Below are 109,711 nucleotides of genomic sequence, written 5' to 3'. Positions count from 1 at the left end.
GACAACACTCGCATCCGGTCGGATAGCGCGGCGTTTTTCAAGCGCGCGAGTAGGCTCGCCAACTCGTCGCCCGCCGTGGCGAATTGAGCGTTAATCGGGTCCATGTCGACGAGATCGGTCATCGCGGTCACGCGTGCCACCAGCGCTTCCGCCTGACGGAAATGGTCTCGGGCCGCGCGGCTGACCTCGTTCGCCTCACTCGTGCGCTCGGTAAGCCCTGCAAGATCCGTAACTGCTCCCAGGCCGACAAGCCCGGTGACGCCTGAAAGGAGGGCCGCCAGGAGCATGAAGGCGAGCAGCGGAAGAAGGATTTTATAGCGGATTGACATCGTGCGAAGTTCCGTCGTCAGCGTCAGTTCGGCAGGTTCGGCAGAGCGGTTTGCGTCTGCTCGGCGGTCAGGGAGCGCAGAAAGGCGACCAGATCCGCGTGTTCCGCGGTGCTGAGGCTGAGCGGCTTCATCAGCGGCGACTTGGAGGGCCGAGGCACGCCGCCACTCTCGTAGAAGGTGATGATCGCATCGAGGTCGGCGAACTGACCAGCATGGCCGAACGGCGCGCGGTAGGTCAGATTGCGCAATCCCGGTGTCTTGAAGGCGTACTGCGCCAGAGGGTTGTCGGGATCGAACGCCGCTCGACCGACATCCTTGGTCGGGATACCGATGTCGTGGAACTGATTGTCCGTGAAGTTCCAGCCGGTATGACAGCCAGAGCATCCAGCCTTGCCGTTGAACAGGGCAAAGCCACGTTGCGCGGCAGGCGAGATTGCCGCCTCGTCACCCTCAACCCAGCGGTCGAACGGCGCGGATCCAGCCACGATCGAGCGCTCGTAAGTCGCGATCGCCGTGAGGATGTTGTCTTGGGTGACGCCGTCCTTAGGAAACAGCTTCGCGAACCAAGCGCTGTACTCCGGGACGCCTTTCAAGCGTCCGATAATCTGGGGGAACTTACCGTCCATTTCACCTTCGGCCGTGATCGGGCCCATGGCTTGCAGTTCCAGGTTCGGCGCGCGTCCGTCCCAGAATAAAGTCGGGATCCAAGCCGCGTTCAGCACAGTTGGGGCCTTGCGAGGCAAAGGCTTGTTCGTCGCGCCAATTGCGCCCGCAACTGGCACTTCAAAGCCGAAAGATGGATTATGGCAGCTCGCACAGCTGAGGTTCTGCTTGCCGCTGAGGCGAGGATCGAAGAACAACATCTTACCGAGAGTTGCTAGTTGCGGCGAGTATGGCCCGTCTTCGGGAAAAGGGATGAGGTCAGGTCTCCTATAGATTGACTTCTCATCTTTGTAATCTTGTGCACCCGCACTAAAACTACTAAAAGTCAATACCGCGGCCAAAGTATGTGCAATCGTCCGCAGGAGCGGCATGGCTGTCTCTTGATAATTTTGAGGATTAGCAATAAATCTAATAATGAAAAATAGTTAATTAAGTATGTCTTTGTCTTATATCAGTTGCTATAGCTGCGGCGACAATTTGCCTTATCAGTCTCTGATGAGCGGGCCTGCGGGGCATTCGCCCTCAAATTGAAATGGGCGAAATTGAAACCTATAGGTTGTAAGGACTAGCAATCTCGCCAGCCTGCCTGATCCTTGAGGGTCTCCCAGATCTTGGTCCAGTCGAAAGGTGAGCCTCCGGGGTCTCGTTCGGCGGCCGGTTGAGCCGCCGCAAAGGCGAATCCCTGGGGCGTCAGCCTTCCCAGGCCTTGCGATCAGGCCAGACCGAAGCGATGGGGGACGTCAATGCCCGAAAAACTCGTGCTCGGCGCGGACCAGTTAGTTTGCTGGGTCAGGATCACCGCCTATTCGGTCGAGCGCCAAGCCGGCAACATCAAGCCCTCCGACCTGTGGGTCGGGAGGCCTGAGCGCTGGCCGGATCTGATCGTGGAGGAGGGCGCGAAGGGGGATCTATTCGGCGGGGAGGTGCGGACGTGAAGCGCTACGCGAACGTAACCCCGAGCCTGTCGGACTGCCGCCAATCCACGCGGACGTCTCGGATCTCACCGCTGTGCCCGACGATGAGCGTGAACGCGTCGGGGAGACTGGCAGCACTGACGACCTTCAGCAATGCGCCGGAAGCCGAGCGTTCGGCGAGCGTGCAGGGCGTGCGCCTTCCGCCGTCGGTGAGGATGTGCGCGGGAAAGTTAGTTGCGGCGCGCAGACTTTCGCGTCGATCCTGGGGCAATGAACTTTCCTCTAAGCTTGTTCTTGCGTCAGACCAGGACGTCAATAATCTGGCTAACAGATGCGTTGGTGCTTTGCGGCGCAGGCGGTGGAGCCTGCTCCTCAATGGCGACGGGCACGCTTTGCTTCTCGTTCGTCGGCATACCGGTTCGCGCCGCCTGCAGCTGCGCCGCTCGGAGCACCGCAAAGTAGCTATCCGCCGAAACGCTGATCATCACGCGCGTCTCCTACCTTTGCGAGCATTACTTTCAAGAATTAAAATTTAATTAAAGCGCCTAGTTGCGGAGTTTCTTAGTGGTTTTTGCAGAGCCTGCCGCCTATTTTTTCAGCAAATGCACGCCTTTATTCCATTTATTAGCCGGCACAACCTCGCCCCGGCCAACGCCCTCGAAATGGCGGAGGCGGCATGACCAAGAGAGTCCTGAAGTCCCTCCCGCCGCCGACCAAGACCGAGAAACGCCTGCGCCGTTGGTCGGGCTACGGCGTCGCCGAGCGGCACAAGGAGCTGGAGCACCTGCGCCGGTCCGTGCCGACCTGTCCCGCCATCCCGGCCCTAGATGTTCGGTCCCGGCATGTGGTGTGACGGATCGAGCCTGAAGCGTTCGGGCTCTTTCGTCCAGGTTTGGAAGATGAACTCGTAAGGCGTGAGGCCGCGCAGGGTCTTGTGCCGGCGGCCGTAGTTATAGGCATCCACGAACGGCTTCAGGTGCAGCCGGAGTTCGTCGTGGCTGGCGTAATGGTAGCGCTTGACCTACATACCGAAAGCCGACGTTCGGTCTTACAACGTACCTAGCGTTCTATAGCCACGTCCGAGTGGATCACTGGGTGAGCAGGAGCTTGCCCGGCAGCGGTCCAACGCCTTTGGGGACCGGAACGCTCGTCCCATCGTAGTTCGCGTTGAGGTAGAGGTTAGGTCCCTCATAGAGGTTGAGCTGCGCGGCGACAATCACGGTGTAGGCCGATTGATCGGCGACAGGTTTGTCCGCATCGATCACAAGCCGCCCCGCCGGCAGATAGATCGTGCCGAGCATCGTGCGCGCGTTGTCGCTGATGATGCGGTATGTCCGCAACGGCCGTGTCAGACCGAGAGGCTGGGGCGTCGGTGAAGGCGCCGGTGTCAGTGGTGAAAGCAGGGCGCCGATGAAGCTGATGATTGCTGCCGTCGGATCTACGGGGTCGCCGACGGTACGGTCCTCGGCAATCAGCAATCCGGCCATGATCCCCGTGGTTGGCGCCGCTAAGCTGACAGTGGACAGTTTGTCGAACAGCAACCCAGCTTGGTCGCCCGTGAAGAACAGGCCGACATCCGTGCCCGTCAGCGACCCTTTCTGATCGACGACGAGCGGCCCATCCTTCAGGACGTAGACGCCGGCTCGAAGCGTGACATTTGCCTTCTTGGTGATGTGCAAGCCACCACAATAAGTGCCCGGATCGAGCGTGACGCTCTGATCGACCAAGTTCTTGCTGGTGTCGCCCTTGCTGTTGGCCGAGGCCGGGATCGGGGTGCAAGTGCCCGGTGTGGGCAGAGCGCGATCTTTGAGCGGGTCGCCCAGAGACGGGCAACTGGTCTGCGGCGGTGGCGCGAAGTTGGCCCGCGGTCCGCTGTAGCCGCCCGCTGAGCAGATGGTCTGTGCCTTGGCTATGGCACTGTTGCCGCCGACCATACCGATCGCGTTGGTCGAGTTCGAGTAGAGGGAGCACCCGTCGGCGGTGACCTCAGCCCTCTTCTGCAAGTTGAAGGCGCCGGGCGCGGCGTCGCCGAGGGTGAGCATGCACAGCCGCATCTTGCCGACGACGTTGGCCCGCGCCTGCGCTGACACCGTCATGGCGCGCAGGCCCACGAAGGCGCCGAAGGCAAGCTTCACCGTCTCCTCAGCGCGGGCGAAGACGCTGGTCTTGTCCGACGCGACGGTGACGGTCAGCGTGAAAGGCCGATCCGGCAGGGGATGAGCGTTATCCCGAACTGCCTGTTCGGTCACGCCCTTGACGGACTCGACGGTCGCAGATGCAAGCTTGAGAGTGTTGCCGCCAGCGAGTGTCCCCACGTCGACGGCATTCTGAAGCTGGCTGCGGCGATACGAGAGGCGGGCGTAGTCGATGCCGCCGCCGACAAGACCGATCAGCACAGTGGCGCTCAGACCGAAGATGAGCGCGACGCCGCCGCGGCGATCCGCCCAGAGGTTGGCCCGACGACTTCGTTCATCGGAAGGATCGAAGCGCTGCATGCAGGGAACAGCCATGGCAGGGATAACTTGAAACTCCGACCTCTGGTCTCCCGGTCGAACGTTGATGAGAGTGGCTGTAATAAGTGAAGATTAACTTAAACTTAGCATAATCCTTTGTATAAAATTTAGACAAAGACAGCTAAATAGCCATACAACTTTTGCTTGCAGCAATCGAGAGGCGGTTGAGAAAGCTTGATCTAAATAATCATCTTGTTCTCTCGAAAGAGCACGGCTGCCACAGTTCAGGATTTGTTGAAGACCCAAGTCGAGCTACCCGCAAGCCGCCCTTCTGGCATTCGAGTGAGAGTAATAAGTGGCGCAGCGCCGATGTCCGCTTCCTGGCATTATCGTCCAAAAGCGGACCGTCTCGAAACCACCATAACCAGTCATTCCGCGCTAGCGGGCATCTATGTACGAAAAACGACGGCTTCCCGATATCGGCATGCTCCAGGTTTTGACCTTTCTCAGGCATTCGGAAGGTCCGCTAGTCGGCAGCACGACCAGCCCAGACGACAGGGCGTGGCCGGTTGTGGCTCCTCCGCTACGAGCCTCGGATCGGGGGCAGGTGAGGGGTCAGCAGTGCGGCGAGAATTTCAGAGGGTTTTCGGTAGCAGTCAGGAAGTGCACGCCTTGCCGTTTGGCAAAACGATTTCGTTGTATGTCGATTTATAGTTCTGGCCGGCCCGAACTGGCCAGGGCACACTTGCCTGGAATGTGAACTGGTTGCTTGCCCCACCCACGAGCCGCATGACGCTGCTGCCGAACATCGCTGGATACGGCACGCTCACTTCGGCCAGCACGTACCGCATCCCGGCGAGTTGGAAGCCTTCCGGAACCTTGAGGTCACTCGCTGCCCCGACTGTCCGCGCCGTAGCGTTGCTGCTGGCGTAGCTGGAACACACGCGCGGCTGCTGACCGGCACCGTCAGCGGGGACGCCGAGCGCGCTGATGACGATCTTGGCTCCGCTGCTGGGATAAGGCGTGAGCACCAGTTTGGCCGCGGCCACGATATCGGACATCGACGCCGCCGCCATCGTGGGCTGCCCGTCACCTTGAGACGTGAGGTCGGCCACCGCGCGTGCCAGAAGTGTAACTCTGCGGTAATGATCGATCGCGCGCCCAAACTCCGTTGTGCCGAAAAGAAGCGCCAGCGTAATCGGTAGGATCAGCGCGAACTCGATCGCCGCGACTGACCGGCCCCCACGAGGTGGTCCAGAAGCAAAGTTAGTGCGCGGTGGGCCGCTCCACCACGGGTAGCTTGGCCGGCGGAGCCGGTCGGGCGAGCGCAGCCGGCCAAGCGGTGAAGGCTGGCACGAACACCTCCGGGGCTGGCGGGCGGTATCCGAGTGAAGCGTGGGGGCGAACGGCGTTGTAGTGCCGTCTCCAGCTCTCAATCACGATCTGTGCCTCCTTGAGGGTGTAGAAGATCTCGCCATTCAGGAGTTCGTCCCGCAGGCGGGCGTTGAAGCTTTCAACGTAGCCGTTCTCCCACGGTGAACCGGGGGTGATGTAGGCCGTCTTGGCGCCAACCCCGGTGATCCAAGCCTGCACGGACTTGGCGATGAACTCAGGGCCATAGCACATCGGGAAGATGGCTCGACGGTTCTGGGGCGGCGCGCGAAGCCATGCTGAGCGCAGCGCGCCGCCCTGGGCGGTCATGGCCGATCAGCAGGTCTCTAGAGTGACGGTGTTCGAAGCCTCATTCCGGAGACGGATCGACCATGACCAGACCACAGCTTACGCCGCCGGCCGGCGTTCTCGTAGCCATCGACGTCGCCAAGGCCCGCAACGAGGTCCTGATCGAGGTGCCCGGCTCCGGCCGACGACGCCGGTTGAGCGTCCTCAACACCCGCGCCGAGCACGACCGTCTGATCGCGATCCTATCTGATCTCGGCCAGCCGGTGACCTGCGGCTTCGAGGCCACCGGCAACTATCACCGCCCGATTGCCTGGCGCCTGCTCCAGGCCGGCTTTGCCGTGCGCCTGATCTCGTCCGTGGCGCTCGCCCGCACCCGTGAGGCCCTGCACAACGGCTGGGACAAGAACGATCCCAAGGATGCGCAGGTCATGTTGCACATGATCCGCATCGGCGCCTCGCAGGTGTACCACGATCCACTCGCCGCCGGCATCAACGACGTGCAGGAACTGTCCAAGACGCACGACGCCGTCTCAAAGGCCAAGACCGAGGTGCTGCATCGGATCCTGACCCACTACCTGCCGCTGTACTTCCCGGAGGTCGACCGCTTCCGCCACAACAGCCGCTCGGACTGGTTCTTCGCCTTCCTCGATCGCTTCCCCACGCCCGCCAGCATCACCGCGCTGAGCAAGGAGGCCTTCATCGCCGCCGCCTGGGATGTCGTCGGGCGCAAGGTGGCCAAGGCGCAACTGCTCGGCGACATCTACGAGACGGCCCGCAGCTCGATTGGCCTGCCGGTGCCGCCTGACGCTCCGGCGGTGAGCATGCTCCGGCTCGTCATCGGCGAGGTGCGCGGGCTGATCCAGCAGCGCGACGCCATCGAGGCCATGGCCGACGCCCTCCTGACCGACAGCTCCGACTACAAGCTGCTGCGCCGCATCCCTGGCATCGGCCCGATCAACGCCCTGACCATCCTGGCTGAGGCCGGCGATCTGCGCCGCTTCGGCCATCACCGGCAGTTCCTGAAGTTCTGCGGGCTTGATCTGGCCACCCAGCAATCCGGCACCTTCCGGGGCCAAACCAAGCTGTCGAAGTACGGAAACGCCCGCCTGCGCCGGACCCTGTGGCTGGCTGGACAGGTCGCCATCCGGCAGCGGGAGAACGGCTTCCGCGACAAGTTCGAGCGCTACATCGCCCGCGATCGGCACAATGCCGACCTGCGGCGCAAGGCGCTGACCGCGATCACCGCCAAGATGGCGCGCGTGGTGCACGCCGTCGTCAAACGTGGTGACGACTACCGGCCCTTCGTCGAGGGACCGGTACCAGGTGGGAGAACCCCTCTCAGTTGAGCCGTGAGGGCGTGAGAACCACGACCCTGTAGACAATGCTCGGGTCTCCTGCCTGGATCGACATCTCATGTTGAGGACGGTGAGGACCACGGCGCGACGTGCGCCGGCTGGATCCTGTGTTCGCTATGGCTGAGAGTTCTTCCGGATCGGCAGGAGCCACCTGGATCGACGTTGACGAAGTTCACGCCGCGAGCGCATGTTCGCGGACAGAGACCTGTTGCCCGGCCAGCCGTCCTTCCTCGCTACGTAGGACGTTGTCCGAACGCATGTGTCCCGGCACTCCGCGCAGAATGAACAGATCAGACAGCACATCGATCACGTCGATCGCCTTGAGCTTGCGGGCGACCCGGATCGCCAGGCATTCGTGCGTGAACTCGCCGACCACGTTGAGCATCCGGAACTTGCGCCCATCGTGCGTGCGTGCCTCAACGAAGTCATAGGACCATACGTGATTGCGGTACTCCGGGCGAAGACGGATGCAGGAGCCGTCGTTGTCCCAGATCCGCCCCCGCTTGGGCTGCTTGGCCGGGACCTTCAGGCCCTCACGCCGCCAGATCCGCTCGACGCGCTTGTCGTTGACGAGCCACCCGGCCGCCTTCAGCAGCGCACTGATCTTGCGGTAGCCATAGCGTCCATACTGTTCGGCCAACGCCACGAGGTCGGCCGTCAGCGCCTCTTCGTCATCACGGCCCCGCGGCACCTTGCGCTGTGTCGAGCGATGCTGACCGAGGGCCCGACAAGCGCGGCGCTCGGAGACGTGCAAGACATCGATGATGTGCTCGACACAGGCGCGTCGGCGCGCGGGGCTCAGATGGGGTATTCGGGGTGCCTCGCGCAGCGGAAGCGGCGGCATGATGGCGCTTCGATCCAATCCCGGAGCCCCACCATGAGCGAGCAGCACCACGTCGGCCTCGATGTCTCCGTGAAGGAGACCGCAATCTGCATCGCCGATCCCCATGGTAAGGTCGTGCACCGGGCCACCGTCGAGAGCCATCCCGAGGTGATCGGCCGGCACCTGATCGACCTCGGCCACAGCTACGCGCGTGTCGGCCTGGAGGCGGGACCGCTCTCACCGTGGCTCTACGCCGGCCTGGTCGAAGCCGGACTGCCGGCGATCTGCGTCGAGACCCGCCACATGCATGCGGCCCTCTCGGCCCGCATCAACAAGACCGACCGCAACGACGCGATGGGCATAGCCCAGATGATGCGGGTCGGCCTGTTCAAGCCGGTCCACGTCAAAACGCCGGCCAGCCAGCAACGCCGCCTGCTCCTGACCTCGCGCAAGCTGCTTCAGCGCAAGGCTTACGACATCGAGAGCGACCTGCGCGGCCAACTGCGCAACTTCGGCCTCAAGGTGGGTGTCGTGGGGGCTGCCGGGTTCGAGCAGCGCGTACGCGACCTCGTGCTCGATCTGCCCTTCGTCGCGGCCGTGGTCCTGCCGCTGCTGGAGGCGCGCTCGGCGCTGCGGACCCAACTGGCCAAGCTGCACAAAATGCTGCTGGACCAGGTCCGCACCGACCCGGTCTGCCGGCGCTTGATGACCGCGCCCGGCGTCGGGCCGGTCGTGGCGTTGACCTACCGTACCTGCGTCGACAACCCAGCCCGCTTCGGACGATCGCAATGCGTCGGGGCGCATTATGGTCTGACGCCGCGGCTCTACCAGTCCGGCGAGACGATGCGGGTCGGCCGAGTCTCGAAGTGCGGCGACACGATGATGCGCGCCGCACTGTATGAGGCCGCGCTCGTGCTGCTGACTGGCCCTCGGGTTCGATGGTCCTCGCTGAAGGTCTGGGGGCTGGCTGTGGCCAAGCGCAGAGGCATGCAGAAGGCCCTTGTGGCCGTCGCCCGCAAGCTGGCGATCGTGCTGCATCGCATGTGGCGCGACGAGAAGGATTTCCGCTGGTCGACCGAAGCCGCGACGGCGGCCTGAAGCTTACGGATCAGCATCACGTAATACCGAGCTCCTCCGGCGTGGAGGAGGTCCCTGTGGGGACGACGGGAGCGGGTGAGACCGAGGAAACTCGAGCGTCGGTTCTGCCGAGCGCGCGGCTTAGATGGATCCGCCCACTCCCTCTAACCCCATCATGAGGCGGCGCTCGCTGACCTCGGAGAGAAGCAAGAGCTCCACAGGGCCGATCACGCGTCGAACCAGGATGCGCACGAAAGGGCGTTGACCGATGAACCCCGAATAGAGAAAGTTTCCCCGGGATGCCTCCTGCAGGATCAACTTGTCGAGCGTGAGGTCCGCGATCGCCTTGCGCAGCCGCTGGTTCTCGGTCTCCAGATCCCTCATCCGGCGAACCTGATCGCTCTTCAGGCCGCCGAACTCACGCCGCCACCGGTAGTACGTCACTGAACTCACGCCGATGGCGCGGATGGCGTCGGAGACGCTCTGGCCCTGGGAGATCAGCACATCCGCCTGCCGCAGCTTGGCAACGATCTCCTCGGGCTTCGGGTGCTTGGCCATGTCATCCGTCCTCCTGGCTCAAAAGCCATACCAAAGGGCGGACCACTTCAATGGGGGCGGATCAGTATCGGCGCTGGCGACGAGGAGAGCGGTGGCGTCGGCGACACTGGACTCGACAGCACGGATGCGCACGGCATTGCCGTAATCGATCACTAGGCCGCCCGCACCGAGGAGCAGAGGTAGGACAAGACCGAAAATTATCACGACATTGCCGCTCTCGCCCTTTGCCAGGGAGAGCAGCCGGCGCCGCTCATCTCGCCGCATAGAACCTTCTCAGCGCCTTGGCTTGAGGGCAAGGCCAACGTGCAACGCTCAAGCTCACGTGTGCCTGTGCGGTCTTAACATCAGGCTGCAGCTGCTGAAACAAGATATGCAGAATTCAATGTCGACCTTTTTCTTCTGTTACAGAGTTAATCTTTACTAAATCAGCGCACGACCTTAGCTTCGATCTAGACGACCGCTCATGCAAAATTTTTTGAGGTAGTTATTTAGGTCCGGCAAGTACGCGCGAGTGATCGGCCGAATAATCTTAGTTATATCGTCCACAACTCGGATAAGGTTATTCAAGGCTGAATGATTGACCGGAAAAACAAGATCGACACGCGAGCTAGAGCCGCTATCAGCCACAACCCCATGATCGAGAACAGAAATATCGCAACCGGCATTAGGTAGAACGGGCTGAAGTTTGACATTCCTGATTGCTCACTGACCGAAATATGTGTCGCAGAGCAGGCCATCAGTAGATAGGTCATCCATGCCGCTTCGATAACCAAAAAAGCAATGATCCATCGACGTAGTTCGCGCATTTTTGTCGCCCAACCTTCATCAATACTAAGATCATAAGCGTAAATTTGGAATTCCAGGCTTACGCTGTGGAACTTTCTAGCATTATCGCAATCATTTATAAACATTCCCAAGAAATTTGGCATGAAACTGATAGAACGTCCGCTTCCGGATTAACAATCAACGTCCGGTTGCCACCGAGGGTGGGTGAAAACGCGGAGGCGATAGAAAAATCTTCCCGAGGCTTAACCTAGGCAGCACCGATTAGACATCCAGACCACGTTAGAACAGTCATCAAGCGGGACTGCATGTCTGTCGCCTGGAGGATTGTTCTACAGTTTTGGGGGCGCGTTTCCGTTTTCGCACAGCCTGCACCCTTCGCGGAAATCGGTCCTATCATCTCCGCATGTCTGGAAAACGATCGTTTTTCCGACGATCGCTGGCCACGCATGTTGGGGCCGCCAAATTGGCTGCAAGCCTGTCGGAAAACGATGACGGCTTATCACATGTCGGCAAAACGTTTTTTCTGACGCCGGGAATTAGCGTGCTGCGATGTCCGGTTTGCCACGTCGAGCGACCAGAAGCAGACCAGCGGCTTTCGGCCAGAGTGCGTCACGCCGGATCGCCATCACGCGCAAAACCGGACATTCGGCTTCGCGCCCATGTTGGCCATTCGCTGGCCTTTTCCGGTATCTCCGAAGCGGACATCAGCAGTGTCCGGATCACATGTCCCGCTTGCGTTCCTCCCGAACCATCTTGCTTCGCATGCGGCCGCTGGATCACCGAAGACACACTCGGGGCCGACGTCGGCTATAAGCTCTGATCGACAACATATATTTATCTAAGAGTTAAAGTTATACTATTATCATCGATGATCAAACCGGCAAATCCGGAAATAAGCTTGCTGTCATCTGAGTGGCGAAGTCCTTGAACAAACGAACCGGCTGCGGAAGATGGCGATGGCCCAGATGGACCAGCGACAGGTCGAAGGTTCGAAACTGCCAGCCCGGCATCACCTCGATCAACCTGCCATCCCGCAGCGGCTCTGGTTGGACCACCGGCGGCAGGTCGCCGATACCAGATCCTGCCATCAGCGCCGTCGCGAGTCCGATATAGTCGTTCATCGTGAAGTGCGGTTGGAAGGTGACGGTCTCCCGGTCCGCATGTCCGGCACGGATGAACGTCCAGCGATGGTCCGGCTTGCCCAGCGAGAATGCTAGGAGCCGGTGATTGTGCAGGTCTCGCGGTATGACCGGTGCTGGATGCTCCGCCAAATAGCCTGGGCTCGCCACGAGACGGTGGCGATATGTGAGAACGCGACGAGCGACCAAACCCGAGTCGCGAAGGGGGCCGCGCGCGTGGTTCCGGAAATCCGACGGATGTTTAACCTCCGCTCGGTCCTTAATTGGATGGGGTAGCCATCTCATGCTGGCTCGGCGCATCCGCCCCTCATCAATTCGCTGACCGTTTCGCCCTCAAACCAGCCTCTTCGCGCATCAGGGCCTGCTTGACGAAGGTGCGTAGGGCAAACACAGCCACGAACATCAGGATGGCCTGCCAGCTGCGCAGCTCGATCGTCTTCAGGAGGGTCGCGGCTGTCTTGAAGCCAAGAGCCGCCACGATGCCGTCGGCAACGATGAGGCGGGCCGCATCGATGCTCTCGCGACTGCCAAACCCGACGGCGAGATGCAGAAGGCCGCGCGTACAGCCGAACACGACGAGTAGGGCACCCCCGAACTCGATCAGCGTCGCCAGTATGTTGATCCAGTGATCGAGCAGCGACATGGGCGCGATGCCTCAGCGCGGATCCGATACCGGACCGGCTGATCCACTTCCCAACGGCCGTCGCTCGGCCTTGTCGATCTCCTGCTGGAGGAAGTAGTTCAGGATCGTGCGGATTGCCGCGATGGCGGCGAGTTGGCCGATCTCTGACCAGGTCGGCGCCACAGCCGTGCGCAGGATATCCGCACCCAGCTCGAACTCCAGCGCCACGGCGAGCCAGCGTCCGAGCTTCAGCCGCACCTGCTCCTTGGCTGCCTGCGGTCCCTCGCCAACGATCCGTGAGGCTGCGTCGGGCAGGAACAGGAGCAGAGCAGACAGAACAGCCTCGACAGTGGCAAGCCCGATGATCAGCGCCGCCGCAGCCTCAGTTCCGACCGCCAGCCAGAGCGTGAACGCCTTGATGGTCTCTTCCATACTTCGACCCTGAGCCGAGCTGCCGCATCTAGGTGTCTGAGCGCGACCGCGTAGCACTCCAGCTCCCGGTACACGCGACTAGGCCACCCTTCGTCTGCCACGTGCCTCTACCCGTTCCTTTCGGGTCGAGGCTGCCGGTGATCGGCACCTTGACCGACCCCTTCGTGATGGTCGCCGTGACGACGCCGCTAGACGTGACACTCCCGTCGATGTCGATGTCCTCACCCGGGATCGAGGTGTCGTTGTCCTTGATCTGCACGTGGTAGGTCGTGCTGGGCGAGCATGGGCCTTCGGTCGTGACCGCCGTGATGCTCCATGAGCCATCATATTGGTCCGGCACGTGGACCTTCTTCGTCGCTGCACTCGCTGGGCAGAGTGCGCTGATCGACAAGGCAGCCGCGAGGACCGCGGCGGGGGTGCGTGCCATAGACGGCTCCAAAGATTGCGCCGTCAGGACTGACCACGTCTCCGTCAAACCATGGGATGCCGCACACGGTTTCCAAGGCCGAGACCGCCTAGACGCGTCAGATACCGGGACGGGTTTTCTCATTGACCGTCAGATCGTTGGCTCGCACCTTGGAGCGTCCTCACGAGGGACACCCTTCGGCCCGGTCCAGCAGACATCCCCCCGTCCCACGGGTCGGGCCGGTGGGCGTCAGATATCCACCGCCAGAGTTAGGCGGAACATCGCAGCGCAGCATCGGTTGGCGCATTGCAGCAAAGCGATAGCGCCAGCATCGCCGCGCTGCAGCCCTTCTTGGGCGTTTCCTCCCTAGACTCAGGCCGCTCCTCTGGGGCGGCCTCTTTTGTTCGGGGTTGCTCGGCGATCTCGCCACGGCCGTGCGATGGCGGGATAGCACAGAGCGTCAGGTTAGTGCCTGCGGATGCGGCGATAGCCGACCATTGTACGTGTCAGCCTTGAGGGGGCAGCCATTGTGCGCCTTGCGGTGATACAGGCGTCGTAGAACCTTCGGCCCGCTATACGTCCCGTTGACCGCCACGCGCCCGTGACAGGCCGGACAGCGCTTGACAGCCATGATGTGCAGCGCCGCGGCTTCGTCCAGACTGACGGCAATCCAGGCGCCCCCGATCTTCACTTCACAGGTCTGCGGATCAGGGCTCGGCATAGCTCCGACATGTCATGCTGAAGCAGAGGTCGCCAGCGCCCTAGAGTCACAGGTCGTTGAGGCTCGCGCGTTGGGGATTGCGATCGGTTCATGCGCGCGCGTCGGCCCGGGAGTTCGTGTTGGGCGAGCTTGCGCCGCAGCGCCATCAGAAGCGCATCCGCTCACGCCTTCAGATCTAACTCGTGCGCCTCCAAAACAGCCTGCTGCGCGGCACAAGAAGACCACCCGGTTCGCCGGGGCGGGCTTTTCATGGATAGACGGCGCTGATCAACACATGCGGATCAATCACGCGTAACCGGAGTTGGGTCGAAACAGGAGTTTCCTGCCCGGTCCATATGATTAGGCGTCTAACATGATCAAGACAATTCTAACCGCAACTTGCGTTGCTGCGCTCGTCTCGCCGGCTCTCGCGCAAGCTGTGATTGAGACACCCACCAGCACGACCGTCGTCGTTCCGCCCGGCTCGCCCGGCGTGGTGACGCGGCAGAGCGGCTCAACCGGTGCTCCAGGTGCCGGCACTTACACCCCGACTGGCCGCGCTGCGGATGGTATCACGCCTGAGTCAGCCGCGGGCGGCAACGAGGGCCAGCCCTCGCGTGCCGGCTCAACGGGGAGCACGGGCGGTAGCAACGGCAGCGGCGGCTAAGCCTCTCCGAGCTCAGTCGTGAATGCCAGAGAACGCGGCGATTTTCTTCTCGACTTTCTTTGCCCGCCCGGCTCGCTCCCGCGGCGGGCCTTTCTGTTATAAGCCCATCCTAGCTATGCCGTGGCGCCCCGTCTCAGCGCAGGTGCCAACGGAGCCTTGTGGTCCGCGTTGACACCAAGGTGCGAGGCTCAGAGCCCGCCCGGCAGTTTGTCGTGCCGGGTTCTTGTTTGCCTCCGACGTGGCGCGGACCAATCGCAGCTACCAGTTCACCTGCCCGACGCGGAGCTGCCCGATCAGGCCAGCGCCTAGTTGCGCGCCTTGCCCTCCGTCGCAAGCGCGGTATCGGAGCGCTGTACCAGCTTTCCATGCTTGCGGATCGCCCAGTGATAGCCGCCAGCGACCCGCCGAGACGGCACAGGTTCGAACGTGAAGAGCTGGCGCTGGTCGCCTCAGCTCATCCTGTAGTTCTCCAGTAGCCTGGTCAGCAGGGAAAGACGTGCAGCATCCCGCCAATCACGCCAAGCGTCCCGGATCCGATCAACCCTGCAAGGATGTATAGCCGCATCCAGCTTTGCTCGGCGAACGGCGGCGAGCGGCCGTCTTCCGGGTCATCTAACCAATCTGCCACGGGGTCTCGTCGGGTCGGGCGTGCTGGGGAGCGCGCACCCTATGGCTTTGCCACGACGATGTGATGACCTTGGCCGTATCGTCGGCTCGGTCAGTGCACCTGTTGTTGGCCCCGACGGGCATCTCTACGCCTATCCTTCTTTCGGCGTGTCACGGGAAGTGGTGCCTCGCCCTCCTCAGCAGCACGCTCGCTCAGCGCGAAGGCTTGAAGTCGATGCGCGCGCTCCACGTCGCCTTCCACGGTGCTGGTAAGGGCGTAAAAGGCGGCCGGCACGATGTCCTTCTTGGACGCTTTCGGGTGCTTCTCGCGAACGGCCGCGATCAGTTCCTTGCGCTTGATCCCAGGCCCAGCCAGCCCCTGCAACGTGGTAGCAAGTTGCTCGATCGTGGCCATGATCGCTCCTTCTGCCGATAAACAGTCGGCCGGCTAACGTGTACGGAGCGTCAGTTCATAGGCTCTACGTTGAAGGCATCACAACCCCGTGCTCCTGGCCGAAGCGGCGCAGTTCGCGCTTCACCGCTGGGGCGGTATCGCTAAAGCTGCATGGTAAAGCTTGGTGATTGATGCTCGACCGACCCATCGTTTCCCTCGCCGTGTGGCTCTCGAAGCCGATCGGCTTTCTGGCGACATGCTTCACGGTCGCGGCGGGCCTGGGGGCTGGCGCCCTCCTCAGCTTCAACGACCACTGGGCGCTCGTCTTCAACCTGTTCCTGTCCATCGCCGCCATGCTCCTGGCCGGCGTGATCCTGGTGGCCGGCGCACGGGACATCGCGGCTATCCAGATCAAGCTCGATGAACTCATCCGCGCGGTGGCTGACACGGACGAGCGCCTGATCGGGATTGAGGACCTCAGCGCCGAAGAGCTGGAGCTTCTCAGGCAGGACAAGGCGCCAAGGCCACCCGCTTGATGGGAAGCGCTGGGCGGCCGTGATCGCATCGTCGTAATGCATAGCTTAAGAGGGGGTCTGGTGGATTGACAGAGGGCGACAATGGGCAAGGACAAAAAGAGCACGTTCCCCGGCTCCGTGCGGGACCACCAAGACGCGATGAAGGCCGAGGCTGAGAAGGTCAGCACCAGGATCGACGAGGCATTCGGAAAGCTGGCCAAGAAGATGCGCGAGCGCGCGGACAAGGCAAAATCGAAGATGGATGGGACGCGCAAGCCCGAGAAGCGGGCGGTCCTGCTGCGGCGCTTTGAACTCTACGCGGATGCGGCAACTCACCTCGAAGAGCGCCTTCCGCAACGCGACGGTGATTGATCCAGATCTTACGTTCGTGATCGATGTCACTGCAGATCCAAGCTCCGAGATTACAGCACCGCAGTATCCTAATCTCGACATTCCTTTTGGCGCCACAACACTGCGGACTCAAAATCTTCTTGCGCTTTGCCGAGCCTATGGAACTCGACGCCGCAGGCATAACTGGATGGACTTGTCTGCAGGCACCTTGTGTACCTTCGAAGATAGATAGAAATATCGTCTAGGGCCTGATTATAGCTGCCCGCTGCATCCTGGCATCCAGCGACGGCAGGCATCACGTTGGCAGCTAATGCGACGACCGTCATGACGGATCGGGTCATCAGATTACAATTTTATGACAGCGTCTCATTGCCGCTTTATTGCTCAATAATTTCATGCTCGGCAAGATGAACGGATTACGCTATCTGAGCAAGCGCCTCATTTATTTTGTTCAGAGTTCTGCGGTGCTTCGCCCGGCACATCAGGCAGCACTTCACCTAAAGATCCGGGATGGCGTGCGCAGGCGCGTCGATGCCGAGCCGCCTCTTAAATGAGCATTTGGGATGACGCCGCGGCGCCATCTTCATCGCAAACCTTGGGAACAGGGGCGGCACTCACCAGTTCACCACCGGATGAGAGATCAGAGGCCCACCTGTGACCCGTGGATCTGATCCTTCCCCCGCTCATTTGCTGCCAGGCGCAGCCCTGTTCGAAGTAGCTCTGGAAGCGATCGGCGAGGCGGTGCTCATCACCACGCCAGAAATCGATGCGCCCGGTCCGGTGATCGTCTACGCCAACCCAGCCTTCTATCGCATGAGCGGCTACACCCACGAAGAAGTCATCGGGCGCTCGCCGCGGTTCTTACAGGGACCGGGGACTGACCGCGCGATGCTCGACCGAGTGCGCAAGACGCTCTCACGAAGCGCGTCGTTCCAGGGGGAGGCGGTGAACTACCGCCGGGACGGCAGCACCTACCGCATGGAGTGGCTGATCACCCCCATGCAGGACGGGTCAGGGCAGATTACCCATTGGATCTCGGTTCAGCGTGACATCACGGGCCTACGGCAGACCGAAGCGGCACTGCGCGAGGCTGGTGAGCGCGCCCGAGCCGGGGAGCAGCGTCAACGACTTCTGGCCGGCGAACTGCAGCACCGGACGCGCAATCTGCTCGGCGTGGTCATCGCGATCGCGAACGGCACGGTGAAACAACGCGGCTCGGTGGAGACGTTCGGGCACCGGCTGCAGGCGCTCAGCCGGGTCCAGGGCCTGCTCAGCGAGGGCGGTACCGACACGGTAGAAATCGGCGCGCTCGTCCGGGCTGAGCTGGCCCCATATGCCGATAGCGCGTTCGACCGCGTGACGATCTCCGGGCCGGAGGTGCACCTGACAGTGCGGCAGGTGCAGAACTTCGCCCTGGCGGTTCACGAGCTGACCACCAACGCCGTCAAGCACGGTGCGCTGAAGGGCGAGACCGGCCGGCTCGGCGTAACCTGGGAGGTGGCGCTTGATCAGCGCGGGCAACACCGGCTTGCCCTGATCTGGGTTGAGAGCGGCGTCGCCGTCGATCCCGACAAGATCATGCACCGCGGCTACGGCGCGGAATTGATCCAGCAGGCCCTGGCCTACGCGCTCCAGGCGCAGGTCGACTACCGGCTGGACGAGGACGGCGTGCGCTGCCGGATTGAGCTACCGATTGCCTGATGCATCGAGGAGGCGGGCAGCAACTGGAAAACGCAGCCTCAGCCCGATGGCCGGGCGGCCATATCATCATGGCTCGCCCGGCCCGCGCACCCCGTCCGCGCCGCGATTGCTAATCTGCAGGCGGGATCGAGTTCTGAGTGTAGCGATTCGCGGGTCACCCACGTGCCATTGCAGCCTTGTGTTTCATCCGGTTGAAACGAACCCACCGAACCGACGTTAATTCCGTAGCGTGCCCTTATGTGAATGGGCCGCCGCAATCGTCCAGGTGAATGTCCGCTATCGAGGAGCGTTCGCGGCTCCTTAGACGACCGGAATGGGCGCTTAGCCGAAGGTCTGCTTCCGGGCAGAAAGAATAAGTTTGGAACTACTCGGGTTCCCAGCTGAGGGCGCTTACACACAGCTGTTCCCAATTTGATGTTCCCTTAAACGGCAAGGCGCGCTGCACGGACCCGTCCTAGCTTTCCTGAGTAGCGACGTCCTCGCGCCAACCGCCGCAGCGTAATCTGCTACTCGCCCTTTGGCGGCCCCTGGCCTCGTACGGCAGCGGGTTGTCCTTGCGCCTCAGCAAGTCCGCAATCGTGTCCCGGTGCCAGCCGGTCATCTCGGCGAGCTCGGTTATGGGGTAGGTCCGGCCGCGGGGCGCGGCGGCGTCGGGCGATGGCGTCGGCTGGCCGGTCACGGCACGGGTTACTCCGCATTCGGGTGGCGGGTTTCCCCTGCCGGGTCAGGGGCTTGGCCTCGCATCGAATGCGGAAGCCTCCCACGAAATTCTACAAGTCGCGCGGTCCCGGGGGCGAATGCTTCCCCGCAGGTTTCTCCAGGCCCAGGGGACCCCATGCCATGGGTGGGAGGGGGCAGGCCCCGCGGCCGCGGCGGCCATGGCGCGCCCTAGGCGCGCGCCGGGCGGCGTGGGGCGCCGGCACGGCTTGGGAGGCCGGGCAGGCGGGGCGGGCCCTGGATCACGTGCGCCACGGCGTCCGGAAATGCGGACGCCACCATGGACGGGTCGGGCTCCCTCCCCGTCGGCTCCCGTGCCCCCCTACATCACCATCCCCTGGGTGCGAGGCCGTCCCACCCTACCCGGGCCCATGCCCGCGGCTGCCGCGGGATCGGCATCATCAGCCCGGGCAGGTTCGGCCCGGGCCCGTCATGCGTTCCAGGTCCCAGGGGGGATGGGGTCAGGCCGCGCCGAGCCGGCGCATGCCGCCGTTGGCCGCCCGGTACTCGATGGCGTCGCGCAGCTCACCTCCCATCTGCGCGGGGATCCGCTCGACGGCCTTGCGCATGGCCTTGTCGTAGAAGGGCTGCATCACGGGCTTGTACGTCGCCTGCTGGATCGCGACGAGGAGCGCGCGCGGCCTGCCGAGGTTCACGACGATCTCGCGCCCGTTCTTGCCGATGGGCGCATACCCGCGCGGTGGGCGGGCGATGTAGCCCATGACGCGCGACCCGCCCACGTCCAGCTCACCCTTGTAGACGCCCCACCTGCCGGGTGCGCGATGCTTGGCCAGCTGCCCCAGGGCCTCACGTGCGAGGCGCGCGGCGACGCCCCCAGGCAGGTTGCCATAGCTGTTGCGGTTGATGCCCTGGGTGAGCTGCAAGTTCTTCCAGTTGGGGACGAGGATGGTGTCCTTGGCCAGGCCGACGTCGCCGGGGCGGCGGACGTTGGGGCCGTCGCCCATGCTGTACTTCATGACGATCGACTGGCTGGGCAGGACGAAGACGTCCGCGTCGACCTCGTCGGACCCCTTGTTCAGCGCGCGCATGTACTTGAACGCCCGCCGCATCCACGGCGTGGGATCCTGGAACGCCTCGTCGACGGCGGCCGTGGCTCCCCCGGCGGCCGCCTTAGCGACCTCCGACATGGTCCACGCGCAGGCGCGGCGGTAGCGCTTGAGCGACGTTTCGGACAGGAAGGCGTGCTGCCACTGCCCGACCTGGTTGCAGATGTCGCTGATGACGTCGAGGGGGATGCCGGCCATGGCGGCAGCCTACGCGGGCCCCCGTCACGGCCTCCAGGTCACACCAGAGCCGCGCCATGCGCCCGGTTGAAGGGTTGCAGGTGCGCGGCCGATCCGAGGGTGCAAAGTTGCACCGCTCGACGTGTAAACCTGCAACGGCGAAATCGGCATTTCCCCTAGGGGAGAGGCGTGGAGGGCGGTGACAATACTAATAGCGACCGACCGGCCTTAGCCTCGGTCCCACCTCTCCACGCCCCGTCAGGGCCCTCTCGGGGCGCACGCCCAGATCTCTCAGTATTGTGCCCCGGCGCCCCAGCCAAATTTCCGTGCCAACTGCCTCTTGTGATTGGCAAACCGAGGCGTATCATCCGTTGCAGGTTTGCAGATCTAGGCGCCATGTCCCTGACCTCCCGCCCCACGTCCTCTCGCCGCCGCGCCCCGTTCGTGCCGAAGGCCCGGGGCGCGCTGTCCGAGGCCCTGACCTCCGTGCAGGACTTCCTCAGGGTCGCGCCGTCGGTCCCGCGCTCCGTAGCATGGCTGCGCGACCGGACGCTGGCCGGGGGTGACGGCATCACCGCACGCGACATCTCCTTGTTCGAGGCCCTGGTGGCGCTGACGGCCCAGGGCGAGGAGACGGAGACGTCGATCCGCGCCGCGCGGCTCTGCTCCGTCGCGTCGGCGCTGACGGTCCTGTCGGCCGGTGGGCACGACGCGCAGCCGCGCGAGCTCGTCGCCGCCCTGAAGAGGCTGTTCGGCCGTGCGCCCGAGCCGCTGAAACGGGGCGCGATGTTCCACTTCCACCTGCCGGCGTGGGCCGTTCCGCTGCAGCAGCCCGGCAGCCGGTACGCGCACCTCGACCTGTCCGTCCTCGCCCGGTTCCGTCGCCGGTCCTCCTCGCTGCTGTACCGCCAAGTGCTCGCCCACGTCGCGGCCGAGCGGATCCGCTACGAGCCGGGCATGCAGCCCTTCGTCATGGAGTACAGCCCCGAGGACCTCGCCGCCGCGCTCGGCATGCCCGAGCCTGCCCCCGGCGCGAGCCTGCACGTCGGCCAGCTCCGGATCCGGTACCTGACGCCGGCCGTGGAGGAGATCGCCGAGCACGTCCGGTCGTTCGAGATCGTCTCAGTCGGGACGGCGCACGATACGCGCCGCCGGGCGGGCGAGATCGTCACCGGCGATGACGGCGCTGCGCTGCAGGCGCGCGCCGTCGCCTCGATCGCTCTCACCATCCGCCTCTGCCCGCCCGAGCGCCTGGACGCCGTGCCGACCCGTGCCTTGGACGAGGAGACCTTCGCGTCGCTCTGCGAGCGCCGGGACGCGCCCCCGTACGCCGTGCGCCCTGAGACGATCGTCCGCCTCGGGTCGAGTCTGCCGAGCGCCCGGCTGCGCAATCGGAAGACGGGCCGGGCCGCACCGCTCCTGCAGTCCGAGATGCGGGTCCGCCACGACCTATGGCTCGCCGCGATCCACGAGGCGCTCACGGGCGAGGCGATCACCCCGGCCTTCGAGACGGGCGCCTGCCGTGGGCAGAGGCTCCTCGACGCGATCGCCCGGGACGGGGCCGACAAGGTCTTCTGGGCGTTTTCCCACGCCGAGGCCGCGGCCCCTGACATCGGGCCGGCCATCGCGGAGCGATACCGGTTCAAGCAGGAGATCGAGAAAGCGAGGAAGCTGCGCCTGAAGGCTTCCACCGTGGCTGCCGCCCAGGAACGCCGGCGCACCCTTCGGGAGGCACGGGCCGATGGCATGGCTTCGCCCAAGCCCGCCAAGAAGCGCGTGACCGTTCCTTCGAAGCCCACGGTGCCGATACCCTCAGACGACCCCGCCATGCCGATGCCTCCCACCACCGTGGACCTCACGTCGCCTGCGGCACGTGCCGAGGGTCTGCGGCTGTATCGGGAGTGGCAGCCTGCCTTCGAGTACCCGTTCGCCAAGGCGGTCCTGGTGGCCGCCCGCGTCAAGCAGGCCTTCGCGGCAGGGGAATACCCGATCCTCGCCGAGGCGGGCGATGCCTACCTGGAAGCCATCGCGCGGCTGGACAACGTCACCCGCGCCTTCGTGCCGGGGCTGACGGTGGGCAAGCAGGACGAGAACGCCTCGCACTACGTCGCCATGCTGGCGATGAGCTGGCCGACGAGGGTCTCGAACGGTAGGTCCGTGAACCCGGCTGCCGAGATCGCCGCCGACCGCGCCCTGGTGAACCGCGCCGTCAAGCGCGACCGCGAGGCCGACCGGGTCGCGAAGGCGCAGGCCGAGGCGCGGAAGTCTCCGCCCCCGCCGAGGCCGACCGACGGCTTCCGCGACGGCTACGTGCCGAAGCGGGCTTCCTGACACTGACGGCGAGGGGAACGACCTCGCCGCCTCCCTCTCCCAAATCGCCCGAACGGCCTGAGGCTCTCCCGACACCCCGGAGAGCCCCGTGCCCCAAGCCGTCGCCGTCGCCCAGCCGGGCACCCCTTCCTCGCCGCCGCCCTGCTGCGAGCATGACCGCTCGGGCGGCGTCCGGGCCCGCGTCACGATCCACGCGCTTCGGCGCTACGGGGATCGCATCCTCGGGATGGAAGAGGTCCTCGACGGGCTAGAGGACGTCGAGGCGGTGGACGCCATGCAGGCCGCGGGCGTGCCGATCGGCGCGGTCCGCCGGTGGCTGGCGTTCTACGGCGGTGTCGGGGTCCGGCACGGGGCGGTGGGTGTCTGCCGGGACGGTGTCGGCCTCGTCCTGAAAGGCGGACGCGTCGTGACGGTCGTCTCGCGCCGATCGGAGCGCAGGCGCCGCGCGTGACCTGGAACGCGTGACGGACTGAGGCGGAGGCTGATGGCGTCCCGGCCGCGAGTGGCGGCCCTGCCCGCAGGCCTCCCGTGTACCGCGCCTCCTCCGACTTCCGGACGCTCCGCGACGAAGGCGTCATCGCCACCGTCGCGCTCGATCCGCCCGTCCAGCCGATACTGACCGTCATCCTGTCCGACGGCTCTATCCGCCAGTGCCCGGCGACGGACACCGGGTTCGCGGCGCTGCTCTCCAAGCTCAAGGCCGAGCAGGACGCGGAGAACCGGGCATGACCGGCCTTCCTCTGCAGGGGCAGCATCAGCGCCGCGAGGCCGAGTGGGTCGGCGCGATGATCCTGTTCGGCGTCGCCTGCGCGCTGCTGGCTCCAGGATCCACCTTTTCGCGCCCGACATTCGGGCCGTTCGCCGCGATCGCCCCCGAGGGTACGTGGGGCGCCGCGCTGCTCGGCGTCGCGATCGTGCGCATGGTCGGGCTCTGGGTGAACGGCTCGAAGCGGCACAGCCCGCTCCTCCGCTTTGTCACCGCCAGCGTCGGCTCCGTCCTGTGGGGCTGGATCACCGTCTTGCTCTGGCGGGATGGCTACCCGGGCGTGAACACCGGCTGCGGGGCCTACGGGGTGCTCGCCGCCGTCGACGCCTACTGCGCCTTCCGCGCGATCTGGGACCAAGGCCACAACGACGAGCGCGCGCGCATCGTCCGGAGGGCCGCGGCGTGACCGACTGGCTCTCCGACCTCGTCGGCCTCCCGGCCGAGTACCTCAAGACTCTCGGCACCGTGCTGGGCGGCGCGTTCCTCGCCCTCGGCACGTACGTCGTCGCCCGGATCAAGGAAGCCCGCCGCGGCCCCGACCCGGTGCTGGCGATGCCGCGCCTCGCTCTCGATCCCGCCGATCGGGACCTCGGCTTCACGCTCGTCCGGACCGCCACGGACCTGACCCGGGCGCTGAACGACCACGCCGACGCGCTGGCCAACCTGCCCGGGTGCGCCGGCGCGGCGCCCGCACCGGCTCCCCTCACCATCGCAACCGCAGGAGCCGGCCGTGAAGCTGCGCAAGCCCCGTGTCGTCTCGAACCCGGCGCACGTCGCCAAGCACAGCCGCGTCGTCTGGTTGAGCGGCGCCGGCTTCGCCTTCAGCGCGCTCCAGGCCGGAATGGCCTGCCTTGCGTCGGACCCGCCCTTCGGCCCGATCCCCTTCGCGGTGGCTACGACCGTCGTGTCGCTGGCCGCGCTCGTCCTGCCCTTCCTCGCCAACGCCCACCTCGCCGGAGACCAGTCCTGATGCCGTGGTTCTCGCTCAAGAGGCCGGCATCCCCGGCCGCCGCCAAGCCTGTCGGCAACGGCCGCAACCGGATCCTCGCGGCCGTGACCGCGACCGGCATGGTGACCGGCGTCGCCGCGATGGCGGTGACGACCACGGGCCCCAACGAGGGCCTAAAGCTCGTCGCCTACCCGGACCGGCTCGCACACAACCTGCCGACGGTCTGCTACGGCGAGACCCGCGGCGTCGAGCTCGGCATGCGGTTCACCAAGGCCGAGTGCGACGCGATGCTCGTCAAGGCGCTCGGCGAGTTCGCGCAGGGCTCCGTCGAGCGCTGCATCAAGGCGCCGATCGGCGACGAGCCGTACGTCGCCTTCCTCGACCTCGCCTACAACATCGGCTCGGGGGCCTTCTGCAAGTCGACGGTCGTGAAGCGCTAGAACGCCGGCGACCGCCGCGGCGCGTGCGAGGCCGTCCTGAAGTTCAACCGGGCCGGCGGCCGCGTCGTGCCGGGCCTGAGCGCCCGCCGCGAGCGCGAGCGCGCGCTCTGCCTCAAGGGCATCTGACGATGCTCGTCCTGGCCCTCGCCCTAGTCTGGACGCCCATCGGGATCGGCGCGCTGATCGCCGTCGCGGCCGCCGTCGCCGCGGCGGTCTACATGCCCCGCCTGGCGCTCCCGCTGGCATGCGTGGCCGTGATGCTCGGCGGTGCCGCCTACGTCTCCGCGCTGCAGGCCGACCTTGGCGCCGCCCGGCGCGAGCGGGACGAGGCCAAGGCCGCGGCCGCCACCGCCGCGCGGGGGACCAAAGCCGTCGAGGGCGTCGCCGCCAAGGCCGCGTCCCGAGCCGCCGCGAATCGGGCGATCCGCGATCAAGTCGTCACCGCGCCGGCATCGGACGACGGGCCCGTTGCCCCGGTCCTGCGCGACGTCCTGGAGGGCGGCCGATGATCCGGATCCTCGCCGCGGCCGCGCTCGCCGCCTGCCTCGCCGGGTGCGTCACGCCCGGCCAGCCATCCATCCCCGCGAGCCTGCTGACATGCTCCGACGCGCCGACCTGGCGGAAGGGTGGCACGCAGCGCGACGTCGCCGGCTACGCCGTCGACCTGCGCGACGCCCATGCCGACTGCCGCGATCGGCTCGGCGCGGTCCGCTCGATCATGGCGCCCACCGAATGACCGGCGCGGCTGCGCTCGTCGCGCTGGCCTGCTACGCGCCGCCGCCCGCACCGATCGGGCCGCCGGTGCCGGACGCCGTGCACCGGGCCCCGCTCGGCGAGGCGGTCGGGCCCGCCCCAGGACGGGCCGACGTCGCCGCGGCGATCGAAGCCGTGGCGCCGATCCGGAGGCGGCATCGGTGACGACGTTCCTCGTCGGCGTCGCGCTCGCGCTGTGCTTCGTCGACCCGCCCCGCAGGATCCGCCCATGACGCCCGAAGCCGTCGCCGTCCTCGCCGCCGCGGCTGCGCTTGTCGAGGGGCGCCGGCGCTACCTGGGCCTGCTCGCCGACCGGCCCCTTCCGAGCACCTGGGAGGCCGCCCTTGAGCAGGCCCTCGCCGCCCTGCGCGCCGCCGAGGAGCAGGGGTCGTGACGGTGCCGGACGACATCAAGCCCGGCGAGGTCGACCTGGCGGTGCGGGCGGACCTGCTTCGGGAGGAGCTCTACGCCGATCCGATCCTGGGCTACGAGCAGGAGGCCATCGCCGAGCAGCTCGCCCGCATCGCGCGCGAGCTGACCTACATGCCCCTACGGAGGCCTGCCTGATGGAGCGGGCCCGAGCCGAGGACTGGGAGAGCCGCGTCAGGCATCGGCCATCCGTGGCGCAGGTCCGCCAGCTGGTGGCCTGGTCCCGGACATCGGGGGAGGATCCCATCGTCGCGTGCGTCGAGCGATGGGGCAGCGAGCCGGCCGAGCTGCTCAGGCGGGCCCCCGAGCTGCGGGGGCCGAAGGGCGCGAGGCGGGCCCGGGCGGGGGCCTAGCGGGCTACGAGACAGACACCTGGACCGCGGCCGAGCTTCGGATCAGGCGGCAGAAATTCGACCCCCGACATCAGGGCAGACATCACCGCGATCTGGGTAGCCTGGATCGGCGTCCGCGCCTCGCTTTCGAGATTGTCGATCGTCCTAGCCGACACGCCGCTCAGGGCTGCGAGCTCGTCGCGGCTCATGTTGAGCAGGGCGCGCGCGGCGCGGATCTGTGGACCGGTGGGGAACATTGCGTCAATTTAGCAAGATTTCTGCAACGATCAAGGTTGCGCTTTTCCAGAAACGTGGTCAAATAACCCTAACCACCCCCACCCGGGGGTGGCCCCGGGAAACGGTTGCAGCCGCCGCCCGGAGCCTGGTCGACACACGGGATGACACCCCATGCGCGAGCCCACCAAGGACACTAGCATCAACGCGCTCCTCGCGCGCCCCTCCGAGCAGCTCAGCGGCTCCGAGATCCACACGGTGAAGAAGGCCCTCCTGAACGCCGTCTCCACGCTCTCCGAGGCCCAGCTCTACGACGACGTCGCCTCTGCCATGCTGGCAGACCCGCACTCGGCGCACGACCTGCTCCTCCGACAGGGCGAGGAGTGCCCGGACGGCGAATACGCCTTCCCGAAGATCCGCGTCGCCCTGCTGGAGGCCTGCGTGGAGCGGATGAAGCAGATCGAGAGCACGTGGGATCCGATCGGCGAGCTCGCCGCCGGTGGCCCGCTCGACAGGGCGCGGGAGGCTGCCTTCCGCGAGGAGCACGGCCGCTGGCTGCCGGGCGCGACCGTCTCGGATGTCGTGCTCTTGCACGCCCCCGCGTTCGGTGTCGTCCGCCACGGCGGCAGGGATCACATCTGGCTCTATGCGGCCAAGACGCAGGGGGACGACAAGCTCAAGGACCTGATCGCCTTCCTCGACGACCGCCCCGGCTTCGGCGGCATCATCGTCGGGCCGGCCGCGCTGGAGGAAGACCTCGACCTGCCATGGGACTGCACCTTCGTCCCGGTCGACGCCGGCGCCGATTCGCACACCGGGGGCTGCCTGATGAACGCGATCACCAAGCTCCCGGACGTCACCGTCACCACGTTCATGTTCGGTGATCAGGAGATCCGTGTCGTCGGCGATGGGGACGATGCGCGGTTCGTCGCCGTCGACGCCTGCGCCGCCCTGTCGCTGAAAGACGTGTCCGACGCCGTCGCCAAGCTGGATGACGATGAGAAGGGTCGGGCTTTAATCCCGACCCGTGGCGGCCCCCAAGACCTGCTCGTCGTCACCGAGTCTGGCCTATACACCCTCATCCTGCGGTGCAGGGGGGCGACGACGCCGGGGACCACGCCGCACACGTTCCGCCGCTACGTCACTGGCGAGGTGCTGCCCTCGATCCGGAAGACTGGATCCTACACCCTGCCGGCCGCGCAGCCGCAGCCTGTCGGCCTCCTGGAGGCGCTCCGTGATCCGGAGCAGGTCATCGCCCTGATCGCCCACCATGCACAGGCGACCCTCACCGCCCGCGCCGCCCTCACAGCCGAGAAGGACGCGCACGCCGACACCTTCCAGCAGCTGGAGGACCAGACGGTCTTGACGCGGCGTGCGTCGGAACGGGCCGGCCAGACGGGCCGCGAGCTCGTCGTCGCGCAGGAGGTCCTCGCCGAGCAGGCCCCACTTGTCGAGGCGGCGCGGCGGTTCAGGAGCACCGGCAAGACGGAGAACCTGCGCACGCTGGCGCGCATCCTCGACGCGCCGCACACCGAGTTCTTCCAGTGGATGCTCGACCGCAAGTTCCTGTTCCGGGAGAGCGGCTGGCTCCAGCCCCGCGCAGATCTGCGCAAGGGTGGCAAGGACGCGGTCCTGACGGTCAGGCTGGTGCCGTGCTCGGACGGTCAGGAGCGGTGGCAGACCCTCGTCACCGCGGGCGGGCAGGCCTGGTTCGAGATCCGCTGGAAGGCCCACCTCCGGATCAAGGAGAAGGAGGCGGCCAAGGCGGCCGCGGCGGCCGTGGGGCAGCCCGCTCCGGTCGAGCCCTCTTCGACGACGAGGACTGACACCGCGCGGGGGTGCCGGTGCAGATCTGCACCCCCGTCTCAAAGGGGAGCAACCGAGCAAAGGAACCGAGATGCCGGACGGTATCATTTCCGAACAGGACGCCATGCAGTTGCCGGACTGGCTACCGCGCCGGTCCGAACGCGAGCGCCGCGACGCCGAGCGGGACCGCCGGATCGCCAAGGGCCGGGCCATCCGGGCCGCCGAGGCTGCCCGTGCCGAGACGATCGTCGCCGAGGCAGCCCGCACGGGGAACGGTGGCCCGCCGACGCTCAGGGCGGCCGATGAGATCCGGGCCATCGGGCAGCTGATGTTCGGCCCGCGATGGGTCACGGACCTGGCTGATGCGCTGGGTGAGAACCCGAGGCAGGTGAGGCGGTGGATGAGCGGGGAGGCGGAGGTGCCGCCCCGGCCGCTGGCTTGGGCGCGAGACGAGGGCCGGAAGCGGGCCAAGGAGCTCCTTGCCCTGGTGGGTGAGGGCTAGAACCCCACGAAGCCGCTCCCATCCGGCTCGTCCGGATTTGCGGACGATGGCTCCGGGGTTGTCTCGCCCTGGGGCTCGGAGGGCCTCGGCGCAGCCGGGATCCGGAGCGGCTCCAGCACCCTGTAGAACCTGCTCTCCGTCCTGATCCAGTCGTCGCCCCACGCGATGATCGGCGACGTCGTCGCGGGCCCGTCCGGCACGATGGGATGCCCCGAGACGTAGCCCACTAGGCAGGGCAGGCTCGTCCCCGGATAAGTCGCCGCGCCCCACGCATCGATCGTCGGCGCACCATCGAGCGTCCTCTGGTCGGGCTGCCACCCGCTCTGCAGCAGGTCGGCATCGCGGTGCGCGTCGGCCCGGCGTCTTGCGATCTCGGCGAGGCTCAGGCGTCTCAGGCGGCGCATCGTGGATCTCCCTGCGGGCATCGTCGGCTCGGGGCGTGAGAGGCACTAGGCTCAGGGGCACGGCACGCGCGGCGTGATGCGATACAGCTCCATCTCGTGGACGATCACGCCGTCGGCGAGGACACGGAACGAGGTGTCGTAATCGACTTCCGCGCCCCCATTTGCGTGGCACCGGCTCGCCCGGAGGCGTCCGCCGGCGATCACCGCGTCCCGGCAATCGAGAAGGTCGATCCCGATCCGGCCGGGCGCGCGGCCCACGACGATCGGTGGCAGCTCGCCCGACACGCTGCAGTACACGCCGGCCGGCGGGGATCCTGCCTCGGCTGGGGCGGCTAGAGAGGCGAGGACGGCCAGGGCGAGGGCGAGGGTACGCATCGGTCACTCCGAAAGGGGGCTAGGCACCAGGCGGTGCCGTCGACCTCGAACCAGGCGACGGCGGCGGCGGTGATGAGAGAGCCGTCCGCGAGCCGGAACCCTGGCTCGCTGAAGCGGTATGAGAACCGGAGGGCCCCGGCGGGACGGGGCACGCCGTGGAGCGGCATCCCCTTCGCCACGGCATGGACGTCGCGGGCGCCGGTCCGGAGGCAGCGCAGGCGGGAGGCCTCAGAGGCCTGGAGCGTCACACCGACGAGCGCGACGGCTTGGACGTGGTCGACGACCCGGCCGGAGATCCTTACCGACCAGGCGCGCCGGGTCCGGTTCCAGTAGACGTCGACGGCGGGCACGGCCCTAGCGGGCGGACTTAGTGGACGCGTGTATGTCGCACTTGCACTTGGCCCAACCGCCCTTGCGGATACGGCCAGGACGTCCGCAGTCCTCGCAAATGTAGGCTGACAGATGCTCTACGGTGGCGATGATGTTTCTGGTGTATTCACAGCTTTCATCTACGCTCCAATACCATCTGGCGGCCCCAAACTTCTCCTTCGTCTGCACAGTCTTGAAGTTTCGAGGCACGCCGCGCTCGCGGATTGCCGTGGCACCGGCTTCGAAAAGCCAGCTCCATCCGGGGCCGACGCACGGATCCTCTTCCGTGAAGAGGCGGGGGAACCGCTGCTGGAGGCTCTCCCGCCAGTTCGCGGGGCATCGCGGCGAGCCGTTCCCCCAACGTGCCGCGAGGGTTCGGCTCAGCATGTCGAGCATCATCGGACCGGACGGGGGGCCGAGCGTGACGTAGCCGGCCCCCGACACGATGCGCTCGCGCTCGGCGGGCATGCCCGGGGCCTCCCACCTCACGCGGGGCCCGATCGGCGACGGCTCGACGCCGAGGATCCGCAGGGTTTCCACGCCCTCGTATCCGACGAGGGCGTAGGAGCAGATGAGAGTGAACTCGTCCTGGATCATGGCTGCCCGCCCCCCTCAGTTCGGCATGCGGCGGGCGAGGACGTCGCGGCTCGCCAGGATCGTCTCCACCATCCGGCGCAGCGGCCGCAGAGATCCGCCTCGCCACGCCGTCAGCGCATCGAGCTCCTCACCGTCGAGGTCCGGGCACCACGTCACGTCGAGCCCGCGGTCGCGGCGCAGGCCCGCCAGGATCGCCGCCGCCACGATCGGGAGGTCCTCCGCGCGGGGTGCAGGCCAATGCAGCGGGGGCGCGCGATCGAGCAGGGGCTGCACGATCCCGGAGAGGGAATTGGCCGTCAGCACGTAGGAGACGGCAGACAGATCCAGGGCGCACTCCAGCGCCGGGTCATGGATCGCCCGCGCCGTGCTGCCCCGCTCCAGGAATGGCAGCAAGGTTTCATCGAGCCGCCCCCACCGGCGACTCGTGCCGGCCTTCTCCACCTCATCGACGGTGATGCCGTGGCTCGCCTTGCCGTGCCGAAGGCAGCCCTGCGCCGGGACGGATGGCCGCCAGGATCCCCACTGCCGGCTCGTTCCGCCGAAGCTGCCGCCGTCCATTTGGCCGGCCGCGGCGTAGACGGTGACGTCCAGGCCGGCGGTTTCCAGCACCGCCCGCGCGAACTCGGTCTTGCCGAAACCCGGCGGGCCGACGAGGATCCGGGGCCGGAACGCGGCGAAGGGCGCGCCGACGAGGTCCATCGCGTAGGCCTCGATTGCATCGCTCGCCCACGGGAAGCGGGCACGCAGTGCGGCCGTGAATGCGCCCGGGTCGGGAGCCGGGACGAGCGGCATCGGCCAGTCGGCCCACGGCTCCGCAAGCGCGCGCGGGCTGTCGCCCCGGTCGATTGCGGCCGCCGATGGCCTAGGCAGATGCTTGAGGCTTGGGAACACGATGAGCGTCCGTGCCACCTCAGCTCCGGGCCGATCCCAGTCCTCGGGCACGGACGGGAGATCCGCGATCTGCCCGAGCTCAGCCATGTCCGTCCGCTGCCCGGCGCCCCCGCGCAGGATGTCGTCCTCATCCTCGATCATGCGCTCGGCCTTCGCGATTACTGCGAAGGACGCGAGCCAATACCTGGCGCGCTGATCATATCCGCTCAGCCGCGGGTAGAGCGGGCCCGGCTTGTATTCGATATCTGTCATGTCGCACTGGGCATCCGATGCCCAGAGGCACGCTGCTCGGAGCGCGAGGAAGCCGGGCACCAGACCGTCCGTGCCTTCGACTGTTGCTAGGTGCAGCACGGCGCTGTCGAGCGCGGTCGCCGCGCACTCGGCCGAGGCCGCTGCGCATCCAAGGGCGGCGACGTTGAAAACGAGAAGGTCCGCCGCTTCCCGGCATCTGCGCTCGGCGAGATGCGGTACCTCACGCCGGCTCAGGAGCTGCCGTACGCGGCGCAGCTTGGCGACTGTCGGGCTGTCGGCGGACGCAAGGATGTGCCTGCGGATGTCGTCGGGGAGCTCGAACCCCAGCAGCCCCCGGAGGATGACTTGCGCGTCGACGCGGGCATCCCAGCAGACGAATTCCGCGCCCAGAAGGCGCTCGGCCCGGCTGAGCGCGGCGAGCGGCTCGCGTGTGCCTGAAAACTCGGTCGGGTCGAGGATCGCCGCGCGCAGGCGGGCAGCCGCGTTCGGCCGCTTGGCATCGTCGGAGGACATGGGGGAGGCTCGCTGAAACGGGGACGCGCAGGCGGGCGCCGAGCTGGGCTCAGGCGGTCAGGCGGCTATCCGTTTCAAGAAGCGAGCGGTGGTCACGGGGTCTCTCCCGGGTCTGAGTCCCTCATAAAGACCTGGGCGCCCGGCCTCGTCCAGCGCCCTCGTTCGGAAGGGTGTGCAGAACCCTAAGGCGACCTCCGAAACACGGGTGCGACAACATGCCGTAGGCATGCGCACGCCCCCAAGACCGGCCTCCTACGAGGAGAGGCCGCTCTACGAATCAGCCCGGCTGCAAAAAACCGCTGGCAGCGTCCAGTGCCACGCGACCGTTCGTGGCACGATTCTGTTGGGACGATTCGGAGCGGTGGAGCGGGTGGGATGAAGCTCAGCGAGGTCAGCCTGGCGAAGGACCTGGTCGACAAGCGGCGGATGCTGGTCGTCGCCTACGTCGACGTGGCGACCGCGAAGGAAGTCTACGTTCCCTACGGCCTCATCAACACCCAGACGGCCTTCGGCTACGTGATCGACGATCCGATGAGGGAGGCGATCCGCACCGCGGTTCGGGACGAGATCCGCTCCCGCATCAAGCAGTGCGACGACGAGCTTGCCGCCCTTGGAGTCGTGGTCGACGGCATCGCGATCGAGATCAAGCGCGAAGAGGCGTCCCGCCACCTCAAGGAGGTCGAGGCGGCATGACCCAGGCCCCGATCTTCGAGGGCCTGCGCGCCAAGCTGCATGCCCGGTTCCCCAAGGAGCCGCGCTGGTACCCTCCCATGCCAGCCTGGGAGCTCATCCGCGAGGTGCTCGTGAAGGGGCGCGCCGACGGCCTCGACGACGTCCAGCTGGCCGGCGGGATCTACACCGTGCTGGTCAGCCACGGCCTGATCCAGGGAGGCCGGGCGTGAGCGAGCCAGTCAGAAGCCAGCACTGGCAGGATGCGGACGGCCCGGTCCGCGTGATGGCCGTCGCCGAGGGGTATGTCGTGGCGCGTCGGAAGGGGGCCGCCCCGTTCCTGATGAGCGTGCGCGAGTTCAAGGGTGCATTCACCCTGGCGGCCCCGCAGAGCTCGGAGGGCCGGTCGTGACCCGTGCCCTCTACACCATCTCGCCGGAGCGGCAGCGCGCCTTCCGGTCCGCGGTCGTCGCGGTGCGGGACGACCGCGCCGACGACGTCATCCTCGACGCCTGGGAGATCCTCAGCATCGGGCGGGCCACGATCGACAGCACCGCGACGCTCGACGTCTACGCGATCGCGGAGGAGCGGATGGCTGTCCTCCCAGCCGGGGAGCGCGCCAAGGTCGAGGCCGCCCTGCTCGGGGGCCGGCATGAGCACCGCCGACGCCATCATCCTCCTGTCCTCGGGCGTGCTGTTCCTCGCGGTGCTCGCCGTCGGGATCGTCGCCGGGCTGGAGCACAGGAAGCCTCCGATCAAGGGCAGGCTGGAGGAGATCGTCACGGCCGCCGCGAAGCGGAAGGGGACCTGCCTATGACCTGGCTCGGGATCTGGGTCGAGGCGGCCCTGCTGGCAGGCATGGCGATCGGGCGCGTCATCGGCTGGGGCAACCCGCTGCCGAGCGAGCCCGAGCCGGTGCCGGCGCCCGCGGAGGAAGAGGCCGCCCCGGCGGTGAAGAAGTCCCCGTCGGCGAGCCTGCCGGCGGTGGGGTCGTTCTGGTGATGGAGGGGACCATGCAGATCCGAGACCTGGGCGCCGAGGCGATCGACGAGATCCTCGCGGAGGCAGTCGAAGGAATGGGACGGCGCACCGGGAAGGCATAGCGCCTGAAGCTCGATGACGAGCATGGCGACCTGACCATGTGGTGCGAAGGCAAGCACCTGACGACCGCCAACGTCACGCCGCACCCGTTCCTGAAGCCCGTCGAGAACTCGCCGATCGGCGGGATGCTGGCCCCCGCGCAGGTGGTCCTGCGGTACCGAAGCAACCTCCGTCGCCTGGTGCTCGACGCGACGCAGGCGGGTCTCGCCGGTGCCGGGCGCCGCGAACGTTCCGGCGGCCCTCGGCCGCGCCTTCGAGGCGATCCGGATGCTCGATGCGGCCCACGAGCGGAAGGATCTCTCGTTCCTACCGGTCGTCCGCCACGACCTCTACCGCATCCTGGATGAGCTCACCGGGTGCGACCACTCCGGCTGCACGAGCAAGCCCAGCGTGGCGGACTATGGCCGCGTGGTCGACCTGGAGGTCCGCGATCCCCCGAAGCGCAGCGGCCCGCTCTGCATCGAGACGACCACCCACGCGGACGGCTCGACGCGCGTCCGGACCGGGAGGGCCTGAGCGTGCGCATCTACTCCGCGATCCCGCTGCGAATGGCGCCTCCCCGCATGGCCGTGGTCGTCCACCCCGAGATCTCGACCGCCGCCTCGCTGCTGGAGGCCCAGCGCCAGTCATACGATCGCGACGTAGCCCTCGTCCGGGCCGGCATCCAGCAGGAGGTGCTCCCGCTGTTCTGGCTCCAGATCCTGGAGAACCTCGCGACGGTCGAGGCCCGCGCCAAGGCGATGCGCCCTGCAATCGGCAAGCCTCTGTCCCGGCGCGCCCGGCGTCGGAACCGCGGCAGGGTCCATGCCGCGAAGGCTATCCTGATGAGGAGGTTTACCCCGTCGGTGACGTGGGCTTGGCAGAACAGGGACGCTGCCTGACCATGCCGACCTACTGGCACAAGCGCGACTGGTGGCCGTCCGACCTGGACCGCACCAACCCCTACAAGCCGGAGATCGTCCCGGGCGCGCTCCCGCCGGGGATCTACTGCGAGGACGAGGACGGCTACCGCGCGCTGCTGGCGAGCGGGAAGGTGCATGCCGACCTTGCCGCCCACAGCATGTTCGACGGCAAGCCGGAGGAGGATCGCCCGCTCGGCTGGATGTTCCACACCTTGGGCGGCATCCGGATCCGGGTCGTCACTCCAGCCGAAGCCAAGATCCTGCGGGCCATGCCGGCCCGGTCCCCCGAAGAAGCCCTAGCCGAGCAGCATGCCTCACTCGATGCGGCGGACGCGGAGATGAAGAAGCTGGTCGACCTCATGGCGCCGAAGCCGGCCCCGCGACCGGCGCCCCCGCCGCCGGCGACGAGGCATCCCTTTCGCGGGGCCAACCGGGCGCAGCGCCGGGCAGCCGAGGCCAAGAGGAGGCGGGCGTGATCGAGAATGTGAAGGGCGTCACCGAAGCCGATCGCGCCGAGGCGATCGATACGCTGAACAAGCTGGCGGTCGAATCCGTGAATGGCGATCGCGAGGAAGCGCACATGCAGGGCGACGGCGTCCTATGCGGCTTGCTGAGCGATCTCGGGTTCGACGACGTCGCCGAGGCCTACCACCGCATCGAGAAGTGGTTCGCATGAAGCTCCACTACCTCCGCGTCCGCCGGGTCCGCGGGCTGGCCATGCCCCTGCCGCCCATGCCGAAGCGACCGATCGGACCGCCGGTGCTGTTCGCCTTCCGGGACGTGTCGATCCGGACGCGCGCCGACGCGGTCGAGGCGTCCGGATCCTGGGAGGGCTTCCTCTTCGACATGGCCGACATCTACACGGGCGACGCGGTGGATCTGCCTTCCAACTTCTTGCAGCTCGTCGAGCGGTTGGTCCCCAGGGCTGAGCTGCAGGCACACCGCGAGGAGATGGGCGACCTGATCCGCGCGCGGCAGGGGGCGAACCTCAGGCACCTGCGGCAGGTCCTCGACGAGGCTCGCAGGCCGAAGCCCGGGCTCGTCGCCCGACTGTTCGGGAGGGCGGCATGAGGTGCGCCCTCTACCTCCGCCCGGCCGGCCTGTCCGCCTGGCCGCACTTCGATGACCAGGTGAAGAGCTGGCTCCGCGAGCAGGGCTACGAGCCGGTCGACGGCGGCGGCTACGAGGCGATCGTCTGCCTGCCCTACGACGGGGGTGGCGAGTACTATCACCGGGACGTCTCCATCGCGATGGCTCAGCGGATCGTGGAGCACATCGCCGTCGACGGGAATGTCCGGTGGATCCGCCTGTACGAGACCGAGGTCGACCTGACAGACGACAGCCTCACAGAGGTCCGCCTGCAGTTCGAGGGCAACGGCTATGCGGGCAAGCCGACCCTGGCGATTATGAGCGAGGGGGAGGTTTCTAGAGCCGACCGGTCGATCCGCGAGGAGGGTCACCTCGCAAACCAGGACCTCGGGGTCCGTTGGCGGCCGCCTCCGCCGCATGCGCCGGTGCAGCCCCGCGCGCCCGCGGCGCCGTTCTACGAGCAGGTCATCACGTTCGGGGGGAGGCGGTCGTGAGCGAGGCTTCACCCTTGGAAGCGGGCCGCCCCGGCGAGAGCGGCCGCGTCATGCGGATCATGCTGTCTGAAGGCCTGCGGCTCCGGAAGCGACGCGGCGAGAGATTCGTGCACGTCACCGACCTGCCTTGGGAGCTGTTTGCCAGCGATGTCACCGAGCAGGCCTGCGAGCGTAACCACGGCCAGTCTCTGGCCGACATCGCCCGCCGGGGCGGCTTCGATGCCGGCGAGGCGATCTGCGTCCTGACCGGCCAGCACTGGCGAGACGGCATGGTCCACGAGCAGCAGGCGCACCGGATCCTCTACATGATGCGGCACCTCTACCGGCGCGGCGTGCTCATGGGCCGGCAGATCTCCGTCGAAGCCGAGGTCGGCGCGATCCAGGGCGGGAGGCAGTGACGACATGAGCGAGCCCAAGTGCCGGACGTGCGGACGCCCACTGCCTCGGACCGAGGATGACCAAGCTGAGCGCCAGGCGTGCGGACGGCAGGCCCTGCCTGTGCCGCACGTCGGGCTGTGCTTCCCGACCGACGGCCGAGGCAGCGTCGTCGTCCGATGGTCGACGCGTCCGGTCCAGACGTCCCGGCATGATCCGTTCAACGGGGGTGTCGTGTGAGCAAGCGATCCGAACGCATCCCTACGCACACGGCCGCCTGGCTGTTTGAGGAGGCCGTGCGGCGCCCATGGACGTCGCTGCACTGGCACGTCCACACGATCGAGCAGCGGATCGTGAACCTGTTCGAGGCGCAGTTCGCCGACGCCGGGCTTGAAGGCGTCGGGGCCCTGGCGTTCATCGAGGGGTGGATGCGCTGGAAGGCGGAGAGCCGAGGCTTCGGATACGTCATCCTCGACGTGCGCAAGGCCGAGGACGCAGCCACGCTCGCGCGGAACGCGCTGCACCTCGGTCTGCTGTCGATCGACGGCCGGGGGGCGGACTTCCGGCTCGGACGGATCGAGCCGAACCGCCCCCGGTACCAGCGCCTGAGCTACGGCGGCGGCCTGGTGCTGCAGGGATGCGGCCGCCATGAGCGCACGATCCGGCGACACGCGAGGGCCGCAGCGCCGATCATCGACTGCCTGCTTCGCGAGATCATGGCCCTCGATCCCCACGCTGGCATCCCGCACCGGTGGTTCGAGGAAGGGTTCGTGCCGCGCCAGTTCCGGTTCTGGACCATCCAAGAGGCCTTCGGGATCCTGCGGACCATCCATGAGGACTGGACGTACGAGGCCAAGCACGTGCTCTGGACCGCCGAGCTGCGCTGCCACCTCATCTACCTCGGCGGCGGCGGCCGGACGCAGGAGCCGGAGCCGCCGGCGGAGGACACCGAGGCGCTCGCGGGGCTCGCAGCATGACCCGAACCCTGCTCGTCGAGCGCCCCTTCGACTGGTGGGCACAGCGCGCCGCGGCAGAGCCAGATCTCCCGATCACGGCCGGCCGGCCCGATGCATTCCGCCCGGGCGGCTGGACCGACACGATGGTCGCCGTCGCCACCGAGGCCGCCGTCCGCGCTGCGCTGGCCCGCGTCGCCACCGGGGAGACCACGGCCGATGAGGAGTGCCTCGGTTTCGGGCGGACCTGCGCGGAGGTGCGGGCCATCGCCGAGGGCGAGCTCCGGCTGTGGCAGCAGCTCGGCGAGGACGGGGAGGCCTGAAACGAGAGAGGGCCCCGGCATCGCCCCGGGGCCCTGGTCATCCTCGCGTAGTGCGAGGGGAAGCGTGTGTCGTGATCATGCTGTCAAGGTGGGTGTCATCCTCGCGCGTACCGGCGAGGGATAGGTCAGCTAACCGGTGGGCTGGCCCACGATGTGTCATCCTCGAACCGTGCGAGGCGGTGGGCACGAGAGGAAGATAGCTCGCCCGGCCAGCATGCCAAGCGGCAAACGAGGCCATCCTTAACGGGCGGGCGTCGGGAACCTCGTCCGGATCATGTCCTCCGAGAACCCGGCATCCCGCATGATCGCCTCCAGGGCCTCCTGCACGCGGGGCGACGTCACCGGCAGGAGCGGCTCGCGATCACGGTCGCGGTGGGTCGGCCGGGGGCCGAGGCCGTTGGCAGCCTCGGGAGGATAGTCGTCATGGGGCATGGAGGGATTCTCGCGCCGGGCGCGGCGGGGCATGCCCAGCGTGTCGCGCAGGCGATCCGAGTAGGCGTGAACGCTCGCCGCGAAGACGGGGTCGTCCATCGGATCCGCAGTGGAGAGGCCCTCCGGGTTTCTCGGCGGCCCCGTCAGCAGGGGCCGGCTCACGTCGCACAGCCCGCACAGGACGAGCATCTCCGTCACGTCGGCGGCGCCCGTCAGTTCCAGGGCGCGCTCGACCGAAATGCGGCCCTCGGCCCATGCCTCGCAGGCGTCGTGCACGCTCATGGTCATCAGTGCAGGATCGGGCAGGCCGGGGGGCAGGGCAAGCCTGGACGGTTGCGGAGGCTGCGCCCGCGCTCCTACTGTCGACGCGTAGGGACGAGGGACGCAATGCCAGAGCAGGTGGTGAAGCTGCGGGACGCCTTCGGCGTCGGCCGTGAGATCCCCTTGAACTACGTCTCGCGGGACAACGTCGATGGGCGGTTCGTCGATAGCCTCACGCGCGACAAGCACGTCGTGATCTACGGCTCCTCGAAGCAGGGCAAGACGACGCTGCGGCGGCACTGCCTGGAGGAGAGCGACTTCATCGTCGTGAGCTGCCTCAACACGATGGGCTTGGCCGACCTCAACGGCGCGATCCTGAAGAAGGCCGGCTACCGCATCGAGCAGACGCAGACCAAGACCGTCGGCGGGGCCTGGAAGTACGGCGCCGAGTTCGCCGGCGAGGGGAACGTGCCGTTCGTGTCCAAGGTCACGGGCAAGGGCACGCTCAACCGCGAGACCAACTCCTCTGATGCGCTGGTGACCAAGCGCCTGGAGATCGACCTCAACGACGTCAACGACATCATCGCCGCGCTGCAGGAGATCGCGTTCGGCAAGTTCATCATCCTGGAGGACTTCCACTACCTGTCGGCCGACACGCAGCGGTCCTTCGCGTTCTCGCTAAAGGCGTTCCACGAGAACTCGCCGTTCTGCTTCATCGTCGTCGGGGTTTGGCGCGAGCAGAATCGGCTCATCTATTACAACGGCGACCTCACCAACCGCATCGTCAGCATCGACGTCGACGTCTGGGAGCAGGCGCACCTGCGCGAGGTTATTCGGGTCGGCGAGCAGCTCCTCAACGTGCGCTTCGACCCCGATACGGTCGAGGTCCTGCTGCGGCACTGTGGGGACAGCGTCGCCTTGGTGCAGGAGGCCTGCTACCGCCTTTGCGAACGCGCCGGCGCGGTCGAAACGCGGGATGAAGCGCGGGACGTGGGCGTGGGCGCCGATGCCGAGGCCCTCGTCCGCGAGATCGTCAACGACCAGGCCGGGCGGTACTCCGCCTTCATCACGAACTTCAGCGAGGGTTTCCAGCAGACCGGCCTGGAGATGTACAAGTGGGTCACCTACGCGGTGCTCGCTAGCTCGATCGAGGATCTGGAGACCGGCCTGCGGCGGCAGCAGGTAGCGAGCATCATCAAAGGCAAGCACCCCGAGGGCGCCACGCTCAACGAGGGCAACATCACCCAGGCCCTTCAGAACACCGCCTCGCTCCAGGTGCTGAAGAGCATCCGGCCGATCATCTTCGACTACGACCAGACGACCCGGGTCCTGACCACCGTCGACCGGAGCTTCCTGATCTGGCTCGCGCACCAAGATCGCGCGGAGCTCCTCGCCGAACTCGGGATCGAGTGAGATGCCGGGCTTGGCACTGCCAACGGAGCCTGAGACGATCCCGGCCTGGAAAGCGTCCGGGCGTTCGAATCCGTGCAAATTGGGCCGCCGCGAATATCGCGGGTCGCAGCCCGAGAACAGCCCGAGATGCGAAAAGCCCCGGACGGTTGGTCCAGGGCTCGGCGGCTAAGTGCATGTCTTTGATGTAGGATTTTGGTAGCGAGGGAGGGATTTGAACCCCCGACACAAGGATTATGATTCCTCTGCTCTAACCAGCTGAGCTACCCCGCCCCAAGCCGCGCCCGCCCCGAGGAGCGATGCATGCAGTGCCGGGGGTATAGGGAGGCGGGGCGCACGGTGTCAACGGTCCGGCGCACGCAAAACGCGCGTGTCCGCACGCAGTACACGGTCGAGCGACGAACCCCCTGTGCTGTCACGCGGCGCTCCGACCGATCGGCGCCCGGGCCATGTCCGGCCCAGCCGGGGCCGCTATGTAACGGTCCGGTCCCCGAGCGGGGCCGCAAGATCGGAGCTTCCGATGTTCTCGCGCACCAGCACCCGTTTCTCCATCCTGCTCGCCGTTGCGGCGCCGCTCGTCGTCCCGCCGGCCTTCGCGGCGGGCGGGAGCGCCACATATCGGGCGGCCCTCACCGGGGCCAGCGAAGTCCCGGCGACGCAGTCGACCGGCACGGGCGAGGTCACCGCGACCTTCGACCCGGCGACCAAGCGCCTGAGCTGGACGGGCAATTACAGCGGCCTGACCGGACCGGTGACCGCCGCGCATTTCCACGGACCGGCCAAGGCCGGCGAGAATGCCGGCGTGCTCGTTCCGGTGACGGCGACCAGCTCGCCCTTCTCCGGAGAAGCCACGCTGGACGACGCCAAGGCCGCCGATCTCGAGGCCGGGCGGCTCTATTTTAACCTCCACACCGCCGCCAATCCCAAGGGCGAGCTTCGCGGACAGGTCGAACGCGGCCGCTGATCGCCCGCCGCGGGCACGGCGCCGACGGCCTCGACCTGCGCGTGCGCGCCCGGTAGGCGGGTCTCTCTGCTCCCGGCCGGAGATTTCGATGAAGCAGACCGAGGCCCTCATCGCCTGGACGCCCGTCCGCTGGGCGGAGCTGAAACCCGAGACCGCCGGGCAGGTCGTCGTCTTGGCCGCACCGGATGCGTCCGGAGAGGCCAAGCGCTACATGATGCGCGCCGGCGCCAGCTCGTCCGCGCTCGCCGCGATGTCGGAGGAGGCGCGCATCGCTCGCCTGTTCATCGACTTCCAGACCCTGGTCGTGCGCGACGGGATCGATCCTCAGGTGGCACACCGCGCGTTTCTCGCCATCGACGAGTATCGGTTCCGCATCGCCCCCGACACGGAAGGGGCCGAGTTCGAGGATCCGCCCGAGGAGGATTAGCGAAGCGGCGCCACGGCCGGGCCCGAGGCGCCGTCGCTCGCGCAAGCGTGAGAATAACGAATACACATGCGCCGGACGGCGCCCTATCTCGGTTCAGCGTTCTGACTCCCCCGGAGGTCGGCCATGTCCGTATCCCGTCGCGCCGTCATCGCCGCGGCGGCGCTCGCGCCGCTCGCCCCGCCTCTCGCATGGGCCGCGGACCCGCTGATCCGCCGCCCGATCCCCTCGACCGGCGAGATGCTGCCGGCGATCGGCATTGGCACCTCCCGCCGCTACGAGGTCGAGCCGACGCCCGATAAGGTCGCGCCGCTCAAGGACGCGGTGCAGACCTTCCTGTCGCTCGGCGGCTCAGTGATCGACACGGCGCCGAGCTACGGCACGGCCGAGGATGTGCTCGGCCTCGTCCTGGCCGAGCCCGGACTGCGCCAGAAGATCTTCCTCGCCAGCAAGGTCGACACCACCGGCCGTGAGGCGACGCTTGCGGAGTTCGAGCGGTCGCTGAAGCGGATGAAGGTCGAGGCGCTCGATCTCGTGGCCGTCCACAACCTGATCGACGTGACCGAGAACCTCGCGGTCCTGCGCGACCTCAAGAGCCGCAAGCGCATCCGCTACGTCGGCGTCACGGTCTGGCGGGACAACCAGCTCGAGGCCCTCGCCGAGGTGATGAAGCGCGAGACCCTGGACTTCATCCAGGTGAACTACGCCATCGACAACAGGGAAGCGGCCGAGCGGGTGATCCCGTTGGCGGCTGACCGCGGCATGGCGGTGATGACCAACGTGCCCTTCGGCCGCGACCGCCTGTTCAAGGCGGTCCAGGGCAAGGAGCTGCCCGCCGTCGCCAAGGACCTCGGCTGCGCGAGCTGGCCGCAGTTCTTCCTCAAGTACGTGCTCGGCAACCCGGCCGTGACCTGCCCGATCCCCGGGATGGCAAAGGCCTCTTATGTCGAGGACAACCTCGGTGCAGCCCGGGGCAGGCTCCCGGATCCGGCACAGCGCAAGCAGATGGAGGCCTTCATCGATGCGGTCTGATCGTACCACGCGCCGTGCGGCGCTCGCCCTGGCGGCCGGCCTGTCCCTGGTCGCCGCACTGCCGGCCCTCGCGCAGGACGGGGCCAAGAAGATCCGGATCGGCGTGATCGGAGCCGGGAATATCGGCGGCACGATCGGGACCCTCTGGGTCAAGGACGGCCACGAGGTGATGTTCGCCTCCCGCCACCCGGAGGCCCTGGCCACAATGGTCTCGGAACTCGGCCCCAAGGCGAAGGCCGGCACCCCCGAGGAGGCGATCGCGTTCGGCGATGCCGTGTTCATCGCCGTTCCCTACAAGGCCTATCCGGACCTCGCGAAGGAGATCGGGCCGTCCCTGAAGGGCAAGATCGTGCTCGACGCGGGCAATGCCACCCAGAAGCGCGACGGGGCCCTCTACGACGAGGTGCAGGCCAGCGGCATCGGCGCGATCTCGGCCAAATACTTCCCGGGCGCCAAGCTCGTGCGCGCCTTCAACGCGGCCAACTACAAGGTCTTTGCCAAGGAAGGCGCCGAGGGCGGCAAGGCCCGCGCCGGCGGCCGGATGGCGATCCCGATCGCCGGCGACGATCCCGAGGCGCTGAAGGTGGCCGAGGGGCTTGTCCGCGATGCCGGCTTCGATCCGGTCGTGGTCGGTCCGCTCAAGGATGCCGACAAGTTCGCCATGGGCTCGCCGGGCTTCGGCCACGACGTCACGGCACCGGAGCTGCGCGAGAAGCTCGGACTGGCGAAGTGAGTGCGCGGTCTGACGTGGCCGCACCGGACCGTCTTTCCGGAACGCCGCCGGCGACCCCGGACCAGGCGGGACCTGCCGGTGGCGGGCAATCCAGAACCTCTGGCGGCGCAAGATCCGGGCTCGTCGGCGGCTCTGGATCCCGGGCTCCGCTGCGCGGAGCCGGAATGACGGGGCTGCTGGCAGAGCCGCCTGCGCCTGGATCGGCACAGGAGAGCGAGGTCCGGGCGGATCTCGGAGTGGTCACCAACACGCCGCGGTGCCGGTTCTCCGCGCAGTGGGACGCGTGGGCCTTCGCGGCTCCTGATGCGAGCCGTCCGGCCCATGGTTGAGTCCGTACCCGCCCGCGGCCCGATCGCGCGTCTCATTGACGTCCAGCCCGGGGAGGGCCGGGCGCTCGCTTGGTCCTGGGCCTACATCTTCTCGATCCTGGCCGCCTACTACGTGCTCCGTCCGATCCGCGACCAGATGGGCGTGGCCGGCGGCATCGAGAACCTGCCCTGGCTGTTCACCGCGACCCTGGTGGGCATGCTCGCGCTCAACCTGCCCTTCGCCTACTTGGTGAAGCGGATGCCGCGGGCCCGGTTCGTGCCGATCACCTATCGGTTCTTCGCGGCCAACATCCTCGCCTTCGCGCTGACGCTCTACCTCGCGCCACCGGACTGGACTGTCTGGATCGGCCGGGTGTTCTTCGTCTGGCTGTCGATCTTCAACCTCTTCGTGGTCTCGATCTTCTGGGCGACGATCGTCGACGTGTTTTCGAACGCGCAGGGCAAGCGCCTGTTCGGCTTCATCGCGGCCGGGGCGACGCTCGGCGCCATCGCGGGGTCGGCCACCACCGCGATCCTGGCCAAGAACGTCCCGACCTGGGGGCTGATGCTCGGCGCGGTGGTGCTCCTCGAAATCGCGGTGTTCTGCATGCGCGGGCTCGCGGCCCTGTCGACCCGGTTGCATGAGGTTCCGGGCAGCGAAGCGAACCCGGAGAGCGGCCAGGACCGGACGATCGGCGGCAGCGTGCTGGCCGGCGTGACCCGAACCCTCGCGTCGCCCTACCTGCTCAACATCTCGCTGTTCCTGCTGCTGTTCTCGGTGACGTCCACCTTCCTGTATTTCGAGCAGGCCGGCATCGCGAAGCGCAGCTTCCCGGACCGCGGCGCCCAGACGGCGTTCTTCGCCAGCGTCGACCTCGCGGTGAACGTGCTGACGCTCGGCGTCCAGCTGTTCCTTACCGGGCGGATCGTGAACCGGCTGGGCGTGGCGCTGACGCTCGCGATCCTGCCGGCATTCAGCATCCTCGGCTTCGCGGCCCTCGCGGCCTGGCCGACGATCGGCGTCATCGTCGCCTTCCAGGTCCTGCGCCGAGCCGGGAACTTCGCCATCGCCCGCCCGGTCCGCGAGGTGCTGTTCACGGTCGTCCCGCGCGAGGACCGCTACAAGGCGAAGAGCTTCATCGACACGGTCGTCTACCGCCTCGGGGACGAGGTCGGCGCGTGGTCGTTCACCGGCATCGAGGGGATCGGCCTGGGCAGCACCGGCATTGCCGGGGCCGCGGTCCCGCTGTCCATCGCGTGGCTCGTGAACAGCCTCTGGCTCGGGCGCGCGCAGGAGCGGCGGCGGGCTGCGCAGGATCCGGTGCGGGCCGGCACCGCGGAGGCGGCCGGCCGGGCGGCGCTCAGTCCCGCATCCGCTTCGTCCGCGCGGGAACGGGCCTGAGCTTTGGCGTCTGGATGCCCCGGCGCAGTGCCAGGGCGAAGAGGAGGGTGGCCATGGCCTGGGCGGCAACGGTTTGGGCGATGACCTGAAACGTCATGGGCGGCCCTCCGAAATGGTGAAGAAAGTGTGTCCGTGGCCGGTTAACGCGCCGTTAAGCAGGCCGCGAGCCGCCGTCCCGCCACGGGATCTGCGGGTGCGCGGACTTCGGCGGCGCCGGCTTGGATGATCATGGCAGGAGGTCGGCGTCCCGCGATTGCGGAGGCGCCGGCGTGCCTCGCGCTATCGGTGCTGCATCCAGTCCCACACCAGGAAGGCCGGGAAGGGAAGCATGATGGCGAAGAAGATCCAGTCGAACATCTGAGGCATGGGACAGTCCCTCTGTCGGTCCGCCTGCGATTCTACCGACGCCGCGGCTCGAAGTTCCCGACGGTGGGCCGCATCGATCACTGGCGAGCCTCCACACGCCGGTCGGTCCGCCGGGGCACGTTAAGCCGCGGTTTACCCTGTCGGGCGACGTATCCGGCTCGGTTTCGTGGGGAGGAATGCATGACGCGCGCTTCACCGCCGGCCGAGACTGCCTCGCGCGACATCGTCCGTCGGCTCGCCCTTCTGGGGCTTCTCGCCCTCGCGCCGGCGGCGACCGAGGCGCAGGAGCCGCTGTTCATCCGGATCCGGCCGTTGTCGGACGCCGAGGCGGCGCGCGCAGCCCGGGAGGCGCTTTGGGCGCGGCGGCAGGCGCATGCGCGTGCGGTGATCGAATCCGTCTGTACCGGCTGCGTCGGCGCGTGGAAGCCCGACGCCGAGCCGGCGCCCGCTCCGCCCCAGGATCGCGTCGCGAACCTCACCGTCCGAATAGGGGTTGAACTCGACCCCGGCTCCGGGGCATCCGACCCTCCTCCCGACCCATCGACTCCCGAGAGGCATCCATGACGCAAGCGCATCCGACCAGCGGCGCCGAGCCCGAAGTCGATTGCCCCGTGAGCCTGGAGGTTCTGGGCTCCGTGTACCGGGCCGACGATTTCGACCTGCCGCTGATCCTGGAGCAGATCCCGCCGCTGAAGCGCGCCCAGCTCGCTGCCTACCTCTACGGCAAGAGCCACATGCACAAGCTCGGGCTCAAGGTCGCCCGCTCCTGCGAGCGCGACGACCTCGTCCGGGCGGCGGGCGAGATCGGCTCGGTGATCCACGGGCAGGCGCATCTGAAGCCGTCCCGGCCCGTGCCGGAGGCCGCTCCGCAACTCCGCGCCAAGACGCCCCCCGGCCAGAAGAAGGTCAGCCTCGCCGGCGCTGCCTCGAAGCCGGCGATCAGCCTCGGCGGCTCGGCCAAGGTCCGCAACTTCGACTGAGTGTCTCCGCATCGGGCCGGGTCAGGGCCGCCTGCCCGGTCGATGTCCGCGACTGCACATCTGAAGGCCGGCCAATCGGGACTTGTGCGTTGCACCCGCGCCGACCTTCGGATAATCGCCCGCGATGAACACCGACCACGACAAGATCCTGATCGCCGATTTCGGCTCTCAGGTGACCCAACTCATCGCACGCCGGGTGCGGGAGGAGGGCGTCTACTGCGAGATCGTGCCCTTCACGAAGGCCGAGGCCGCGTTCCGCGAGCAGAAGCCGAAGGGCGTGATCCTTTCCGGCGGCCCCGAATCGGTCACCGTCGAGGCCTCACCCCGGGCGCCCCAGCTCGTGTTCGACTCGGGCGTCCCGGTCTTCGGCATCTGCTACGGCCAGCAGACCATGGCGGCGCAGCTCGGCGGTGCCGTCGAGGGCGGGCACCACGCGGAGTTCGGCCGGGCCGAGGTCGAGATCCTAGCCGATTGCCCGCTGTTCAACGGCGTCTGGCACAAGGGCGAGAAATACCCGGTCTGGATGAGCCATGGCGACCGGGTCACCAAGCTGCCCGACGGCTTCACCACCGTGGCGATCTCCAAGAATGCTCCCTTCGCGGCGGTAGCCGACGAGGCCCGCAACTACTACGCGGTGCAATTCCACCCGGAAGTCGCGCACACGCCCCATGGCGCCCTGCTGATCCGCAATTTCGTGCGTGATGTCGCCGGCTGCTCGGGCGACTGGACCATGGGCGCCTACCGCGAGGAGGCGATCGCCAAGATCCGCGAGCAGGTCGGCTCCGAGAAGGTGATCTGCGGCCTGTCGGGCGGCGTCGATTCGGCCGTGGCGGCGGTGCTGATCCACGAGGCGATCGGCGATCAGCTCACCTGCGTGTTCGTGGATCACGGGCTCCTGCGCCTCGGCGAGGCCGAGCAGGTCGTGGCCCTGTTCCGCGACCACTACAACATCCCGCTGGTCCACGTGGAGGCGTCGGGGATGTTCCTCGCGGCGCTGGAGGGCGTCAGCGACCCGGAGGTCAAGCGCAAGACGATCGGCCGCCTGTTCATCGACGTGTTCGAGGCCGAGTCGAAGAAGACCGGCGGGGCGAAGTTCCTCGCGCAGGGCACGCTCTACCCGGACGTGATCGAGAGCGTGTCGTTCACGGGCGGCCCCTCCGTGACGATCAAGAGCCACCACAATGTCGGTGGCCTGCCCGAGCGCATGAACATGAAGCTCGTCGAGCCGCTGCGCGAGCTGTTCAAGGACGAGGTCCGTGTGCTCGGCAAGGAACTCGGCCTGCCCGAGGGCTTCGTCGGCCGCCATCCATTCCCCGGCCCGGGCCTGGCGATCCGCTGCCCCGGCACGATCACCGGCGAGAAGCTGGAAGCCCTGCGCAAGGCCGACGCGATCTACCTCGACGAGATCCGGCAGGCCGGGCTCTATGACACGATCTGGCAGGCCTTCGCGGTGATCCTGCCGGTGAAGACCGTCGGCGTGATGGGCGACGGCCGCACCTACGACCATGTCTGCGCGCTGCGCGCCGTCACCTCGGTGGACGGCATGACCGCCGACTTCTACCCGTTCGACATGGCCTTCCTGGGCCGGGTCGCGACCCGCATCATCAACGAGGTCAAGGGCATCAACCGGGTGACCTACGACATCACCTCGAAGCCGCCCGGCACCATCGAGTGGGAGTGAGCCGGCTTTCGATCGAAGCCCGCGCTCCAATCGCGTGCGGAGCGATACGACCCAGGGCAGCGTGACCTGTCGAGTCTTGGCGCGACCCCGGATTGCTTCGCTCCGCTCGCAAAGGCGGAGCGCACGCTGTCACGGCGCGCAGAGCGCCGGCTCGACCGCCTTCAGCGCCGGCCGGAACGCTGCCAGATGCAGCCCGTCGCGCAGGGCGCCGGGCTTGGCGTAGCCGGTGTCACCGTCGCGCAGGGACGCGAACGGATCGGTGAAGATGCAGCCGAGACGCCCGCATAGGTTCTGAAGCCGCCGCGAGTAGTCGCCGACCGCGCTGGCCTCGGCGAGCTTGCCGATCTCGCGTCCGACCGGGGGGAGGGCGGTCACCACCACGCGCGGGCTCAAGGCCTGAAGCCGCTTGATGATCGTCTCCGCGGCGGCCTCGAACTGCTCCGTCGGCTTGTGGAGCTGCGGATTGTTCTTCACCAGGATGTCGTTGGTCCCGATCGTCAGCGCGGCGAGCCGGGGATGGACCTTGAAGGTCAGGCGCGCGAGGTACTCCGCGTAACTCCCCGCGGTCGCGCCGCTGATCCCGCCATTGAGGAATTCGAGCCCGCAGGGTCGCTGGCTGCCGGGCTGCAGTTCGACCTGGGAATCGCCCGCCCAGAACACGTAGTCCGGCGGCGCCTCGTCGAGGCTCACCTGCACGGCGATCAGGCGCATCTCGGCGTAGGCCCGCGCGTCGGCTCCCGGCCGGTGCAGGCGCCACCCGGCGAAGCCGCCGATTGCCAGCAGGGCGAGTCCGCCGAGACTCAGAAGAACGACGCGCCTCATGGCTCGGCCCCGGCGCGGTCGACCCGGGCCTCGGGCCGCGCATCGGTGGAGGCGTAGTACGGCTTGATGTCGAGGAGCGGCGTCCCGTCGAGGCAGTCGAGACCGCGCACCCGCAGCGTGTCACCCTCCCGCCCGATCAGCTCCACCACCGACAGGGCGATCGGGTTCGGGCGCGCGGGCGAGCGCAGCGAGAACGTGCCCCGCGGGCCGTCGGCATGGCGCGGCTGCTGGACGAGCAGACCGCGGGTCGCCCGGTCCATCCAGTAGAGCAGGATCAGGTGGGTGCAGCCCGTGACGTTGCGCAGGCCGGCCGCGTAGGCGGGATCGACCTCCACGGTGCAGACGACGTCGGTCTGGAGCCCGTTCTTCGGGCAGTCGGAGCGTTCCCGCCACGGCGTGCGCAGCCGGCCGATGAAGTGAAGTCCCGCGTCGAAGGTCGCGGGCAACGCCGCCATCTCCTCGCCGGGACGGATTCCAAACGCGTCCGCGTCCATGCCGCCTCGCTGTGATCGGGCCGGCTTGTCGGCCAAGGGACCGGCGCCCGCAAGCCCGCATCTCGCCCCGCTGCGGTCACGGGTGTAGAGCGGCGCGAGCAACGGAGGCTTCATGATCGAACGGGAATTGCGGCCGATGCAGGCGGTGGCGGATGCCGGAACCGCCATCGACCGCCTGGTCGAGCTCTACGAGGATGCGGCGGGCGCCCTGCGGAAGGCCCTGGAGCGCTATCTCGCGGGCGGGCCTCCGCCCGATGCCACGGAACGCCTCGCCTTCCGCTACCCCGAATTGCGGATCAGCTATCGCCCGGACGGGCCGTTGCCGCGCGTCCGGCGGGCCACCGCCAAGCTCCAGGCTGCCGGCACCTACGCCACGACGGTGACGCATCCGGCCTTCTTCCGCGACTATCTCACCCGGCAGCTGGAGCCGCTGATCGCCGATTACGGCATCGCCATCGAGGTCGGCCTCGGCGCGCAGGAGATTCCCTATCCCTACGTCCTGGAAGCCGGCCTCGACGCGGGCGGCCGGGCCGTCGACGGCGCGGATCTCGCCACCTACTTCCCGGTCCCGCTCCTGTCGCTGGTCGGCGACGAGATCGCCGACGGCACCTTCGACCAGGTGGCGGGCGAGCCGCTGCCCCTGGCCCTGTTCGACGCCGTGCGGGTCGACTACTCGCTCCGGCGCCTCGTGCACTACACCGGCTGCGACTGGCGCGACGTCCAGCCCTGGATCCTGCTGACCAACTACCACCGCTACGTCGACCAGTTCGTCCGCCATGGGCTGGAGCGTCTGGCCTCCGGAGCGGAGGATTTCGAGAGGTTGGTCCTGCCGGGCGGCGTCTCGGTGACCCGGGCCGAGGCCGCCGACGCCGATCCTGCGGCGGTGATCGCGGCATCCCCCTGGCACCGCCACCAGATGCCGGCCTATCACCTCGTGGCGCGCGGCGCCGACGGGACCGCGCAGGGGACGACCCTGGTGAATATCGGCGTCGGCCCCTCGAACGCGAAGACGATCACCGATCACCTCGCCGTGCTGCGTCCGGATTGCTGGCTGATGGTCGGCCATTGCGGCGGCCTGCGCCAGTCGCAGACCATCGGCGACTACGTGCTGGCCCATGCGTATCTGCGCCGCGACCGCATTCTCGACGAACTCGTGCCGCCGGACGTCCCGGTGCCGGCACTGGCCGAGATCCAGCTCGCGCTCCAGAGCGCCGCGGCGTCGGTGACGGGCGAGCAGGCCGATGCCCTGAAACGGCGCCTGCGCACCGGCACGGTGGTGACCTACGACGATCGCAACTGGGAGCTGCGCTTCAGCCAGGAGCGGCGGCGGATTAACCAGTCGCGGGCCGTCGCGGTCGACATGGAAAGCGGCACGGTTGCCGCGCAGGGCTTCCGGCTGCGCGTCCCCTACGGTGCGCTGCTCTGCGTGTCGGACAAGCCGCTGCACGGCGAGATCAAGCTGCCGGGCGCCGCCAACGCCTTCTATGACCGCGCGGTTTCGGAGCATCTGCGGGTCGGGCTTGCGGCCCTCGACGTGTTGCGCGCCGACCGGCATGGGCTGCACTCGCGCAAGCTGCGCAGTTTCGACGAGCCGCCGTTCCGGTGAATCCGCCGTAAGGCGCCGCGGGCCAACGAACTGCCGAGTTCTTGCCGCCACGTCTCGAGACTTCGGCACAGCGACCGACTGACACGTCCGTCGCAATACTCAAGCTTGGATACACGGGAGTTCAGCGAGGTTGGAGGGCCAGAGGCCACTCATCAAATTGGATTATGCAATGAAGCGTTTGGCATTGGCATCAACCGCACTCCTAGCTGCGGCGGCCTTCATCCCAGGTAGCGCGGATGCGCGCGGCTTCGGCGGGGGCGGATTTCACGGCGGCGGTTTCGGCGGCGGCTTCCATGCTGGCGGGTTCGGAGGCGGTGGGTTCCGCGGTGGCGGCTTCGGCGGAGCGCGCGTCGGAGGTTTGGGCGCGGGAGCCGGCGGCCTCCGCGGTGCGGGCCTCGGCGCGGCCGGTGTGACCGGCGCTGGCGTCGGCGGCCTGCGCACCGGCGGCTTCCGCAATGGCGGGTTCAACAATGCCGGCCGGGTCGGTGCGATCGGAAACCGGGGCGTCGTCGGTCGCGGCTTTGCCGGCCGCGGATATGGCCGGGGCTATGGCCGCGGACTCGGTTACGGCCTCGCCGGTGTGGGGCTCGGTCTCGGCGTCGGCTACGGTCTGGGCGGCTTCGGCTACGACAGCTGCGACTCCGCGTTCGGCTACGGCGCCTACGATCCGGTCTCGTGCAGCTATTACGGCTACGGCTACTGAGCCGGACGTCTTGCCCGGACCGAGCCTCTCCGGATCGAGCCCGGCCGTCTGCGGCCGGGCCTGTCGATTCAGGCCGCGGCCGGCCATTCGTCGGATGGCAGCCAGCGTGGATCGTGTCCCGCCGGCTCTGCCTTCGTCGTTGACGAAGGCTCGGTCTAGATCTTCCGAATTGCGAACCGTTTAAGACCGGCCAGGATGCCGCCTCGATTGGCGGGGCGGCGTGGAGGCTCGGGTGAGCGGGGTGGCGGTTGTTCCGGCGACGGCGGCTCTGCTCATGCTGTGCATGGGTCTCTGGGCGACGGCGTTGTTGCCCGAGATTGTCACCGCACTCGCCTTCTTCGGGATCGCGATGCTCCTCCGTCTCGGCAGCGCCGGCACCGTCTTCTCCGGATTCTCGGCCTCGGCGTTCTGGCTGGTCCTGTCCGGGATGGTGGTCGGGCAGGGCATGACCCGGACGGGGCTCGGCGCCCGCATGGCCCGGGCGCTCGCCTTGCGCCTGGCGGGCTCGTACGAGCGCTTCATCGCCGGGCTGGTGGCCCTGAGCTTCCTGATCGCCTTCGTGATGCCGTCGAATCTCGGGCGGATCGCCCTGATGATCCCCGTGACCCTGGCGCTCTGTGACGCCTTCGGGCTGACCCACGGTCGTCCGGGACGGGCCGGCGCAGTCCTGGCTGTCGGCGTGGCGACGCCGATCCTCTCCGCCGCGATCCTGCCGGCCAACGTGCCGAACCTCGTCATGGCCGGTTCGGCGGAACGCCTCCTCGACCTTCATCTCTCGTATCTGTCCTACTTCCTGCTCCACGCGCCGGTCCTGGCCGCGATCAAGGGCGTGATGCTCGTGGCACTGATCGTGCGGCTGTTCCCGGACCGGCTCGGCCAGAGCACCCCGGCGCTGCCGGCCCTGCCGCCGATCTCGGCCGCCGAGCGGCGCCTCGCGACGATCCTGGCCTGCACCCTGGCCCTGTGGATGACCGACAGCCTGCACGGCCTCGCGCCGGCCTGGGTCGGCCTGGCCGCAGCCGTAATCTGCCTGCTGCCGCGGGTTGGCGTCCTTGCCCCAGAAGCCTTCCAGCAGGTCAACCTGCGCACCTGCTTCTACATCGCGGCGCTGCTCGGCCTCGTAGCGCTGGTCAACGAGACCGGTCTGGGTGAGCGCCTCGGCCACCTGCTGCTCGCGATCGCGCCGCTGGAGCCGGGCGCGCCGCTGCAGAACTTCGCCGTGCTCACCGGCCTGGGCACGATCCTGACGCTGCTCGTGACCGCGAACGGCGCGCCGGCCCTCTACACCGCGCTGGCCGGAGAGATGACGCAGGCCAGCGGGCTGTCACCCCTGGCGGTCGTCTCCCTTCAGGTGATCGGCTACTCGACCGTGTTCTTCCCCTATCAGGCGCCGCCGATCGTGTTCGCCAGCGAACTCGGCGGGGTCCGGCTTCGTGACGCGACGCGGCTCACCGTGAGCTTCGGGCTCGTCTCGCTCCTGGTGGCCGGCCCCCTCGACTACGTCTGGTGGCAGTTCCTGGGAGCCCTGAAGTGACAGAATCCGTTTAGTGTCGCCGAGCGCGCCACATTGCGTTGCAGCATGACGCATTGCGGCTTGCTCCCTCAGCCACTAGCGCTACCAGATTAGAGACGGTCCAGTTCGCAGCTGCGAGGCTTCAACCCGATGGCACCCACCGCCCGCCCGACAGTGGCACAGCCGATGTCGCCGCATCTCCAGATCTATCGCTGGACCTGGACCATGGCGATGTCGGTGTTTCACCGCATCACCGGCACCGCTCTCTACGGCGGAACTGCGCTGGTCGCGATCTGGCTCGTTGCACTGGCTTCCGGGCCGGTCGCCTATTCTTACGTCGCCGGGTTCTTCGGCTCGCTGATCGGGCGGCTGATCCTGTTCGTCTACACCTGGATCCTGATGCACCACATGCTCGGCGGCTTGCGCCACCTCGCGTGGGATTTCGGGATCGGATTCGATCGCGAGAAGCGCCTCGCCCTGTCGCGCCTGACCCTGATCGGGTCGACGGTGCTGACCCTCGTCATCTGGGCGGTCGCCCTTCTGGTCCGCTGAGGAGGTCGGCATGGCCAAGGAACAGGTCCGGCAGGACACGAGCGTCTCGATCCGTACCCCGCGCGCGCGCGTCGCGGGTCTCGGCGTCGCCCATCACGGCGTCGGTCATTGGTGGCTGCAGCGAATTACCGCAGTGACCAATACCCTGCTGATGCTGTCCTTCGTAATCATCATCGCCCGGATGGCGGGACGCGGCTATGCGGACGCAGTCCACGTCGTCGCGAACCCTTTCGTATCGATCATCCTCATCCTGGCGTTCCTGTCGGTCACGCTCCACATGCGCATCGGCATGCAGGTGATCATTGAGGATTACGTTCACGCGCAGGCGACCAAGATCGTCGCCGTGTTCGCCAACAATGTCTACGCGGTCCTGGTGGCCGTGGCCTGCGTCTACGCGGTGCTGCGCATCGGCTTCGGACAGCCGGCCTGAACCCCGTCATCACGAATTTCGAGGAGCCGAACATGGCCGCCAACGGCACAAACGGCAGCGGGCCTGCCTACACGATCCACGATCACGCCTTCGACGTGGTGATCGTCGGCGCGGGCGGCGCGGGCCTGCGCGCCACGGTGGGCTGCTCGGAAGCGGGCCTGCGCACCGCCTGCATCACCAAGGTGTTCCCGACCCGCTCCCACACCGTCGCGGCGCAGGGCGGCATCTCGGCCTCTCTCGGCAACATGGGCCCGGACGACTGGCGCTGGCACATGTACGACACCGTGAAGGGGTCGGACTGGCTCGGCGACCAGGACGCGATCGAGTACCTCGTGCGCAACGCCCCCGCCGCCGTCTACGAGCTTGAGCACTGGGGCGTGCCCTTCTCCCGCACGGAAGAGGGCAAGATCTACCAGCGCCCGTTCGGCGGCATGACCACGGATTACGGCAAGGGCACCGCCCAGCGCACTTGCGCGGCGGCCGACCGCACCGGTCACGCCATGCTGCACACCCTCTACGGGCAGGCGGTGAAGAACCAGACCGACTTCTTCATCGAGTACTTCGCCCTCGACCTGATCATGGACGACGAGGGCCGCTGCCGCGGCGTCATCGCCATCGATCAGGCGACCGGCGAGATCCACCGCTTCCGCGCCCAGATGACCATCCTGGCGACCGGCGGCTACGGCCGCGCCTACTTCTCGGCGACCTCGGCCCACACCTGCACCGGCGACGGCAACGCCATGGTGCTGCGCGCCGGCCTGCCGCTGCAGGACATGGAGTTCGTGCAGTTCCATCCGACCGGCATCTACGGCGCGGGCTGCCTGATCACGGAGGGCTCCCGCGGTGAGGGCGGCTATCTGACGAACTCCGAGGGTGAGCGCTTCATGGAGCGCTACGCGCCGTCCGCGAAGGATCTCGCCTCGCGCGACGTGGTCTCGCGCTCCATGACCATGGAGATTCGCGACGGCCGCGGCGTCGGCAAGGACAAGGACCACATCTACCTGCACCTCGACCACCTGGACCCGAAGATCCTCCACGAGCGCCTGCCGGGCATCTCGGAATCCGCGCGGATCTTCGCGGGGGTCGACGTGACCAAGGAGCCGATCCCGGTCATCCCGACGGTCCACTACAACATGGGCGGCATCCCCACGAACTATCACGGCGAGGTGCTGACGCTGCGCGACGGCAACCCCGACACGGTGGTTCCGGGCCTGATGGCGATCGGCGAGGCGGCCTGCGTCTCCGTCCACGGCGCCAACCGCCTGGGCTCGAACTCGCTGATCGACCTCGTGGTCTTCGGCCGCGCCGCCGGCAAGCGCTGCGCCGAGATCGCCGAGCCGAACGGCCGGGCCATGGAGCTGCCGAAGGGCGCCACCGACAAGGCGCTCGAGCGCCTCGACCGGTTCCGCTACGCCAACGGCTCGACGCCGACCGCGGAGCTCCGCGCCGAGATGCAGAAGACGATGCAGAACAACTGCGCCGTGTTCCGCACCGGCGAGGTGCTGGAGGAGGGCAAGGGCCTGATCCACAAGGTCTGGAACGCCGCCGCCGACGTGAAGATCACCGACCGGTCCCTGGTCTGGAACACCGACCTCCTGGAGACCCTGGAGTTCGACAACCTGATCGGCCAGGCGGTCGTGACGATGGAATCGGCCGCCAACCGCAAGGAATCGCGCGGTGCCCATGCCCGCGAGGACTTCCCCGACCGCGACGACAAGGACTGGATGAAGCACACCCTGTCCTGGCTCGATGAGGGGCGCCATCAGGTGAACATCGATTATCGTCCGGTGCACACCTACACGATGTCGAACGAGATTCAGTACATCGAGCCTAAGGCGCGCGTGTACTGATCTGAAAATTTGCACAACCCTTGCGCCGGTGGAGCGTCGCTCTTCCGGCCGCCGCATTCTGCTCTAGCGGAAGCCGTCGAATCTCATGGCCCAGTTCAACCTTCCCAAGAACTCCCAGATCACGCCGGGCAAGTCCTGGCCGGCCCCGCCCGGCGCCAGGAACCTGCAGACCTTCAAGATCTATCGCTGGAACCCCGATGACGGGGCCAACCCGCGGATCGACACCTATCAGGTCGACCGCGAGGATTGCGGCCCGATGGTCCTCGACGCGCTGCTGTGGATCAAGAACAAGGTCGATTCGACGCTGGTCTTCCGCCGCTCCTGCCGCGAGGGCATCTGCGGCTCCTGCGCGATGAACATCGAGGGCCAGAACGCGCTCGCCTGCACGATGGGCATCGACGAGTGCAAGAGCCCGGACAACGCCCTTCCGGTCCTGACCCGCAAGGACAAGGACGGCGCGATCCGGATCTACCCGCTGCCGCACATGCCGGTCCTCAAGGACCTCGTGCCGGATCTGACGAACTTCTACGCGCAGCACGCCGCCATCGAGCCCTGGCTCCAGACCGAGACGCCGGCGCCCGAGAAGGAGTGGCGCCAGACCCCCGAGGACCGCTCGCGGCTCGACGGGCTCTACGAGTGCATCCTGTGCGCCTGCTGCAGCACCTCGTGCCCGAGCTACTGGTGGAACGGCGACAAGTTCCTAGGCCCGGCCGCGCTGCTCCAGGCCTATCGCTGGCTGATCGATTCCCGCGACGAGAACACCGGCCACCGCCTCGACGGCCTGCACGATCCGTTCCGGCTCTATCGCTGCCACACGATCATGAACTGCGCCAACACCTGCCCGAAGAGCCTGAATCCCGCGAAGGCCATCGCGGAAATCAAGAAGATGATGGTCGAGCGCACGCTCTGATTGCGGGGCTCTGAGGCCTGACGGCCACACTGGGCCGAAAAGGCGGCCTCTCCGCAGCGGAGTGGACCGCGGTTGGGGATGCCGCCTTGCGGCCAGCGCAATTGGCACGGAGTCAGGGGGCAATCGCGATTGCGCCTTCAACCTGACCCGAAGTGGACCGATGCTGCGCCCGAGCCTGTCGACGTTCGCCATTCTCTGTCTCGGTGCCAGCCTCGGCGCCTGTGCTTCGAGCCGCCTCGACGGGCCGCGCACCCGGGCTCCTTCGCCCCAGGCGTCCCTGGAGGCCGTGCCGGCCGTCCCGTCGGGCACCGTGACGGCCGCGCCGCTGGCGCCGCCGCCGGGCGTGTCGGCGAGCCCCGACGCGCCGCCACCGCCCGGCGCCCAGGCCGCACTGTCGCCGTCTGCCCCGACCGTCATCGCGGAACCGGTCGCCCCGCCGGCGCCGCCGCCGCCCGTGGTCACGAGCGGACGCGCCTCCGTGGTCGGCAGCTGGGATGCCCGGGATGCGACGGGCGCGAACTGCAAGGTGACGCTGTCGAGCGCGCCGGCTCTCGACCTCTACAAGGCGTCCGCGGCGGGCTGCACCAACAAGGACCTGTCCCGGGTCTCGGCCTGGGATTTCCGCGACGGCGAGGTCTACCTGTATCAGCCGGGCGGCGCGGTCGCGGCGCGTTTGCGCCAGGGCGGCGGCGGCCTCGAAGGGGCGCTGACCAAATCGGGCGCCGCGCTGGCCCTGAACCGCTGAGGTAAGGCGGCGCGACCAAGCCGCGCGGTTGGCCCGCGGCGGGTCGCGCTTACATGAGGGGCTCCCGCCGCATCACGCCCCCGTAGACATGTTCCTGGATTGGCTTGAGCGCCGCGTCGACCCGTTCGCGCCCTTCGGACGAGGCGCGGATGCCGCCGCGGTCCGTCCTCGGTTTCGCCTGGTTCTACCTGCGCCCGATCCGCGCCGCCCTCGCGGCGCTGTTCGTCATCGCGGTGATCGCCGGCACGGTCGAGGCGTCGCTCTATCTGGTGATGCGCTGGTTCATCGACCTGCTCGGCACGGCCGATCGGGCCACGGTGCTGTCGGACCACGCAGTCGAACTCGGTCTGGTCGTCCTGCTCGTCGCGGTGATCCGGCCGCTGTCGATCTGGGCGCACGAGGTGCTGTCGAACCAGCTCGTCGTGCCGCAATCCACCAGCCAGATCCGGTGGCGGGCGCATCTCTACACCCTCGGGCACGCGCTCTCGTATTTCCAGGGCGACTTCTCGGGGCGGCTCGCGAACCGCGTCGTGCAGGTGGGACCGGCGGTTCGGGAACTCGCCGTCGTGTTCATCGACACGCTCCTCTACGTGGCGATCTATGCGATCACCGCGGTCGGACTGTTCAGCGCGATCTCGCCGTGGCTCGTTCTGCCGGTGCTGCTCTGGATCGCCGCCTATGCCGCCCTGACCACGTGGTTCGTGCCGCGGGCGCGGGCACGCTCGCACAAGACCGCCGACACCCGCTCGACCCTGATCGGCCGGATCGCCGACAGCTACACCAACATCCTGACCGTCAAGCTGTTCGCCCGCGACCGCGAGGAACGGGCGGCGGTGCGCGACGCGGTCGAAGTTCACACCGACGCCTACCTGCATCAGTTCCGGCTGGTGACGCTGACGACCAGCCTGCTCGGCCTGCTCAACAGCGCGCTCCTGATCGCCACGGGCGCGGCCTGCCTCGTCCTCTGGCAGCGGGGCGGGATGAGCACCGGTGAGGCCTCGGCGGGGCTCGCCCTGGTCCTGCGGCTCATCGCCATGTCCGGCTGGGTGATGCAGACCGTCCGCGGCGTCTTCGAGAATGTCGGGGTCGTGCAGGAGAGCATGCAGACGATGGCCCGTCCGCACGGGCTGACCGACGCGCCGAACGCGCGCGCGCTCACCGTCGCCGGCGGCGAGATCCGGTTCGAGAATGTCGGCTTCCACTACGGCCGCGGCGACGCCACGGTGATCGAGGATTTCTCCCTCACCATCCGTCCGGGCGAGAAGGTCGGGCTGGTGGGCGTCAGCGGGGCCGGCAAATCGACCCTCGCGGGTCTCCTCCTGCGCCTCTACGACGTCGAGAGCGGGCGCATCCTCGTGGATGGGCAGGACATCGCGGCCGTCACGCAGCAATCCCTGCGTGAATCCATCGCGATGGTCAGCCAGGACACGTCCCTCCTGCATCGGTCGATCCGCGACAACATCGCCTACGGCCGGCCGAATGCGAGCCAAGCCGATATCGAGCAGGCCGCCCGGCTGGCGCATGCCGACAGCTTCATCGCCGATCTCGTCGATCACAAGGGTCGGCGGGGCTACGACGCCCAGGTCGGCGAGCGCGGGGTCAAGCTGTCCGGCGGACAGCGCCAGCGCATTGCCATCGCCCGCGTCATGCTCAAGGACGCGCCGATCCTGATCCTGGACGAGGCCACGTCGGCCCTCGACAGTCAGGTCGAGGCGGCGATCCAGGAATCACTCGACACGCTGATGGCCGGCAAGACCGTGCTGGCCATCGCGCATCGCCTCTCGACCATCGCGGCCCTCGACCGGCTGGTGGTGATCGACCAGGGTCGGATCATCGAGGAGGGGACCCATGCCGAACTCGTCGCCCAGGGCGGCGTCTACGCCGGCCTGTGGTCGCGCCAATCGGGCGGCTTTCTCGGACGACGGGACCGCCCGCTACGACAGCGCCGTCGCCTGACGTGCCGAGAGCCGGCAACATATCAGGACAATCGTGTCCGGGCTTTATCGCTGCGGTGCAAACGGCCGCTTGACTCGGGGGCGGCAGACGGTCTCATTGCTCGGTTTAGAACGATAATGCTTTGATCCCGGCCAGACCGGGAATTCAGGGCAGGGCGCCTGCGGCCCTCACGCCGACGCATGGAGTTCCGAATCTTGGCGAACACATCAGCAGCCGCTCCCGCGGCCTCCGGGCCTGAGGGCAGCCGTCGTGACTTCTTGTACCTAGCCACCGGCGCCGGGCTGGCGGTGGGGGCCGCGGCCGCGGCCTGGCCGCTGATCTCATCCATGGCACCCGATGCCGACACGATCGCCGCCGGCGCGCCGATCGAGGTCGACCTGACGCCGATCCAGGACGGGCAGATCGTCAACGTCTTCTGGCGCGGCAAGCTGATCTTCGTGCGCAAGCTCACCGAGAAGGAGGTGGGCGACATGAAGTCCGTCCCGCTCTCGGCGATGATCGATCCGGCCGCCTTCACGACGCGCGTCAAGAACGGTCACGATCAGTGGCTGGTGGTGTACGGCAACTGCACGCATCTGGGCTGCGTGCCGATCGGCCACCAGGGCAATTTCGAGGGCTGGGCCTGCCCGTGCCACGGCTCGCAATTCGACGCGGTGGGACGCGTGCGCCACGGACCGGCGCCGATCAACCTGCCGATCCCGCCCTACGCCTTCGAGACGGACACGAAGATCCGGATCGGCGAGGGCGGCAAGGAAGCGGCCTGAGGGGAGGACGGAAGCATGAGCGGAACGGCCAGCACCTACGTCCCCAAGAGCCGCGTGGCCAAATGGTTCGAGGCGCGCCTGCCCATCGTCGGGCTGGTGCATTCCTCGTTCGTGGCCTTCCCGGTCCCCCGCAACCTCAACTACTTCTGGACCTTCGGGGCGATCCTGATCGCCTTCCTCGGCATCCAGATCGTCACCGGCGTCTGGCTGGCGATGCATTACGAGCCTTCGGCGACGGGAGCCTTCAACTCCGTCGAGAAGATCATGCGCGACGTGAATTACGGCTGGCTGCTGCGCTACGCGCACGCCAACGGCGCCTCGATGTTCTTCGTCGCCGTGTACCTGCACATGTTCCGCAACCTCTATTACGGGTCCTACAAGGCCCCGCGTGAGGTTCTCTACATCCTCGGCGTCGTGATCTACCTGCTGATGATGGCGACCGCCTTCCTGGGCTACACGCTGCCCTGGGGTCAGATGAGCTTCTGGGGCGCCACCGTCATCACCAACATCCTGGCGGCGATCCCGGTAGTGGGCGACACCATCCAGACGCTGCTCTGGGGCGGCTACTCGGTCGGCAACCCGACGGTGAACCGCTTCTTCTCGCTGCACTACCTGCTGCCGTGGATGATCGCCGGCGTCGTCGTGCTGCACGTCTGGGCGCTGCACGTCACCGGCCAGAACAACCCGGTCGGCATCCCGATCAAGTCCGGCAAGGACGCGGTGCCGTTCACGCCCTACGCGACGATCAAGGACGTGTTCGCCGTCTGCGTGTTCATGATCCTGTTCTCGTGGTTCCTGTTCTACCAGCCGAACTATCTCGGCCACGCCGACAACTACATCCAGGCGAACCCGGCGGTGACGCCCGCGCACATCGTGCCCGAATGGTACTTCCTGCCGTTCTACGCGATCCTGCGCGCGGTCCCGAGCAAGCTCGGCGGCGTGATCCTGATGTTCTCGGCGGTGATCATCCTGGCCTTCGCGCCCTGGCTCGACACGTCGCGGATCCGCTCGTGCAACTACCGGCCGATCTACCGGCAGTTCTTCTGGGTGTTCGTCGGCGCCACCCTGCTGCTCGGCTGGCTCGGCTCGCAGCCGCCGGAGGGCGGCTACGTGCTCGCCGCGCAGATCTGCACCGCCTACTACTTCGCTCACTTCCTCATCGTCATGCCGCTCTGCGGCCTGTTCGAGACGCCGAAGAAGCTGCCCGGCTCGATCCTCGAGAGCGTCACCGGGCCGGGCAAGCAGGTGAGCGGGTCCGGCATGCCGGCGGGCGCCGCCGCCGCTCCGACCACCAAGGGCTGACGGGCTGACGACAGGACCATGATGATGACCCGTGTCCTCTCGACGACCGCCGCGGCCGCCTTGGCGGCCCTGCTGATCGGCGCCGTGCCGGTCTCCGCCCAGGAAGGGCATGGCGGGCCGATCCCGGCCCGCGTGAGCTGGAGCTTCGCCGGCGTGTTCGGCCGCTTCGACACCGCGCAGTTGCAGCGCGGCTTCCAAGTCTACAAGGAGGTCTGCTCCTCCTGCCACTCGATGAAGCTGGTCTCCTTCCGCAACCTCGCGCAAGAGGGTGGGCCGGATTTCAGCACCGGACAGGTCAAGGCCCTGGCGGCGACCTATCAGGTGAAGGACGGGCCCAACGATTCCGGCGAGATGTTCGACCGGCCCGGCCGGCCGGCCGACACGTTCCCGCCGCCCTTCCCGAACGACCAGGCGGCCGCCGCGGCCAACGGCGGCAAGGCGCCGCCCGATTTCTCGGTGATCGCCAAGGCGCGGACCTTCTCCCGCGGCTCGCTCTACTTCCTGACCGACTGGCTGCCGTTCATCGGCTATTCGGAGCAGGGCCCCGACTACATCCACGCCCTGATCAACGGCTACGAAGAGCCGCCGAAGGATTTCACGGTTCCGGATGGCGGCCACTACAACAAGTACTATCCCGGCCACATCATCGCGATGCCGCCGCCGATCACCGACGGGCAGGTGAGCTATCCCAAGAACGACCAGGGCCAACCGGTCGTCCCCGAGACGGTCGACCAGTACGGCAAGGACGTCGCGGCCTTCCTGATGTGGACGGCCGAGCCGCACATGATGGACCGCAAGGCCCTCGGCTTCCGGGTGATCCTGTTCCTGATCGTGCTGTCCGGGCTGCTCTACTACGTGAAGAAGAAGGTCTGGGCCGATGTCGGCGGCGAGGTCCACGGCCTCCAGCCGGAACTGCACAAAACCTACTGAAGCGCCGCTCCACGATCGGCGACACGGATGGGCCTCCCTCGCGGGGGCCCATCTTTTTTGGGCCTGCCCCCCATGCTACCGGTCGGCCGCCGCGACGATCGGCTGGCGGGAGGCGGGTGATCCCCATCCACGTCCTCCATCGTGGCCTCCGCTTCGCTCCGGCACCTCAGGATGAGGGCGTGCAGGGGATCGCGGCGCTCGCGCAGCGTCACTGACAGTGCAGGAAGACAGGCATGACGGCAGCGGTCCTCGGGGTGATGGGTGGGTCCGGCGTCTACGATCTGCCGGGTCTGGAAGACGTGCGCGAGGAGCGGGTCGCCTCACCCTGGGGCGAGCCGTCGGACGCCCTGCGCATCGGACGGATCGGCGACACCCAGGTCGTGTTCCTGGCCCGGCACGGGCGGGGGCACCGGCTCTCGCCGTCGGGCATCAACTACCGCGCCAATATCGACGCGCTGAAGCGGGCCGGGGTCACCGATCTCGTCGCGCTCTCGGCCTGCGGCTCGTTCCGCGAGGAGCTGCCGCCGGGCCTGTTCGTGCTGGTCGACCAGTTCGTCGACCGTACGCACGGGCGCGCCTCGTCATTCTTCGGCGACGGCTGCGTCGCCCACGTCTCCCTGGCCCATCCGGTCGGCCCGGGCCTGCAGGCGCGGATCGCGAATGCCGCCAGGGCTGAGGACATCGCGGTGCATCGCGGCGGCACCTATGTCTGCATGGAAGGCCCGCAATTCTCGTCGCTCGCCGAGTCCCGGGCCTACAAGGCGCAGGGCTTCGACGTGATCGGCATGACCAACATGCCCGAGGCCAAGCTCGCCCGCGAGGCGGAGATCACCTACGCGACCATCGCGATGGTCACCGATTACGATTGCTGGCACCCGGGCCACGACGCCGTGGACGTGGCCTCCGTCATCGCGGTCGCCCGCGCGAATGCCGACAAGGCGGCCCGGCTGGTGTCCCGGCTGGCGCGCGACTTCCCGGCCGAGCGCGAGCCCTGCCCGGCGGGCTCGCACCGGGCGCTCGACGGGGCGATCATGACCGCGCCGTCGGTCCGCGACCCCGCGCTGCTCGCCAAGCTCGATGCCGTGGCGGGTCGGGTGCTGAACGGATAGGCACGCACCCTTTCCATTCCGGAGAAAGTCCCTCTAGAAGGCGCGGGCGGCCGGTGCCGCCCCAGTCACGAAGTCCAGACCGAAATGCGCAGCGCCACCATCAGCCGGAAGACCGCGGAGACCGATATCGCGGTCACGGTCTCGCTCGACGGGACCGGGCGATCGACGATCGCCACCGGCATCGGCTTCCTCGACCACATGCTGGATTTGCTGGCGCGGCATGCCCTGTTCGATCTGGACGTGAAGGTCGACGGCGATCTCCACATTGACCAGCATCATTCGGCCGAGGATTGCGGTATTGCGCTGGGCCAAGCCTTCGCCAAGGCGCTCGGTGACAAGCGCGGCGTCACGCGCTACGCCGACATCCACCTGCCCATGGACGAGGCGCTGACCCGGGTCTGCGTCGACATCTCCGGTCGACCGTTCCTCGTGTTCCGCACCGCCTTCCGGGTGGAGAAGATCGGCAATTTCGACACTGAACTGGTGCGCGAGTGGTTCCAGGCCTTCGCGATGAATGCCGGGCTGACCCTCCACGTCGAGACCCTGTACGGCGACAACGCGCACCACATCGCCGAGAGCTGCTTCAAGGGACTGGCGCGCGCCTTGCGGAAGGCGGTGGCGATCGATCCGCGCGAGGAGGGACGCGTTCCCTCCACGAAGGGCTCCCTGTAGACCTGTCGTCGTCACGCTCCGTGCGGCCGTCCGGCCTGCGTGGAGCGACCTAGCCGGAGTCCCGTGATGCGGATGCGCAGCTACACGCTCCACCTGCCCGCCGATGCGCGGCCGGGCGAGTCGATCGGCCTGGACCGGGCCGTGCTCGTGCCGGATGGTTTCGTATGGCCGGCCTTCGCCTTCACCGTTCTGTGGTTCCTGTACCACCGGCTGTGGATCGCGGCGCTGGCCGTCCTCGTCGGATTGGTCGCGCTGGCCATCGCGGGGATCGCCTTCGGGCTGCCCACCGGCGCCGGCCTCATCGCCACCCTGCTGGCCGCGTGGCTGATCGGGCTCGAAGCGTCGAGCCTGCGCCGCTGGACGCTGGCGCGTCGCGGCTGGCCGGTGCGTGACGCGGTCATCGCGGCGACGCCCGAGGAGGCGGAGGCCCGCGCGATCGGCCGGTGGCTGGAGGCGAGCCCGAATGCGCCGCGCCCGCCATTCCCCAGCGGCCCGAGCCGGCGCGCCGAGCCGGTGATCGGCCTGTTCCCTGCCCAGGAAGGCGCCCGATGAATCTGCGGGCGAGACGCGCATGAGTGCCGAGACGGTCGCGATCATCGATTACGGGTCGGGCAACCTCCATTCCGCCGCCAAGGCCTTCGAGCGCGCCGCCCGCGAGAGCGGGCGCGACGCGCGGATCTGCCTGACCTCGGACCCGGAGGTCGTGGCGGGGGCCGACCGGGTCGTTCTGCCCGGCGTCGGCGCCTACGCGGATTGCCGCCGCGGGCTCGATGCGGTCCCCGGCATGGTCGAGGCGATGACGCAGGTCGCTCACGAGGCCGGGCGCCCGTTCCTCGGGATCTGCGTGGGCATGCAGCTCCTGGCGACCCGGGGGCTCGAATACACCACCACGCCGGGCCTCGGCTGGATCCCCGGCGATGTCGGCCCGATCCGACCGTCGGATCCGGCCCTCAAGGTCCCCCATATGGGCTGGAACACCCTGCGGGCCGAGCGCGATCACGCGCTCCTGGCCGGCATTCCCACCGGCGAGGACGGGCTGCACGCCTATTTCGTGCACAGCTACGCGCTGACGCCCGAGCGGCCGGACGATGTTGTGGCGCGCGCCGAGTACGGCGGCCCGGTCACCGCTCTGGTCGCCCGGGACAATGTCGCCGGCACGCAGTTCCACCCCGAGAAGAGCCAGCGGCTCGGCCTCGCGCTGATCGCGAATTTCCTGACCTGGCGCCCGTGAGCGCCGTTCGGCTCCGGCAAGAAGGATAGAACCGCCCGTGATCCTGTACCCGGCGATCGACCTGAAGGAGGGGCGTTGCGTCCGCCTGATCCAGGGGGACATGGCGCAGGCCAAGGTCTTCGGCGACGATCCGGCCGCCCAGGCCGCGATCTTCGAGGCGCAGGGCTTCCCCTGGCTCCACGTGGTCGATCTCGACGGCGCCTTCGCGGGCGCGCCGCGAAACGCGGAGGCGGTGGATGCGATCCTCGCGCGCGTGACGATCCCGGTTCAGCTCGGCGGCGGCATCCGCGAGATGAAGACCCTGGAGGGCTGGCTGAGCAAGGGTGTCGCCCGGGCGATCATCGGCACCGCAGCCGTGCGCGACCCCGGCTTCGTCCGGGAGGCCGCCCGCAAGTATCCGGGCAAGATCGCGGTCGGCATTGACGCAAAGGACGGCCGCGTCGCGGTCGAGGGCTGGGCGCAGACCTCCAGCATGACCGCGGAGGAGCTGGGGCGCCGCTTCGAGGACGCGGGCGTCGCGGCGATCATCTACACCGACATCGCCCGCGACGGCATCCTGAAGGGTCTCAACGTCGAGATGACCCTGGCGCTCGCCCAGGCGGTGCGCATCCCCGTCATCGCCTCGGGCGGCCTCGCGTCGATCGACGACGTGCATCGCCTGTTGCAGCCGGATTGCGCGCTCATCGCCGGCGCCATCACGGGGCGGGCCCTCTACGACGGCCGAATCGATCCGGAAGCGGCCCTAAAGGCGATCGCTGCGGCGCGCGGCACGACTCCGTGATAGACCATTCGCCGTGGAGGCGCCGACGCGGGAGGCTTCGATGACGGCGTTGAAGACCCGGCCGGCTCCGGCCGGAACGGCCTACGCGGACGATTTCTACACCTGGACACAGGAGCAAAGCGCGCGCCTGCGGTCGGGCGATCTCACCGGCCTGGATCGCGAGAACCTGGCGGAGGAGATCGAGAGCTTGGGCAAAAGCCAGTTCGCCAGTCTGGTGAGCGCGTTGCAGATCGTGCTGCTGCATATGCTGAAGTTCGACTTCCAGCCAGAGATGCAGTCCCGGAGCTGGGCGATCTCAATTGCGACTCATCGGGTCCACATCGCTGAAGAACTCTCCGAGAGCCCCGGCCTGAAGGGCCGCCTCGCCGAAGCGGTAGCGAAGGCTTACCGCGTCGCCCGTCTCGAGGCTGCGAAAGAGACGGGTCTGGTCGTCAAGCGCTTCCCAGAAACCTGTCCCTACACCTATCAGGACATCATCGATCGCTCCTTCGCGATTGACCCCGAAGCCTGACCGGACCGCGAGAGACTGTGCTCAAGACCCGCATCATCCCCTGCCTCGACGTGAAGGACGGGCGCGTCGTGAAGGGCGTGCGCTTCGAGGGCCTGCGCGACGCCGGCGACCCGGTCGAGGCCGCCAAGGTCTACGACGCGGCCGGCGCCGACGAGCTGTGCTTCCTCGACATCACGGCGAGCCGCGAGGCCCGCGGCACGCTGCTCGACATCGTCAGCCGCACCGCCGAGGCCTGCTTCATGCCGCTCACCGTGGGCGGCGGCGTGCGCACCGTCGAGGACGTCCGCGCCCTGCTGCTGGCGGGGGCCGACAAGGTCGCGATCAACACCTCGGCCGTGAAGGACCCGGATCTGGTCGCCCGCGCCGCCGAGAAGTTCGGCGCCCAGTGCATCGTGGTGGCGATCGACGCGAAGCGCGTGTCCGGGCCCGGCGAGCCTGCGGCCTGGGAGATCTTCACCCATGGCGGTCGCGACCCGACCGGCATCGACGCGGTGGCCTTCGCCCGGCTCGTCGCCGAGAAGGGCGCGGGCGAGCTGCTGGTCACCTCCATGGACAAGGACGGCACCCGCTCCGGCTACGACCTCGCCCTGACGCGGGCGATCAGCGACGCCGTCCACGTGCCGGTGATCGCCTCCGGCGGCGTCGGTGGGCTCGACGATCTCGTCGCCGGTGTCGCCGAGGGCGGCGCGAGCGCCGTGCTGGCGGCCTCGATCTTCCATTTCGGGCAGGCGAGCGTCGCCGAGGCCAAGGCCCATATGGCGGCGGCCGGGCTGGCCATGCGCCTCGACGGCACGGCATCTTCCGCGAGGGCGCCCCTGTGAGCAGCTACCTTCTGGCCAACGCGACCCTGCTCGATCCCGAGACCGGTGCCGAGACCGCCGGCGCGGTCCTGGTCCGCGACGGCCGCATCAGCGATGTCGCGTCGGGAGCCGCCCCGGGCGCGCCGGGCGATGCCAAGCGGATCGACTGCGCCGGCCGGGTGCTCGCCCCGGGGCTGATCGACATGCGCGCCTTCGTGGGCGAGCCGGGCGCCGAGCACCGGGAGACCCTGGCCTCGGCGAGCGCCGCGGCGGCGGCGGGCGGTGTCACCACCCTGGTCTGCATGCCCGACACCAACCCGGTGATCGACGGGCCGGCCATCGCCGACTTCGTGCTCCGGCGCGCCCGCGACACTGCGAGCGTCAACGTCCTGCCCGCCGCCGCCATCACGAAGGGATTGGCCGGCCGGGAGATGACCGAATTCGGCCTGCTCAAGGAAGCCGGCGCCGTCGCCTTCACGGACGGCCTTCGCGCCGTGTCGAACGCCCAGGTGCTGCGGCGCGCGCTCACCTACGCCCGGGACTTCGACGCGCTGATCATGCAGCATGTCGAGGAGACGGATCTCGTCGCCGAGGGCGTGATGAACGAGGGCGAGCTCGCCTCGCGCCTCGGCCTGATGGGCATCCCGCGCGAGGCCGAGACCGTCATGCTGGAGCGGGACATACGCCTCGTCCGGCTCACCGGGGCCCGCTACCACGCCGCGATGATCTCCTGCGCCGATTCGGTGGAGATCGTGCGCCGGGCCAAGCAGGACGGCCTTCCGGTGACCTGCGGCGTGTCGGTGAACAACCTCGTGCTCAACGAGAACGACATCGGCCACTACCGGACCTTCTGCCGGCTCTCGCCGCCGCTGCGTCACGAGGTCGATCGCCAGGCCGTGGTCCAGGCGCTCGGCGAGGGCGTGATCGACGTCGTCGTCTCCGATCACAACCCGCAGGACGTCGAGACCAAGCGCCTGCCCTTCGCGGAGGCGGCGGACGGCGCCCTCGGGATCGAGACGCTGCTGGGCGCGTCCCTGCGCCTCGTCCATACCGGCGATCTCGCCCTGTCGAAGCTCATCACCGCGCTGACGGTGAACCCGGCCCGCATCCTCGGCCGCGACGCCGGACGGCTGTCCGCCGGGGCGCCGGCCGATCTGGTGCTGATCGATCCCGATCTGCCCTACGTGCTCGACAAGCGCCGGCTGAAATCCCGCTCGAAGAACTCGCCCTTCGATGAGGCCCGGCTGCAGGGTGCGGCGGTGCTCACGCTGGTCGGCGGGCGGATCGTCCACGCCGCCGACGACCTCGCGGCGGCCGCGTGATGCTGCCGGATCTCGCGACGGTTTCCGCCCTCGGCGGCCTGGCCCTGGGTTACGCGCTGGGCTCGATCCCGTTCGGGCTGATCCTCACCCGCTTCGCCGGGCTCGGCGATGTGCGGGCGATCGGATCGGGCAATATCGGCGCCACCAACGTCCTGCGGACCGGCCGGAAAGGACTCGCGGCCGCCACCCTGCTGGGCGATGCCCTGAAGGGCACCGCCGCCGTCCTGATCGCCAAGAACCTGGGCGAGGGCCCAGCGCTCGCGGCCGGCCTCGGCGCATTCCTCGGCCACCTGTTCCCGGTCTGGCTCGGATTCAAGGGCGGCAAAGGCGTGGCGACGTTCATCGGCGTTCTTCTCGCCTTCAGCCCGCCGGCGCTCGGGATCTTCGCGATCATCTGGCTCGGTCTCGCCTTCGCGCTCAAGTATTCGTCGCTGGCGGCGCTGGCCGCCTCGGCCGCGACACCTGTCGTTCTGTGGGCACTCGGCGCACCGGCGCAAGCTTTGCTGTTCCTCCTCATGGGCGTGCTGCTATGGTGGAAGCACGCGCCCAACATCCGCCGACTCGCGTCCGGCACCGAGGGGCGCATCGGCCAGAAGGGCTGAACGCACGCGCGTGACGCGCGGTCCTTGGGGGATGCATGCAGCTGACCGACGCCCAGCGGCTCGACTGGCTGCGATTGATCCGCACCGATGGGGTCGGGCCGCGCACGTTCCGCACGCTCGTCAACCGGTTCGGGGGTGCGGCCGCAGCCCTCGATGCGCTGCCGAACCTCAGCCGCCGCCAGGGCCGGCGGATCGAGCCGCCGAGCCGGATCCAGGCCGAGGACGAGCTTGCCGCCCTGGCCCGGCTCGGCGGCCGGCTGGTCGCCACCGGCGAGGCGGAGTATCCGCGCCTTCTTCAGCAGACCGATGCGGCGCCGCCGCTGCTCGCCCTGCGCGGAGCCGCCATCCTGAACCGCCCGGCCGTAGCCCTCGTCGGCTCGCGCAATGCCTCCATGGCCGGACTGGCCTTCACCGAGAAGCTGGCCCGCGGCTTGGGCGAGGCCGGTCTCACCGTCGTCTCGGGCTCGCCCGCGGGATCGATGCGCGCGCCCACAAGGCCAGCCTGCCGACCGGCACCGTCGCGGTGATGGCCGGCGGGCAGGACCGGATCTACCCGGCGAGCCATGCCGGCCTGGTCGATGCGATCCTGGGGGAGGGCGGGGCGGTGCTGGCCGAGATGCCGATGGGCTGGGTCCCGCGCGGGCGCGACTTTCCCAGGCGAAACCGCATCATCTCGGGCCTGTCCTACGGGACGATCGTCGCCGAGGCGGCGCGGCGGTCCGGCTCGCTGATCACCGCGCGCTTCGCCCTGGAGCAGAACCGCGAGGTGTTCGCCGTCCCGGGCTCGCCGCTGGATCCGCGCGCGGAGGGCACCAACGACCTGATCCGCCAGGGCGCCACCCTCGTTTCCGACGTCGAGCATGTCCTCGATGTGATCGGCCCGATCATCGAGCGGGGTCCGACACCGAAGGCCGCGCCGGACCGGGACCGGCCGGACTTCGCCGAGCAACCGGACTTCTGGGACGAGATCGATCTCGACGCGTTGACCGCGGAGACCGGCCACTTGCAGGATCTGCTCACGCGGCCGGCGGAGGCCGGCCTCGACGCCGCTGCGCCGGAGCCGGCCGATGATCGCGCCCGCATCATCGGCCTGCTGGGCCCGAGCCCGGTCGGGGCCGACGAGCTGGTGCGCAGCGCCGGCGTCGGCGCTCGGGTGGTCCAGACCGTGCTGCTCGAATTGGAGCTCGACGGCCGGATCGAGCGGCACGGCAGCGGCACCGTCTCCCTCGTCAGTCGGTGAGCGGATCCGCGTCGACATCGGCGAGGTGGCGCATCACGTCGAGGCAGCCCTGCAGGATGTAGGCGGCGGCGAGCTTGTCCACGAGCTCGCCGCGCCGCGCGCGGGACGCATCGGCCTCGATCAGCGCTCGGGTCACCACCGCGGTCGACAGGCGCTCGCCGAAGAAGACGTGGGGCAGGGGCAGGATCGGCGCGAGATTACGGATGAAGGCGCGGGTGGATTGCACCCGCGGGCCCTCGCTGCCGTCCATGTTGAGGGGCAGGCCGACCACGAGGCCGCCGACCGCGTGCTGGCGGCACAGGGCGGCGAGGCGCTGCGCGTCCGGGGTGAACTTGACCCGCCGGATCGTCTCCAGCGGCGTCGCGATCTGGCGTCCCAGATCCGAGAGGGCGAGTCCGATCGTCTTGGTGCCGAGGTCGATGCCGATGAGGCGCGCGCCGCCGCGGGAGGCCGCCGAGAAGGCGCGGATCGCGTCGTGATTCATGATTCCGCCTGTGTCCCGCGCGCCAGAGTCGCTTCCGAGAAGCCCTCGAACCGGGCCGGCAGGGGCTCGGTGCCCGGGCCGAGCACCAGGGCGGCGGACGGACCGGTCACCCGGCCGAAGAAGTCGGTCAGGCTCTCGCCGCCGAACCGGATCGCCTCCAGATCCGGCCCCAGCAGCCAGATATCGTATTCCTCGCCCGTTCCCGACACGTCCCAGAACAGGAAGCCGCCATCCTCGGCCACGCCGAAGAAGCAGGCACGCTCGATGATGCTCGCGTCCCCGCCCTCGACATCGAACCGGTGAGGCTCGCCCCCCGTCTCCAGCATCGTCACGGCAGCGCCGACGCTGTGGGCAATGATCCCGGCCTGAGTCACGAGATCGCTCGCCTCGAAGGGCGCCGGAACCGCGATCCGGAACTGCCCGCCCGCCAGACCGATACCGCACGCCCGGCAAAAGGCGCGGTACGAGGCCGGGAGCGCGAAGCCCAGTTCCTCTGCGGCGTGGTTGAGTGCCGCGTCATCCGCCGTGAGCCCCGGCGACAGGCTGGTGAACACCTGCTCCCACATCGATCCCGCTCCGTCGTCCACAGCCTTGAGCGGCTCCGTAGATCACCACCGGTGTGCGCGGAGCCGTTCGCGAATAGGTAAGTTAATGCTTCGTTAAACCTTGCCACGGGTGTCCGCCTTGTCGACCGGCCAGCTCTCCTTAGCCGCCCCGCCCCAGCGCGCGCCGACGATGACCCGCAAGCAGTGCTGGATGCTCCTGCTCGCATTTGAGATCCTCGTCCTCGGCTTCGCGCAATCGATGCTTCAGCCTGTCCGGCAGCCCGGGATCACCATCGAGATGTCGGTGAAGCCGAACCACGTGGTGACTTGAGGCACGGATCTGATCCCGGCCCGGCTTCGCGGCGTGGGGCTTTGAGCCGGCTCCGAAATCTGCGGGCGGCCGACCGGATGACACGGCGCGCCCGCGTTGCGGCGCGTCGAAGGCCGGTGCTATAGCCCGACCGATCCCGGGAGACACCTCCCGGACAGGGACGAACGAGACGGCATGTCGGTCGGCGACGAGAAGACGGTTCGGCGTATCGCGCATCTGGCGCGGATCGCGGTCACCGACGACGACGTCGGGCCGCTGCAGGGCGAGCTGAACGCGATCCTGGCCTTCGTCGAGCAACTCGGCGCCGTCGATGTCTCCGGCGTGGAGCCGATGACGTCGGTGACGCCGATGGCCATGAAGAAGCGCGAGGACGTGGTGACGGATGGCGGCCGCGCCTCCGACGTGGTCGCCAACGCGCCCGAGACCGAGGACAACTTCTTCCTGGTTCCGAAGGTGGTCGAGTAGGCCGGACTCGGCCCGGACCTGACGGACCGGTTTTCTGGCGGGCAGGCGCGCGGTGGCGCGCGAGGACGTGAACAGCGTGAATCCGAACGAACTTACCCTGGCCGAGGCGCGCGACGCCCTGAAGGCGAAGCGGATCTCGGCACGCGAGCTGACGCAGGCGCATCTCGACGCGATGGCCAAGGCCCGCGCCCTGAACGCCTATCTCCTGGAAACCCCCGACCGGGCACTCGCGATGGCCGACGCGTCGGACCAGAAGATCGCCTCCGGCGCGGGCCGGCCGCTCGAGGGCATCCCGCTCGGGATCAAGGACCTGTTCTGCACGCAGGGTGTGACCACGACGGCGGGCTCCAAGATCCTCCAGAACTTCGAACCCCATTACGAATCGGCCGTGTCTGCCAATCTGTGGCGCGACGGCGCCGTGATGCTGGGCAAGCTCAACCTCGATGAATTCGCCATGGGCTCGCCGAACGAGACCAGCGCCTTCGGCAACGTGGTCTCGCCCTGGCGGCGCAAGGGCTCCGACGCGGCGCTCGTGCCGGGCGGCTCCTCAGGCGGATCCGCCGCCGCCGTCGCCGCGCGGCTCTGCCTCGGCGCCACCGCCACCGATACCGGCGGCTCGATCCGCCAGCCCGCGGCCTTCACCGGCACGGTCGGGATCAAGCCGACCTACGGCCGTTGCTCGCGCTGGGGCACGGTGGCGTTCGCCTCGTCCCTCGACCAAGCCGGGCCGATCGCCCGCACGGTGCGCGACTGCGCGATCCTGCTCGGCTCGATGGCCGGCTCGGACGCCCGCGACACGACCTGTGCCGACTTGGCGGTGCCCGACTTCGAGGCCGCCGTCAGCCGCGGCGTGAAGGGCCTGACGATCGGCATCCCGAAGGAATATCGGGTCGACGGCATGCCGGCCGAGATCCAGAAGCTCTGGGACGAGGGCGCGGCTTGGCTCAAGGCCGCCGGCGCGACCATCAAGGAAATCTCGCTGCCGCACACGTCCTACGCGCTGCCGGCCTACTACATCGTCGCTCCGGCCGAGGCCTCCTCGAACCTCGCCCGCTACGACGGCGTGCGTTACGGCCTGCGGGTGCCCGGCAAGGACATCGCCGGCATGTACGAGAACACCCGCGCCGCGGGCTTCGGCCGCGAGGTGAAGCGCCGGATCATGATCGGCACCTACGTGCTCTCGGCCGGCTACTACGACGCCTACTATGTCCGAGCCCAGAAGATCCGCACGCTGATCAAGCGCGACTTCGAGACGGCCTACGCGAACGGCGTCGACGCGATCCTGACGCCGGCCACGCCGTCGGCCGCCTTCGGCATCGGCGAGAAGGCCTCGGCCGATCCGGTGGAGATGTACCTCAACGACGTCTTCACCGTCACGGTGAACATGGCCGGCCTGCCGGGCATCGCCGTGCCGGCCGGGCTCGACGGCCAGGGCCTCCCGCTGGGGCTGCAGCTGATCGGCCGGCCGTTCGATGAGGAGACGCTGTTCGCCGTCGCCCAGGTGATCGAGGATTCGGCCGGCCGCACCGCCCTGCCCGAGCCGTGGTGGGCATGACCGTCCCGTTCTATCCCTGGACGGTCTGGATCTGGGCCGGGTTCGACCCGGCGCTGATCGTCGTCGCCCTGTATCTCGGCTGGACGGCGAGCCAGTTCGGCAAGGTGTTCATCGCGGCGATCGCGGCGCTCGGCTTCTCGGTGCTGTTCTCCTACGCGGTGAGCGCGGCCGGCATCCCGTGGCCGGCCCCGATCACCCATGACGGGCCGACCTTCTTCCCGGTCCGCGCCGTGGCGGCGCTGCTCTGGGCGATCCTCGGCTACGGCGCGCGCCGAGCGGTCGGACGCCGCGCTTGACCCTGCGGGCAGGGGCCTCCTAGACAATCTCTCGATCGACGCACTCGGTGACGCCGCCGTCTTTGCGAGCGCAGCGAAGCAATCCAGTGGCGCCATGTCTGGAAGCCTTGCGCTTCCCTGGCTTGCTTCGCTGCGCTCGCAAAGACGGCGGCGCCTCCAATGCCAGCCGCTTTCCGGACCGACCATGAACGCACCCGTCGACCCCAAGAAGCTGATCAAGGGCGGCCTCCACGATTGGGAGGTGATCGTCGGCATGGAGATCCATGCCCAGGTCTCGAGCCGCGCGAAGCTGTTCTCAGGCGCCTCGACGGAATTCGGCGGCGAACCGAACGACCACGTCTCCCTGGTCGATGCCGCGATGCCCGGGATGCTGCCGGTCATCAACGAGGAATGCGTCGCCCAGGCCGTGCGGACCGGCCTCGGCCTCAAGGCCAAGATCAACCTGCGCTCGGTGTTCGACCGGAAGAACTACTTCTACCCCGACCTGCCGCAGGGCTACCAGATCTCGCAGTACAAGGACCCGATCGTCGGCGAAGGCGAGGTGCTGGTCGACATGATCGACGGCTCGCCGATCACCGTGGGCATCGAGCGCCTGCACCTCGAGCAGGATGCCGGCAAGTCGCTGCACGATCAGGATCCGACGCGCAGCTTCGCCGACCTCAACCGGTCGGGCGTGGCGCTGATGGAGATCGTCTCGCGGCCGGACCTGCGCTCGTCGGAGGAGGCGAAGGCCTACGTGACCAAGCTGCGCACGATCCTGCGCTATCTCGGCACCTGTGACGGCGACATGGAGAAGGGGTCGCTCCGCGCCGACGTGAACGTCTCGGTGCGCCGCCCCGGTGAGCCGCTCGGCACCCGTTGCGAGATCAAGAACGTCAACTCGATCCGCTTCATCGGTCAGGCCATCGAGACCGAGGCGCGCCGGCAGATCGCGATCCTGGAGGATGGCGGGACGATCGATCAGGAGACGCGCCTGTTCGACCCGGGCAGGGGCGAGACCCGCTCGATGCGCTCCAAGGAAGAGGCGCACGACTACCGCTACTTCCCGGATCCGGACCTGTTGCCGCTGGAATTCGACCAGGCCTACGTCGATGCCCTCGCCAAGGGGCTGCCGGAGCTGCCGGACGCCAAGAAGGCGCGGTTCGTGTCCGAATTCGGCCTCTCGCCCTACGATGCCGGTGTGCTCGTCGCCGAGCGCGCCTCCGCCGACTATTACGAGGCGGTGGCGAAGGGTCGTGACGGCAAGGCCGCGGCCAACTGGGTGATCAACGAGCTGTTCGGCCGCCTCAACAAGGAAGGTCTGTCCATCGAGGCGACCCCGGTCTCGGCCGACCAGCTCGGCGCGATCATCGACCTCATCGGCGAGGGCGTCATCTCCGGCAAGATCGCCAAGGATCTGTTCGAGATCGTCTGGACCGAGGGCGGCGACCCGCGCGCCGTCGCCGAGAGCCGCGGCATGAAGCAGGTCACCGATACCGGCGCCATCGAGGCGGCGGTCGACCAGATCATCGCGGCCAATCCCGACAAGGTCGCCCAGGCCAAGGAAAAGCCGACGCTCCTCGGCTGGTTCGTCGGCCAGACCATGAAGACGACGGGCGGCAAGGCGAACCCGGCCGCCGTGAACGCGCTGCTCAAGGCGAAGCTCGGGATCGAGTAGCATCGCCGGACGGGAGGCCTGCGAAGCGACCCCTCGGATGGGTCGTGTCCGCCTCGACGTTCTAACGCCGGGCGATCCGCACCGTCATTCCGGGGCGCCGCAGGCGAGCCCGGAATCCAGACACTCGGTTCTGCCAAGATCTGGCGCGTCGGCGGGTCTGGATCCCGGGCTCCGCTGCGCGGCCCCGGGATGACCGGTAGCAGCGGCTGCTGGATTGCCTCCGCGCGCAGAGACAACCATCCCGAAGCCACGACGATATCCCGCTACGGCCATGCCGGGCAGGTGAAAGACGAACAGATCCTGGCTCAAAAGAAACCGCGGCGGAACGGCTCAAAGTGGGGCCTTTCGCGCATTCGAAGACGTGCCATGCGTGGCCGCTTCTGCGCCCCTGGAGCCGCGTCCGTCCGGCTGTCCGTGTTGTGCCGCTGAGTTCCGGGCCGAACCTGTCCCTGAACCGTCTAGGCGGCGTTCCGCTGCGGTGGAGTCATCCCTGTCTCCTCCAGCTATTCGGCAACCGTTACCATTGCGAAACCTGATCGCATCTAGGTTTCCGGCCGGTCCGTGCCCGCTCTCGCTAAGCACAGGGGGAGACTGCGCCCGTCCACCGGGCCGGTCAATAGCAATTTCCTCGGCAGACTGCTTTTCGGCTCACCTTGAGCACGGGGCCACCGCTTGGCGCGTGTCGGGTCAAGGACTTGGATCGATCCCACGGCATTGCGAAATATTGCTTGGCGCGCGACTCACTTGCCGGCGCCCATATTGTTCTCGACCAGAAACCGGATGCCGCGATCGAAGGACTCGTCCGTGTTGCCGCGCAGGTCGACGCTGTAGGCCTTCTCGGGCGCTGATCCGCCGAGGGGCTTCACGTAGACGTTGAGGTTCAGGATCAGGTTCGAGACCTTCTGGACCTCCCCGGTGATCGCGACATCGGCGCCGAGCTTACGGGCGAGTTCGTCGGCGCAGCCATTGCATCGGCGCAGGTCGGCACTTTTGGCGACCTCATCCCGGATCGGGTCGACGGAGACGACCGTGAACAGACCCTTCTTCTGAAGCAGGTCACGCAACTGCGCGCTCACCCGCTTCAGGCGCGCCGTGTCCGCCGCGTCGCTCGGCACCGGCGACAGGTTCGAGAACTGGAAGTCGAACACCGCGGCCTTCTCGGGGGCGGCCAGGGCGGATCCGCCCGCGGCCAGGAAGAGGGCGATCAGGCTTGTAGATCGGATCATGCGCGCATCCCCGACGAGGGGTTCGAGGAGACAACACCGGGGATCGCACCGCGGTCACATCCGGGCGGACGTCAGCGCCGGTCGGCCTCTGCGGTGGGGCCCATCGCGGGTGTGGCCAGGGCCGAGACGCGCTCCCGCAGGTCCATGAACCAGTTCGGAGCCGGCGCGCGGCCACCGTTGACCACCACGGTCGCGGTCATGCCGGCGATCAGCGGGACATCGGGCGGCACATGGTCGATTCGGATCCGCACCGGCACGCGCTGGGCCAGCCGGACCCAGGTGTAAACCGGGTTCACGTCCGGCAGGCCCTGGGTGCTCGCGGCGGCATTCGCGGTGGAGATGCCGAGCGTGACGCTGTCCACCGTCCCGGTCAGGTGCGGGTCGAAGCCCATCAGCTTGACGTCGGCGCGGTCGCCCACGTGGATGTTGGGCATCTTGGTCTCCTCGAAATAGCCGTCGATCCAGAACGAATCCGTGTCGGCGACGCTGATGTTCGAGGTACCGGTGCGGGCGTAGTCGCCGACCCGCATCAGCAGGTTGGTCACGCGGCCGTTGACCGTGGACCTCACCTGCGTCCGTTCGAGGTTGATCTTGGCCTGCCGCAATTGCGCCTGCGCGCTTTCCAGAGCCGCCTCGGCGATCTTGGCCGTGCCGGCGAATTGCTGCTTCTCCTCGATCGACGTGGACACCGTCGTGAGCGCCTGCCGCCGGGCGGATTGCGCGTTCTTCACCTGGAGGTCGGCCTCGCGGTTCTTGACCTCGGCGTCTGCGGACGTGACCGACACCTCGAAATCCACCGGGTCGATCACGTAGAGGACATCGCCCTTCCGGACGACTTGGTTGTCACGGACACGCACCTCGACGATCTGCCCGGCGACCTGCGGGGCGATGTTGGCGACCTGCACGCGAACGGTGCCGTCGCGGGTCCACGGCGCCGCAACGTAGAATTCCCAGACGTAGGCCGCCGCGACGAACGCGGCCAGGAGGATCACGCCGGTGGCGGCCAGCCGGAAGATCTTGGCGGCGCGGCCGCGCCGCGGGACGACCGGAAGGGTGTCGGCCCGGCTCGCCTTGCCCTCCCGGGCGGACGTCTTGGGATCATCCTCGTCGGCAGTCGTTTCGGGCATTCAGACCAACGCAATGAGCAGAGCGAGGACGCAGACGTAGATGCCGGCCTCGGCGAGCGGGGCATTGGCAACGTAGCGGCTGAAGCGGATGCGGGCGAAGAACCAGCGCAGGACAAGAAGAATCACGAATGCGGCGAGCGCATAGGCGACGAACGAGGAGATCAGAACCCCGCCGATATGGATATCCTCGTACATGGCCGTCTTTTGAGAACCCGCCCGTCAGAATAGCGCAATGTCGAGGCGATGGAGGAACCGCCTGTGGCGCACGATGGTTCGCGCCGCGCTGATCAGATCGCTGGCCGCGCGCGCCGTGGTGAGCCGCACGTGTCGATCCTGCCGCGAAGCGGCGCGGATCAGATCGCGGGCGGCCGTTTCGAGGGCGCGGTCGTCGCCGGCTGCGAGCCCGGCGCGAGCACGCGCAATCGCATCGCGAAGTGCTCCGACCGCCGACAGCCGGCGCAGCTCCGCGTGGGCGCGGGCCGCGGCCGCTTCCAGCCGGGCGAGGGCGAAGGCGTGCGACAGGCTCGCCCGCCGCACGGCGCTGCTTCCCGAGCTGTAGCCGGCGAACTGGAACAGGCGGTCCGCATTCAGGCTGGTGCGTGTGGTGGCGTCGCCGCCCTCGCCGACGAGCGCGTCGGCCAGGGTCCGCCGCGCCGAATCGAGCGCGAAGACCCGCTGCTGCGCCGGCGTCACGGGGAGCAGGATCCGGACGACGATCGACAGAATGACGGCGGCGACGATGACGAGGAACGCGTTCAGCAGGAAGGTGAGGGCGTCGTAGGTCTGCGGGTTCGACGGGCCGAGCAGGACCGGGAAGAACACGATCACGATGAAGCCGATGCCGAAGGTCTTCGGGTTAAGGGACAGGAAGCAGCCGAAGAAGATCACCGGCGCCATCACCATGGCGAGCATCGGAAAGCCCTGGACGCCGTTGAGCAGCGCGAACCGGGCGATGCCCGCGAAGGTGGCCGCCATCGTCATGCCGATGACGACACCGTTGGCGAACTTCTTCGGGTCCGGCGTGACCGACGAGAGCGCCGCGGTGGCCGCGACCTGCACCAGCGCGAAGGAGGCCTGCGGAAGGCCGAGCGCCACGAAGGTGGCGGCCGTGACCGCGAAGGCGAGCGCCACCCGCAGCGCGCCGCGCAGGGCCACCGGGAAGTCCCGGTGCGTCGGAAGGCTGGCATCGCGCAGCGGCGCGTGTCCGTCAGCGACTGCGCGGATCCCGTCCTGCGCGAAGGTTGCGGCGCAGACGAAATCCAGCGCCCGCTGCAGCACCACCACCTCATCGAGGGGCCGATCCCCGTCGCGGATCGCGGCGTCCACGAGGTCGCGCAGGCGCTCGTCGTCCCGGTCGAGGGCCTCGCGGTCGGGCGCGCCCGCGACCCGCCGGCAGATCGCCAGGGCCTCGGCGACGGCCGGGCTCGGGTTTCGCAGATGGGCGGCAGCGGCCGCCGCCGTGCGGACCGACGCCGCCATCACGTAGAGCGCCGCGATGCAGCTCCGCGCGCCCGCGGCCCGAAGGTGGCCATCGCCGAGCTCCCCGGAGATGGCACTGGCATCGGCGCGCATCGGCGCGATGGTGCGGATCAGCGCGGCGGTCCGCGTCGCACCGAGGTCGCCCTCCGCCAGCGTCTCGCGGGCGTAAGCCCGCGTCCCGTCCCAGGCGTTCCGGAGTTGCGGCAGCAGAGTTCGCCACGTGCTCGGGGAGGCCAGCGCATCGTTGATGAAGGTGATCGCCACGATCCCGAGCACGATCACGGCAACGCGGGACACGGCGGCGTCGAAGGTGCCCTGCGGATCGTCGATCTGGCCGAGCGCGATGATCGCCACCGTGTAGCCCGACAGCATCGCCCCGTAGGCTCGGGTATCCTGCAGATACTGCGCGACGAACACGCAGAGGCCGAGCCACGCGGTGAACGAGACGAACAGCAGGACCCGGTCCTGTCCGAACAGCGCCATCACCACGATCGACACGGCGGCGCCGATCAGCGTGCCGAGCAGGCGGTAGATCGCTTTCGAGATCGCCTGCCCGCGCTTCGGCTGGGCCAGGATGGCCACGCAGGTCGCGGCCGAAGAGGCGCTGTCGAGCTGAAGCCAGAACGCGGCCGCCAGGGCCAGCATCATGGCGATCCAGATCCGCAGGGCGAATGCCCAGGCCGCAGGCCCGGGCACCCAGGCATCCAGGACGTCCACGGCCCGATCGGACGACCGATCCGGACGGTCGGACCGCGCTGGCGGCGGCCTCAGCCATGCCGGATCGAGCTCAGAGCTGGTCGCCGGTGTCGAGCCGTCATCATCGCACGCCCCCCGGCGCTTCGCAGATCAAGCGATGAAACGAACCGGGAGCTCTGCGGTTCGCACGCGAATCACGCTTTGTCGTTGCCCTTCAGCCGCTTGTTGCACTTGCTCCAGAACTGCGGCCATTTCGGTCCCTGGGCGGTCTTCTGCGCGTCGGTGAGGCCGCGCCACTCGGCGCCGCATTTCTTCTGCCGATCCCGCGCAGCGGTCTGGCCGGGGCTCGGCTGTTTCGCGGCCGGCGCGGCCGGACTCGCGGCCGGCGCCTCGGACGTAGCCGGCGCCTTGGTGGTTGCCTCCTTGGCAAGAACGGGCTGCACGGCGAGCAGCGGCACGAGCAGGGCTGCGATCCTCACGAGACGGTCGACCATCGAACAAACTCCCCGTTTTCGCGTCGCCTCGACGCACGGACGGGAGTTTCGCCGCTCCGTCGCGGCGCCGGCAAGTCCGCTGCGGGCCCTGCCAACAAGCACGACCCCGCATCTCGGAATCGTGAGCCGCACGTTCGCCTTGCCCTTGAGCACGGCGGGGAAATCGTCTTCACTGCGGGCGTAGTCCGAACTCGGCGGAGGACCGCCGCGCCGCCGACAGTTCGGTCGAGGAGCAGGCAGAGCATGGCAGCGGTGTCCGGGCGGCCGATCGACGTCCATACCTGGAGTACGCCGAACGGCTGGAAGATTCCGATCATGCTGGAGGAGTGCGCGCTCCCATATCGGATCGTTCCGGTCGATATCGCCAAGAACGAGCAATTCGCCGCCGACTTCCTGGCGATCTCACCCAACAACAAGATCCCGGCGATCGTCGATCCCGACGGCCCGGGCGGGCAGCCGATCTCGGTGTTCGAGTCGGGTGCGATCCTTCAATACCTCGGCCGGAAGACGGGCCAGTTCTATCCCACGGACGAGCGCGCCCGGGTCGCCGTCGACGAGTGGCTGTTCTGGCAGGTGGCGGGATTCGGCCCCATGCTCGGCCAGACGCACCATTTCAAGATCTACGCGCCCGAGAAGGTGCCGTACGCGATCGACCGATTCACCGCGGAAGCCAAGCGTCTCTACGGTGTCCTGGAGCGGCGCCTGGAAGGCCGCGCCTATCTGGCGGACGAGTATTCCGTCGCCGATATCGCGACGTTCACGTGGGCGAAGCTGAACTTCAAGCAGGGCGTCGACATCAACACCCTGCCCAACGTGGCTCGCTGGCTGGATAGCATCCTGGCGAGGCCCGCCGTGCAGCGCGGCCTCGCGGCAATCTGACGGCCCGCTCAGTTCTTGTTCGCGGCCTGCTGGTTCACGTCCGGCACCCGCGTCCAGGTCTGCGATCCGCACAGCACCTTGAGCATGCAGCCAGAGACGCTGAGTTCGGCCTCGCTCTCGCGCTCCAGGCTCACCGTATAGATCTTGCCTTCCTCGATATTGTAGAGCTCGCCGGTGAACTTCGCGTCATCGGGCTTCAGACCCTCGATGAGCTGGAGCCCGATCACCGGACGGGCGCGCTTCTTCGGGTCGGGATTCTTCAGGTCCGTGCGCGGCGCGCCGTTGTCGAAGGTCGGCGTCTTGAGCCAGACGACCTTGCCGCAGACCAGCTTCTGGCCGGCGCCGCAGCGATCGATGCGGATCTTGGCGCGGCCGTCGCCCGTGAGCCAGGTCCCGGAGGGATCCTTGCCGGTGTCGGCGGCGGCGGCGGAGAGGCCGGTCAGAAGCAGGGCGGCGCTGAGAGCGAGTCGCATGGTTCGTCTCCGGGGATGGGGCGTCGCGGACGCCCGAGGGGTGGACGAGGTCGGTTGGTGTGGGAGTGAGCCGTCGCAATCGGGCGATTTTTCGGCGGTGTTGCGGCAGAGCCACGGCCGCGCTTGCCGCGGAGGCAGCCGGCGCGCGGCTTGAGGCCCCGGAGGGCGCCCGCTATAAGCCCGGCGCCGAAGCGAAATTTTCGCTGCCGCGGCGCGCAGGGACTGCCGGCGCGCCGCACGCCTTTTCCACAGACAGACCGGATAGACCATGGCCACCGAGCGCACCTTCTCGATCCTGAAGCCCGACGCGACGCGGCGGAACCTGACCGGCGCGGTGAATGCCGTGATCGAGGAGGCGGGCCTGCGGATCGTCGGCCAGCGCCGCATCCGCATGACCAAGGAGCAGGCCGAGAAGTTCTACGAGGTGCACAAGGAGCGGCCGTTCTTCGGCGAGCTCGTCACCTTCATGACCTCCGGCCCGGTGGTTGTTCAGGTCCTCGAGGGCGAGAACGCGGTGGCTAAGTACCGTGAGGTCATGGGCGCCACGAACCCGGCCCAGGCCGCCGAGGGCACGATCCGCAAGAAGTTCGCCGAGTCTGTCGGTGAGAACACCGTGCACGGCTCGGACAGCGCCGAGAACGCGAAGCTCGAGATCGCGCAGTTCTTCCAGGACTCCGACATCGCCGCGTAAGGCGATGGGTGGTGGCGGGTTGGGCACACCGACCCGCCATTGTCGCGCACCGCACCGGGCCGCGCGGGGAATGCCGCCCTGTGTGTCCGGACCGTCCTTGACGGGACGGAGCCCGGAAGCGTCCAACGGCCGAGCTTAGTCGATCTCAGCCCTTCGGACCCTCAACACCATGACGATGCGCCGCCTGCCCCTGCTGATCGCGACCGGTCTGTTCGCGCTCGGCGCGACCGCCGCCTATGCGGGTGGATCCTCGGCCCCGTTCCAGCAGTACGAGCCGGACCCGGCCCTCAAGACCGCCACGAAGTCCAACCTCGAAGGCCGCGTCCGCCACGCCTGCACGGTCGTCCAGGCTCGCCTGACCAGCGCCACCGAGGCGTCGCTGGAGCGCCCCTGCGGCTGCTACGCCCGGCAGACCCTGCGCAGCCTCGACGCGTCCGAGATCGAGGCCTACCGGACCACCGGCTATTTCAACGATTCGGCCCGCGCGAAGGCGCTCTCGGCGCTGGACAGCTGCAAGCTGCAGCGCCCGGTCTGAGGACACGCCCGCTCGGTTGATTCGAGCAGCCGCGCCTTATTGTAAGGATCCGGCCCTTCGCCGATTGCCTGGCTTGGTCAGCCATATCGTCATTCCGGGGCGCCGCAGGCGAGCCCGGAATCCAGACACGCCGACGCGCCCAGATCTTGTCCCGACGGTGGATCTGGGTTCCGAGCTCCGCTACGCGGCCCCGGAACGACGTGGGTTGGTCATTCAAAACGCCTACGTCTCGGAGACGGAATCCCCGAACGTGGAATCCTGCGTCGCACGGACAGTGCGGCGGTCGGCACCGGAGGCGAGACCTGAGCCCAATCGCCGGCGATTTTAGAGGCTGAACAGGACGCCGTCCGGCGCCGCCTCGGCGATGACGACGCGGTCGCCCTCCAGGCGGGCGCGGCCGCCCGCCACCAGGGCGAGGACTGCCGGGTACAGGCGGCGCTCCTGAACAATGACCCGGTCGGCGAGGCTGTCGGGATCATCGTCCTGGCGGACCGGGATCGCCGCCTGCGCGACGATCGGGCCCGCATCCAGCTCCGGCACGACGAAATGGACCGTGCAGCCGTGCAGGCGCACGCCGGCGTCGAGCGCCTGCCGGTGCGTATGGGTCCCCTTGAACAGGGGCAGGAGCGACGGATGGATGTTGAGCATCCGGCCCGCCCAGGACGCCACGAACGCCGTCGTCAGGATCCGCATGAAGCCCGCGAGGCAGACGAGGTCCACCTGGGCCGCGCGCAAGGCGGCGTCGAGGGCGGCGTCGAAGCCCGCGCGGTCGGGAAAGGCCTTATGGTCGATCGCCTGCGTCGGGATGCCGGCCTCGGCCGCCCGGGCGAGACCGGCGGCCTCCGGGCGGTTCGACAGGACCAGCACGATCTCGGCCGGGTAGGCCGGGTCCTTCGCGGCCTCCAAGAGCGCCACCATGTTCGAGCCGCGTCCCGAGATCAGGATCGCGACGCGGGTCTTGCGGACGGGTGCCATCAGAGGGCGAGGCGGCCGGTGAAGGTGACCGGTTCAGGGCCGCGCGCCGTGATCCGCCCGAGGCGCACCGGTGTCTCTCCAGCGCGGGTCAGGGCCTCGTCGACGTCGTCGACCGCGTCGGCGGCGGCGATCACCACCATGCCGATCCCGCAATTGAAGGTGCGCAGCATTTCCGCCTCGGCGACGCCGCCCTCCCGGGCGAGCCAGCCGAAGACCGGCGGCGGGGTCACGGCGTCGAGGTCGACGGCGATGCCGACATCGTCCGGCAGGACCCGGGGCAGGTTGTCGGGGAAGCCGCCGCCGGTGATGTGGGCCAGCGCCCGGATCCCGTCGGTGGCGCCCAAAGCCGCGAGCAGCGGCTTCACGTAGATCCGGGTCGGCTCCAGCAGCGCCTCGCCGAGGCTGCGGCCCGGGGCGAACGGGGCCGGCGCGTCCCAGCCGAGGCCGGTCTTGGCGACGATCCGGCGGACCAGCGAGAAGCCGTTGGAATGGACACCGGAGGAGGGTAGGCCGAGCACCACGTCGCCGGGGCGGATGCCGGGCCGCGGCAGCAGCGTGCCGCGCTCGGCGGCGCCCACCGAGAAGCCGGCGAGATCGTAGTCGGACCCGTCGTAGAGCCCCGGCATCTCGGCGGTCTCGCCGCCGATCAGAGCGCAGCCGGCCTGCCGGCAGCCCTCGGCGATGCCGCGCACGATGTCGGCGCCGACGCCCGGGACAAGCTTGCCGGTGGCGTAGTAGTCCAGGAAGAACAGCGGCTCGGCGCCCTGAACGATGATGTCGTTCACGCACATCGCCACGAGGTCGATCCCGATCGTGTCGTGGCGGCCGGTCTCGATGGCGATCTTGACCTTGGTGCCGACGCCGTCATTGGCCGCCACCAGGATCGGGTCGCGGAAGCCCGCGGCCTTCAGGTCGAACAGGCCCCCGAACCCGCCGATCTCGGCATCGGCGCCCGGGCGCCGGGTAGAGCGCACCAGCGGCTTGATCGTCTCGACCATGGCGTTGCCGGCGTCGATATCGACGCCCGCCGCCGCGTAGGTCAGCCCCGTCTTCGGCTGGTTGCCGTCCTTGGCCGTCATGCCCGCGCCACCTCGTTCAATACTGGCCCCGCTCTAGCGGCTTACCGCGCGCCGCGCGAGTCGATGGAGCGGCGTCTTGATCGGCGCAGGCCGCATACCCACTCTGCCGAGTGGCGAGGTGTGCTGCGGGGGAAGCGTCATCGTGCGCACACGAGCTGTGATCGGGCTGGCCGCTGTCGTCGCCCTCGGACTCGTCATCTACCTTCTCCGCGAGGTGATGCTGCCCTTCGTGGCCGGCATCACCCTGGCCTATCTGCTCGATCCGCTGGCCGACCGGCTCGAGCGGCTCGGCCTCGGGCGGCTCGCGGCGAGCCTGCTGATCCTGGCGCTGTTCGTCGTCGCGCTGGTCGTGACGCTGCTGATCCTGATCCCGCTCACCGCCAACCAAGTCGTGGCGCTCATCAACGCCCTGCCCGGTATGGTGTCGCGGCTCCAGGCGATCATCGCCGACCGCTCCGGGAGCCTGCTCGAACGCATCGGCGGCGCCAATGTCTTGAGCGAGCTGCAATCCTCGGTCGGCACCCTCGCGACCCAGGCGGGGACCGGCTCCTGGCCTTCCTGAAATCGCTCTGGTCGGGCAGCCAGGCACTGATCTCGATCGCGTCGCTCCTGGTCGTGACCCCCGTGGTCGCGTTCTACATCCTGGTGGATTGGGACCGGATGGTCGCGGCCATCGACGGCTGGGTGCCGCCGCGGCACCGGGCGACGGTGCGCGACCTCGCGCGCCAGATCGACGGGGCCGTCACCGGCTATGTCCGCGGCCAGACGCTGGTCTGCCTGATCCTGGGGAGCTTCTACGCGGTCGGCCTCTGGCTTTTGGGCCTCAATTTCGGGGTGCTGATCGGACTGATCGCAGGATTTCTGACCTTCATCCCGTATGTCGGGACGCTGACCGGCTTCCTGCTCTCGGTGGGCGTCGCGCTGGTCCAGTTCTGGCCCTCCGCCGACTGGCTGCACCTCGGCCTGACCGTCGGCGTGTTTCTCGTCGGCCAGTTCCTGGAGGGCAACGTGATCTCGCCGAAGCTCGTGGGCGACTCGACCGGGCTGCACCCGGTCTGGCTGATGTTCGCGCTGCTGGCGTTCGGCACGCTGTTCGGCTTCGTCGGGCTGTTGCTCGCCGTCCCGATCGCGGCCTCGATCGGCGTGCTGGTCCGCTTCGCCCTGGCCCGCTATCTGGAGAGCCGCCTCTACCATGCCGGGCAGCCGATCCTGATCGAGCACGATGGCAAGGACGCTTCGGCCTTGACCTCCGCGGGCGCGGGATGATCCTGGACGACGCATGCGCGAGAATGCACCACCCCGGCAGCTCACCTTCGACCTGCCGCTCGACCCCCGCTGCGGCCGCGAGGATTTCCTCGTCGGACCGGCCAACGAGGCCGCTTACGCCCTGATCGAGGCGTGGCCCGACTGGCCCGACAGCGTCCTCGTGCTCACCGGCCCCTCGGGCAGCGGCAAGAGCCATCTCGCGGCCATCTGGGCGGAACGCGCCCATGCCTGGACGAGTGCGGCGGCGGAGATCGGAGCCGATGCCGTCCAGCACCTGGTCTCGAATGGCGCCCTGGTGATCGAGGACATCGATCGGGCGGAGCAGCGGGACGAGGCCGCCCTGTTCCACCTTCTGAACCGTGCGCGGGAGCGGGCCTGCCCGGTCCTGCTGACCAGTTCCGCCGAGATCGACGCCCTCGGCCTCGTCACGCCGGACCTGCGCTCGCGCCTGCGCCTCGCCCCGCGGATCGCCATCGAGGCGCCCGACGACGCGCTCCTGCGCGCCGTCCTGGTCAAGCTGTTCGTGGATCGGCAACTCGTGGTCGATCTGAGCGTCATCGACTCGCTGGCTCTGCGGATCGACCGCTCCCTCGGCCGCGCCCGCGACGTCGTCGCCGAACTGGACCGGGACGCCCTCGGGCGCGGTCGGCGCATCAGCCGCCCGCTCGCGCTGGCGGTGCTGCGGCGCATGGGTCTTGATGACGAAGGCTTAGAGGACGAGGCCGACGGCTGACGGCGGAAATTGGGAGCCGTCACGAAACCGTCGTGAAGGCTGCAGGGGGACGATGCTAAACGCTCCGCGCCGCGAGGAGCCGAAGGCAGACACAGGGATCGGGGATGGAATCGACGCAGAAGCCCGTGGAACGCGACGTCGCCGAAGAGGCCGCGGAGCCCCGTCGGCGCTCGACAACACCTCCGACGACCCGGCGCGTTCCCGCCGCGAGAGCGGCGCTGGCCGACGGTCCGGCGAAGCCGCCAATCGCCGGCGCCACGGCCGATGCCAACGATGAATGGCCCGCCTCGGCCTCTCCGGCCGAGCCGGCAGCGCCCAGCCCAGCGGCCGGGGCGGCACGGGAGCCGGTGCTGGAGGCCGGCCGGTCCCTTCGCCATTCGCCGGAGCGTTTCGTGAACCGCGAGCTGTCCTGGCTCCAGTTCAACCGCCGCGTTCTCGAGGAGGCCTCGAACCCCAATCATCCGCTGCTCGAGCGGCTCCGGTTTTTGTCGATCTCGGCGAACAATCTCGGCGAGTTCTTCATGGTCCGCGTCGCCGGCCTGATCGATCAGGTCCGGGCGGCCCTGACGGTTCCGTCCCAGGACGGGCTGTCACCCTCCGAGCAGCTCCTGCGGATCGGCGCGGAAGTCTCGCGCCTCGCCGCCGACCAGCAGGCCCGCTGGCGCGAGCTGCGCGCGGAGCTGCACGCGGCCGATATCGACATCGTCGAGCCGGCCTCGCTCACCGCCGAGCAGGCGGGGTGGCTGGAGGAGTACTTCCTCAACCACGTCTTCCCGGTCCTCACGCCCCTGGCGATCGACCCGGCGCATCCGTTCCCGTTCATCCCGAACCTCGGCACGACGATCGCGCTGATGCTGGTGCGGCCGCGGGACGGGCGGGTGCTGCGGGCGCTGATCCGCGTGCCGGGCGTCCTGGATCGCTTCGTGCGCCTGCCGGTCAGCGACAGCGAGACCTCGGCGCGGCTGATCCCGATCGAGCAGGTCATCGGGATGTTCACCGGGCGCCTGTTCCCGGGCTACCTCGTCAAGGGCAGCGGCGCGTTCCGGGTTGTCCGGGACTCCGATCTCGAGATCGAGGAGGAGGCGGAGGACCTCGTTCTCCATTTCGAGACGGCGCTCAAGCAGCGCCGCCGCGGCGTCGTGATCCGCCTCGAGGTCGAGGCCGGGATGTCGGAGGATCTGCGCACCTTCGTGGTCGGCGAGCTGGAGATCTCCCCGGACGCGGTCTTCTTGGTCGAGGGCATGCTGGCCCTGAACGAGCTGTCCCAGGTCGTCGGGATCGACCGGCCGGACCTGAAGTTCAAGCCCTACAACCCGCGCTTCCCGGAGCGCATCCGCGAGAGCGGCGGCGACGTGTTCGCGGCGATCCGCCAGAAGGATTTCATCGTCCACCACCCTTATGAGTCCTTCGACTCGGTGGTGCAGTTCCTGGCCCAGGCCGCCCGCGATCCGAACGTCGTGGCGATCAAGCAGACGCTGTACCGGACCTCGTCCAACTCGCCGATCGTGGCGGCGCTCGCCGAGGCGGCGGAACTCGGCAAGTCGGTCACCGCGCTGGTGGAGCTGAAGGCGCGCTTCGGCGAGGAAGCCAACATCCGCTGGGCGCGCAACCTGGAGAAGGCCGGCGCGCAGGTGGTCTTCGGCTTCGTCGAGCTGAAGACCCACGCCAAGCTGTCGCTGGTGGTCCGGCGGGAGGGCGACAGGCTTGTCACCTACTGCCACGTCGGGACCGGCAACTACCATCCGATCACGGCGCGCATCTACACGGACCTGTCCTTCTTCACGGCGGACCCGGCCATCGCGCGCGACGTCTCGCGGATCTTCAACTTCATCACCGGCTACGCCGAGCCCGCGGAACTGGAGCGGATGGCGGTGTCGCCGCTGACGCTGAAGTACCGGCTGCTGGAGCACATCGAGGCGGAGGTTGCCCACGCGAAGGCGGGGCGTCCGGCGGCGATCTGGATCAAGTGCAACTCGCTGGTCGACGGACAGATCATCGACGCGCTCTACGACGCCTCGGAAGCCGGGGTTCAGATCGACTGCGTGGTCCGCGGGATCTGCTGCCTGCGGCCGGGCATCCCGGGCCTGTCGGAGACGATCCGGGTCAAGTCGATCGTCGGGCGGTTCCTGGAGCACGGGCGCATCTACGCCTTCGGCAACGGCGTCGGCCTCCCCCATCCCAAGGCCACGGTCTACATCTCGTCGGCCGACCTGATGAGCCGCAACCTCGACCGGCGCGTCGAGGCGCTGCTGCCGATCACCAACCCGACGGTGCATCAACAGGTGCTCGACCAGATCATGCTGGCCAACCTGCTCGACAATCGCCAGAGCTGGCGGCTGCTTGCCTCCGGAGGCTGCGAGCGGATCCAGCCGGCGGAAGGCGAGGAACCGTTCAACGCCCACAAGTACTTCATGACCAACCCGAGTCTCTCGGGCCGCGGCAAGGCCTCGAAGAAGTCGAGCCCGCGCGCGCTGAGCCGGCGTGCGCAGCGCGCCTGAGTTTCGCCGCGCAGCGGCGCTGGGCTAAACGTTTTGCGCGACGCGCCGGTCGGCGCGTCGGGCTCATCAAGGACTTGGACGTTTGGGCAGCCCTCGTGCCAACCTCACCCTCGCGCATTCGGCGGACCCGATGGCCAGCGCGGCACGCCAGCCGGTGGCCATCATCGACATCGGCTCCAATTCCGTCCGGCTTGTCGCCTATGACGGTCTAAGCCGGGCACCGACGCCGCTCTACAATGAGAAGGTGCTCTGCGGTCTCGGGCGCAATGTCCTGACGACCGGGCGGCTGAACGAGGACGCCGTCGCCCGGGCGCTGGCCGCCCTGGCGCGATTCCGGGTCCTCTGCGACACCATGCGGGTCGGGCAGGTCTTCGTGCTGGCCACCGCGGCGGCGCGGGATGCGGAGAACGGTCCGGACTTCCTGCGCGCGGCGGAAGCGGCCTGCGGGCAGGAGATCCAGCTCCTGTCCGGCCGGCGCGAGGCGGAACTCTCGGCCTTGGGCGTGGTCTCCGGCTTTCACGCGCCGGACGGCGTGGTTGGCGATCTCGGCGGCGGATCGCTGGAACTCGTGGATGTCCGAGGCGCCGTGGTCGGGCAGGGCGTGACCATGCCGCTCGGCGGCCTCGCCCTGCAGGACCTCTCCGGCAATTCGGTCAAGAAGGCCGCCAAGATCGTGCGCGAGCACATGCGCAAGGCGGTGCCCCAGCTCGAGACCCTGCGCGGGCGAACCTTCTACGCGGTCGGCGGCACGTGGCGCGCGATCGCGCGGCTCCATCAGGCCGCCCGCAACTATCCTGTCCACGTGATGCACGGCTATACGGTCGAGCCCACGGACGAGCTGAGCTTCCTGCAGGTTGTGGAGCAGACCGATGTGTCGCTACTGCAGGACGTCGACGCGATCTCCGAAGCCCGGCGCCCGCTTCTGGCCTATGGCGCCGTCGTTCTGGAGGAAATCATCCGGGTCGGACGGCCGCGGGAAGTGGCCATCTCGGCCTCCGGTGTCCGCGAGGGCCTGCTGTTCGAGCAGCTCGACCGCGACGCCCGGCTGATCGACCCGCTGCTCGCCTCCGCGGCGGAGTTCAACAGCCTTCGCTCCCGAGCGCCGCACCATGGTGAGGAGCTGATCGCCTGGACCGACCGCTTCGTCGCGACACTCGACGGCCACGAGACCGCGGACGAGCGCCGCCTGCGCCACGCGGGCTGCCTGCTCTCGGATGTGGGTTGGCGGGCCCATCCCGATTACCGCGACGAGCAGAGCATCGCGGTCATCCAGAACGCGGCGTTCGTGGGCGTCGATCATCCGGGCCGGGCCTATCTCGCCCTCTCGGTGTCGCTCCGGCACACGGGCCTCGCCGCCGAGAAAGCCAACCCGATGCTGCGCGGGCTGGCCGGGCCTCGCCTGTTCGAACGGGCGCGCCTCCTGGGCGCGCTGCTGCGCGTCGCGTTCCCGATCTCGGCCGGCATGGACGGGGCGCTCGGTCGGGCCCCGCTGACCGTGGAGGACGGCCGCGTGGTCCTGCGTCTCCCGCGAGACTGGGAGCCCCTGAGCGGTGACCGTCTCCTCAACCGCGTCCGTGCCCTTGGGCGCGTGATCGGTCTCGATGGGCGGGTCGAGGTCATGGGCGGCACTGCCTGATCACGCACAGCAAGGATGCCGGCGGTCGGCGTCGCCGTCGCTTGTCGTGCCTGCCGCGACCAATCTCTCAGCGGGGCGGTGCCGCGCGGGTCCTCCGAGGATCGCCGCTGCGCCCCTGAGATCTTGACAGGGGCAGATTCTTTCTAACACCCAAACTTTTCTCCGTTTGACGCCTTGAGCAAGCTTTTCTTGCTGGTAATTCTTAATAAGAGTGACGTCGTATTTCCGGATTAAGCAATTTAATCACTCGCTATATCTAACAGTACGGATTTAGATCGGTTTTTACAGCACATACGCCGCCAGCGTCCCTAATCATGACCGATTTTGCCCGCACACTGCGGAGCAATGGGCGTGCAATCCGCAGTTATTTGCGCTAGCGTGCGGGCATCTTCTGGACCGTTTGTTGAGACGCGGATCTTTGTATTATGCTTAAATTTGGACGTTTGTCTGTTCGCGCTCTCATGTGCGTGGCGATATTAGCCATGGCGTCGATGTTACTGACCTACGCCGCGACTGGATTGATTGAGGCACACCGGCAGGCAGGGCAGGCAGGGCAAGCCGTTACCTTGGCCCAAGCGAGCCGCAGCCTGCTCAAGACCCTTCTGCCGCTGCGCCTGGAGCGCGGGTCGTCCCTCGCCCTCGGGGGTGAGGCACCCGCAGATCCTGACACGCTCTCAGCCCTCGCGAAGAACCGCGAGGCCATGCTGACGAATTTTCGGACGGCTCAATTACTACTGAACGAGCAGGATGTGCCCGCCGTATCCGGGACGCTGGGCCGGCTGAATGCGGCCCAGGAGACCTTGAACGCCCTCCGCCCCCGGATCGACAGCGCCCTGCGACTGCCCAAGGCCCAGCGCGACGCGACGCTGCTCCCGGCCGCGCTCAAGGCCTTCCAAGATCTGCTCGATGCGCTGACCGCAACGACCGACGCGGTTGACGCCGCGATCCCTCGGTCGGACGCGATCCTGCAGCGCTACCTCGCCATCAAGCGGTCGGCGTGGACGACCCGCGTTGCGATCGGCAATGTCGCGCTACGGGTCCAGACCTCGCTGGCGGCGAAGACCACTTGGTCGTTGCCCGAGACCGTGGCGGCCGCCGAGGAGCGCGCGCGCCTGCAGAGCGCTTGGCTGGCTACGACCGAGGCGGTCTCCAACGTTCCGGAGACGATCAGGGCCGCGTACCAGAAGGCTCACGCCAGCAACTTCGAAGGCGAGCCCGCATCGATTGCGCAGGCCGTCTTCGAGGCGCTGAGCCTGAACAAGCCGTCCCCTGTCACATTCCTGGAACTGCGGCAGCGCAACACCGTCGATCAGATGACGATCGTCGATCTCGCCTACGCCGCCCTCGACGCGATGGTGGCACGGGCCGAAACCCTGGCCGGTGAGTCGCACGCGATTCTTCTGCGGAACGCCGCGGCCCTGCTGGCCGCAACGCTGCTCGTCGCGCTTGGATTGCTCGCCCTGTCCCGCGGCGTTCTCCGGCCGATCCGAGCGATCTCGGCGACGGTGCGGGCGCTGGCACAGGGCGACACGACGGTCGACGTGCCCGTGCACGACTACAGCAACGAGTTCAGACCGATCGTGGCCGCCGTGCAGGTCTTCAAGGAGAACCTGATCCGGACCCGGCAACTGGAAGCCGACACGGCGCAGGCACAACAGCATGCCGACGAGGAGCGCCGCGCCAGCATGCGCCAGATGGCGGATGGTTTCGAGCGGGCGGTCGGCGACATGATCGGGCAGGTCTCGGCTTCGGCGAGCGAACTCCAATCCGCCGCCGGGTCGCTGTCGACCATGGCCGGGCAGACCTCGACCCAATCTGGCGCGGTCGCCGCCGCGGCGGAGCAGGCGGCCAGCAACGTCAACACGGTGGCCGTCGCCGCCGAGGAGCTCGGCTCCTCGGTCCAGGAGATCGGCCGTCAGGTTCAGGGCTCGGCCGAGTTGACGAGAGCGGCCGCCTCCGAGGCAGATCACACCGGCGCGCTGGTGCAGGAACTGCGCACGGCAGTGGCCAAGATCGGCGACGTGGTCGGGCTGATCTCATCGATCGCCGGTCAGACCAATCTTCTGGCGCTGAACGCCACCATCGAGGCGGCGCGCGCCGGCGAGGCGGGCCGGGGCTTCGCGGTGGTCGCCGCGGAGGTCAAGATGCTCGCCGAGCAGACCGCCAGGGCGACCGAGGAAATTTCGGAGCATATCGCGCGGGTCCAGGCCTCGACCGGGCAGGCGGTCACGGCGATCGGGGCGATTACCGACCGGATCCGGGAGATCAATGGGGTGGCGGCGGCGATTGCCGCTGGCGTCGAGGAGCAGGGAACGGCAACCCAGGAGATCGTCCGCAATGTCGGAGAGGCGGCCGCAGGGGCCGCCACCGTGACCAGCAACATCTCGGGCGTGGCCGATGCCGCAGAGAAGACCGGTTCTGCGGCCGGCCAGGTGCTCGATGCCGCCTCTGCCTTGTCGCGTCAGTCGGACCATCTCACCAGCGAGGTCGGGCGCTTCCTGGCAAATGTCCGCGCCACCTACGCCATCTCGTCGTCCCAGGTGACGCTCGTACGGGAGACATTCGCCAAGGTTCAGTCGATCGCCGATCATGCGGCCGACCTGTTCTACGATCGGCTGTTCGAGATCGCCCCGCAGGTCCGGACGCTGTTCCCCGAGGCCTTGGCGGAGCAGAAGCGCAAGTTGATGGCCATGCTGGCGCTGGCGATCGCAAATCTCGACAAGCCCGAGGCTCTGGCCTCGGTCGTGCGCGATCTCGGGCAGCGGCACCTCGGCTACGGTACCCAGGAGCCACATTTCGAGGCGGTCGGGTCCGCACTGCTCTGGACGCTCGAGCGCGCGCTCGGAGCGGACTTCACACCGGATGCCCGCCGAGCCTGGACCGAGACGCACGGCGTCCTGGCCGGCCTGATGAAGTCGTCCTTCGCCCGGGCGGCCTGACCAACTCCGCCCGCCAACCGACACGGCGTGTCTGCAGCGCCCGTCCGTCCCAGCGCAGCCGGCTCTGGGGCGGCGACCTCAGGCCTCTATGAGCGGCCGCGGTTAGCGCTCAAGCGGCGCGATCGGCAAAGATCGCCTTCTTGACCACGGCGTGGACGCCCCAATTGCCGTCGGCGACCTGCGTGATCCCGAAATCGACCGCGACCGACATCAGCGAGATCGCCTCGTCCTCGGTGAGCCCCTTCGCGTGCATCAGGAACTGGCGCATCTTGCGGAAGGCGTCGCGCATGGCGAGGTCGATGGAGGATTTCTGGAAGATCGCCGTCTGCGCGTCCGGGCCGAGGTCGCGCAGGTAGTTCGGGTAGCTGAAGCCGGACAGAACCCAGTCCTCCCGGGTCTCGATCATCGGAAAATCGAGGGCTTCCAGCGGCGTCCCGGGCAGATCGGCCTTCTTGTGCAGAATGAACTGGAAGGTGCCGGTGAGCGAGCACTCGATCGCGGTGCCGCACAATTCGGAATCGCCCTGGCTGGCATGGGGGTCGCCCACCGAGAACAGGGCGCCCGGCACCGCCACCGGGTAGTAGAGGGTCGCGCCCTTGCCGATCCGCCAATTGTCGATGTTGCCGCCGGTGTAGCTCGGCGGGATCGTGTTGACCCGGTCGGCCTCGGCGGGCGCGACGCCCATCGTGCCGAAATGCGGACGGATCGGCACCCGGATGCCCTTGAGCACCTCGAAGGTCTTCTGCGTCTTGGAGTGATCGACCGGCAGGCCGGGATAGTCGATGGTCGGGTGGGAGACGCCGAACGGGTCGGTCACGCCCGGCCAGCGGAAGCTGTAGACCGCGCGGGCCCAGTCGCGCTCGCCGGTGGCATCGACCTCGTAGATCGTGACGACCTCGCGCGGCTTATCGCCGGTGATCAGGTCGTTGTAATGGTAGCCCCACCACGCCGCCGCGTTGCTGCCGAAGGTCAGACCCTTGTATTTGGGATTGGCGCAGGGGCGGGGCGCCACGTCGAGGATCCGCACCTCCAGAACGTCACCCGGCTCGGCACCGCGGATCGCCACCGGGCCGGTGCAGATATGCACGCCGAGGCCGCCGCCGGGACCGATCTTGGCGTCCAGGGCGCCGGCACCGCGCGGCGAGACGCCCATCTTGTCCTTCGTCCAGAGATAGACGCTCTCGGCGCCCGGATCGCCCTGGATCATCCGCTCGGCATCGTCGCTCGCCTGATGCGTGAGCGTCTCGATCGTGACGAAGTCGCCCGAGCCGATCTCGACCTTCGGCTTGAGGCTGCGGCTGAAGAAGCCCCAGTGGACGGTCTCGGCATTGGCCGGCAGGTGATAATGCGCCGTCGCGGCGATCTTGGCGCCGCTCGCCTCCGCGAGGGCGGGGCTCACCAGCGACGGGCCGCCGGCCGCGAGGGCCGCGGCGGCGGCACCGGTCGCCGCGAAGCCGCTCTTCAGGAAGGCGCGCCGCTCCGGCTCCAGATCGCGCCGGAACCGGCGGCGGTGCTCCTCGAAGGCGTGGCAGGTTGGATCGTCGCCCGCGCACATCGCGTCGTCTCCCGGTCGTTGTGTTTCCGCGGGAGCGGGAAGCAAATCGACGGCCACGCTCGCGGCCGCCGACAGCCGTTTCTCATTCGGAGATCATGCCGGCGCCGCGCTCCTCGACCGTCGGTGCAGCCTCGTCCGCCTGGGCCTCGACCACGGCCGCGGCCGTGACGTTGACGATGCCGCGTGCCGTTACCGACGGCGTCAGGATGTGAGCGGGCTTGGCCGGGCCGATCAGCAGCGGGCCGACCGGCAGGGCATCCGCCAGCACCTTCGCGAACTGGAAGGCGATGTTGGCCGCGTCGAGGTTCGGGAAGATCAGGACGTTGGCCGCGCCCTTGAGCCGCGAACCGGGCAGCACCCGTTCGCGGACCATCTCGTTGAGGGCGGAGTCGGCCTGCATCTCACCGTCGACCTGAAGCTCCGGGTCACGCTGCTGCAGGAGCGCGAGGGCGTCGCGCATCTTCATCGCCGAGGGCGAGTCCGACTGGCCGAAATCCGAGTGGCTGAGCAGCGCGATCTTCGGCGTCAGGCCGAAGCGGCTGACGTGGCTGGCGCAGGCCTGCGCCACGTCGGCGATTTCCTCGGCGGTCGGGTTCTGGCGGACATGGGTGTCGGCCAGGAAGTAGGCGCCGTTATGCGTCACCACGAGGCTCATCGCGGCGCATTGCTCCACGCCGGGCGCGAGGCCGATCACGTCGCGGATGATGCGCAGCCGCGTCTCGAACCGCCCCTCCAGGCCGCAGATCAAGGCATCGGCCTCGCCGCGCCGAACCGCGATGGCGCCGATCACCGTGCTGTTGGTGCGCACCAGCGTGCGTGCCGCGTCGGGGGTGATGCCCCGGCGTCCCGCCACCTCGAGATAGGTCTGCACGTAGGCGCGGTAGCGCGGATCGTCTTCGGGATCGATCAGCTCGAAGTCGCGGCCGTGCACGAGGGACAGGCCGAAGCGCTTCAGCCGGGTTTCCACCACCCGGGGCCGGCCGACCAGGATCGGGAACGCAACCTTGTCCTCGGCGATCGCCTGAACGGCGCGGAGCACGCGCTCGTCCTCGCCCTCGGCGTAGATCACGCGCTTGGGCTCGGCCTTCGCCTTCGAGAACAAGGGCTTCATGATCAGGCCGGACCGGTGCACGAACCGGTCGAGGCTGTCGACATAGGCGTCGAGATCGGCGAGCGGCCGGCCGGCCACGCCCGAATCCATCGCGGCCTTGGCGACCGCCGGGGCGATGCGCAGGATCAGGCGCGGGTCGAACGGGCTCGGGATCAGGGATTTCGGCCCGAACGGGCGCGCCTCGCCGCCATAGGCGCGGGCGACCACGTCCGAGGTGGTCTCGTGAGCCAGGCCCGCGATCGCCTTCACGGCGGCCTTCTTCATCTCCTCGTTGATCTTGTGGGCGCCGACATCCAGCGCGCCGCGGAAGATGTAGGGGAAGCACAGGACGTTGTTGACCTGGTTCGGGAAGTCCGACCGGCCGGTGCAGATCATCGCGTCCGGCCGCTCCTTCTCGGCCAAGTCCGGCATGATCTCCGGGTAGGGGTTGGCGAGCGCCATGATCAGAGGCTTCTCGGCCATCTCCTTCAGGTACTCGGGCTTCAGGACGCCGCCGGCCGACAGGCCGATGAACACGTCCGCACCCGGGATCACCTCGGCGAGCGTCCGCTTGTCGGTCTCCTGGGCGTAGACGTCCTTCCAGCGGTCCATCAGTTCCGGGCGGCCCTTGTAGACCACGCCCTTGATGTCGGTGACCGTGATGTTCTCGCGGGTCGCGCCGAGGGAAACGAGCAGGTTGAGGCAGGCGAGCGCCGCCGCGCCCGCGCCGGAGGTGACGATCCGGACGTCGGCGAGGTTCTTGCCGGCGAGTTCCAGGCCGTTGAGGACGGCGGCCGCCACGATGATCGCGGTGCCGTGCTGGTCGTCGTGGAAGACCGGGATGTTCATCCGCGCCCGGCACTGCTCCTCGACCTCGAAGCACTCGGGCGCCTTGATGTCCTCAAGGTTGATGCCGCCGAAGGTCGGCTCCAGCGCGCAGACGACGTCGGCGAGCTTCGAGACGTCCTTCTGGTCGACCTCGATGTCGAACACGTCGATGCCGGCGAATTTCTTGAACAGGACCGCCTTGCCCTCCATCACGGGCTTGGAGGCGAGCGGGCCGATATCGCCGAGGCCCAGCACGGCCGTGCCATTGGAGAGCACCGCCACGAGGTTCTGGCGGATCGTGAGTTCGGCGGCCTGCTGCGGGTCGTCGTGGATCGCCATGCAGGCGGCGGCGACGCCGGGCGAGTAGGCCAGGGCGAGGTCGCGCTGGTTGCCCAGCGGCTTGGTCGCCTGGATCTCCAGCTTCCCGGGCTGGGGCAGGCGGTGGTAGACGAGCGCCCCGGCCTTGAGGTCCTCGGACATGTTATCGGCCATCGCCCACGCTCCCGCTCACCTTCTTCACCGAGGACGACACGGTCGCGCATCGCGCGGGCTCGCGTCTTGACCGGTCTGTTGCACCGGCTGCGCAGGGGGCGCAACCCGCACAACGAGACCCGGATCCACCTCGCCAAGCTGGCGAGGACCTACGGCTTCTCCATAGGCGCTTATTCGTACGGGCGTCCAAAAGTCCGCTTCCCGGAGAGCGGGCGGCGGCTGACGATCGGCCGCTATTGTTCCATCGCCGACAAGGTCGAGATCCTGCTCGGCGGTGATCATCGCCTCGATTGGGCGTCGACCTACCCGTTCGCGGCGATGCGCGGGCTCTTCCCGGACGCCGAGGCGCCGGAGGATTTCCACGCCTCCCGGGGCGACGTGGTGATCGGCCACGATGTCTGGCTGGGATCCGGCTGCATGATCCTGTCGGGCGTCACGGTCGGGCACGGCGCCGTCGTGGCAGCCCGCGCCGTGGTGACCCGCGACGTGCCGGCCTACGCGGTGGTCGCCGGCAACCCGGCGCGGGTGGTGCGCCGCCGCTTCGACACCGCGACGGTGGAGGCGCTCGTCGCAGCGGCGTGGTGGGATCTGCCGCACGACGCGGTGACGCGGCTCGTGCCGCTGCTGCAGAGCGGGCAGATCGCGGACCTGCTCGCGGCGTTGCGCGCCGGCGCGGATTCCCTTACCGGCGAGGCCCAACGCGAAGACCATCCGAGATCCGGACGATGACCGACACGCCTCCCGACCGCCTCGCCGCCAACCCGAACAGCCCGTTCTACGACGAGAAGATGCTCGAGCGCGGGGTCGGCGTCCGGTTCAAGGGCGTCGAGAAGACGAATGTCGAGGAGTACTGCGTGAGCGAGGGCTGGGTCCGGCTCTCGGCCGGCAAGACCCTCGACCGGGCCGGCAATCCGATGACGGTGAAGCTGAAGGGTACCGTCGAGCCCTACTTCCGCGACCCCGCCGCGGACGCCTGATCCGCGACTCGGGCGCGGGCGGCCTCGAAGTTCCGGACGGCATCCCGGACGAGTTTGCCGATCTGATCGGGCGAGCGCGGCCCGTCTATGACGAGGCTCGCGAGGACATCGGAGCGACGGGCGCGCTGCTTGGCGGTGCGCGCGTGGTTCGAGACGCGCAGGTGCCAGGCGCAGTCCGGTCGCCGCAGGTACAGGCTGTCGCCGCGCTCGTTGCGTGCGACGATCGCGAAGCCGTGCGCCTCCAGCATCCGCGCCGCCAGATCCAGCACTTTGAGCGGCGAGAGCGGCCGGTCGGCGGTCACGGCCCGGCCGGCTCGATCGTGCCCAGGCGCCGTCGCCCGAGCGCCCGTGCCTTCAACGCCAGCGCGGGCCGCTCGATTCCATACCAAGACAGGGTCGCCACAGGCAGCGTCAGGCCGAGTGCCGGGATCAGGAGGGCCAACCCGGAAGCCTGCGGCCACAGGACGTGCAGGCTCTGCTGGATCGGCCAGCCATAGAGATAGATCCCGTAGGACAGGTCGGCCGGCGGATCGAACAGCCTGCGCGCCATCGGTCCGACGGCGAGCCAGACCGCGCCGTAGGCTTCCGCCAGGAACAGGAGGGCCGGGTAGGCCGGCGTCCGCGCGAGGATGAAGGCGCCGAAGGCGGGGCAGGCGAGGGCGGCGCCCGAGATACGCAGGCGTGCGCGCCAGAGATACAGGGCCGCGCCGCCCGCGAAGATCAACGGCAGGCGCAGGGCGGTCTCCGTGCCCTTCGGCAGATCGGGGCCGCGCAGGCCGGCGACGATCGACAGGGCGAGTGCCAGCCCGGCCACGATCAGGAGCGCCGACCACCGGCGCCGGAGAAGGCCGCACAGGGCAGCGACGAGGACGCCGAGGTAGCACAGCACCTCATACTTGAGCGTCCACACCGTGCCGAGGGGAGCCCGGTAGGGATTGGATTCGAAGACGCCAGGGAGGGCGGCGTTGCTCTTGAAGGTCGTCAGCGTCCCGCGGATGAACGACCACAGGGCGGGATCGCGCAGGTACTCGGCGACGGGCAGGCGCGTCAGCGCCGCGCCGAGCCCCAGCGACACCACGAGCGTCGCGGCAACCAATCCGGGCAGGATCCGCAGGGTCCGGGCGAGGGCGTAGTCCCGGATGCCGCGGCGGTCACAGCTCATCGTGACCAGGAAGCCCGACACGGCGAAGAAGCCGTTCACCGCGTGCTCGCCCAGCGTGTAGCCGGTGAGCCGGGCGAGGGGCTCGTCGCCGGATGCGCCGGTCGTGACGCTGAACGCGTGGGACACCACGACGGCCAGAGCCAGCATCAGTCTCAGGCCGGTGAAGCCGTTGCGCCCGCGTTCCAGCGCAATCGCAATCGTCGGCGCGCTCATCCGGTCAGGCCCTCACGGGCCAGCGCGGTCCGGCCTCGCAGGAAGGCGAGGGCGCCCGCGGCCGAGCCGCCGTAGCGCTCCAGTCCCGCCCGACGCAGGACCAGCCCGGACAGCAGCGCCTTCGGCACATTGGCCGCCAACGCGGCGAGGCTCGGGTCCGGTAGGCCGTATTTCCGGCTGACATAGGCGCGCGACCATGCCTGATGCCAGCGCGCGCGAAACACCCGTCCCGGCTCGGGCGCCGACGACCGGCCGCGACCATGCAACGCTTGGGCGCGGTGGACATGGATCAGGGCACGACCGCGATCGGCGACGCGCCGGCACAGGTCGTCATCCTCGTAGAACAGGAAGATGTTCTCGTCGAAACCGCCGAGGTCGAGGAACAGGGCGCGCGGCATCATCAGGCAGGCCCCGGAGAGGAACGGCGCGCAGGCATCGCCCTGCGGCAGCGCGAGCCGGCCGGACGGATTTGTAAGATAGGGCGCCAGCAGCGAGCGCGCCTGGAAGAAGAAGCGTCCGTCGGGTTCGGCGAGGCGCGGGGCCAGCAGGCCCGCATCCGGCCAGGATCGGGCCGCGTCCAGCAGCGCGTTCACGGCCCCCGGGCGCAGGATCACGTCCGGGTTGACGATAAGCACGTGTTCCGCCGTCACGGCAGCGCGGACGCCCCGGTTGTTGGCGCGGCCGTAGCCCTCGTTGCGGGCGTTGCGGATCACCTGCGCGCCGGCCGCCTCCGCGACCGAAGCGGAGGCATCCCGGCTGGCATTGTCGACCACGATCGCCGGCACGTGCTGCCCGGCAAGCGCCGCGAGGCAGCCGGGCAGCATGTCGGCGCTGTCATGCGCGACGACGATCGCGACGAGACTCGGCACCGGGCGGCGGATCGCGCCGCCTCAGGCCTTCTTCTCGGGCAGGTTGAGCCGGATGTGCAGCTCGCGCAGCTGCTTGGGCGTCGCCTCGGAGGGCGCGCCCATCATCAGGTCCTCGGCGCGCTGGTTCATCGGGAACAGCACCACCTCGCGGATGTTCGGCTCGTTGCACAGGAGCATGACGATGCGGTCCACACCCGGCGCGATGCCGCCGTGCGGCGGCGCGCCCATGCGCAGGGCGTTCAGCATGCCGCCGAACTTCTGCTCCAGCACCTCGTGGCCGTAGCCCGCGATGGCGAAGGCCTTCTCCATTACGTCCGGACGGTGGTTGCGGATCGCGCCTGAGGACAGCTCCACGCCGTTGCAGACGATGTCGTACTGGAACGCCTTGATGTCCAGGATCCGCTTGGTGTTCGCGCCGTTCTCGTCCTCGCCGGCGAGAGCGTCGAGGTCGAGCGCCAGGAACGCCTCGCGGTCGATGTTCGGCATCGAGAACGGGTTGTGGGAGAAGTCGATCCGCTTCTCCTCCTCGCTCCACTCGTACATCGGGAAGTCGGTGATCCAGCAGAACGCGTACTGGTCCTTGTCGCAGAGGCCCAGCTCGTCGCCGATGCGGATACGGGCCTTGCCGGCGAGGCCGGCCGCCTTGGCTTCCGGACCCGCCGAGAAGAACACCGCGTCGCCGGCTTTGGCGCCGGCCCGCTCGGCGATCAACGCCTGCACCTCGGCCGGGATGAACTTGGCGATCGGCCCCTTGCCGGAGAGCTGGCCGTTCTCCTCCTCGAAGACGACGTAGCCGAGGCCCGGCGCGCCCTCGGAGCGGGCCCAGTCGTTGAGCTTGTCGAAGAACGAGCGCGGCTGGCTGGCCGCCCCGGTCGCCGGGATCGCCCGGACCACACCGCCGGAGGCGATCACGCCCTTGAACGCCTTGAAGGCCACGTCATCACGGGCGAACAGGTCGGAGACGTCGGCGATGATCAGCGGGTTGCGCAGGTCCGGCTTGTCGACGCCGTATTTCAGCATCGAATCCGCGAAGGTGATCCGCGGGAATTCCCGGGTGACACGCTTGCCCTCGGCGAACTCGTCGAAGACACCGCGCAGGACCGGCTCCACCGCCTGGAACACGTCCTCCTGGGTGACGAAGCTCATCTCGATGTCGAGCTGGTAGAACTCGCCCGGCGAGCGGTCGGCGCGGGCATCCTCGTCGCGGAAGCAGGGCGCGATCTGGAAGTAACGGTCGAAGCCCGCGATCATCGTCAGCTGCTTGAACTGCTGCGGCGCCTGCGGGAGCGCGTAGAACTTGCCGGGATGGACCCGCGACGGCACGAGGTAGTCGCGCGCGCCCTCGGGCGAGGAGGCAGTCAGGATCGGTGTCTGGAACTCGAAGAAGCCACCCTCGCGCATCCGGCGGCGGAGCGAATCGATGATCGCGCCGCGCTTCATGATGTTGGCGTGGAGCTTCTCCCGGCGCAGGTCGAGGAAGCGGTACCGGAGCCGCGTCTCCTCCGGATATTCCAGGTCGCCGAAGACCGGCAGCGGCAGCTCGCCCGCCGGGCCCAGCACCTCCAGGTCATCGATATAGACCTCGACCGCGCCGGTCGGCAGCTCGGCATTCTCAGTGCCGGCCGGGCGGGTGCGGACGCGGCCGTCGATCCGCACGACCCATTCCGAGCGCACGGCCTCGGCGGCCTTGAAGGCCGGCGAGTCGGAATCGATCACGCACTGCGTCAGGCCGTAATGATCCCGCAGATCCACGAACAGCACGCCCCCGTGGTCGCGGATGCGGTGGCACCAGCCGGAGAGGCGGACTCTCTGCCCGACGTCGGACGGGCGGAGCGCCCCGCAGGTGTGGGAACGGTAACGGTGCATGACGGGCTTCTTCTGTGGGAAGGCCGGCACCATTCACGCGAGGCCCCCCAAGTCAAGCGCAGGGCGTCCGCAATGGCCGCAAGAACGGCGCCGCGCCGCGCCTCCGGTCTACCGGAAAGCGCTGCTCATCCCCATATGATGTGCATGAATCACAACGCTTTTTCCCAGCCGGAGGGCCGACGGGACATGACGTTCGAGACGGCACCGAGCGTGTGGCGGACGCTGCCGCTCGATGGCCATTTCGACCTCGTCTACGAAGATGCCACCGGTGCGTGGAGCAACCGGTCGCTGGACGCTCGCGAGTTGAAGCTCGGGCTGGGCAGGACCCTGCTCGGCGGAATTGACGCCCGACGGGGCGGCTATCGCGGTTTCCGTGTCGACCGTATCCGTCGCCTCACGGACGGTGCGACGGGGGAGCGCATCGAAACGGGCATCCTCGACCGGCTCCTGGGACGCGCCGAGGCGCAACGCCGCGCCGACGCGCTGCGCATTCGGCGGCAATCCCGGGCCCGCCGTCGGGCCGTCATGGCCGGGCCGGCATGATCGGTATTCTGACACCCGATGTCGGAAAGATGGGGACCTGCGCGCGGATCACTCCCCAGGGCCGCGGCGGTTGCGTATAGCCGACGTATGGACCTGATCACCACGACCGACACGCTGCGCGAAATCTGCACCCAGCTGGCCGAGCAGCCCTTCGTAACCGTCGACACGGAGTTCATGCGTGAGACGACGTACTACCCGAAGCTCTGCCTGATCCAGATGGCGGCTCCGGACGGCTCCGCAGTTCTGATCGACCCGCTGGCACCCGGGCTCGATCTGCAGCCGTTCATTGACCTCATGGCCGACGAGCGCGTCGTGAAGGTTTTCCATTCCGCGCGCCAGGATCTCGAGATCATCTGGCTGATCGGCGGACTTCTGCCGCACCCATTCTTCGACACGCAGGTCGCCGCGATGGTGTGCGGCTACGGCGACTCGGTTTCCTACGAGCAGCTCGTCAACGACGTGGCCAAGGCCAAGATCGACAAGTCCTCCCGCTTCACGGACTGGTCACGGCGGCCGCTCTCCGACGCGCAGCTCACGTATGCGCTGTCGGACGTCACCCATCTGGTGAAGGTCTACGAGGTTCTCGTCGCCGAGCTGCTGCGCACGGATCGCGGTGCTTGGCTCGACGAGGAAATGGCCGTGCTGACCTCGCCCGAGACCTACCGGGCCGATCCGGCGCAAGCCTGGCGCCGCTTGGCCGGCCGGATGCGCAAGCCTCGCGAGATCGCCGTGCTGATGGAAGTCGCCGCTTGGCGCGAGAGCGAGGCCCAGGCGCGCAATGTCCCGCGCGGGCGAATCCTGAAAGATGAGGCCGTGATCGACGTGGCTTCGGCGGCGCCTCGGAGCGCGGAGGCCCTGGCCCGGCTGCGAACGATCCCGGCGGGCTTCGAGCGCTCGCGCACGGGGGCCGACATCGTCGCGGCCGTCGAGCGCGGGCTGTCGCGCGACACCAGTGACATCCGTCTTCCGGAGCGCGTGCGCCGGAGCGGCGGCAACGGCGCGATCGTGGAGCTTCTCAAGGTCCTCCTGAAGGCGGTGTGCGAGGCTGAGGGCGTCGCGCCCAAGATCATCGGCACGGTCGGCGATCTGGAAGCGATTGCCGACGACGATGCTGCCGACGTTCCGGCCCTTCAGGGCTGGCGGCGGAGCCTGTTCGGGGACAGGGCCTTGGCCTTGAAACAGGGGCGGCTGGCGCTGTCCGTGGAGGCGGGCCGTATCGTCGTTCGTGCCCTTGAGCCCTCGGCACACAGCGACGTCTGAGCCACCGCCGCATGACAGGATCCTCCCGGCGATACGGCGTGCCAAGCCTGCAAGCGTGACTTGCCTGCGGACCGGGACTAAATGGCAATGGGATTGCCGCTTAGTCCCGCCCAAGCGTCGCGCGTATGTTCGAGCCGAACGAAGTTCTGAAGACGCTGGCCGGCCGTGGGCTGGTTTCCGCTGACGGGTGCGGATCCGTGCGCGTCCGCTACCGTGTGGTGATCGAGCGGCGCGCCGACGGCGTTGTGGCGTACGGCACGCTGCACGGCAGTCATTCCAACCTCAGGCCGATCTGGATCGAACCGGATGCGCAACTCCGTCTCGCGAACGGACGGCGTCTCGCCATCTCGCTGACCGACCTCGTGGAGGATGTCGCGGAATTCGAGAGCACAGGACCGGTCGGGAGCCTGTAATTTCCGCTCTGCTCCGAGCCGTCGTGCGACTCGACAAGGACGGTTTCCGAGTCGCCCAGCCGGGGCGCAGCACGGCAGAGCCAGCCCTTTTCCGGGATGATCTGGCAATTTGTCGCGCGCAAACCGCTTAGACGCTGTTGAGATCCCTACCTTGACGGAGATGCGGCGACACGGCGCACGGGCGGCCGGCGCTTCGGATCCCGATTGTCCCCTCGCTCCGCGATACCGCGTTGCGGTCTTCAATCCTGCTCCGACAACCCTCCTACACCAGCAACGCCCGCCATCGGCGCATAGGCTGGATCAGCAAAGCTTCCTCGCCTGCAAGATCTGCATGCAAACGGCTCACGTCGCCGTGAAAGGCTTCGAAAAGAACGTCCGGCTATTTGTGCGCCGCACCATTTCTTTTCGCAGGAGAATGACATTCGCCATGCTTCTGTCACGCGAAAAGAAGCTTTCACCAAGGGACGTCGAGCATGGAACAGCGAGTTGACGGCGCTCAAAAATCTCTTAAGGTCCGTCCAAGCCTCGGTTTCGAGGGGACCGCCTCAGGGATGGCGGTTCCTGGCTAGGGGATCTGCAGATCTCCTCGAAGTCCACTATGCCCGCTACCGAGGCGTCCATCCCTGTCGCAAACAGTCAGGTCGGAGTCCTAGCGACGCCACTCTCTAGACGTGTCGCGAAAACACTCAAAGACTTGTCGGAGGAACCCATGAGAGCGGTACATCTCCTTGCGCTCGGCGCGGGTGTCGCGGCTGTCGCCGCGCCGGCGCTGGCCAACGAAAGCGTCATGAAGGGCATCGCCAACCCGGCGGAGCAGGTGCTTCAGACGGTCGATTACGCGAATACGCGTTACTCGAAGCTCGATCAGATCAACGCGTCGAACGTGAAGAACCTCCAGGTCGCCTGGACCTTCTCGACCGGCGTTCTGCGTGGCCACGAGGGCTCGCCGCTCGTCGTCGGCAACGTCATGTACGTGCACACGCCGTTCCCGAACATCGTGTACGCCCTCGACCTCGACCACGAGGCGAAGATCCTCTGGAAGTACGAGCCGAAGCAGGATCCGTCCGTGATCCCGGTCATGTGCTGTGACACGGTCAACCGCGGTCTGGCCTACGCCGACGGCGCGATCCTCCTGCACCAGGCCGACACCACCCTCGTGTCGCTCGATGCCAAGACCGGCAAGGTCAACTGGTCGGTCGTGAACGGCGACCCGAAGAAGGGCGAGACCAACACCGCGACGGTTCTGCCGGTCAAGGACAAGGTCATCGTCGGCATCTCGGGCGGCGAGTTCGGCGTGCAGTGCCACGTCACCGCCTACGACCTGAAGACCGGCAAGAAGGTGTGGCGCGGCTACTCCGAGGGCCCGGACGACCAGATGCTGGTCGACCCGGAGAAGACCACCTCGCTCGGCAAGCCGGTCGGCAAGGACTCCTCGCTGAAGACCTGGGAAGGCGATCAGTGGAAGACCGGCGGCGGCTGCACCTGGGGCTGGTTCTCCTACGATCCCAAGCTCGACCTGATGTACTACGGCTCGGGCAACCCCTCGACCTGGAACCCGAAGCAGCGTCCGGGCGACAACAAGTGGTCGATGACCATCTGGGCGCGTAACCCGGATACCGGCGTCGCCAAGTGGGTCTACCAGATGACCCCCCACGACGAGTGGGACTACGACGGCATCAACGAGATGATCCTCACGGATCAGAAGGTTGACGGCAAGGAGCAGCCGCTCCTGACCCACTTCGACCGCAACGGCTTCGGCTACACGCTGAACCGCGCGGACGGCACCCTGCTCGTCGCCGAGAAGTACGACCCGGCCGTGAACTGGGCGTCCAAGGTCGACATGGACAAGGGCTCGAAGAACTACGGCCGGCCGCTGGTCGTGTCGAAGTACTCGACCGAGCAGAATGGTGAGGACACCAACTCCAAGGGCATCTGCCCGGCGGCCCTCGGGTCGAAGGATCAGCAGCCTGCGGCCTTCTCGCCGAAGACCAACCTGTTCTACGTGCCCACCAACCACGTCTGCATGGACTACGAGCCGTTCCGGGTGACCTACACCCCGGGCCAGCCCTACGTCGGTGCGACCCTCTCGATGTACCCGGCCCCGAACTCGCACGGCGGCATGGGCAACTTCATCGCGTGGGATGGCGTCAACGGCAAGATCAAGTGGTCCAACGCCGAGCAGTTCTCGGTGTGGTCCGGCGCTCTGGCCACCGCCGGCGACGTGGTGTTCTACGGCACGCTTGAGGGTTACCTGAAGGCGGTCGGCGACAAGAGCGGCAAGGAGCTGTTCAAGTTCAAGACCCCGTCGGGCATCATCGGCAACGTGATGACCTACCAGCACAAGGGCAAGCAGTACGTGGGCGTCCTCTCGGGCGTCGGCGGCTGGGCCGGCATCGGCCTCGCGGCCGGCCTGACCGACCCGAACGCCGGCCTCGGCGCGGTGGGTGGCTACGCGGCTCTGTCGCAGTACACCAACCTCGGCGGTCAGCTGACGGTCTTCGCTCTGCCGAACTAATCGGCCGCAGGGTCCACCTGTGAAAATCGGTGCCGGCGCGGGTTCCCGCGCCGGCATCCTTGTGATTAGACTTTCTCGCAAGAGGCTACGGCTCGGAGGGAGACGAAGGGCCTCGATCCAGGGAGACACATGCGTTGCTCAACCTCAGCAAGATTGTAACGCGGCCGGTTATCGCCGCCCTCGCCCTAGCGACCGTCTCTTCGGTTGCCGTACATGCTGAGGATGCCAAGCCCGCTGCCGACCCCGCCCTCGCCAACTCGCTCAACGCGAACGACAAGACTGCCGAGCAGGACGAGAAGCTCCTGAAGCAGGATGCCGCCGTGAAGAACGAGGACGGCAAGTACACGGACGCCGACGGCCACCCGACGTTCCACGTGACCCAGGAGGGCAAGAAGCTCGACTGGTACACCTACTCAGGATACCGGCGCTATCACGCCGAGTGCCACGTCTGCCACGGCCCGGACGGCATGGGCTCGACCTATGCGCCCGCGCTCAAGGACTCGCTGAAGCACCTCTCCTACGAGGAGTTCATCGGCATTCTGGTGGGCGGCAAGCAGGACGTGAACGCCGCCGAGCAGAAGGTCATGCCGGCCTTCGGCGACAACAAGAACGTCATGTGCTACTCGGACGATCTCTACGTCTATCTGAAGGCGCGCGCCGCCGGAGCGATTGGGCGCATCCGTCCTTCCGAGCACGAGGACAAGCCTGAATCTGCCAAGAAGGCCGAGAAGGAATGCATGGGCGGCTGATGTCGTCTTTTGCCCGGATCGTCGCTCTCTGTGCCCTGTCTCTGACCGGGGCGCAGGGAGCGCTCGCCCAGCATCTGCCGGATATGGTCACCACGGACGTGCTGCGCGTCTGCGGGGATCCGGGCAACATGCCGTTCTCCGAACGCAAGGAGGACGGCTTCGAGAACAAGATCGCGGCGATCATTGCCGACGAACTGAAGGTGAAGGTCCGCTATTACTGGCTGACTCAGGGCCCGGGTTTCGTGCGCAACACGCTCGGGACCGGCCTCTGCGACCTGATCATGGGCAGGCCTTCGGCAGC

The 109,711-nt window shown here is 68.0% G+C and carries 123 protein-coding genes, 1 tRNA gene and 10 pseudogenes (2 of these 134 only partly in view); 88 read left to right on the top strand and 46 right to left on the bottom strand.

The window, feature by feature from the left end; genetic code table 11:
• Together M6G65_RS14420 and M6G65_RS14415 are read right to left on the bottom strand one after the other, a co-directional pair.
• Positions 1–329, bottom strand: partial view of a methyl-accepting chemotaxis protein gene (locus tag M6G65_RS14420; RefSeq protein ID WP_250104087.1) — the 5' end (the start) only. It extends 1,333 nt beyond the left edge of the window; 329 of the gene's 1,662 nt are visible here — the first part of the coding sequence; it begins with the start codon at positions 327–329; the stop codon falls past the left edge of the window.
• A 23-nt stretch (positions 330–352) separates the two neighbouring features.
• On the bottom strand, positions 353–1,363 hold the full coding sequence (locus M6G65_RS14415) for a cytochrome-c peroxidase (protein ID WP_238199937.1): 1,011 nt from the start codon (positions 1,361–1,363) through the stop codon (positions 353–355).
• A 372-nt stretch (positions 1,364–1,735) separates the two neighbouring features.
• Here M6G65_RS14415 and M6G65_RS14410 point away from each other — a divergent pair, with 372 nt between their 5' ends.
• Positions 1,736–1,927: a hypothetical protein gene (locus M6G65_RS14410; RefSeq protein WP_238199936.1), complete on the top strand. Its 192-nt coding sequence runs from the start codon at positions 1,736–1,738 to the stop codon at positions 1,925–1,927.
• A 4-nt stretch (positions 1,928–1,931) separates the two neighbouring features.
• On the opposite strand, the gene M6G65_RS14405 is transcribed toward M6G65_RS14410, so the two are convergent.
• Both M6G65_RS14405 and M6G65_RS14400 read right to left on the bottom strand, forming a co-directional pair.
• Positions 1,932–2,177, bottom strand: coding sequence for a PilZ domain-containing protein (locus M6G65_RS14405; RefSeq protein ID WP_238199935.1), 246 nt, complete (start codon positions 2,175–2,177; stop codon positions 1,932–1,934).
• Between the two features lie 28 nt (positions 2,178–2,205).
• Positions 2,206–2,394 (bottom strand): hypothetical protein, encoded by a 189-nt coding sequence (locus tag M6G65_RS14400; protein ID WP_238199934.1) that lies wholly within the window; start codon positions 2,392–2,394, stop codon positions 2,206–2,208.
• Between the two features lie 188 nt (positions 2,395–2,582).
• On the opposite strand from M6G65_RS14400, the gene M6G65_RS14395 reads away from it, so the two are divergent.
• The gene (locus M6G65_RS14395) at positions 2,583–2,759 is read left to right on the top strand and encodes a hypothetical protein (protein ID WP_250104086.1); all 177 of its coding nucleotides are present in this window, start codon (positions 2,583–2,585) and stop codon (positions 2,757–2,759) included.
• Here M6G65_RS14395 and M6G65_RS14390 read toward each other — a convergent pair.
• From M6G65_RS14390 to M6G65_RS14370, 4 genes and pseudogenes are all read right to left on the bottom strand, one after another.
• Positions 2,730–2,927 (bottom strand): annotated as a pseudogene (locus M6G65_RS14390) (IS3 family transposase); the annotation flags it as partial. The gene M6G65_RS14395 and the pseudogene M6G65_RS14390 sit on opposite strands and share 30 nt — an antisense overlap.
• Before the next feature lie 67 nt (positions 2,928–2,994).
• The gene (locus M6G65_RS14385; protein WP_250104085.1) at positions 2,995–4,401 is read right to left on the bottom strand and encodes a TadE/TadG family type IV pilus assembly protein; all 1,407 of its coding nucleotides are present in this window, start codon (positions 4,399–4,401) and stop codon (positions 2,995–2,997) included.
• Positions 4,402–5,015: 614 nt separating this feature from the next.
• Positions 5,016–5,474 carry a pilus assembly protein gene (locus tag M6G65_RS14380; RefSeq protein WP_238199960.1) on the bottom strand — a complete coding sequence of 153 codons (459 nt, stop codon included), beginning with the start codon at positions 5,472–5,474 and terminating at the stop codon, positions 5,016–5,018.
• Between the two features lie 151 nt (positions 5,475–5,625).
• Positions 5,626–5,976, bottom strand: a pseudogene (locus tag M6G65_RS14370) (integrase core domain-containing protein); the annotation flags it as partial.
• A 146-nt stretch (positions 5,977–6,122) separates the two neighbouring features.
• On the opposite strand from M6G65_RS14370, the gene M6G65_RS14365 reads away from it, so the two are divergent.
• The gene (locus M6G65_RS14365) at positions 6,123–7,385 is read left to right on the top strand and encodes an IS110 family RNA-guided transposase (RefSeq protein WP_238200363.1); all 1,263 of its coding nucleotides are present in this window, start codon (positions 6,123–6,125) and stop codon (positions 7,383–7,385) included.
• 253 nt (positions 7,386–7,638) lie between these two features.
• On the opposite strand, the pseudogene M6G65_RS14360 reads toward M6G65_RS14365, so the two are convergent.
• A pseudogene (locus M6G65_RS14360) lies at positions 7,639–8,229 on the bottom strand (IS3 family transposase); the annotation flags it as partial.
• Between the two features lie 42 nt (positions 8,230–8,271).
• Here M6G65_RS14360 and M6G65_RS14355 point away from each other — a divergent pair.
• Entirely contained in the window at positions 8,272–9,315 is a 1,044-nt protein-coding gene (locus M6G65_RS14355) for an IS110 family RNA-guided transposase (protein ID WP_250104084.1), read from the top strand.
• A 261-nt stretch (positions 9,316–9,576) separates the two neighbouring features.
• Here the strand turns inward: M6G65_RS14355 and M6G65_RS14350 are convergent.
• From M6G65_RS14350 to M6G65_RS14310, 10 genes and pseudogenes are all read right to left on the bottom strand, one after another.
• Positions 9,577–9,852 (bottom strand): annotated as a pseudogene (locus M6G65_RS14350) (transposase); the annotation flags it as partial.
• 18 nt (positions 9,853–9,870) lie between these two features.
• The gene (locus M6G65_RS14345) at positions 9,871–10,116 is read right to left on the bottom strand and encodes a pilus assembly protein TadG-related protein (protein WP_238197729.1); all 246 of its coding nucleotides are present in this window, start codon (positions 10,114–10,116) and stop codon (positions 9,871–9,873) included.
• Positions 10,117–10,415: 299 nt separating this feature from the next.
• A complete protein-coding gene (locus tag M6G65_RS14340) occupies positions 10,416–10,781 on the bottom strand; it encodes a hypothetical protein (protein WP_238197731.1) in 366 nt (121 codons plus the stop codon).
• A 729-nt stretch (positions 10,782–11,510) separates the two neighbouring features.
• Positions 11,511–12,062 carry a substrate binding domain-containing protein gene (locus tag M6G65_RS14335; protein WP_238197733.1) on the bottom strand — a complete coding sequence of 184 codons (552 nt, stop codon included), beginning with the start codon at positions 12,060–12,062 and terminating at the stop codon, positions 11,511–11,513.
• A 25-nt stretch (positions 12,063–12,087) separates the two neighbouring features.
• Entirely contained in the window at positions 12,088–12,420 is a 333-nt protein-coding gene (locus M6G65_RS14330) for a DUF1622 domain-containing protein (RefSeq protein WP_238197734.1), read from the bottom strand.
• A 12-nt stretch (positions 12,421–12,432) separates the two neighbouring features.
• Positions 12,433–12,831, bottom strand: a complete 399-nt coding sequence (locus M6G65_RS14325) for a DUF1622 domain-containing protein (RefSeq protein WP_238197737.1) — start codon at positions 12,829–12,831, stop codon at positions 12,433–12,435.
• A gap of 28 nt (positions 12,832–12,859) precedes the next feature.
• The gene (locus M6G65_RS14320) at positions 12,860–13,258 is read right to left on the bottom strand and encodes a heme utilization protein (RefSeq protein ID WP_238197738.1); all 399 of its coding nucleotides are present in this window, start codon (positions 13,256–13,258) and stop codon (positions 12,860–12,862) included.
• 439 nt (positions 13,259–13,697) lie between these two features.
• Positions 13,698–13,958 carry a hypothetical protein gene (locus M6G65_RS34200; protein WP_488600466.1) on the bottom strand — a complete coding sequence of 87 codons (261 nt, stop codon included), beginning with the start codon at positions 13,956–13,958 and terminating at the stop codon, positions 13,698–13,700.
• Positions 13,959–15,085: 1,127 nt separating this feature from the next.
• Positions 15,086–15,232, bottom strand: a complete 147-nt coding sequence (locus tag M6G65_RS14315; RefSeq protein WP_238197740.1) for a hypothetical protein — start codon at positions 15,230–15,232, stop codon at positions 15,086–15,088.
• A gap of 90 nt (positions 15,233–15,322) precedes the next feature.
• Positions 15,323–15,625 carry a hypothetical protein gene (locus tag M6G65_RS14310; protein WP_238197743.1) on the bottom strand — a complete coding sequence of 101 codons (303 nt, stop codon included), beginning with the start codon at positions 15,623–15,625 and terminating at the stop codon, positions 15,323–15,325.
• 170 nt (positions 15,626–15,795) lie between these two features.
• Between M6G65_RS14310 and M6G65_RS14305 the strand changes: the two genes are divergently transcribed.
• The 4 genes from M6G65_RS14305 (at position 15,796) to M6G65_RS14290 (ending at position 18,171) form a co-directional block, all read left to right on the top strand.
• A complete protein-coding gene (locus tag M6G65_RS14305; protein WP_238197745.1) occupies positions 15,796–16,140 on the top strand; it encodes a low affinity iron permease family protein in 345 nt (114 codons plus the stop codon).
• Between the two features lie 81 nt (positions 16,141–16,221).
• On the top strand, positions 16,222–16,491 hold the full coding sequence (locus M6G65_RS14300) for a hypothetical protein (RefSeq protein WP_238197747.1): 270 nt from the start codon (positions 16,222–16,224) through the stop codon (positions 16,489–16,491).
• A gap of 374 nt (positions 16,492–16,865) precedes the next feature.
• Positions 16,866–17,024, top strand: a complete 159-nt coding sequence (locus M6G65_RS14295; RefSeq protein WP_238197749.1) for a hypothetical protein — start codon at positions 16,866–16,868, stop codon at positions 17,022–17,024.
• 100 nt (positions 17,025–17,124) lie between these two features.
• Positions 17,125–18,171, top strand: a complete 1,047-nt coding sequence (locus tag M6G65_RS14290) for a PAS domain S-box protein (protein WP_238197751.1) — start codon at positions 17,125–17,127, stop codon at positions 18,169–18,171.
• Between the two features lie 1,178 nt (positions 18,172–19,349).
• Here the strand turns inward: M6G65_RS14290 and M6G65_RS14285 are convergent.
• Positions 19,350–20,153, bottom strand: coding sequence for a hypothetical protein (locus tag M6G65_RS14285; protein WP_238197753.1), 804 nt, complete (start codon positions 20,151–20,153; stop codon positions 19,350–19,352).
• A gap of 375 nt (positions 20,154–20,528) precedes the next feature.
• Between M6G65_RS14285 and M6G65_RS14280 the strand changes: the two genes are divergently transcribed.
• The 12 genes and pseudogenes from M6G65_RS14280 (at position 20,529) to M6G65_RS14225 (ending at position 26,153) form a co-directional block, all read left to right on the top strand.
• Positions 20,529–22,463: a hypothetical protein gene (locus tag M6G65_RS14280; RefSeq protein ID WP_238197755.1), complete on the top strand. Its 1,935-nt coding sequence runs from the start codon at positions 20,529–20,531 to the stop codon at positions 22,461–22,463.
• Positions 22,464–22,551: 88 nt separating this feature from the next.
• On the top strand, positions 22,552–22,914 hold the full coding sequence (locus M6G65_RS14275) for a hypothetical protein (protein WP_238197757.1): 363 nt from the start codon (positions 22,552–22,554) through the stop codon (positions 22,912–22,914).
• 77 nt (positions 22,915–22,991) lie between these two features.
• Complete coding sequence (locus M6G65_RS14270; protein WP_238197758.1) at positions 22,992–23,192, top strand: hypothetical protein; 201 nt, start codon at positions 22,992–22,994, stop codon at positions 23,190–23,192.
• Positions 23,189–23,635, top strand: a complete 447-nt coding sequence (locus M6G65_RS14265; RefSeq protein WP_238197760.1) for a hypothetical protein — start codon at positions 23,189–23,191, stop codon at positions 23,633–23,635. Before M6G65_RS14270 ends, M6G65_RS14265 begins: the two co-directional genes overlap by 4 nt.
• A 324-nt stretch (positions 23,636–23,959) precedes the next feature.
• The gene (locus tag M6G65_RS14260; protein WP_238197762.1) at positions 23,960–24,199 is read left to right on the top strand and encodes a hypothetical protein; all 240 of its coding nucleotides are present in this window, start codon (positions 23,960–23,962) and stop codon (positions 24,197–24,199) included.
• Positions 24,199–24,744: pseudogene (locus tag M6G65_RS14255) on the top strand (lysozyme). Before M6G65_RS14260 ends, M6G65_RS14255 begins: the two are co-directional and overlap by 1 nt.
• 2 nt (positions 24,745–24,746) lie before the next feature.
• Positions 24,747–25,127 carry a hypothetical protein gene (locus tag M6G65_RS14250; protein WP_238197766.1) on the top strand — a complete coding sequence of 127 codons (381 nt, stop codon included), beginning with the start codon at positions 24,747–24,749 and terminating at the stop codon, positions 25,125–25,127.
• The gene (lysC, locus tag M6G65_RS14245) at positions 25,124–25,354 is read left to right on the top strand and encodes an Rz1-like lysis system protein LysC (protein WP_238197768.1); all 231 of its coding nucleotides are present in this window, start codon (positions 25,124–25,126) and stop codon (positions 25,352–25,354) included. The genes M6G65_RS14250 and lysC overlap by 4 nt, the downstream gene beginning before the upstream one ends.
• A complete protein-coding gene (locus M6G65_RS14240; protein WP_238197770.1) occupies positions 25,351–25,536 on the top strand; it encodes a hypothetical protein in 186 nt (61 codons plus the stop codon). Before lysC ends, M6G65_RS14240 begins: the two co-directional genes overlap by 4 nt.
• A 64-nt stretch (positions 25,537–25,600) precedes the next feature.
• Complete coding sequence (locus M6G65_RS14235; protein WP_238197772.1) at positions 25,601–25,765, top strand: hypothetical protein; 165 nt, start codon at positions 25,601–25,603, stop codon at positions 25,763–25,765.
• A complete protein-coding gene (locus M6G65_RS14230; RefSeq protein ID WP_238197774.1) occupies positions 25,762–25,938 on the top strand; it encodes a hypothetical protein in 177 nt (58 codons plus the stop codon). Before M6G65_RS14235 ends, M6G65_RS14230 begins: the two co-directional genes overlap by 4 nt.
• Positions 25,938–26,153 (top strand): hypothetical protein, encoded by a 216-nt coding sequence (locus M6G65_RS14225; RefSeq protein WP_238197776.1) that lies wholly within the window; start codon positions 25,938–25,940, stop codon positions 26,151–26,153. Before M6G65_RS14230 ends, M6G65_RS14225 begins: the two co-directional genes overlap by 1 nt.
• Here the strand turns inward: M6G65_RS14225 and M6G65_RS14220 are convergent.
• Positions 26,150–26,389: a helix-turn-helix domain-containing protein gene (locus M6G65_RS14220; protein WP_238197778.1), complete on the bottom strand. Its 240-nt coding sequence runs from the start codon at positions 26,387–26,389 to the stop codon at positions 26,150–26,152. The two genes, M6G65_RS14225 and M6G65_RS14220, sit on opposite strands and share 4 nt — an antisense overlap.
• A gap of 151 nt (positions 26,390–26,540) precedes the next feature.
• Here M6G65_RS14220 and M6G65_RS14215 point away from each other — a divergent pair, with 151 nt between their 5' ends.
• Positions 26,541–28,478 carry a phage antirepressor KilAC domain-containing protein gene (locus tag M6G65_RS14215; protein ID WP_250104083.1) on the top strand — a complete coding sequence of 646 codons (1,938 nt, stop codon included), beginning with the start codon at positions 26,541–26,543 and terminating at the stop codon, positions 28,476–28,478.
• Between the two features lie 192 nt (positions 28,479–28,670).
• Here the strand turns inward: M6G65_RS14215 and M6G65_RS14210 are convergent, their stop codons facing one another.
• The 5 genes from M6G65_RS14210 to M6G65_RS14190 are packed head-to-tail and all read right to left on the bottom strand — an operon-like array spanning position 28,671 to position 32,075.
• Complete coding sequence (locus tag M6G65_RS14210) at positions 28,671–29,078, bottom strand: hypothetical protein (protein ID WP_238197786.1); 408 nt, start codon at positions 29,076–29,078, stop codon at positions 28,671–28,673.
• Positions 29,079–29,129: 51 nt separating this feature from the next.
• Positions 29,130–29,453: a hypothetical protein gene (locus M6G65_RS14205; protein WP_238197788.1), complete on the bottom strand. Its 324-nt coding sequence runs from the start codon at positions 29,451–29,453 to the stop codon at positions 29,130–29,132.
• The gene (locus M6G65_RS14200) at positions 29,411–29,803 is read right to left on the bottom strand and encodes a hypothetical protein (RefSeq protein ID WP_238197789.1); all 393 of its coding nucleotides are present in this window, start codon (positions 29,801–29,803) and stop codon (positions 29,411–29,413) included. The genes M6G65_RS14205 and M6G65_RS14200 overlap by 43 nt, the downstream gene beginning before the upstream one ends.
• A 4-nt stretch (positions 29,804–29,807) precedes the next feature.
• A complete protein-coding gene (locus tag M6G65_RS14195) occupies positions 29,808–30,419 on the bottom strand; it encodes a hypothetical protein (RefSeq protein ID WP_238197791.1) in 612 nt (203 codons plus the stop codon).
• A gap of 15 nt (positions 30,420–30,434) precedes the next feature.
• Positions 30,435–32,075, bottom strand: coding sequence for an AAA family ATPase (locus M6G65_RS14190; RefSeq protein ID WP_238197793.1), 1,641 nt, complete (start codon positions 32,073–32,075; stop codon positions 30,435–30,437).
• A gap of 375 nt (positions 32,076–32,450) precedes the next feature.
• On the opposite strand from M6G65_RS14190, the gene M6G65_RS14185 reads away from it, so the two are divergent.
• The 13 genes from M6G65_RS14185 (at position 32,451) to M6G65_RS14125 (ending at position 37,981) form a co-directional block, all read left to right on the top strand.
• The gene (locus M6G65_RS14185) at positions 32,451–32,768 is read left to right on the top strand and encodes a hypothetical protein (RefSeq protein WP_238197795.1); all 318 of its coding nucleotides are present in this window, start codon (positions 32,451–32,453) and stop codon (positions 32,766–32,768) included.
• Positions 32,765–32,977 carry a hypothetical protein gene (locus M6G65_RS14180; RefSeq protein ID WP_238197796.1) on the top strand — a complete coding sequence of 71 codons (213 nt, stop codon included), beginning with the start codon at positions 32,765–32,767 and terminating at the stop codon, positions 32,975–32,977. The genes M6G65_RS14185 and M6G65_RS14180 overlap by 4 nt, the downstream gene beginning before the upstream one ends.
• Positions 32,974–33,156, top strand: a complete 183-nt coding sequence (locus M6G65_RS14175) for a hypothetical protein (RefSeq protein WP_250104082.1) — start codon at positions 32,974–32,976, stop codon at positions 33,154–33,156. The genes M6G65_RS14180 and M6G65_RS14175 overlap by 4 nt, the downstream gene beginning before the upstream one ends.
• Positions 33,153–33,746 (top strand): hypothetical protein, encoded by a 594-nt coding sequence (locus M6G65_RS14170; RefSeq protein ID WP_250104081.1) that lies wholly within the window; start codon positions 33,153–33,155, stop codon positions 33,744–33,746. Before M6G65_RS14175 ends, M6G65_RS14170 begins: the two co-directional genes overlap by 4 nt.
• Positions 33,747–34,055: 309 nt before the next feature.
• Entirely contained in the window at positions 34,056–34,361 is a 306-nt protein-coding gene (locus M6G65_RS14165; protein ID WP_238197806.1) for a hypothetical protein, read from the top strand.
• A 2-nt stretch (positions 34,362–34,363) separates the two neighbouring features.
• Positions 34,364–34,726: a hypothetical protein gene (locus tag M6G65_RS14160; RefSeq protein WP_238197808.1), complete on the top strand. Its 363-nt coding sequence runs from the start codon at positions 34,364–34,366 to the stop codon at positions 34,724–34,726.
• Positions 34,727–34,728: 2 nt separating this feature from the next.
• Complete coding sequence (locus M6G65_RS14155; protein WP_238197810.1) at positions 34,729–35,223, top strand: hypothetical protein; 495 nt, start codon at positions 34,729–34,731, stop codon at positions 35,221–35,223.
• A complete protein-coding gene (locus M6G65_RS14150) occupies positions 35,220–35,423 on the top strand; it encodes a hypothetical protein (protein WP_250104080.1) in 204 nt (67 codons plus the stop codon). Before M6G65_RS14155 ends, M6G65_RS14150 begins: the two co-directional genes overlap by 4 nt.
• Complete coding sequence (locus M6G65_RS14145) at positions 35,420–35,818, top strand: hypothetical protein (protein WP_238197813.1); 399 nt, start codon at positions 35,420–35,422, stop codon at positions 35,816–35,818. The genes M6G65_RS14150 and M6G65_RS14145 overlap by 4 nt, the downstream gene beginning before the upstream one ends.
• Positions 35,815–36,330 carry a hypothetical protein gene (locus M6G65_RS14140; RefSeq protein WP_238197815.1) on the top strand — a complete coding sequence of 172 codons (516 nt, stop codon included), beginning with the start codon at positions 35,815–35,817 and terminating at the stop codon, positions 36,328–36,330. Before M6G65_RS14145 ends, M6G65_RS14140 begins: the two co-directional genes overlap by 4 nt.
• On the top strand, positions 36,327–36,728 hold the full coding sequence (locus M6G65_RS14135; RefSeq protein ID WP_238197818.1) for a hypothetical protein: 402 nt from the start codon (positions 36,327–36,329) through the stop codon (positions 36,726–36,728). The genes M6G65_RS14140 and M6G65_RS14135 overlap by 4 nt, the downstream gene beginning before the upstream one ends.
• A gap of 273 nt (positions 36,729–37,001) precedes the next feature.
• The gene (locus tag M6G65_RS14130) at positions 37,002–37,682 is read left to right on the top strand and encodes a hypothetical protein (RefSeq protein ID WP_238197819.1); all 681 of its coding nucleotides are present in this window, start codon (positions 37,002–37,004) and stop codon (positions 37,680–37,682) included.
• Positions 37,679–37,981, top strand: a complete 303-nt coding sequence (locus M6G65_RS14125) for a hypothetical protein (RefSeq protein ID WP_238197820.1) — start codon at positions 37,679–37,681, stop codon at positions 37,979–37,981. The genes M6G65_RS14130 and M6G65_RS14125 overlap by 4 nt, the downstream gene beginning before the upstream one ends.
• Positions 37,982–38,221: 240 nt before the next feature.
• Here the strand turns inward: M6G65_RS14125 and M6G65_RS14120 are convergent, their stop codons facing one another.
• Entirely contained in the window at positions 38,222–38,701 is a 480-nt protein-coding gene (locus tag M6G65_RS14120; RefSeq protein ID WP_238197822.1) for a hypothetical protein, read from the bottom strand.
• Positions 38,702–38,800: 99 nt separating this feature from the next.
• On the opposite strand from M6G65_RS14120, the gene M6G65_RS14115 reads away from it, so the two are divergent.
• Positions 38,801–40,087 carry a hypothetical protein gene (locus M6G65_RS14115; RefSeq protein WP_238197824.1) on the top strand — a complete coding sequence of 429 codons (1,287 nt, stop codon included), beginning with the start codon at positions 38,801–38,803 and terminating at the stop codon, positions 40,085–40,087.
• A 193-nt stretch (positions 40,088–40,280) separates the two neighbouring features.
• On the opposite strand, the gene M6G65_RS14110 is transcribed toward M6G65_RS14115, so the two are convergent.
• Positions 40,281–40,357, bottom strand: a tRNA-Met gene (locus M6G65_RS14110).
• A 247-nt stretch (positions 40,358–40,604) separates the two neighbouring features.
• On the opposite strand from M6G65_RS14110, the gene M6G65_RS14105 reads away from it, so the two are divergent.
• The 8 genes from M6G65_RS14105 to guaA all read left to right on the top strand — a co-directional run bounded on the left by M6G65_RS14105 (position 40,605) and on the right by guaA (position 47,974).
• Entirely contained in the window at positions 40,605–41,048 is a 444-nt protein-coding gene (locus tag M6G65_RS14105) for a CHRD domain-containing protein (RefSeq protein WP_238197826.1), read from the top strand.
• An 88-nt stretch (positions 41,049–41,136) separates the two neighbouring features.
• On the top strand, positions 41,137–41,475 hold the full coding sequence (locus tag M6G65_RS14100; RefSeq protein WP_238197828.1) for a hypothetical protein: 339 nt from the start codon (positions 41,137–41,139) through the stop codon (positions 41,473–41,475).
• A 123-nt stretch (positions 41,476–41,598) separates the two neighbouring features.
• Positions 41,599–42,504 carry an aldo/keto reductase gene (locus M6G65_RS14095; protein ID WP_238197830.1) on the top strand — a complete coding sequence of 302 codons (906 nt, stop codon included), beginning with the start codon at positions 41,599–41,601 and terminating at the stop codon, positions 42,502–42,504.
• The gene (locus M6G65_RS14090; protein WP_238197832.1) at positions 42,494–43,237 is read left to right on the top strand and encodes an NADPH-dependent F420 reductase; all 744 of its coding nucleotides are present in this window, start codon (positions 42,494–42,496) and stop codon (positions 43,235–43,237) included. Before M6G65_RS14095 ends, M6G65_RS14090 begins: the two co-directional genes overlap by 11 nt.
• A 321-nt stretch (positions 43,238–43,558) precedes the next feature.
• On the top strand, positions 43,559–44,947 hold the full coding sequence (locus M6G65_RS14085) for an NTP/NDP exchange transporter (RefSeq protein ID WP_250104079.1): 1,389 nt from the start codon (positions 43,559–43,561) through the stop codon (positions 44,945–44,947).
• Between the two features lie 546 nt (positions 44,948–45,493).
• Positions 45,494–45,877 (top strand): hypothetical protein, encoded by a 384-nt coding sequence (locus M6G65_RS14080; protein ID WP_238197836.1) that lies wholly within the window; start codon positions 45,494–45,496, stop codon positions 45,875–45,877.
• Positions 45,874–46,293 carry a hypothetical protein gene (locus M6G65_RS14075; RefSeq protein WP_192710872.1) on the top strand — a complete coding sequence of 140 codons (420 nt, stop codon included), beginning with the start codon at positions 45,874–45,876 and terminating at the stop codon, positions 46,291–46,293. The genes M6G65_RS14080 and M6G65_RS14075 overlap by 4 nt, the downstream gene beginning before the upstream one ends.
• A gap of 124 nt (positions 46,294–46,417) precedes the next feature.
• Positions 46,418–47,974, top strand: a complete 1,557-nt coding sequence (gene guaA, locus M6G65_RS14070) for a glutamine-hydrolyzing GMP synthase (RefSeq protein ID WP_250104078.1) — start codon at positions 46,418–46,420, stop codon at positions 47,972–47,974.
• Between the two features lie 129 nt (positions 47,975–48,103).
• Here guaA and M6G65_RS14065 read toward each other — a convergent pair whose 3' ends face one another.
• Positions 48,104–48,796, bottom strand: coding sequence for an SGNH/GDSL hydrolase family protein (locus M6G65_RS14065; protein WP_250104077.1), 693 nt, complete (start codon positions 48,794–48,796; stop codon positions 48,104–48,106).
• Positions 48,793–49,290, bottom strand: coding sequence for a tRNA (N6-threonylcarbamoyladenosine(37)-N6)-methyltransferase TrmO (tsaA, locus tag M6G65_RS14060; protein ID WP_238197842.1), 498 nt, complete (start codon positions 49,288–49,290; stop codon positions 48,793–48,795). Before tsaA ends, M6G65_RS14065 begins: the two co-directional genes overlap by 4 nt.
• Before the next feature lie 112 nt (positions 49,291–49,402).
• On the opposite strand from tsaA, the gene M6G65_RS14055 reads away from it, so the two are divergent.
• The 24 genes and pseudogenes from M6G65_RS14055 to M6G65_RS33985 form a co-directional block, all read left to right on the top strand.
• A complete protein-coding gene (locus M6G65_RS14055; protein WP_238197843.1) occupies positions 49,403–50,896 on the top strand; it encodes an AMP nucleosidase in 1,494 nt (497 codons plus the stop codon).
• A 236-nt stretch (positions 50,897–51,132) separates the two neighbouring features.
• Positions 51,133–51,309, top strand: a complete 177-nt coding sequence (locus M6G65_RS34000; RefSeq protein WP_373323827.1) for a hypothetical protein — start codon at positions 51,133–51,135, stop codon at positions 51,307–51,309.
• On the top strand, positions 51,306–51,599 hold the full coding sequence (locus tag M6G65_RS33995) for a hypothetical protein (RefSeq protein WP_373323828.1): 294 nt from the start codon (positions 51,306–51,308) through the stop codon (positions 51,597–51,599). The genes M6G65_RS34000 and M6G65_RS33995 overlap by 4 nt, the downstream gene beginning before the upstream one ends.
• 232 nt (positions 51,600–51,831) lie before the next feature.
• Positions 51,832–53,133, top strand: a complete 1,302-nt coding sequence (locus tag M6G65_RS14045; RefSeq protein WP_238197848.1) for an SLC13 family permease — start codon at positions 51,832–51,834, stop codon at positions 53,131–53,133.
• A gap of 129 nt (positions 53,134–53,262) precedes the next feature.
• Positions 53,263–53,664 (top strand): succinate dehydrogenase, cytochrome b556 subunit, encoded by a 402-nt coding sequence (gene sdhC / locus M6G65_RS14040; RefSeq protein ID WP_192710865.1) that lies wholly within the window; start codon positions 53,263–53,265, stop codon positions 53,662–53,664.
• Positions 53,665–53,674: 10 nt separating this feature from the next.
• Positions 53,675–54,094 carry a succinate dehydrogenase, hydrophobic membrane anchor protein gene (gene sdhD, locus M6G65_RS14035; protein ID WP_238197849.1) on the top strand — a complete coding sequence of 140 codons (420 nt, stop codon included), beginning with the start codon at positions 53,675–53,677 and terminating at the stop codon, positions 54,092–54,094.
• Positions 54,095–54,126: 32 nt separating this feature from the next.
• Positions 54,127–55,944, top strand: a complete 1,818-nt coding sequence (gene sdhA, locus M6G65_RS14030) for a succinate dehydrogenase flavoprotein subunit (protein ID WP_250104076.1) — start codon at positions 54,127–54,129, stop codon at positions 55,942–55,944.
• An 85-nt stretch (positions 55,945–56,029) separates the two neighbouring features.
• Positions 56,030–56,854, top strand: coding sequence for a succinate dehydrogenase iron-sulfur subunit (locus tag M6G65_RS14025; protein WP_238197854.1), 825 nt, complete (start codon positions 56,030–56,032; stop codon positions 56,852–56,854).
• A 160-nt stretch (positions 56,855–57,014) separates the two neighbouring features.
• Positions 57,015–57,599, top strand: a complete 585-nt coding sequence (locus M6G65_RS14020) for an AprI/Inh family metalloprotease inhibitor (protein WP_238197856.1) — start codon at positions 57,015–57,017, stop codon at positions 57,597–57,599.
• Positions 57,600–57,687: 88 nt separating this feature from the next.
• Positions 57,688–59,524, top strand: a pseudogene (locus M6G65_RS14015) (ABC transporter ATP-binding protein); the annotation flags it as partial.
• A gap of 210 nt (positions 59,525–59,734) precedes the next feature.
• On the top strand, positions 59,735–60,319 hold the full coding sequence (gene petA / locus M6G65_RS14010) for a ubiquinol-cytochrome c reductase iron-sulfur subunit (RefSeq protein ID WP_238197860.1): 585 nt from the start codon (positions 59,735–59,737) through the stop codon (positions 60,317–60,319).
• A gap of 15 nt (positions 60,320–60,334) precedes the next feature.
• A complete protein-coding gene (locus M6G65_RS14005) occupies positions 60,335–61,621 on the top strand; it encodes a cytochrome b (RefSeq protein WP_238197862.1) in 1,287 nt (428 codons plus the stop codon).
• Positions 61,622–61,639: 18 nt separating this feature from the next.
• Positions 61,640–62,551, top strand: a complete 912-nt coding sequence (locus M6G65_RS14000; protein ID WP_238197864.1) for a cytochrome c1 — start codon at positions 61,640–61,642, stop codon at positions 62,549–62,551.
• Positions 62,552–62,784: 233 nt separating this feature from the next.
• Positions 62,785–63,660 (top strand): S-methyl-5'-thioadenosine phosphorylase, encoded by an 876-nt coding sequence (locus M6G65_RS13995; RefSeq protein WP_238197866.1) that lies wholly within the window; start codon positions 62,785–62,787, stop codon positions 63,658–63,660.
• A gap of 84 nt (positions 63,661–63,744) precedes the next feature.
• On the top strand, positions 63,745–64,332 hold the full coding sequence (gene hisB, locus M6G65_RS13990; protein WP_192710855.1) for an imidazoleglycerol-phosphate dehydratase HisB: 588 nt from the start codon (positions 63,745–63,747) through the stop codon (positions 64,330–64,332).
• A gap of 72 nt (positions 64,333–64,404) precedes the next feature.
• A complete protein-coding gene (locus M6G65_RS13985) occupies positions 64,405–64,884 on the top strand; it encodes a DUF2628 domain-containing protein (RefSeq protein WP_417568595.1) in 480 nt (159 codons plus the stop codon).
• Positions 64,885–64,903: 19 nt separating this feature from the next.
• The gene (gene hisH, locus M6G65_RS13980; protein ID WP_238197870.1) at positions 64,904–65,563 is read left to right on the top strand and encodes an imidazole glycerol phosphate synthase subunit HisH; all 660 of its coding nucleotides are present in this window, start codon (positions 64,904–64,906) and stop codon (positions 65,561–65,563) included.
• Between the two features lie 37 nt (positions 65,564–65,600).
• Positions 65,601–66,344 carry a 1-(5-phosphoribosyl)-5-[(5-phosphoribosylamino)methylideneamino]imidazole-4-carboxamide isomerase gene (gene hisA / locus M6G65_RS13975; protein WP_238197871.1) on the top strand — a complete coding sequence of 248 codons (744 nt, stop codon included), beginning with the start codon at positions 65,601–65,603 and terminating at the stop codon, positions 66,342–66,344.
• Positions 66,345–66,384: 40 nt separating this feature from the next.
• On the top strand, positions 66,385–66,855 hold the full coding sequence (locus M6G65_RS13970) for a DUF29 domain-containing protein (RefSeq protein WP_250104074.1): 471 nt from the start codon (positions 66,385–66,387) through the stop codon (positions 66,853–66,855).
• 17 nt (positions 66,856–66,872) lie between these two features.
• Entirely contained in the window at positions 66,873–67,676 is an 804-nt protein-coding gene (gene hisF, locus M6G65_RS13965) for an imidazole glycerol phosphate synthase subunit HisF (protein ID WP_238197875.1), read from the top strand.
• On the top strand, positions 67,673–68,977 hold the full coding sequence (locus M6G65_RS13960) for a dihydroorotase (protein WP_250104073.1): 1,305 nt from the start codon (positions 67,673–67,675) through the stop codon (positions 68,975–68,977). The genes hisF and M6G65_RS13960 overlap by 4 nt, the downstream gene beginning before the upstream one ends.
• Entirely contained in the window at positions 68,977–69,579 is a 603-nt protein-coding gene (gene plsY / locus M6G65_RS13955; RefSeq protein ID WP_238197878.1) for a glycerol-3-phosphate 1-O-acyltransferase PlsY, read from the top strand. The genes M6G65_RS13960 and plsY overlap by 1 nt, the downstream gene beginning before the upstream one ends.
• Before the next feature lie 35 nt (positions 69,580–69,614).
• Positions 69,615–70,390, top strand: a pseudogene (locus M6G65_RS33990) (DNA-processing protein DprA); the annotation flags it as partial.
• A gap of 237 nt (positions 70,391–70,627) precedes the next feature.
• A pseudogene (locus M6G65_RS33985) lies at positions 70,628–70,819 on the top strand (DprA-like winged helix domain-containing protein); the annotation flags it as partial.
• Here the strand turns inward: M6G65_RS33985 and ruvX are convergent.
• Positions 70,809–71,303, bottom strand: coding sequence for a Holliday junction resolvase RuvX (gene ruvX, locus M6G65_RS13945; protein ID WP_250104072.1), 495 nt, complete (start codon positions 71,301–71,303; stop codon positions 70,809–70,811). The pseudogene M6G65_RS33985 and the gene ruvX overlap by 11 nt on opposite strands.
• Entirely contained in the window at positions 71,300–71,869 is a 570-nt protein-coding gene (locus tag M6G65_RS13940; RefSeq protein WP_238197882.1) for an SMI1/KNR4 family protein, read from the bottom strand. Before M6G65_RS13940 ends, ruvX begins: the two co-directional genes overlap by 4 nt.
• Positions 71,870–72,038: 169 nt before the next feature.
• Between M6G65_RS13940 and M6G65_RS13935 the strand changes: the two genes are divergently transcribed.
• From M6G65_RS13935 to gatB, 5 genes are all read left to right on the top strand, one after another.
• A complete protein-coding gene (locus tag M6G65_RS13935) occupies positions 72,039–72,179 on the top strand; it encodes a hypothetical protein (RefSeq protein ID WP_192710845.1) in 141 nt (46 codons plus the stop codon).
• A 174-nt stretch (positions 72,180–72,353) separates the two neighbouring features.
• Positions 72,354–72,644 (top strand): Asp-tRNA(Asn)/Glu-tRNA(Gln) amidotransferase subunit GatC, encoded by a 291-nt coding sequence (gene gatC / locus M6G65_RS13930; protein ID WP_250104071.1) that lies wholly within the window; start codon positions 72,354–72,356, stop codon positions 72,642–72,644.
• A gap of 76 nt (positions 72,645–72,720) precedes the next feature.
• Entirely contained in the window at positions 72,721–74,199 is a 1,479-nt protein-coding gene (gene gatA / locus M6G65_RS13925; protein ID WP_250104070.1) for an Asp-tRNA(Asn)/Glu-tRNA(Gln) amidotransferase subunit GatA, read from the top strand.
• Positions 74,196–74,495 carry a hypothetical protein gene (locus M6G65_RS13920; RefSeq protein ID WP_192710842.1) on the top strand — a complete coding sequence of 100 codons (300 nt, stop codon included), beginning with the start codon at positions 74,196–74,198 and terminating at the stop codon, positions 74,493–74,495. Before gatA ends, M6G65_RS13920 begins: the two co-directional genes overlap by 4 nt.
• 184 nt (positions 74,496–74,679) lie before the next feature.
• On the top strand, positions 74,680–76,152 hold the full coding sequence (gene gatB / locus M6G65_RS13915; RefSeq protein WP_250104069.1) for an Asp-tRNA(Asn)/Glu-tRNA(Gln) amidotransferase subunit GatB: 1,473 nt from the start codon (positions 74,680–74,682) through the stop codon (positions 76,150–76,152).
• A 740-nt stretch (positions 76,153–76,892) separates the two neighbouring features.
• Here gatB and M6G65_RS13910 read toward each other — a convergent pair.
• From M6G65_RS13910 to M6G65_RS13890, 5 genes are all read right to left on the bottom strand, one after another.
• Positions 76,893–77,378 (bottom strand): DUF3280 domain-containing protein, encoded by a 486-nt coding sequence (locus M6G65_RS13910; RefSeq protein WP_238197892.1) that lies wholly within the window; start codon positions 77,376–77,378, stop codon positions 76,893–76,895.
• A gap of 71 nt (positions 77,379–77,449) precedes the next feature.
• Positions 77,450–78,505, bottom strand: coding sequence for an efflux RND transporter periplasmic adaptor subunit (locus tag M6G65_RS13905; protein ID WP_250104068.1), 1,056 nt, complete (start codon positions 78,503–78,505; stop codon positions 77,450–77,452).
• Positions 78,506–78,700, bottom strand: a complete 195-nt coding sequence (locus M6G65_RS13900; protein WP_192710838.1) for a DUF1656 domain-containing protein — start codon at positions 78,698–78,700, stop codon at positions 78,506–78,508. It lies immediately after the preceding gene.
• 24 nt (positions 78,701–78,724) lie between these two features.
• A complete protein-coding gene (locus M6G65_RS13895; protein WP_430929575.1) occupies positions 78,725–80,692 on the bottom strand; it encodes an FUSC family protein in 1,968 nt (655 codons plus the stop codon).
• 182 nt (positions 80,693–80,874) lie between these two features.
• Positions 80,875–81,174, bottom strand: coding sequence for a hypothetical protein (locus M6G65_RS13890; protein ID WP_238197898.1), 300 nt, complete (start codon positions 81,172–81,174; stop codon positions 80,875–80,877).
• A gap of 243 nt (positions 81,175–81,417) precedes the next feature.
• On the opposite strand from M6G65_RS13890, the gene M6G65_RS13885 reads away from it, so the two are divergent.
• Complete coding sequence (locus tag M6G65_RS13885; RefSeq protein ID WP_238197900.1) at positions 81,418–82,053, top strand: glutathione S-transferase N-terminal domain-containing protein; 636 nt, start codon at positions 81,418–81,420, stop codon at positions 82,051–82,053.
• Positions 82,054–82,061: 8 nt separating this feature from the next.
• On the opposite strand, the gene M6G65_RS13880 is transcribed toward M6G65_RS13885, so the two are convergent.
• On the bottom strand, positions 82,062–82,526 hold the full coding sequence (locus tag M6G65_RS13880) for a DUF2147 domain-containing protein (protein ID WP_192710834.1): 465 nt from the start codon (positions 82,524–82,526) through the stop codon (positions 82,062–82,064).
• A gap of 268 nt (positions 82,527–82,794) precedes the next feature.
• Here M6G65_RS13880 and ndk point away from each other — a divergent pair, with 268 nt between their 5' ends.
• Positions 82,795–83,217 carry a nucleoside-diphosphate kinase gene (ndk, locus tag M6G65_RS13875; RefSeq protein ID WP_192710833.1) on the top strand — a complete coding sequence of 141 codons (423 nt, stop codon included), beginning with the start codon at positions 82,795–82,797 and terminating at the stop codon, positions 83,215–83,217.
• Positions 83,218–83,386: 169 nt separating this feature from the next.
• Entirely contained in the window at positions 83,387–83,752 is a 366-nt protein-coding gene (locus M6G65_RS13870; RefSeq protein ID WP_192710832.1) for a hypothetical protein, read from the top strand.
• 324 nt (positions 83,753–84,076) lie between these two features.
• On the opposite strand, the gene purN is transcribed toward M6G65_RS13870, so the two are convergent.
• Together purN and purM are read right to left on the bottom strand one after the other, a co-directional pair.
• On the bottom strand, positions 84,077–84,727 hold the full coding sequence (gene purN / locus M6G65_RS13865) for a phosphoribosylglycinamide formyltransferase (RefSeq protein WP_238197902.1): 651 nt from the start codon (positions 84,725–84,727) through the stop codon (positions 84,077–84,079).
• On the bottom strand, positions 84,727–85,806 hold the full coding sequence (purM, locus tag M6G65_RS13860) for a phosphoribosylformylglycinamidine cyclo-ligase (protein ID WP_238197904.1): 1,080 nt from the start codon (positions 85,804–85,806) through the stop codon (positions 84,727–84,729). Before purM ends, purN begins: the two co-directional genes overlap by 1 nt.
• Positions 85,807–85,948: 142 nt before the next feature.
• Here purM and M6G65_RS13855 point away from each other — a divergent pair.
• The 5 genes and pseudogenes from M6G65_RS13855 to M6G65_RS13835 all read left to right on the top strand — a co-directional run bounded on the left by M6G65_RS13855 (position 85,949) and on the right by M6G65_RS13835 (position 94,878).
• Positions 85,949–87,072, top strand: a pseudogene (locus tag M6G65_RS13855) (AI-2E family transporter).
• 13 nt (positions 87,073–87,085) lie between these two features.
• On the top strand, positions 87,086–87,805 hold the full coding sequence (locus tag M6G65_RS13850; protein WP_238197908.1) for a P-loop NTPase family protein: 720 nt from the start codon (positions 87,086–87,088) through the stop codon (positions 87,803–87,805).
• A 104-nt stretch (positions 87,806–87,909) separates the two neighbouring features.
• Positions 87,910–90,303, top strand: a complete 2,394-nt coding sequence (locus tag M6G65_RS13845) for an RNA degradosome polyphosphate kinase (RefSeq protein ID WP_250104067.1) — start codon at positions 87,910–87,912, stop codon at positions 90,301–90,303.
• A gap of 130 nt (positions 90,304–90,433) precedes the next feature.
• On the top strand, positions 90,434–91,939 hold the full coding sequence (ppx, locus tag M6G65_RS13840) for an exopolyphosphatase (RefSeq protein WP_238197912.1): 1,506 nt from the start codon (positions 90,434–90,436) through the stop codon (positions 91,937–91,939).
• A gap of 425 nt (positions 91,940–92,364) precedes the next feature.
• Positions 92,365–94,878 (top strand): methyl-accepting chemotaxis protein, encoded by a 2,514-nt coding sequence (locus tag M6G65_RS13835; RefSeq protein ID WP_308445206.1) that lies wholly within the window; start codon positions 92,365–92,367, stop codon positions 94,876–94,878.
• 109 nt (positions 94,879–94,987) lie between these two features.
• Here the strand turns inward: M6G65_RS13835 and M6G65_RS13830 are convergent, their stop codons facing one another.
• Entirely contained in the window at positions 94,988–96,433 is a 1,446-nt protein-coding gene (locus tag M6G65_RS13830; RefSeq protein ID WP_250104066.1) for an acetamidase/formamidase family protein, read from the bottom strand.
• 82 nt (positions 96,434–96,515) lie between these two features.
• On the bottom strand, positions 96,516–98,843 hold the full coding sequence (locus M6G65_RS13825) for an NADP-dependent malic enzyme (protein WP_284042381.1): 2,328 nt from the start codon (positions 98,841–98,843) through the stop codon (positions 96,516–96,518).
• A gap of 78 nt (positions 98,844–98,921) precedes the next feature.
• Between M6G65_RS13825 and M6G65_RS13820 the strand changes: the two genes are divergently transcribed.
• Positions 98,922–99,572 (top strand): CatB-related O-acetyltransferase, encoded by a 651-nt coding sequence (locus M6G65_RS13820; RefSeq protein ID WP_238197978.1) that lies wholly within the window; start codon positions 98,922–98,924, stop codon positions 99,570–99,572.
• A complete protein-coding gene (locus M6G65_RS13815) occupies positions 99,569–99,820 on the top strand; it encodes a DUF3297 family protein (RefSeq protein WP_238197918.1) in 252 nt (83 codons plus the stop codon). Before M6G65_RS13820 ends, M6G65_RS13815 begins: the two co-directional genes overlap by 4 nt.
• On the opposite strand, the gene M6G65_RS13810 is transcribed toward M6G65_RS13815, so the two are convergent.
• From M6G65_RS13810 to aspS, 4 genes are read right to left on the bottom strand one after another with little or no spacing between them, the layout of a single operon-like run.
• Positions 99,790–100,122, bottom strand: a complete 333-nt coding sequence (locus M6G65_RS13810) for a hypothetical protein (RefSeq protein WP_238197920.1) — start codon at positions 100,120–100,122, stop codon at positions 99,790–99,792. The genes M6G65_RS13815 and M6G65_RS13810 overlap by 31 nt on opposite strands.
• Positions 100,119–101,195 (bottom strand): acyltransferase family protein, encoded by a 1,077-nt coding sequence (locus M6G65_RS13805; RefSeq protein WP_250104065.1) that lies wholly within the window; start codon positions 101,193–101,195, stop codon positions 100,119–100,121. The genes M6G65_RS13810 and M6G65_RS13805 overlap by 4 nt, the downstream gene beginning before the upstream one ends.
• On the bottom strand, positions 101,192–102,064 hold the full coding sequence (locus M6G65_RS13800) for a glycosyltransferase family 2 protein (protein WP_250104064.1): 873 nt from the start codon (positions 102,062–102,064) through the stop codon (positions 101,192–101,194). The genes M6G65_RS13805 and M6G65_RS13800 overlap by 4 nt, the downstream gene beginning before the upstream one ends.
• 21 nt (positions 102,065–102,085) lie before the next feature.
• Entirely contained in the window at positions 102,086–103,930 is a 1,845-nt protein-coding gene (gene aspS / locus M6G65_RS13795; protein WP_238197926.1) for an aspartate--tRNA ligase, read from the bottom strand.
• A gap of 186 nt (positions 103,931–104,116) precedes the next feature.
• Here aspS and M6G65_RS13790 point away from each other — a divergent pair, with 186 nt between their 5' ends.
• From M6G65_RS13790 to xoxJ, 6 genes and pseudogenes are all read left to right on the top strand, one after another.
• Positions 104,117–104,473: a hypothetical protein gene (locus M6G65_RS13790; RefSeq protein WP_238197928.1), complete on the top strand. Its 357-nt coding sequence runs from the start codon at positions 104,117–104,119 to the stop codon at positions 104,471–104,473.
• 87 nt (positions 104,474–104,560) lie between these two features.
• On the top strand, positions 104,561–105,733 hold the full coding sequence (gene rnd, locus M6G65_RS13785) for a ribonuclease D (protein ID WP_250104063.1): 1,173 nt from the start codon (positions 104,561–104,563) through the stop codon (positions 105,731–105,733).
• Positions 105,734–105,858: 125 nt separating this feature from the next.
• Positions 105,859–106,146, top strand: a complete 288-nt coding sequence (locus M6G65_RS13780; RefSeq protein WP_238197931.1) for a hypothetical protein — start codon at positions 105,859–105,861, stop codon at positions 106,144–106,146.
• 709 nt (positions 106,147–106,855) lie between these two features.
• Positions 106,856–108,661: a lanthanide-dependent methanol dehydrogenase XoxF1 gene (gene xoxF1, locus M6G65_RS13775; RefSeq protein WP_250104062.1), complete on the top strand. Its 1,806-nt coding sequence runs from the start codon at positions 106,856–106,858 to the stop codon at positions 108,659–108,661.
• A gap of 134 nt (positions 108,662–108,795) precedes the next feature.
• The gene (locus M6G65_RS13770; protein WP_238197935.1) at positions 108,796–109,410 is read left to right on the top strand and encodes a c-type cytochrome, methanol metabolism-related; all 615 of its coding nucleotides are present in this window, start codon (positions 108,796–108,798) and stop codon (positions 109,408–109,410) included.
• A pseudogene (gene xoxJ / locus M6G65_RS13765) lies at positions 109,395–109,711 on the top strand (rare earth element methanol dehydrogenase accessory protein XoxJ); it runs 543 nt beyond the window's last position. The gene M6G65_RS13770 and the pseudogene xoxJ overlap by 16 nt, the downstream one beginning before the upstream one ends.

This window comes from Methylobacterium tardum, assembly GCF_023546765.1.
Lineage (GTDB): Bacteria > Pseudomonadota > Alphaproteobacteria > Rhizobiales > Beijerinckiaceae > Methylobacterium > Methylobacterium tardum.
This window is presented reverse-complemented; position numbering and strand designations above follow the sequence as displayed.

Coding starts and splice junctions, on each gene's coding strand:
- M6G65_RS14415 (WP_238199937.1), bottom strand. CDS start 1,363: ATGCCGCTCCTGCGGACGATTGCACATACTTTGGCCGCGGTATTGACT.
- M6G65_RS14410 (WP_238199936.1), top strand. CDS start 1,736: ATGCCCGAAAAACTCGTGCTCGGCGCGGACCAGTTAGTTTGCTGGGTC.
- M6G65_RS14395 (WP_250104086.1), top strand. CDS start 2,583: ATGACCAAGAGAGTCCTGAAGTCCCTCCCGCCGCCGACCAAGACCGAG.
- M6G65_RS14385 (WP_250104085.1), bottom strand. CDS start 4,401: ATGCAGCGCTTCGATCCTTCCGATGAACGAAGTCGTCGGGCCAACCTC.
- M6G65_RS14365 (WP_238200363.1), top strand. CDS start 6,123: ATGACCAGACCACAGCTTACGCCGCCGGCCGGCGTTCTCGTAGCCATC.
- M6G65_RS14355 (WP_250104084.1), top strand. CDS start 8,272: ATGAGCGAGCAGCACCACGTCGGCCTCGATGTCTCCGTGAAGGAGACC.
- M6G65_RS14345 (WP_238197729.1), bottom strand. CDS start 10,116: ATGCGGCGAGATGAGCGGCGCCGGCTGCTCTCCCTGGCAAAGGGCGAG.
- M6G65_RS14340 (WP_238197731.1), bottom strand. CDS start 10,781: ATGCCAAATTTCTTGGGAATGTTTATAAATGATTGCGATAATGCTAGA.
- M6G65_RS14335 (WP_238197733.1), bottom strand. CDS start 12,062: ATGAGATGGCTACCCCATCCAATTAAGGACCGAGCGGAGGTTAAACAT.
- M6G65_RS14330 (WP_238197734.1), bottom strand. CDS start 12,420: ATGTCGCTGCTCGATCACTGGATCAACATACTGGCGACGCTGATCGAG.
- M6G65_RS14325 (WP_238197737.1), bottom strand. CDS start 12,831: ATGGAAGAGACCATCAAGGCGTTCACGCTCTGGCTGGCGGTCGGAACT.
- M6G65_RS14320 (WP_238197738.1), bottom strand. CDS start 13,258: ATGGCACGCACCCCCGCCGCGGTCCTCGCGGCTGCCTTGTCGATCAGC.
- M6G65_RS34200 (WP_488600466.1), bottom strand. CDS start 13,958: ATGCCGAGCCCTGATCCGCAGACCTGTGAAGTGAAGATCGGGGGCGCC.
- M6G65_RS14310 (WP_238197743.1), bottom strand. CDS start 15,625: ATGGCCACGATCGAGCAACTTGCTACCACGTTGCAGGGGCTGGCTGGG.
- M6G65_RS14305 (WP_238197745.1), top strand. CDS start 15,796: ATGCTCGACCGACCCATCGTTTCCCTCGCCGTGTGGCTCTCGAAGCCG.
- M6G65_RS14300 (WP_238197747.1), top strand. CDS start 16,222: ATGGGCAAGGACAAAAAGAGCACGTTCCCCGGCTCCGTGCGGGACCAC.
- M6G65_RS14295 (WP_238197749.1), top strand. CDS start 16,866: ATGCTCGGCAAGATGAACGGATTACGCTATCTGAGCAAGCGCCTCATT.
- M6G65_RS14285 (WP_238197753.1), bottom strand. CDS start 20,153: ATGGCCGGCATCCCCCTCGACGTCATCAGCGACATCTGCAACCAGGTC.
- M6G65_RS14280 (WP_238197755.1), top strand. CDS start 20,529: ATGTCCCTGACCTCCCGCCCCACGTCCTCTCGCCGCCGCGCCCCGTTC.
- M6G65_RS14265 (WP_238197760.1), top strand. CDS start 23,189: ATGACCGGCCTTCCTCTGCAGGGGCAGCATCAGCGCCGCGAGGCCGAG.
- M6G65_RS14250 (WP_238197766.1), top strand. CDS start 24,747: ATGCTCGTCCTGGCCCTCGCCCTAGTCTGGACGCCCATCGGGATCGGC.
- lysC (WP_238197768.1), top strand. CDS start 25,124: ATGATCCGGATCCTCGCCGCGGCCGCGCTCGCCGCCTGCCTCGCCGGG.
- M6G65_RS14240 (WP_238197770.1), top strand. CDS start 25,351: ATGACCGGCGCGGCTGCGCTCGTCGCGCTGGCCTGCTACGCGCCGCCG.
- M6G65_RS14235 (WP_238197772.1), top strand. CDS start 25,601: ATGACGCCCGAAGCCGTCGCCGTCCTCGCCGCCGCGGCTGCGCTTGTC.
- M6G65_RS14225 (WP_238197776.1), top strand. CDS start 25,938: ATGGAGCGGGCCCGAGCCGAGGACTGGGAGAGCCGCGTCAGGCATCGG.
- M6G65_RS14220 (WP_238197778.1), bottom strand. CDS start 26,389: ATGTTCCCCACCGGTCCACAGATCCGCGCCGCGCGCGCCCTGCTCAAC.
- M6G65_RS14215 (WP_250104083.1), top strand. CDS start 26,541: ATGCGCGAGCCCACCAAGGACACTAGCATCAACGCGCTCCTCGCGCGC.
- M6G65_RS14210 (WP_238197786.1), bottom strand. CDS start 29,078: ATGCGCCGCCTGAGACGCCTGAGCCTCGCCGAGATCGCAAGACGCCGG.
- M6G65_RS14205 (WP_238197788.1), bottom strand. CDS start 29,453: ATGCGTACCCTCGCCCTCGCCCTGGCCGTCCTCGCCTCTCTAGCCGCC.
- M6G65_RS14195 (WP_238197791.1), bottom strand. CDS start 30,419: ATGATCCAGGACGAGTTCACTCTCATCTGCTCCTACGCCCTCGTCGGA.
- M6G65_RS14190 (WP_238197793.1), bottom strand. CDS start 32,075: ATGTCCTCCGACGATGCCAAGCGGCCGAACGCGGCTGCCCGCCTGCGC.
- M6G65_RS14185 (WP_238197795.1), top strand. CDS start 32,451: ATGAAGCTCAGCGAGGTCAGCCTGGCGAAGGACCTGGTCGACAAGCGG.
- M6G65_RS14180 (WP_238197796.1), top strand. CDS start 32,765: ATGACCCAGGCCCCGATCTTCGAGGGCCTGCGCGCCAAGCTGCATGCC.
- M6G65_RS14155 (WP_238197810.1), top strand. CDS start 34,729: ATGCCGACCTACTGGCACAAGCGCGACTGGTGGCCGTCCGACCTGGAC.
- M6G65_RS14145 (WP_238197813.1), top strand. CDS start 35,420: ATGAAGCTCCACTACCTCCGCGTCCGCCGGGTCCGCGGGCTGGCCATG.
- M6G65_RS14140 (WP_238197815.1), top strand. CDS start 35,815: ATGAGGTGCGCCCTCTACCTCCGCCCGGCCGGCCTGTCCGCCTGGCCG.
- M6G65_RS14125 (WP_238197820.1), top strand. CDS start 37,679: ATGACCCGAACCCTGCTCGTCGAGCGCCCCTTCGACTGGTGGGCACAG.
- M6G65_RS14120 (WP_238197822.1), bottom strand. CDS start 38,701: ATGACCATGAGCGTGCACGACGCCTGCGAGGCATGGGCCGAGGGCCGC.
- M6G65_RS14115 (WP_238197824.1), top strand. CDS start 38,801: ATGCCAGAGCAGGTGGTGAAGCTGCGGGACGCCTTCGGCGTCGGCCGT.
- M6G65_RS14105 (WP_238197826.1), top strand. CDS start 40,605: ATGTTCTCGCGCACCAGCACCCGTTTCTCCATCCTGCTCGCCGTTGCG.
- M6G65_RS14100 (WP_238197828.1), top strand. CDS start 41,137: ATGAAGCAGACCGAGGCCCTCATCGCCTGGACGCCCGTCCGCTGGGCG.
- M6G65_RS14095 (WP_238197830.1), top strand. CDS start 41,599: ATGTCCGTATCCCGTCGCGCCGTCATCGCCGCGGCGGCGCTCGCGCCG.
- M6G65_RS14090 (WP_238197832.1), top strand. CDS start 42,494: ATGCGGTCTGATCGTACCACGCGCCGTGCGGCGCTCGCCCTGGCGGCC.
- M6G65_RS14085 (WP_250104079.1), top strand. CDS start 43,559: ATGGTTGAGTCCGTACCCGCCCGCGGCCCGATCGCGCGTCTCATTGAC.
- M6G65_RS14080 (WP_238197836.1), top strand. CDS start 45,494: ATGACGCGCGCTTCACCGCCGGCCGAGACTGCCTCGCGCGACATCGTC.
- M6G65_RS14075 (WP_192710872.1), top strand. CDS start 45,874: ATGACGCAAGCGCATCCGACCAGCGGCGCCGAGCCCGAAGTCGATTGC.
- guaA (WP_250104078.1), top strand. CDS start 46,418: ATGAACACCGACCACGACAAGATCCTGATCGCCGATTTCGGCTCTCAG.
- M6G65_RS14065 (WP_250104077.1), bottom strand. CDS start 48,796: ATGAGGCGCGTCGTTCTTCTGAGTCTCGGCGGACTCGCCCTGCTGGCA.
- tsaA (WP_238197842.1), bottom strand. CDS start 49,290: ATGGACGCGGACGCGTTTGGAATCCGTCCCGGCGAGGAGATGGCGGCG.
- M6G65_RS14055 (WP_238197843.1), top strand. CDS start 49,403: ATGATCGAACGGGAATTGCGGCCGATGCAGGCGGTGGCGGATGCCGGA.
- M6G65_RS34000 (WP_373323827.1), top strand. CDS start 51,133: ATGCGCGCGGCTTCGGCGGGGGCGGATTTCACGGCGGCGGTTTCGGCG.
- sdhC (WP_192710865.1), top strand. CDS start 53,263: ATGGCACCCACCGCCCGCCCGACAGTGGCACAGCCGATGTCGCCGCAT.
- sdhD (WP_238197849.1), top strand. CDS start 53,675: ATGGCCAAGGAACAGGTCCGGCAGGACACGAGCGTCTCGATCCGTACC.
- sdhA (WP_250104076.1), top strand. CDS start 54,127: ATGGCCGCCAACGGCACAAACGGCAGCGGGCCTGCCTACACGATCCAC.
- M6G65_RS14025 (WP_238197854.1), top strand. CDS start 56,030: ATGGCCCAGTTCAACCTTCCCAAGAACTCCCAGATCACGCCGGGCAAG.
- M6G65_RS14020 (WP_238197856.1), top strand. CDS start 57,015: ATGCTGCGCCCGAGCCTGTCGACGTTCGCCATTCTCTGTCTCGGTGCC.
- petA (WP_238197860.1), top strand. CDS start 59,735: ATGGAGTTCCGAATCTTGGCGAACACATCAGCAGCCGCTCCCGCGGCC.
- M6G65_RS14005 (WP_238197862.1), top strand. CDS start 60,335: ATGAGCGGAACGGCCAGCACCTACGTCCCCAAGAGCCGCGTGGCCAAA.
- M6G65_RS14000 (WP_238197864.1), top strand. CDS start 61,640: ATGATGATGACCCGTGTCCTCTCGACGACCGCCGCGGCCGCCTTGGCG.
- M6G65_RS13995 (WP_238197866.1), top strand. CDS start 62,785: ATGACGGCAGCGGTCCTCGGGGTGATGGGTGGGTCCGGCGTCTACGAT.
- hisB (WP_192710855.1), top strand. CDS start 63,745: ATGCGCAGCGCCACCATCAGCCGGAAGACCGCGGAGACCGATATCGCG.
- M6G65_RS13985 (WP_417568595.1), top strand. CDS start 64,405: ATGCGCAGCTACACGCTCCACCTGCCCGCCGATGCGCGGCCGGGCGAG.
- hisH (WP_238197870.1), top strand. CDS start 64,904: ATGAGTGCCGAGACGGTCGCGATCATCGATTACGGGTCGGGCAACCTC.
- M6G65_RS13970 (WP_250104074.1), top strand. CDS start 66,385: ATGACGGCGTTGAAGACCCGGCCGGCTCCGGCCGGAACGGCCTACGCG.
- plsY (WP_238197878.1), top strand. CDS start 68,977: ATGCTGCCGGATCTCGCGACGGTTTCCGCCCTCGGCGGCCTGGCCCTG.
- ruvX (WP_250104072.1), bottom strand. CDS start 71,303: ATGAATCACGACGCGATCCGCGCCTTCTCGGCGGCCTCCCGCGGCGGC.
- M6G65_RS13940 (WP_238197882.1), bottom strand. CDS start 71,869: ATGTGGGAGCAGGTGTTCACCAGCCTGTCGCCGGGGCTCACGGCGGAT.
- M6G65_RS13935 (WP_192710845.1), top strand. CDS start 72,039: ATGACCCGCAAGCAGTGCTGGATGCTCCTGCTCGCATTTGAGATCCTC.
- gatC (WP_250104071.1), top strand. CDS start 72,354: ATGTCGGTCGGCGACGAGAAGACGGTTCGGCGTATCGCGCATCTGGCG.
- M6G65_RS13920 (WP_192710842.1), top strand. CDS start 74,196: ATGACCGTCCCGTTCTATCCCTGGACGGTCTGGATCTGGGCCGGGTTC.
- gatB (WP_250104069.1), top strand. CDS start 74,680: ATGAACGCACCCGTCGACCCCAAGAAGCTGATCAAGGGCGGCCTCCAC.
- M6G65_RS13910 (WP_238197892.1), bottom strand. CDS start 77,378: ATGATCCGATCTACAAGCCTGATCGCCCTCTTCCTGGCCGCGGGCGGA.
- M6G65_RS13905 (WP_250104068.1), bottom strand. CDS start 78,505: ATGCCCGAAACGACTGCCGACGAGGATGATCCCAAGACGTCCGCCCGG.
- M6G65_RS13900 (WP_192710838.1), bottom strand. CDS start 78,700: ATGTACGAGGATATCCATATCGGCGGGGTTCTGATCTCCTCGTTCGTC.
- M6G65_RS13890 (WP_238197898.1), bottom strand. CDS start 81,174: ATGGTCGACCGTCTCGTGAGGATCGCAGCCCTGCTCGTGCCGCTGCTC.
- M6G65_RS13885 (WP_238197900.1), top strand. CDS start 81,418: ATGGCAGCGGTGTCCGGGCGGCCGATCGACGTCCATACCTGGAGTACG.
- M6G65_RS13880 (WP_192710834.1), bottom strand. CDS start 82,526: ATGCGACTCGCTCTCAGCGCCGCCCTGCTTCTGACCGGCCTCTCCGCC.
- ndk (WP_192710833.1), top strand. CDS start 82,795: ATGGCCACCGAGCGCACCTTCTCGATCCTGAAGCCCGACGCGACGCGG.
- M6G65_RS13870 (WP_192710832.1), top strand. CDS start 83,387: ATGACGATGCGCCGCCTGCCCCTGCTGATCGCGACCGGTCTGTTCGCG.
- purN (WP_238197902.1), bottom strand. CDS start 84,727: ATGGCACCCGTCCGCAAGACCCGCGTCGCGATCCTGATCTCGGGACGC.
- purM (WP_238197904.1), bottom strand. CDS start 85,806: ATGACGGCCAAGGACGGCAACCAGCCGAAGACGGGGCTGACCTACGCG.
- M6G65_RS13850 (WP_238197908.1), top strand. CDS start 87,086: ATGCGCGAGAATGCACCACCCCGGCAGCTCACCTTCGACCTGCCGCTC.
- M6G65_RS13845 (WP_250104067.1), top strand. CDS start 87,910: ATGGAATCGACGCAGAAGCCCGTGGAACGCGACGTCGCCGAAGAGGCC.
- ppx (WP_238197912.1), top strand. CDS start 90,434: ATGGCCAGCGCGGCACGCCAGCCGGTGGCCATCATCGACATCGGCTCC.
- M6G65_RS13835 (WP_308445206.1), top strand. CDS start 92,365: ATGCTTAAATTTGGACGTTTGTCTGTTCGCGCTCTCATGTGCGTGGCG.
- M6G65_RS13830 (WP_250104066.1), bottom strand. CDS start 96,433: ATGTGCGCGGGCGACGATCCAACCTGCCACGCCTTCGAGGAGCACCGC.
- M6G65_RS13825 (WP_284042381.1), bottom strand. CDS start 98,843: ATGGCCGATAACATGTCCGAGGACCTCAAGGCCGGGGCGCTCGTCTAC.
- M6G65_RS13815 (WP_238197918.1), top strand. CDS start 99,569: ATGACCGACACGCCTCCCGACCGCCTCGCCGCCAACCCGAACAGCCCG.
- M6G65_RS13805 (WP_250104065.1), bottom strand. CDS start 101,195: ATGAGCGCGCCGACGATTGCGATTGCGCTGGAACGCGGGCGCAACGGC.
- aspS (WP_238197926.1), bottom strand. CDS start 103,930: ATGCACCGTTACCGTTCCCACACCTGCGGGGCGCTCCGCCCGTCCGAC.
- M6G65_RS13790 (WP_238197928.1), top strand. CDS start 104,117: ATGACGTTCGAGACGGCACCGAGCGTGTGGCGGACGCTGCCGCTCGAT.
- rnd (WP_250104063.1), top strand. CDS start 104,561: ATGGACCTGATCACCACGACCGACACGCTGCGCGAAATCTGCACCCAG.
- M6G65_RS13780 (WP_238197931.1), top strand. CDS start 105,859: ATGTTCGAGCCGAACGAAGTTCTGAAGACGCTGGCCGGCCGTGGGCTG.
- xoxF1 (WP_250104062.1), top strand. CDS start 106,856: ATGAGAGCGGTACATCTCCTTGCGCTCGGCGCGGGTGTCGCGGCTGTC.